This window comes from Streptomyces sp. NBC_00223 (assembly GCF_036199905.1).
Taxonomy (GTDB): Bacteria; Actinomycetota; Actinomycetes; order Streptomycetales; family Streptomycetaceae; genus Actinacidiphila.
The window spans coordinates 3,814,114-3,926,748 of the sequence record NZ_CP108109.1 but is presented as its reverse complement, the minus strand read 5'-3'; the positions used below and the strand labels follow the sequence as shown (position 1 = coordinate 3,926,748).

104 protein-coding genes and 3 tRNA genes (3 of these 107 running past the window's edge) are annotated in these 112,635 nt (G+C 73.0%); 56 read left to right on the top strand and 51 right to left on the bottom strand.

What is annotated here, in order from left to right:
- Positions 1–440, top strand: partial view of a long-chain fatty acid--CoA ligase gene (locus OHA30_RS16465; RefSeq protein ID WP_328914594.1) — the 3' portion only. Its footprint begins 1,210 nt before the window's first position; the window shows 440 of its 1,650 coding nt (coding positions 1,211–1,650); its start codon lies beyond the left edge, outside the window; the stop codon is at positions 438–440.
- Between the two features lie 1,002 nt (positions 441–1,442).
- Here OHA30_RS16465 and OHA30_RS16460 read toward each other — a convergent pair.
- Both OHA30_RS16460 and OHA30_RS16455 read right to left on the bottom strand, forming a co-directional pair.
- Positions 1,443–5,012 carry a hybrid sensor histidine kinase/response regulator gene (locus OHA30_RS16460; protein WP_328914593.1) on the bottom strand — a complete coding sequence of 1,190 codons (3,570 nt, stop codon included), beginning with the start codon at positions 5,010–5,012 and terminating at the stop codon, positions 1,443–1,445.
- A gap of 198 nt (positions 5,013–5,210) precedes the next feature.
- Positions 5,211–5,705, bottom strand: coding sequence for an SSI family serine proteinase inhibitor (locus OHA30_RS16455; protein WP_328914592.1), 495 nt, complete (start codon positions 5,703–5,705; stop codon positions 5,211–5,213).
- Positions 5,706–6,059: 354 nt separating this feature from the next.
- Here OHA30_RS16455 and OHA30_RS16450 point away from each other — a divergent pair.
- Together OHA30_RS16450 and OHA30_RS16445 are read left to right on the top strand one after the other, a co-directional pair.
- Positions 6,060–6,150 (top strand) — tRNA-Ser (locus OHA30_RS16450).
- A gap of 178 nt (positions 6,151–6,328) precedes the next feature.
- A tRNA-Arg gene (locus tag OHA30_RS16445) sits at positions 6,329–6,404 on the top strand.
- 125 nt (positions 6,405–6,529) lie between these two features.
- Here the strand turns inward: OHA30_RS16445 and OHA30_RS16440 are convergent.
- Positions 6,530–7,318, bottom strand: a complete 789-nt coding sequence (locus OHA30_RS16440) for a GntR family transcriptional regulator (RefSeq protein WP_328914591.1) — start codon at positions 7,316–7,318, stop codon at positions 6,530–6,532.
- Positions 7,319–7,424: 106 nt separating this feature from the next.
- On the opposite strand from OHA30_RS16440, the gene OHA30_RS16435 reads away from it, so the two are divergent.
- From OHA30_RS16435 to OHA30_RS16395, 9 genes are all read left to right on the top strand, one after another.
- Positions 7,425–7,832 (top strand): NUDIX hydrolase, encoded by a 408-nt coding sequence (locus OHA30_RS16435; protein WP_328917885.1) that lies wholly within the window; start codon positions 7,425–7,427, stop codon positions 7,830–7,832.
- A gap of 46 nt (positions 7,833–7,878) precedes the next feature.
- Positions 7,879–8,295, top strand: a complete 417-nt coding sequence (locus OHA30_RS16430; protein ID WP_405785570.1) for an ATP-binding protein — start codon at positions 7,879–7,881, stop codon at positions 8,293–8,295.
- A gap of 59 nt (positions 8,296–8,354) precedes the next feature.
- A complete protein-coding gene (locus OHA30_RS16425; protein WP_405786090.1) occupies positions 8,355–8,930 on the top strand; it encodes a hypothetical protein in 576 nt (191 codons plus the stop codon).
- 7 nt (positions 8,931–8,937) lie between these two features.
- The gene (locus tag OHA30_RS16420; protein WP_328914588.1) at positions 8,938–9,153 is read left to right on the top strand and encodes a hypothetical protein; all 216 of its coding nucleotides are present in this window, start codon (positions 8,938–8,940) and stop codon (positions 9,151–9,153) included.
- Positions 9,150–9,695, top strand: a complete 546-nt coding sequence (locus OHA30_RS16415) for a GNAT family N-acetyltransferase (protein WP_328914587.1) — start codon at positions 9,150–9,152, stop codon at positions 9,693–9,695. Before OHA30_RS16420 ends, OHA30_RS16415 begins: the two co-directional genes overlap by 4 nt.
- Positions 9,696–10,023: 328 nt before the next feature.
- The gene (locus OHA30_RS16410) at positions 10,024–10,317 is read left to right on the top strand and encodes a hypothetical protein (RefSeq protein ID WP_328914586.1); all 294 of its coding nucleotides are present in this window, start codon (positions 10,024–10,026) and stop codon (positions 10,315–10,317) included.
- Positions 10,318–10,526: 209 nt separating this feature from the next.
- Complete coding sequence (locus OHA30_RS16405; protein ID WP_328914585.1) at positions 10,527–11,171, top strand: HAD family hydrolase; 645 nt, start codon at positions 10,527–10,529, stop codon at positions 11,169–11,171.
- 113 nt (positions 11,172–11,284) lie between these two features.
- Positions 11,285–12,469 (top strand): helix-turn-helix transcriptional regulator, encoded by a 1,185-nt coding sequence (locus OHA30_RS16400; protein WP_328914584.1) that lies wholly within the window; start codon positions 11,285–11,287, stop codon positions 12,467–12,469.
- A gap of 330 nt (positions 12,470–12,799) precedes the next feature.
- Complete coding sequence (locus OHA30_RS16395) at positions 12,800–13,588, top strand: phosphotransferase (RefSeq protein WP_328914583.1); 789 nt, start codon at positions 12,800–12,802, stop codon at positions 13,586–13,588.
- Between the two features lie 167 nt (positions 13,589–13,755).
- Here the strand turns inward: OHA30_RS16395 and OHA30_RS16390 are convergent, their stop codons facing one another.
- Positions 13,756–14,157 (bottom strand): winged helix-turn-helix transcriptional regulator, encoded by a 402-nt coding sequence (locus tag OHA30_RS16390; protein ID WP_328914582.1) that lies wholly within the window; start codon positions 14,155–14,157, stop codon positions 13,756–13,758.
- 142 nt (positions 14,158–14,299) lie between these two features.
- Between OHA30_RS16390 and OHA30_RS16385 the strand changes: the two genes are divergently transcribed.
- From OHA30_RS16385 to OHA30_RS16375, 3 genes are all read left to right on the top strand, one after another.
- Positions 14,300–14,941, top strand: a complete 642-nt coding sequence (locus tag OHA30_RS16385) for an NADPH-dependent F420 reductase (protein ID WP_405785571.1) — start codon at positions 14,300–14,302, stop codon at positions 14,939–14,941.
- 226 nt (positions 14,942–15,167) lie between these two features.
- A complete protein-coding gene (locus tag OHA30_RS16380; protein ID WP_405786093.1) occupies positions 15,168–16,400 on the top strand; it encodes a serine/threonine-protein kinase in 1,233 nt (410 codons plus the stop codon).
- 347 nt (positions 16,401–16,747) lie between these two features.
- Positions 16,748–17,947: an acyl-CoA dehydrogenase family protein gene (locus OHA30_RS16375; RefSeq protein ID WP_328914580.1), complete on the top strand. Its 1,200-nt coding sequence runs from the start codon at positions 16,748–16,750 to the stop codon at positions 17,945–17,947.
- A gap of 350 nt (positions 17,948–18,297) precedes the next feature.
- On the opposite strand, the gene OHA30_RS16370 is transcribed toward OHA30_RS16375, so the two are convergent.
- The 6 genes from OHA30_RS16370 to OHA30_RS16345 all read right to left on the bottom strand — a co-directional run bounded on the left by OHA30_RS16370 (position 18,298) and on the right by OHA30_RS16345 (position 23,242).
- Entirely contained in the window at positions 18,298–18,855 is a 558-nt protein-coding gene (locus OHA30_RS16370; RefSeq protein WP_328914579.1) for a GAF domain-containing protein, read from the bottom strand.
- Positions 18,856–18,867: 12 nt separating this feature from the next.
- Positions 18,868–19,464: a GTP-binding protein gene (locus tag OHA30_RS16365; RefSeq protein ID WP_328914578.1), complete on the bottom strand. Its 597-nt coding sequence runs from the start codon at positions 19,462–19,464 to the stop codon at positions 18,868–18,870.
- Positions 19,436–19,765 (bottom strand): DUF742 domain-containing protein, encoded by a 330-nt coding sequence (locus OHA30_RS16360; RefSeq protein WP_328917883.1) that lies wholly within the window; start codon positions 19,763–19,765, stop codon positions 19,436–19,438. The genes OHA30_RS16365 and OHA30_RS16360 overlap by 29 nt, the downstream gene beginning before the upstream one ends.
- A gap of 119 nt (positions 19,766–19,884) precedes the next feature.
- On the bottom strand, positions 19,885–20,301 hold the full coding sequence (locus OHA30_RS16355) for a roadblock/LC7 domain-containing protein (protein WP_328914577.1): 417 nt from the start codon (positions 20,299–20,301) through the stop codon (positions 19,885–19,887).
- A gap of 56 nt (positions 20,302–20,357) precedes the next feature.
- Positions 20,358–22,130 carry a sensor histidine kinase gene (locus OHA30_RS16350; protein ID WP_328914576.1) on the bottom strand — a complete coding sequence of 591 codons (1,773 nt, stop codon included), beginning with the start codon at positions 22,128–22,130 and terminating at the stop codon, positions 20,358–20,360.
- 215 nt (positions 22,131–22,345) lie between these two features.
- Positions 22,346–23,242: an MEDS domain-containing protein gene (locus OHA30_RS16345; protein ID WP_328914575.1), complete on the bottom strand. Its 897-nt coding sequence runs from the start codon at positions 23,240–23,242 to the stop codon at positions 22,346–22,348.
- A gap of 416 nt (positions 23,243–23,658) precedes the next feature.
- On the opposite strand from OHA30_RS16345, the gene OHA30_RS16340 reads away from it, so the two are divergent.
- From OHA30_RS16340 to OHA30_RS16325, 4 genes are read left to right on the top strand one after another with little or no spacing between them, the layout of a single operon-like run.
- Positions 23,659–24,447 (top strand): response regulator transcription factor, encoded by a 789-nt coding sequence (locus OHA30_RS16340; protein WP_328914574.1) that lies wholly within the window; start codon positions 23,659–23,661, stop codon positions 24,445–24,447.
- A 44-nt stretch (positions 24,448–24,491) separates the two neighbouring features.
- A complete protein-coding gene (locus OHA30_RS16335; RefSeq protein ID WP_328917882.1) occupies positions 24,492–26,045 on the top strand; it encodes a sensor histidine kinase in 1,554 nt (517 codons plus the stop codon).
- 25 nt (positions 26,046–26,070) lie between these two features.
- Positions 26,071–27,420, top strand: a complete 1,350-nt coding sequence (locus tag OHA30_RS16330; protein ID WP_328914573.1) for a bifunctional glycosyltransferase family 2/GtrA family protein — start codon at positions 26,071–26,073, stop codon at positions 27,418–27,420.
- On the top strand, positions 27,417–29,531 hold the full coding sequence (locus OHA30_RS16325) for an ArnT family glycosyltransferase (protein WP_328914572.1): 2,115 nt from the start codon (positions 27,417–27,419) through the stop codon (positions 29,529–29,531). The genes OHA30_RS16330 and OHA30_RS16325 overlap by 4 nt, the downstream gene beginning before the upstream one ends.
- A 286-nt stretch (positions 29,532–29,817) precedes the next feature.
- Here the strand turns inward: OHA30_RS16325 and OHA30_RS16320 are convergent, their stop codons facing one another.
- From OHA30_RS16320 to OHA30_RS16310, 3 genes are all read right to left on the bottom strand, one after another.
- Entirely contained in the window at positions 29,818–30,279 is a 462-nt protein-coding gene (locus OHA30_RS16320) for a PPOX class F420-dependent oxidoreductase (RefSeq protein WP_328914571.1), read from the bottom strand.
- Between the two features lie 198 nt (positions 30,280–30,477).
- Complete coding sequence (locus OHA30_RS16315) at positions 30,478–32,064, bottom strand: MDR family MFS transporter (RefSeq protein WP_328914570.1); 1,587 nt, start codon at positions 32,062–32,064, stop codon at positions 30,478–30,480.
- Between the two features lie 160 nt (positions 32,065–32,224).
- Positions 32,225–33,163 (bottom strand): aldo/keto reductase, encoded by a 939-nt coding sequence (locus tag OHA30_RS16310; RefSeq protein ID WP_328914569.1) that lies wholly within the window; start codon positions 33,161–33,163, stop codon positions 32,225–32,227.
- Positions 33,164–33,223: 60 nt separating this feature from the next.
- Between OHA30_RS16310 and OHA30_RS16305 the strand changes: the two genes are divergently transcribed.
- Positions 33,224–33,421: a hypothetical protein gene (locus tag OHA30_RS16305; RefSeq protein WP_328914568.1), complete on the top strand. Its 198-nt coding sequence runs from the start codon at positions 33,224–33,226 to the stop codon at positions 33,419–33,421.
- Between the two features lie 111 nt (positions 33,422–33,532).
- Here the strand turns inward: OHA30_RS16305 and OHA30_RS16300 are convergent, their stop codons facing one another.
- The 9 genes from OHA30_RS16300 to OHA30_RS16260 all read right to left on the bottom strand — a co-directional run bounded on the left by OHA30_RS16300 (position 33,533) and on the right by OHA30_RS16260 (position 38,678).
- Entirely contained in the window at positions 33,533–34,372 is an 840-nt protein-coding gene (locus OHA30_RS16300; protein ID WP_328914567.1) for an RNA polymerase sigma factor SigF, read from the bottom strand.
- Between the two features lie 166 nt (positions 34,373–34,538).
- Positions 34,539–35,294 carry an RNA polymerase sigma factor SigF gene (locus tag OHA30_RS16295; protein WP_328914566.1) on the bottom strand — a complete coding sequence of 252 codons (756 nt, stop codon included), beginning with the start codon at positions 35,292–35,294 and terminating at the stop codon, positions 34,539–34,541.
- 313 nt (positions 35,295–35,607) lie between these two features.
- A complete protein-coding gene (locus OHA30_RS16290; protein ID WP_328914565.1) occupies positions 35,608–35,901 on the bottom strand; it encodes a Dabb family protein in 294 nt (97 codons plus the stop codon).
- 29 nt (positions 35,902–35,930) lie between these two features.
- Positions 35,931–36,095: a hypothetical protein gene (locus OHA30_RS16285; RefSeq protein ID WP_328914564.1), complete on the bottom strand. Its 165-nt coding sequence runs from the start codon at positions 36,093–36,095 to the stop codon at positions 35,931–35,933.
- A gap of 190 nt (positions 36,096–36,285) precedes the next feature.
- Positions 36,286–36,912, bottom strand: a complete 627-nt coding sequence (locus tag OHA30_RS16280) for a histone deacetylase (protein ID WP_328914563.1) — start codon at positions 36,910–36,912, stop codon at positions 36,286–36,288.
- Between the two features lie 78 nt (positions 36,913–36,990).
- Positions 36,991–37,077, bottom strand: a tRNA-Ser gene (locus tag OHA30_RS16275).
- 31 nt (positions 37,078–37,108) lie between these two features.
- On the bottom strand, positions 37,109–37,543 hold the full coding sequence (locus tag OHA30_RS16270; protein ID WP_328914562.1) for a nucleoside deaminase: 435 nt from the start codon (positions 37,541–37,543) through the stop codon (positions 37,109–37,111).
- A gap of 59 nt (positions 37,544–37,602) precedes the next feature.
- Entirely contained in the window at positions 37,603–38,142 is a 540-nt protein-coding gene (locus OHA30_RS16265; protein WP_328914561.1) for a tRNA adenosine deaminase-associated protein, read from the bottom strand.
- A 323-nt stretch (positions 38,143–38,465) separates the two neighbouring features.
- Positions 38,466–38,678 carry a hypothetical protein gene (locus tag OHA30_RS16260; protein ID WP_328914560.1) on the bottom strand — a complete coding sequence of 71 codons (213 nt, stop codon included), beginning with the start codon at positions 38,676–38,678 and terminating at the stop codon, positions 38,466–38,468.
- A 159-nt stretch (positions 38,679–38,837) separates the two neighbouring features.
- On the opposite strand from OHA30_RS16260, the gene upp reads away from it, so the two are divergent.
- Positions 38,838–39,473 (top strand): uracil phosphoribosyltransferase, encoded by a 636-nt coding sequence (gene upp, locus OHA30_RS16255; RefSeq protein WP_328914559.1) that lies wholly within the window; start codon positions 38,838–38,840, stop codon positions 39,471–39,473.
- Between the two features lie 234 nt (positions 39,474–39,707).
- Here upp and OHA30_RS16250 read toward each other — a convergent pair whose 3' ends face one another.
- Together OHA30_RS16250 and OHA30_RS16245 are read right to left on the bottom strand one after the other, a co-directional pair.
- Entirely contained in the window at positions 39,708–40,385 is a 678-nt protein-coding gene (locus OHA30_RS16250) for a LytR C-terminal domain-containing protein (RefSeq protein ID WP_328914558.1), read from the bottom strand.
- Between the two features lie 21 nt (positions 40,386–40,406).
- A complete protein-coding gene (locus OHA30_RS16245; RefSeq protein ID WP_093712089.1) occupies positions 40,407–40,703 on the bottom strand; it encodes a type II toxin-antitoxin system VapB family antitoxin in 297 nt (98 codons plus the stop codon).
- A 510-nt stretch (positions 40,704–41,213) separates the two neighbouring features.
- On the opposite strand from OHA30_RS16245, the gene OHA30_RS16240 reads away from it, so the two are divergent.
- The 7 genes from OHA30_RS16240 to OHA30_RS16210 all read left to right on the top strand — a co-directional run bounded on the left by OHA30_RS16240 (position 41,214) and on the right by OHA30_RS16210 (position 46,224).
- Positions 41,214–41,633, top strand: coding sequence for a DUF5994 family protein (locus OHA30_RS16240; RefSeq protein WP_405785572.1), 420 nt, complete (start codon positions 41,214–41,216; stop codon positions 41,631–41,633).
- A gap of 45 nt (positions 41,634–41,678) precedes the next feature.
- Positions 41,679–41,987 carry a hypothetical protein gene (locus OHA30_RS16235; RefSeq protein ID WP_328914557.1) on the top strand — a complete coding sequence of 103 codons (309 nt, stop codon included), beginning with the start codon at positions 41,679–41,681 and terminating at the stop codon, positions 41,985–41,987.
- Complete coding sequence (locus OHA30_RS16230; protein ID WP_328914556.1) at positions 41,984–42,388, top strand: hypothetical protein; 405 nt, start codon at positions 41,984–41,986, stop codon at positions 42,386–42,388. Before OHA30_RS16235 ends, OHA30_RS16230 begins: the two co-directional genes overlap by 4 nt.
- Positions 42,385–42,786, top strand: coding sequence for a DUF5994 family protein (locus OHA30_RS16225; RefSeq protein ID WP_328914555.1), 402 nt, complete (start codon positions 42,385–42,387; stop codon positions 42,784–42,786). Before OHA30_RS16230 ends, OHA30_RS16225 begins: the two co-directional genes overlap by 4 nt.
- Positions 42,787–43,195: 409 nt before the next feature.
- Positions 43,196–44,941 (top strand): SpoIIE family protein phosphatase, encoded by a 1,746-nt coding sequence (locus OHA30_RS16220; protein WP_328914554.1) that lies wholly within the window; start codon positions 43,196–43,198, stop codon positions 44,939–44,941.
- Between the two features lie 176 nt (positions 44,942–45,117).
- Complete coding sequence (locus OHA30_RS16215) at positions 45,118–45,537, top strand: J-domain-containing protein (RefSeq protein WP_328914553.1); 420 nt, start codon at positions 45,118–45,120, stop codon at positions 45,535–45,537.
- 93 nt (positions 45,538–45,630) lie between these two features.
- Entirely contained in the window at positions 45,631–46,224 is a 594-nt protein-coding gene (locus tag OHA30_RS16210; protein WP_328914552.1) for a hypothetical protein, read from the top strand.
- Here OHA30_RS16210 and OHA30_RS16205 read toward each other — a convergent pair.
- Positions 46,209–47,300: a hypothetical protein gene (locus OHA30_RS16205; protein ID WP_328914551.1), complete on the bottom strand. Its 1,092-nt coding sequence runs from the start codon at positions 47,298–47,300 to the stop codon at positions 46,209–46,211. The genes OHA30_RS16210 and OHA30_RS16205 overlap by 16 nt on opposite strands.
- Before the next feature lie 306 nt (positions 47,301–47,606).
- Here OHA30_RS16205 and OHA30_RS16200 point away from each other — a divergent pair, with 306 nt between their 5' ends.
- Entirely contained in the window at positions 47,607–47,870 is a 264-nt protein-coding gene (locus OHA30_RS16200; RefSeq protein ID WP_328914550.1) for a hypothetical protein, read from the top strand.
- A gap of 95 nt (positions 47,871–47,965) precedes the next feature.
- Here the strand turns inward: OHA30_RS16200 and OHA30_RS16195 are convergent, their stop codons facing one another.
- Positions 47,966–48,463, bottom strand: coding sequence for a DUF5949 family protein (locus OHA30_RS16195; RefSeq protein WP_328914549.1), 498 nt, complete (start codon positions 48,461–48,463; stop codon positions 47,966–47,968).
- Positions 48,464–48,813: 350 nt separating this feature from the next.
- Here OHA30_RS16195 and OHA30_RS16190 point away from each other — a divergent pair, with 350 nt between their 5' ends.
- The gene (locus tag OHA30_RS16190) at positions 48,814–49,101 is read left to right on the top strand and encodes a chaplin (protein WP_328917881.1); all 288 of its coding nucleotides are present in this window, start codon (positions 48,814–48,816) and stop codon (positions 49,099–49,101) included.
- 172 nt (positions 49,102–49,273) lie between these two features.
- Here OHA30_RS16190 and OHA30_RS16185 read toward each other — a convergent pair whose 3' ends face one another.
- Positions 49,274–50,143 (bottom strand): tyrosinase family protein, encoded by an 870-nt coding sequence (locus OHA30_RS16185; protein ID WP_328914548.1) that lies wholly within the window; start codon positions 50,141–50,143, stop codon positions 49,274–49,276.
- Between the two features lie 27 nt (positions 50,144–50,170).
- Entirely contained in the window at positions 50,171–50,614 is a 444-nt protein-coding gene (locus tag OHA30_RS16180) for a tyrosinase family oxidase copper chaperone (RefSeq protein ID WP_328914547.1), read from the bottom strand.
- Between the two features lie 335 nt (positions 50,615–50,949).
- On the opposite strand from OHA30_RS16180, the gene OHA30_RS16175 reads away from it, so the two are divergent.
- Together OHA30_RS16175 and OHA30_RS16170 are read left to right on the top strand one after the other, a co-directional pair.
- On the top strand, positions 50,950–52,278 hold the full coding sequence (locus OHA30_RS16175; protein WP_328914546.1) for a glycoside hydrolase family 26 protein: 1,329 nt from the start codon (positions 50,950–50,952) through the stop codon (positions 52,276–52,278).
- A gap of 102 nt (positions 52,279–52,380) precedes the next feature.
- Positions 52,381–52,839: a carboxymuconolactone decarboxylase family protein gene (locus OHA30_RS16170; RefSeq protein WP_328914545.1), complete on the top strand. Its 459-nt coding sequence runs from the start codon at positions 52,381–52,383 to the stop codon at positions 52,837–52,839.
- Between the two features lie 303 nt (positions 52,840–53,142).
- Here the strand turns inward: OHA30_RS16170 and OHA30_RS16165 are convergent, their stop codons facing one another.
- Genes OHA30_RS16165 through OHA30_RS16135 form a run of 7 tightly spaced genes read right to left on the bottom strand, consistent with a single transcriptional unit; the run spans position 53,143 to position 61,650 of the window.
- A complete protein-coding gene (locus tag OHA30_RS16165; RefSeq protein ID WP_328914544.1) occupies positions 53,143–54,324 on the bottom strand; it encodes a GNAT family N-acetyltransferase in 1,182 nt (393 codons plus the stop codon).
- Positions 54,321–54,959 carry a lipopolysaccharide biosynthesis protein gene (locus OHA30_RS16160; RefSeq protein ID WP_328914543.1) on the bottom strand — a complete coding sequence of 213 codons (639 nt, stop codon included), beginning with the start codon at positions 54,957–54,959 and terminating at the stop codon, positions 54,321–54,323. The genes OHA30_RS16165 and OHA30_RS16160 overlap by 4 nt, the downstream gene beginning before the upstream one ends.
- Positions 54,960–54,967: 8 nt before the next feature.
- Complete coding sequence (locus tag OHA30_RS16155; RefSeq protein WP_328914542.1) at positions 54,968–56,221, bottom strand: glycosyltransferase; 1,254 nt, start codon at positions 56,219–56,221, stop codon at positions 54,968–54,970.
- Positions 56,218–56,988 carry a polysaccharide deacetylase family protein gene (locus tag OHA30_RS16150; RefSeq protein ID WP_328914541.1) on the bottom strand — a complete coding sequence of 257 codons (771 nt, stop codon included), beginning with the start codon at positions 56,986–56,988 and terminating at the stop codon, positions 56,218–56,220. The genes OHA30_RS16155 and OHA30_RS16150 overlap by 4 nt, the downstream gene beginning before the upstream one ends.
- Positions 56,985–59,120, bottom strand: coding sequence for a lipid II flippase MurJ (locus tag OHA30_RS16145; protein ID WP_328914540.1), 2,136 nt, complete (start codon positions 59,118–59,120; stop codon positions 56,985–56,987). The genes OHA30_RS16150 and OHA30_RS16145 overlap by 4 nt, the downstream gene beginning before the upstream one ends.
- Positions 59,117–60,481 (bottom strand): O-antigen ligase family protein, encoded by a 1,365-nt coding sequence (locus tag OHA30_RS16140; RefSeq protein ID WP_328914539.1) that lies wholly within the window; start codon positions 60,479–60,481, stop codon positions 59,117–59,119. The genes OHA30_RS16145 and OHA30_RS16140 overlap by 4 nt, the downstream gene beginning before the upstream one ends.
- On the bottom strand, positions 60,481–61,650 hold the full coding sequence (locus OHA30_RS16135) for a sugar transferase (RefSeq protein WP_328914538.1): 1,170 nt from the start codon (positions 61,648–61,650) through the stop codon (positions 60,481–60,483). The genes OHA30_RS16140 and OHA30_RS16135 overlap by 1 nt, the downstream gene beginning before the upstream one ends.
- 400 nt (positions 61,651–62,050) lie before the next feature.
- Here OHA30_RS16135 and OHA30_RS16130 point away from each other — a divergent pair, with 400 nt between their 5' ends.
- A complete protein-coding gene (locus tag OHA30_RS16130) occupies positions 62,051–62,191 on the top strand; it encodes a hypothetical protein (protein WP_328914537.1) in 141 nt (46 codons plus the stop codon).
- A gap of 247 nt (positions 62,192–62,438) precedes the next feature.
- Here the strand turns inward: OHA30_RS16130 and OHA30_RS16125 are convergent, their stop codons facing one another.
- A complete protein-coding gene (locus OHA30_RS16125; RefSeq protein WP_328914536.1) occupies positions 62,439–63,635 on the bottom strand; it encodes a glycosyltransferase family 4 protein in 1,197 nt (398 codons plus the stop codon).
- A gap of 394 nt (positions 63,636–64,029) precedes the next feature.
- Between OHA30_RS16125 and OHA30_RS16120 the strand changes: the two genes are divergently transcribed.
- From OHA30_RS16120 to OHA30_RS16105, 4 genes are all read left to right on the top strand, one after another.
- A complete protein-coding gene (locus tag OHA30_RS16120; RefSeq protein WP_328914535.1) occupies positions 64,030–64,440 on the top strand; it encodes a rodlin in 411 nt (136 codons plus the stop codon).
- Between the two features lie 289 nt (positions 64,441–64,729).
- The gene (locus OHA30_RS16115) at positions 64,730–64,963 is read left to right on the top strand and encodes a chaplin (protein ID WP_328914534.1); all 234 of its coding nucleotides are present in this window, start codon (positions 64,730–64,732) and stop codon (positions 64,961–64,963) included.
- Positions 64,964–65,253: 290 nt separating this feature from the next.
- Positions 65,254–65,700, top strand: coding sequence for a hypothetical protein (locus tag OHA30_RS16110; RefSeq protein WP_328914533.1), 447 nt, complete (start codon positions 65,254–65,256; stop codon positions 65,698–65,700).
- 158 nt (positions 65,701–65,858) lie between these two features.
- Complete coding sequence (locus tag OHA30_RS16105) at positions 65,859–66,269, top strand: rodlin (RefSeq protein WP_328914532.1); 411 nt, start codon at positions 65,859–65,861, stop codon at positions 66,267–66,269.
- A 143-nt stretch (positions 66,270–66,412) separates the two neighbouring features.
- Here the strand turns inward: OHA30_RS16105 and OHA30_RS16100 are convergent, their stop codons facing one another.
- The 3 genes from OHA30_RS16100 to OHA30_RS16090 form a co-directional block, all read right to left on the bottom strand.
- A complete protein-coding gene (locus tag OHA30_RS16100) occupies positions 66,413–66,841 on the bottom strand; it encodes a hypothetical protein (protein WP_328914531.1) in 429 nt (142 codons plus the stop codon).
- A gap of 178 nt (positions 66,842–67,019) precedes the next feature.
- Positions 67,020–68,036, bottom strand: coding sequence for a CU044_5270 family protein (locus tag OHA30_RS16095; RefSeq protein WP_328914530.1), 1,017 nt, complete (start codon positions 68,034–68,036; stop codon positions 67,020–67,022).
- Positions 68,029–68,589 (bottom strand): RNA polymerase sigma factor, encoded by a 561-nt coding sequence (locus OHA30_RS16090; RefSeq protein ID WP_328914529.1) that lies wholly within the window; start codon positions 68,587–68,589, stop codon positions 68,029–68,031. The genes OHA30_RS16095 and OHA30_RS16090 overlap by 8 nt, the downstream gene beginning before the upstream one ends.
- A gap of 359 nt (positions 68,590–68,948) precedes the next feature.
- Here OHA30_RS16090 and metE point away from each other — a divergent pair, with 359 nt between their 5' ends.
- On the top strand, positions 68,949–71,276 hold the full coding sequence (gene metE, locus OHA30_RS16085) for a 5-methyltetrahydropteroyltriglutamate--homocysteine S-methyltransferase (RefSeq protein WP_328914528.1): 2,328 nt from the start codon (positions 68,949–68,951) through the stop codon (positions 71,274–71,276).
- An 89-nt stretch (positions 71,277–71,365) separates the two neighbouring features.
- A complete protein-coding gene (locus OHA30_RS16080; protein ID WP_328914527.1) occupies positions 71,366–71,728 on the top strand; it encodes a hypothetical protein in 363 nt (120 codons plus the stop codon).
- A 27-nt stretch (positions 71,729–71,755) separates the two neighbouring features.
- Here OHA30_RS16080 and OHA30_RS16075 read toward each other — a convergent pair whose 3' ends face one another.
- Positions 71,756–72,238, bottom strand: a complete 483-nt coding sequence (locus tag OHA30_RS16075; protein ID WP_328914526.1) for a potassium channel family protein — start codon at positions 72,236–72,238, stop codon at positions 71,756–71,758.
- 396 nt (positions 72,239–72,634) lie between these two features.
- On the opposite strand from OHA30_RS16075, the gene OHA30_RS16070 reads away from it, so the two are divergent.
- Together OHA30_RS16070 and OHA30_RS16065 are read left to right on the top strand one after the other, a co-directional pair.
- Positions 72,635–74,038 (top strand): glucose-6-phosphate dehydrogenase, encoded by a 1,404-nt coding sequence (locus OHA30_RS16070; RefSeq protein ID WP_328914525.1) that lies wholly within the window; start codon positions 72,635–72,637, stop codon positions 74,036–74,038.
- A 106-nt stretch (positions 74,039–74,144) separates the two neighbouring features.
- On the top strand, positions 74,145–75,194 hold the full coding sequence (locus OHA30_RS16065; protein WP_328914524.1) for a glucose 1-dehydrogenase: 1,050 nt from the start codon (positions 74,145–74,147) through the stop codon (positions 75,192–75,194).
- A 325-nt stretch (positions 75,195–75,519) separates the two neighbouring features.
- On the opposite strand, the gene OHA30_RS16060 is transcribed toward OHA30_RS16065, so the two are convergent.
- From OHA30_RS16060 to OHA30_RS16040, 5 genes are all read right to left on the bottom strand, one after another.
- Positions 75,520–76,308: an ECF transporter S component gene (locus OHA30_RS16060; RefSeq protein ID WP_328917880.1), complete on the bottom strand. Its 789-nt coding sequence runs from the start codon at positions 76,306–76,308 to the stop codon at positions 75,520–75,522.
- 59 nt (positions 76,309–76,367) lie between these two features.
- Positions 76,368–78,086 (bottom strand): ABC transporter ATP-binding protein, encoded by a 1,719-nt coding sequence (locus tag OHA30_RS16055; protein WP_328914523.1) that lies wholly within the window; start codon positions 78,084–78,086, stop codon positions 76,368–76,370.
- Positions 78,083–79,300: a CbiQ family ECF transporter T component gene (locus OHA30_RS16050; RefSeq protein ID WP_328914522.1), complete on the bottom strand. Its 1,218-nt coding sequence runs from the start codon at positions 79,298–79,300 to the stop codon at positions 78,083–78,085. The genes OHA30_RS16055 and OHA30_RS16050 overlap by 4 nt, the downstream gene beginning before the upstream one ends.
- A gap of 2 nt (positions 79,301–79,302) precedes the next feature.
- On the bottom strand, positions 79,303–80,331 hold the full coding sequence (locus OHA30_RS16045; RefSeq protein ID WP_405785574.1) for a hypothetical protein: 1,029 nt from the start codon (positions 80,329–80,331) through the stop codon (positions 79,303–79,305).
- 83 nt (positions 80,332–80,414) lie between these two features.
- Positions 80,415–84,107 (bottom strand): prenyltransferase/squalene oxidase repeat-containing protein, encoded by a 3,693-nt coding sequence (locus tag OHA30_RS16040; RefSeq protein WP_328914521.1) that lies wholly within the window; start codon positions 84,105–84,107, stop codon positions 80,415–80,417.
- 549 nt (positions 84,108–84,656) lie between these two features.
- On the opposite strand from OHA30_RS16040, the gene OHA30_RS16035 reads away from it, so the two are divergent.
- On the top strand, positions 84,657–86,102 hold the full coding sequence (locus OHA30_RS16035; RefSeq protein ID WP_328914520.1) for a hypothetical protein: 1,446 nt from the start codon (positions 84,657–84,659) through the stop codon (positions 86,100–86,102).
- 71 nt (positions 86,103–86,173) lie between these two features.
- Here the strand turns inward: OHA30_RS16035 and OHA30_RS16030 are convergent, their stop codons facing one another.
- Positions 86,174–86,347 carry a CsbD family protein gene (locus OHA30_RS16030; RefSeq protein ID WP_328914519.1) on the bottom strand — a complete coding sequence of 58 codons (174 nt, stop codon included), beginning with the start codon at positions 86,345–86,347 and terminating at the stop codon, positions 86,174–86,176.
- A 215-nt stretch (positions 86,348–86,562) separates the two neighbouring features.
- Here OHA30_RS16030 and OHA30_RS16025 point away from each other — a divergent pair, with 215 nt between their 5' ends.
- The 3 genes from OHA30_RS16025 (at position 86,563) to OHA30_RS16015 (ending at position 89,211) form a co-directional block, all read left to right on the top strand.
- Positions 86,563–86,982, top strand: a complete 420-nt coding sequence (locus OHA30_RS16025) for a MerR family transcriptional regulator (RefSeq protein ID WP_405785575.1) — start codon at positions 86,563–86,565, stop codon at positions 86,980–86,982.
- 322 nt (positions 86,983–87,304) lie between these two features.
- Positions 87,305–87,508 carry a cold-shock protein gene (locus OHA30_RS16020; RefSeq protein ID WP_328914518.1) on the top strand — a complete coding sequence of 68 codons (204 nt, stop codon included), beginning with the start codon at positions 87,305–87,307 and terminating at the stop codon, positions 87,506–87,508.
- A 203-nt stretch (positions 87,509–87,711) separates the two neighbouring features.
- A complete protein-coding gene (locus OHA30_RS16015; protein ID WP_328914517.1) occupies positions 87,712–89,211 on the top strand; it encodes a DEAD/DEAH box helicase in 1,500 nt (499 codons plus the stop codon).
- A gap of 80 nt (positions 89,212–89,291) precedes the next feature.
- Here the strand turns inward: OHA30_RS16015 and OHA30_RS16010 are convergent, their stop codons facing one another.
- The gene (locus OHA30_RS16010) at positions 89,292–90,527 is read right to left on the bottom strand and encodes an IS30 family transposase (RefSeq protein WP_443045123.1); all 1,236 of its coding nucleotides are present in this window, start codon (positions 90,525–90,527) and stop codon (positions 89,292–89,294) included.
- A 354-nt stretch (positions 90,528–90,881) separates the two neighbouring features.
- On the bottom strand, positions 90,882–92,738 hold the full coding sequence (locus OHA30_RS16005; RefSeq protein WP_328914516.1) for a galactose-binding domain-containing protein: 1,857 nt from the start codon (positions 92,736–92,738) through the stop codon (positions 90,882–90,884).
- A gap of 339 nt (positions 92,739–93,077) precedes the next feature.
- Between OHA30_RS16005 and OHA30_RS16000 the strand changes: the two genes are divergently transcribed.
- Both OHA30_RS16000 and OHA30_RS15995 read left to right on the top strand, forming a co-directional pair.
- A complete protein-coding gene (locus OHA30_RS16000; RefSeq protein WP_328914515.1) occupies positions 93,078–94,211 on the top strand; it encodes a hypothetical protein in 1,134 nt (377 codons plus the stop codon).
- A 188-nt stretch (positions 94,212–94,399) separates the two neighbouring features.
- Positions 94,400–96,103, top strand: coding sequence for a hypothetical protein (locus tag OHA30_RS15995; RefSeq protein WP_328914514.1), 1,704 nt, complete (start codon positions 94,400–94,402; stop codon positions 96,101–96,103).
- Between the two features lie 934 nt (positions 96,104–97,037).
- On the opposite strand, the gene OHA30_RS15990 is transcribed toward OHA30_RS15995, so the two are convergent.
- Complete coding sequence (locus OHA30_RS15990; RefSeq protein ID WP_328914513.1) at positions 97,038–100,607, bottom strand: choice-of-anchor D domain-containing protein; 3,570 nt, start codon at positions 100,605–100,607, stop codon at positions 97,038–97,040.
- A 505-nt stretch (positions 100,608–101,112) separates the two neighbouring features.
- Between OHA30_RS15990 and OHA30_RS15985 the strand changes: the two genes are divergently transcribed.
- A complete protein-coding gene (locus tag OHA30_RS15985; protein WP_328914512.1) occupies positions 101,113–101,817 on the top strand; it encodes a helix-turn-helix domain-containing protein in 705 nt (234 codons plus the stop codon).
- A gap of 53 nt (positions 101,818–101,870) precedes the next feature.
- On the opposite strand, the gene OHA30_RS15980 is transcribed toward OHA30_RS15985, so the two are convergent.
- Both OHA30_RS15980 and OHA30_RS15975 read right to left on the bottom strand, forming a co-directional pair.
- A complete protein-coding gene (locus OHA30_RS15980) occupies positions 101,871–104,135 on the bottom strand; it encodes a tetratricopeptide repeat protein (RefSeq protein ID WP_328914511.1) in 2,265 nt (754 codons plus the stop codon).
- A 17-nt stretch (positions 104,136–104,152) separates the two neighbouring features.
- The gene (locus OHA30_RS15975; protein WP_328914510.1) at positions 104,153–105,439 is read right to left on the bottom strand and encodes a hypothetical protein; all 1,287 of its coding nucleotides are present in this window, start codon (positions 105,437–105,439) and stop codon (positions 104,153–104,155) included.
- Between the two features lie 846 nt (positions 105,440–106,285).
- Between OHA30_RS15975 and OHA30_RS15970 the strand changes: the two genes are divergently transcribed.
- On the top strand, positions 106,286–107,290 hold the full coding sequence (locus OHA30_RS15970) for an amidohydrolase family protein (protein WP_328914509.1): 1,005 nt from the start codon (positions 106,286–106,288) through the stop codon (positions 107,288–107,290).
- Between the two features lie 6 nt (positions 107,291–107,296).
- Positions 107,297–108,337, top strand: a complete 1,041-nt coding sequence (locus OHA30_RS15965; protein ID WP_328914508.1) for a hypothetical protein — start codon at positions 107,297–107,299, stop codon at positions 108,335–108,337.
- Positions 108,334–109,029 (top strand): RraA family protein, encoded by a 696-nt coding sequence (locus OHA30_RS15960; RefSeq protein ID WP_328914507.1) that lies wholly within the window; start codon positions 108,334–108,336, stop codon positions 109,027–109,029. Before OHA30_RS15965 ends, OHA30_RS15960 begins: the two co-directional genes overlap by 4 nt.
- A complete protein-coding gene (locus OHA30_RS15955) occupies positions 109,026–109,703 on the top strand; it encodes an RraA family protein (RefSeq protein ID WP_328914506.1) in 678 nt (225 codons plus the stop codon). The genes OHA30_RS15960 and OHA30_RS15955 overlap by 4 nt, the downstream gene beginning before the upstream one ends.
- Positions 109,700–110,377 (top strand): 4-carboxy-4-hydroxy-2-oxoadipate aldolase/oxaloacetate decarboxylase, encoded by a 678-nt coding sequence (locus tag OHA30_RS15950; RefSeq protein WP_328914505.1) that lies wholly within the window; start codon positions 109,700–109,702, stop codon positions 110,375–110,377. Before OHA30_RS15955 ends, OHA30_RS15950 begins: the two co-directional genes overlap by 4 nt.
- A gap of 5 nt (positions 110,378–110,382) precedes the next feature.
- Entirely contained in the window at positions 110,383–111,360 is a 978-nt protein-coding gene (locus OHA30_RS15945) for a PDR/VanB family oxidoreductase (RefSeq protein ID WP_328914504.1), read from the top strand.
- Positions 111,361–111,458: 98 nt separating this feature from the next.
- On the top strand, positions 111,459–112,635 hold the 5' portion of the coding sequence (locus OHA30_RS15940; RefSeq protein WP_328914503.1) for an ABC transporter ATP-binding protein. 2 nt of this gene lie beyond the right edge of the window; the window shows 1,177 of its 1,179 coding nt (coding positions 1–1,177); it begins with the start codon at positions 111,459–111,461; only part of the stop codon is in view: it crosses the right edge, with 1 base visible at position 112,635.
- A protein-coding gene (locus OHA30_RS15935) for an ABC transporter permease (RefSeq protein WP_328914502.1) crosses the window boundary here: on the top strand, positions 112,634–112,635 show a 2-nt sliver of it. 1,879 nt of this gene lie beyond the right edge of the window; a 2-nt sliver of its 1,881-nt coding sequence is all that appears in the window; its start codon straddles the right edge of the window (only 2 of its three bases are visible, at positions 112,634–112,635); its stop codon lies off the right edge, out of view. Before OHA30_RS15940 ends, OHA30_RS15935 begins: the two co-directional genes overlap by 4 nt.

Here is a 112,635-nt window from a genome sequence, read left to right as displayed (position 1 = left end):
CCGAACCGCTGCGGCCCGAGGACAAGTTCAGCCCCGACGGGTGGCTGCGGACGGGGGACGTGGGCGTCATCTCCGACGACGGCTTCCTCACGCTCACCGACCGCGCGAAGGACGTCATCAAGTCCGGCGGTGAGTGGATCTCGTCGGTCGACCTGGAGAACCACCTCATGGCCCACCCGGACGTCGCCGAGGCGGCGGTGGTCGCCGTCCCCGACGAGCGCTGGGGCGAACGCCCGCTCGCCACGGTCGTCCTGCGCGAGGGCGCCACTACGGACTACGTCGCCCTCCGCGACTTCCTCGCGACGCGGGTCGCGCACTGGCAGGTGCCGGAGCGGTGGGCGGTGGTGGAGTCGGTGCCGAAGACGAGTGTCGGCAAGTTCGACAAAAAGGTCATCCGCAAGTCCTACGCCTCCGGCACCCTCACGGTCACCCACCTCTGACCCCACTCCGCGCGGCACCCCTCCCCCGAACACCCGCCCAGCGTCGCCAGATCGACGTGCTGCCCGGAGGCCGAGCCTTCAGCTGCGCGGGGCGGGGTCTTCCCCCACGCCGACCCGCTGGGCTCGGGGCGTCAAAGGCCGTCCAGCGTGCGGCTGGCTGCCGCGTGCGGGCGGCGTGCGTTCCGCGTCGGCGGATCGACGTGCTGCTTTGGGGTTCGGGCTTTGGGCTATCCGATCGCCCCGCGCCGACGCGGCACCCTTCGCCGGAGCGCCCGCCCTGCGTCTACGCGGTCCGCTCCCCGCGTCGGCTGGCGCGGGACCCGCGTCGCGTGCGTTCCGCGTCGGCGGATCCCCCGGGGGCCCGAGTCTTCGGCTATCCGATCGCCCCGCGCTGGCGTGGGATCCGCGCGGTGTGTGTTCCGCGTCGGCGGATTGGCCCGTTGCTCGGGGGGCCGGGCCTTCGGTTACCCGATCGCCCCGCGCTGGCGCGGCATCCTTCGCCGGTGCGTTTGCCCTGCGTCTGTGTGGTCCCGCCCCCGCGCCAACCGCCGCGCGGTATGTTCCGTGTCGGCGGATCGGCCTGTTGCTCGGGGGCCCGGGCCTTCGGTTACCCGACTGCCCGCGCCGGCGCGGCATCCTTCGCCGGAGCGCCCGCCCTGCGTCTGTGCGGTCCGCTCCCCGCGTCGGCTGGCGCGGGACCCGCGTCAGCGGATCGACGTGCTGCTCGGGGTCCGGGCCTTCGGCCGTGCGACGCCTTCCCCCTACGCTGACCCGCCGGGGTCGGCAGGGGCCGCTCGGCGGTCGGGCCCTTGTGGCTCGTCCCCGTCTGCCGGGGGCAGACGGCTTGGGCGGCGGGTGCGCTGAACTCTTCCCGTTGGGCGGTCACGGGTGCCGAAGTCGTAAGCCGACCTCAGCTCGTCGGTGAGCTGCCGCCGCCCCGCGTGGCGCGTTCGAGCGTCGACGCGGGTGCGGGTCGTGGGTGGGGGGACCCGCCGGGAGGGCTTACGCTCCGATCTTGCCCAGCAGGTCCACAATCCTGGACTGCACATCCGTACTCGTCGACCGCTCCGCGAGAAACAGCACCGTCTCCCCCGACGCCAGCCGCGGCAGCTCCGCCGGGTCTATGTCGGCCGAGGTGTAGACGACCAGCGGCGTGTTGTTCAGCCGCGCGTGCCCCCGCAGCCAGTCCACGATCCCCTGCCGCCGCCGGCGGATCAGCATCAGGTCCATCACCACCAGGTTGGGATGGACCTGCGCCGCCTTCGTCATCGCGTCGGCCTCGGAGTCCGCGTGCGTGACCTGCATCCCGCGCCGTTCCAGCGTCGCCGCGAAGGCCAGCGCGATCGGCTCGTGACTCTCCACCAGCAGCACCCGCGGCGGGTGCTGCTCACTGTCCCGCGGCGCCAGCGCCTTGAGCAGCACCGCCGGATCGGCCCCGTACGCCGCCTCCCGGGTCGCCTGCCCGAGCCCGGCGGTGACCAGCACCGGCACATCCGCCGCCGCGGCGGCCTGCCGCAACGACTGCAACGCGGTCCGCGTGATCGGCCCCGTCAGCGGGTCCACGAACAGGGCGGCGGGCGGCTCCGCGACCTGCGCGTCGACCTCCTCGCGCGACCGTACGATCACCGGACGGTAGCCCCGGTCGGTCAGCGCCTGCCGGGTCGACGTGTCGGGCTCCGGCCACACCAGCAGCCGGCGCGGCTCGTCGAGCGGCTCCTCCACACGGTCGTCGGCGACGTCGGTGACGTCCACCGCGCCGTTCGGGCCGTCCAGCGGCTCGGGACCCTCGGCGGCGCCCTCCGCGGGCGCGCCTATCGCGTACGAACGGCCCGGCGCCTGCGGCTGCTGCTCAGGCTCCACGGCGGGGACCGGCCGCAGCAGCGCCGTCTCCCGGTCGTCCGGGGCGGGCTGCCGGGGCGGTTCCGGCCGCCGTACGGGCAACTGACCGCTGTCCGGGTCGGCCTGCGGGTGCTGACGCGCCTGGGTCTCCTCGCCCGGCCCCGGGACCTGGCCCGGCACCTGGAGGGGAGCCTGCGCGACGGCCGGCTGCGCGGACTCCTGCGTCTGCGGCGGCGCCAGCCTGCGCCGACGCCCGGAACCGCCCGCCGCGACCTGCGCGGGCAGCCCCTGCGGGTTCTGCGCCTGTACGGCCTGCGTCTGCGTCTGCGGCCCCGCCGCCTGCGGCCCGGGCTCGATCGCGAACGGCGCGCCCTGCCCCAGCGTCCGCACGCTTATGGCCCGGCCGTGACTCTGCTGCGAGGGGTCCTGGGCGGCGGCCGCGCGGCCACCGCCCGAGGGGCCGTTCTGTGGCGCGGCCGGCCAGGACGCGGGCGCGGGCTGGCCCGGCAGCGCGGGCCGGTCGGCCCCGGGAGCGGCGGGCGCGGGCCACGTGGACTCCGGCCGCGCCGCCTGCGGAGGCTGCGGGGGCTGCGGCTGGACGGGCAGAGGCGCGCCGCCACCCGGCCGCGGCCCCTGCGGAGGCACGGGCACCGGCGGTACGGCGATGGGCCCGTTCACGGCCGCGGACGCCTCCGGCTGCGGGGGAACGACCGGCGGGACAGGGGCGACCGGGGGAACGGGAACGGCTGGCGCGTTGGGCGAAGCGGGTTCGAGGGCGCGGCGGGCCCGGCGACCGGTCCCCGCGCCCTCCGGGCCGCCCGAAGCGGGCGTCGCCGGAGTACCGCTCCCTGCCGCCGGAAGGGCGTTCGGGACCGGAGGCGGGGACAGTTCGCGAACCTCGTCCTGCTCCTCGTCGGGTCTCGGCCGGCGGGCCCTGCGGCCGCTCGGCTGCGCGGCCTCGGCGGGCGCGGCCTCCTCCTCGGGGCGCCGCAGCGCGCGGCGCCGCCCGGTCGGGGCCTCGGCCTGGTCGGCGGCGGGCGCCGACGCGGCCTGAGCGGCGGCCGGCTGCGGAAGGGCCGACTGCGGCAGGGAGGGCTGCACCGCCCAGGGCGCGACGACCGTACCGGTGTCGTCCGACGCGTCCCGGGGACGTACCGCCCGGCGCGCGCCCGTGCCCTCGCCCGAAGCCGTACCGTCGCCGGCTCCCGTGCCGGGCGCAGGAGCGGGAGATGCCGGAGTCTCGCCGGACGCCGCCTTGCGCGAACCGCCCGGAGGCACCGCGCCCAGCGGCACCTCCAGCACGTACGCGCTGCCCTGGCCCGGCACCTCGTGGGTCTGGAGGACGCCTCCGTGCCGTTCCACGATGCCGCGGGCCAGCGGGAGATGGACCGGGTCGCCACCCGCGCTCGGCCCGCGTACGTCGATCCGTACGACGTCCCCGCGCTGCGCCGCCGCCACCACGATCGTCGAATCGCCGCTGAAGGCGATCGCGTTGCCCGAGGAGTCGACACCGGCCACGTCCGCGACGAGGTGGGCCAGCGCCTGGGCCATCCGCTCGGCGTCCACCGACGCCTCGATCGGCGGCGCGTGCACGGCGTACTGCGCGCGGCCGGGCCCGATCAGCTCGACCGCGCCCTCGACCGCCGCCGTCACGACCTCGTCCAGGCCGACCACGGCCTTGTCGAGCTTGTCCTCGCCGCGGTCGAGCCGCTGGAAGGCCAGCACGTTGTCGATGAGCGTGGTGATCCGCGCGTACCCGGCGGACAGGTGGTGCAGTATCTGGTTGGCCTCGGGCCACAACTGCCCGGCGGGATCGGCCGCGAGGCCGGTCAGCTCGTCGCGCAGCTCGGCCAGCGGCCCGCGCAGCGAGGTGTCGAGCAGCGCCCGCAGCTGCAAGGTACGGGCGGCGAGCGCGTCGTACTGCGTACGGTCGGTGAACGTCATCACCGCGCCCACCAGTTGGTCCCCGTCCCGGACCGGCGCCGTCGTCAGGTCGACCGGCACGGCCCGGCCGTCCTTGCGCCACAGCACCTGGCCGCGCACCCGGTGCTTGCGGCCGGAGCGCAGGGTGTCGGCGAGCGGGGTCTCCTCGTACGCCAGCGGGGAACCGTCCGGGCGCGAGTGGTGCACCAGCGGGTGCAGCTCCTTGCCGCCGAGGTCGGTCGCCCGGTGGCCGAGGATCTGCGCGGCCGACGGGTTGACCAGCACGATCTTGCCGCCGGTGTCCACACCGACCACACCCTCGGCGGCCGCGCGCAGGATCATCTCGGTCTGCCGCTGCTGGCGGGCGAGTTCCGCCTCGGTGTCGACTGTGCCCGACAGATCCCTGACGACCAGCATCAGCAGCTCGTCGCCGGTGTAGTGCGGCGGCTGCGGCTCGCCGTAGTCCGCGTACGGGGTGCGGCCGTCCTCCAGGTTGGCGCTGGTCACCTCGACCGGGAACTCGGTCCCGTCGGTGCGCCGCGCGACCATCCGGGTCGGCTTCGTGCGGGTGTCCTCTGCGGCCTCGCGCGGGCTGCGCATCGAACCGGGGATGCGCTTGGAGTCGAAGGACGGCAGCAGGTCGAGCAGACCGCGGCCGACCAGCCCGGTGCCGGGGGACTCGAAGGTCTCCAGGGCGATCGCGTTCGCGTTGACCACGGTGCCGTTGCAGTTGACGAGCAGCAGCGCGTCGGGGAGGGCGTCGAGTATCGAGGCGAGGCGAGCAGCGCCTCGGGATGGCCTGCTGCTCACGAGACGCGTCCTCCTTGTTACCGCATGTGCTTTACCGCGTGTGCCGCATCGCCCGGGGCTGCGCCGCGCACGTCGTGACACGGGCGCGGTCGGTTTGTCGTCACGGGCGGCCCATCTTGCCGCCACCCCCGAGGTCATGTCACTAGACCGAGTGTACGGGTCGGGCCCCGCGCCGTGGCCTCGGATGGCCATGTGCCCCTACCGGGACGGGGGTTGCGGGTGATACGGGCCTGGTGTGGCGTACGTCACTGCCTCGGTGGGGCTCGGCGACGCGCTCGCCGGGTCGGGAAGCGCGGGCGTCATCCGGGCCCAACGGGCGACTTCGCAGCCATTGGTACGGCGGTAGGTCTCGTCGACGAGGTGGCCGTGCCAGATGCCGCGGATCGTGGCGGTCTGGGGGCCGCCGTAGAGCATCGAGCAGATCTGGTCCGGGGGGATGGCCGGCAGCGGGCCGCCGAGGTCCGCGAGCCGGGCGCAGGCGTCGCCGCCCGGTTCCGTCGTGGCCGGGGCGCTGTCGTCGCAGGTGAGGGCGTACGTCTGCGGGTGGCCGGCGCCGTCGTCGTACGACACGGTGAGCAGGTCGGGAGGGGCGGCGGGCCGGGGGAGGCCGGTGGCGTGGGCGCCCGCGGGGCTCGTGAGGAGCGCGGCGGCGCCGAGGAGGAGGCCGAGGGCGGCGCGACGAAGGGCAGACATGACCTCTCCCTACCGCGGGGTGCGGGCGGGCCCCGCGGAACCACTCGATCGTGGGCGCGGCGGGGTGGGGGCGTACGGGTGTGCGGGGCGCGGGCGGGCTGTGCGGGTTGTGGGTGGCGTGACGTGGGTGGCGTGCCGTGCCGAGCCGTGCGTGGCGTGTGCGTTGTGCGCGTTGTGTGCGGGCGCCTGCCGGCGGGTCGGCGTATGGCTTGAGGGCGACCCGCGACAGATGCTCCGGTCCAACCCCTTTGCCCCGCCGGGCCGCGGCCTTGTACCGTAGTCCCCGGATTGGTCGCAGCCCTCCCGGCTGTGCCATCATTTCCCCACGCGCCCGCTCACGCGGACACGTACCCAGGAGGCGTCGCCTAGTCCGGTCTATGGCGCCGCACTGCTAATGCGGTTTGGGCTTTACCGTCCATCGAGGGTTCAAATCCCTCCGCCTCCGCTCATCACCACCTCCGGAGCCCCGCCGCCACCCGCGGCCGGGGCTCCTTCGGTTTGGCCCCCCGGAACGCCCGTTTCCCCAGGTCAACACGCCTCCCGGTTATCGATTTCACCTCCCGCGCGCCCTCATGTAATGTTGTCCACGCGAAGCCGACCGGCCCAAACGCCGCGAAGCCCCCGCACTCGTAGCTCAACGGATAGAGCATCTGACTACGGATCAGAAGGTTGCAGGTTCGAATCCTGCCGAGTGCACCACAGGTCAGAACCCCCGCCGGTTGTCCCGGACGGGGGTTCTGTCGTCCCGTACGCCAGCCGAGCTTGCCGGCGCGAACCCCCTCGTCCTGGTGACCTGCGATCCCGGGGGCGCCGTACCCCCCTGTTCACGTGGCCGGAAGCTGGTAGGCGAGGACGTACGCGTCCGCCGCCATCACCGTGTCGCAGACCTCGACCGCGCGTCCGTCGGTGTCGTACGCCGTACGGATCAGGTGGATCACGGGCACACCGGATGCCAGGCGGAGCGTCCTGACCTCGTGCGGGGTGGGCATCCGGGCGCGGATCTCCTCGTCGAAGTGGTCGAGCCGGTGGCCGAGTTCTTCGAGCCGGGCGTGGGTACCGCCGGGGCCCGGGTTGGGCTCGGCGATGAGGGTGCCGCGTGCGAGGTCCAAGGGCAGGTAGGACGTGGCGAATTCGACCGGTCGGCCGTTGAGCAGGTAACGGCGGCGCCGGACCAGGACGCGGCGCGGATTGCCGAGGCGTGCGGCGATGTCCTTGTTCGGCCGCTCCTCCTTGATCTCCAGACTGTCGACCTCGGGGCGGCCGCTCGCCGCGTCGGCCTCCACCAGGAACGCGGACCTGCCCTCCTCGCGGTGCCGGCGGGCGAATCGGTCCGAGGCCAGGCGCCGCACCGGCGGACGTGGCCGGACGTAGACGCCCTTGCCGTGTTCGGAGACCACCAGTCCCTCGCCCTGGAGGACCGAGAGCGAGTTCCGCACCGTCATCCGGGACACGCCGTAGTGCTCGACCAGCTCCGTTTCGCTCGGCAGCTTGTCGCCTTCGGAGAAGCGACCCTTGTCGATGGCCTCGCGTAGTTGGTCGGCGATCTGGCGGAACACCGCGCGGTCGCTGGTCGGGTCCAAGGTACCGAGGGCGCCGGAGGTCACAGGAGGCATGTGTACTCCTTTAGATATCTAGACAAGTGGCCGACCCTTGTTGCTACGGTGGAGAGCCTAGCCACCCGAGAGGATCAGGCACGTGCCGATTGAGCGCCCGCACTCCGTGAGCGTCGCCGGAGTCATTGTCGACGATGCCGGGCGGGCATTGCTGATCAGCCGCCGGGACAACGGCCACTGGGAGCCGCCCGGCGGGGTGCTCGAAGCCGGGGAGACCATCCCCGACGCCCTCCAGCGCGAGGTGCTGGAGGAGACCGGCGTCAAGATCGCGCTCCCCGCCACCCTCACGGGCGTCTACAAGAACATGACCGGGCTGATCGTCTCCCTGGTGTTCCGGTGCGAGGCGATCGACGGCCGGCCCACGACGGGCGACGAGACCCGCGCCCTGCGCTGGGCCACGCGCGAGGAAGTCACGGCACTCGCGGACGAGGCGTACGCGATCCGCGTCCTGGACGCCCTCGACATGCCGTTCCCGCCGGCCGTGCGCGCCCACGACGGCGTGAAACTCATCTAGCCCGAGCCCCCTTCCCACAACTGCCCATCAGGACGAAGGAACTTGTATGGACGAGTATATGAGTAGCCCACGGCGATGGGTGCTGACCTGTCCGGGCCTGCCGGAGGAAGTCGGCCGGGCTCGCCGCTGGACCCGCGACGTCCTGCGGGGCTCGCCATGTGTGGACGACGCCGAGCTGATCGTCGGCGAACTGGGGTCCAACGCGTTTCTGCACACCCGCAGCGGCGCGGCCACCGGCACTTTCCGCGTCAGCCTCGCCGGGTCCGACCGCGTCGTGTCCGTCTCCGTGACCGACGGCGGCGGCACCGATACGGCTCCGCGGGCCGGGCACGCCAGCACCGACGACACCCGCGGCCGGGGCCTGACCCTGGTCACCGCCTTGGCCCACCACGTCGAAACCCACGGCGACCGGCACGGTCGCACCGTGACCGCCCACCTCGACCGGAGCAAGGAACAGTCATGACCGCAGGAGTACAGAGGGCGCAGCGCCCACGCACTCGGGCCTTACGCCCCGCCGTGCTCATGGACGCAGTGCCGTTCATCGCTCGCTGGAGCGGTGAGGACGATACGTCGCCGCTGGTCATGCGTCGGGACGGGCGCGGGATCGGCTACGCCGACGAGCGATCCTTCGACCGGGTGGACGGCTTTCTGTGGATGCGCGCCCCGTCGCAGCCCGGCAGGGGGAAGCCGGAGTACGGGAAGGTCCACAGCCTGCGGCAGCGGCTGGCGATGCTCGGGCAGCGCTGCCAGATCTGCGGTGGAGCCGCCGACCGCAGTGCCGAGGGTGTGCTGTGGCTCGTGGACGCCCGGCCCGATGAACTGCGGTTCGGCGAGGAACGGACCACCCACCCGCCGGTGTGTGCGCCCTGCGCGCGGCGGTCGGTGCATGCCTGCCCTCATCTGCGGAAGGCATGGGTGGCCCTACGGGTGCGCTCGTACCTCATGTGGGGCGTCAACGGGGCCCTGTACAGGCCGAGTCAGCCGAGGCCAGTCGCCGTGGACGCCGGTACGTACCCCTTCGACCACCCGAACATGCCCTGGATTCTGGCCAGCCAACTGATCGCCGAGCTGCGGGACTTCACCGTCACCGAACTCTGACCCGCTCGTGGACCTGGCTCTCGCGCAACTCCACCAGCGGGACATCGAGCAGGCGGGTGCGACGGCCTCCCAGATCTTCGACCTGATGTCCGGGCATCCCCTTCCGGGGAGGCTCAGGTCCCAACTAGGCGATTTCTACCGGGACTTGATCACTCTGGCGCCGAAGGCCACTCTCGCGCGAGAGTGGGGCGACCGCTACCGACGTGAATGGATCAGGGCATGATCACTGCTTCCTGGGACCTGCGGCACTACACGCATGCGGACCTGCCACAGATTCGGCAAACATTGATCGACGTGCACGCGGACGCCTACGCCGACGCGATGGACGACCCGTTCAACCAGCGCTTCGCCTGGTTCGTGGACCACTGGGGCGGCAAGGACGACTTCGCCTGCGTGATGGGCTACGACGGCGACGAACCGGTCGGCTACTCCTACGGCGCCCCGGCCACAGCGGGCCGGGAATGGTGGCGTGAGCACCTCGACCCCGCTCCCGAGAAGTCCCGCACCTTCGCCGTGTCCGAGCTGATGGTCCGGCCGAGATGGCGCAAGACCGGTGCCTCCGTACAGCTCCATCACGCACTTCTCGCAGGCCGGAACGAGGATCTGGCCGTGCTCACGGTGGACACCGCCCACCCCAGGGTCCAGGCCATGTACGAGTCATGGGGATACCGCAAGGTCGGAGAGGACCAGCCCTTCCCCGACTCGCCTCTGTTCGCGGTGATGCTCGCCGAGCTTCCGCTCGGTGGCAAGCGAGGGCAACTCTGACGGCAACGAGCGGCCCGCCGGCCGTTGGCCACGACCGTCAGCGAAGGCTGGAAGGAGGAGGACCGCACCCCGTCCAAAGGCTCCCCAGCCCTACGGGTCAGAAGGTTGCCGGTTCGAACCATGCCGAGTGCACCAGCCAAGAGACCCCCGGACATCGTCCGGGGGTCTCTTGCGTTGGCCGTGCGGCGGCGAAGTGCGACATCGGGGGCGCCCATCGGGAGGCGTGGGCGTGCGGCGGGCAAGTCACCCGCCAGCGGCAAGCAGGTGGTGAACGTCGGGCTTTCGCTTGTGCGCGGGCGGCCGAGGCCCTGGGAGGACCAGGTTCAGTATGGAAGAAATCGATCGATGGATCCACGTGCTCGTCGCCTGGACGGGCGCCGTTGTCGTCTACGTCCTCGCGTTGTCGGCGGGGCTGGTCATGGTGTGCTCGGGGAAGGCATCGGTGCCGGAGGCGACCGGCTACGTGACGCCGTTCCTGCTCGTCCATGTGCGAATGGCCGCGCTGCTGGGAGCCGTTCCCCAACCGGCTGTCGATGTGCGGCCTCGTCGCCCCGGTGTTCCGTGCGCGGCCGGCGCTGGCAGGTCTCGTCCTGGCCATCGACGAAGCCCGGCTGTTGGTTAGGTCCCGGGTCGTACCCGGGCCGCCCCCATACAGAGCCGGGGATGCGCTGCTTTACGGAGCTGGACACCTCGGAAGCCGGCCGCGCGTCTGAGACCCTAGCCGTGGGCACTGACAACGGCGCTCCGCCGAGGGCTTCGCCAGGCGATCAACCGCTTCGTCCCCACGGACCGGCCGGCGAGGCTTGCTCTGTGCGCTCTACGCTGCCTCGGGTGATTACTACCATCGCGTTCGATGTCGGCGAGACACTTGTCAGTGATACGTCGATGTGGGCCGGTTGGGCCGATTGGCTCGGTGTTCCGCCGCACACCGTGTCCGCTCTGGTGGGCGCCGTCGTCGCCGAGGGGCGTGACAACGCCGACGCCTTGCGTCTCCTGCGACCCGGCCTGGACGTGGCCGCGGAGTACGCCAGGCGGGAGGCGGCCGGCCGGGGCGAGCGGATCACCGAGGCCGACCTGTACGCGGACGTGCGCCCTGCGCTGTCCGCCCTGCGGGACGCGGGGATGCGGGTCGTGATCGCGGGGAACCAGACGGCGCGGGCGGGGGAAATGCTCCGAGCCCTGGACCTGCCCGCCGATGTGGTCGCGATGTCGGGCGAGTGGGGCGTGGCCAAGCCGAGTGCCGAGTTCTTCCGCCGCGTGGTCGACGCCGCGGATGCCGAAAAACCCGACGAAGTGCTTTACGTCGGGGACCACCCGGTCAACGACGTATTTCCCGCGAAGGCCGCCGGTCTGCTCACGGCTCACCTTCGGCGCGGCCCGTGGGGTCATCTGTGGGCGGATGACCCCGAAGTGGTCGCCGCGGCGGACTGGCGGATCACGTCGCTCACCGAACTGATCGCGCTTGTCCCCTCCTGATTGAGCGTCAACGGGGCGGGCGACCCTGTGCGGCCGTGGGCGGGGCCGCTTCCGTGTCCGAGGCCTCGCCGACTCCGTACCGTCGCCGCGAATGACTGGAATGGGGAGCCACCATGTCGACAGACCCCATGCGGGATGTGGGTCGGCGCGTTGCCGCCGCTCGCCGTGCCCGGCGTATGACGCAAGCCGACCTCGCGCTGTCCGCCGGCGTCTCGTACGCCACCGTGCGGGGGATCGAGCGCGGTGCCCGTCGGCCCAGTGAGAACACCCTTCACGCCCTCGCGGCGGCGCTTGGCCGCGACCCGTCCCGTCTCGCTGCCGGAGGCGGCCGACCCAGGGACCGGATCAACGCGGCGATGCCCCTGCTGTCGTCGGCCATCGCGGCGTACGACATGCCGGAAGACGGTCCCGTCCGGCCTCTCGCCGAACTGCGCGTCTCGGTGTCGGAAGCCGAGTCCCTGCGCCTGGGCGCCCAGTACGTACGGCTCGCTCAGCTGATGCCGGACCTTCTGGCCGAGCTTGCCCGTGCGTTGTATCCGGCGCGCGGTCTCGAACGCGCCGAGGTCGCCCGCCTGTTGGTCGCCGCCTACCGGGCGGCGGACGCGGTGGCGTACAAGAACGGCGCGCACGACCTGTCCGGCCGACTCGTGGAGCTGATGCGTTGGGCCGCCGACCAGGCCGGCAACGAGCGGCTGACCGCGGCTGCGGCCTATGTGCGTACGGAGGTGTACTTCGCCGCTGGGGCCTACCGGCCAGGTCTGCGCGCCTTGGAGATCGCACTTGACTCCGCTCCGCCCGTGGTGGGTGCTCCTACGGCGGCCGCGCGCGGCGCACTCCACATGCGGGCCGCTGTGATCGCGGGCCGGGCCTCGGACGAGGGCGCCGCCTACCTGCACCTCGGCGAGGCCGCCCACCTTGCCGAGTCCGTGCCCGAAGGGGTGTACGACGGGACGGCGTTCGGTCCCGACTCCGTACGGATCCACCGGGTGAGCACCGCCGTCGCGCTGGGCGGCGAGCATGTTCGGGACGCCTTGGCGGTCGCGCGTGAATGGGCTCCTCCGAGCGAAATGCCGAATGAGCGGCGCAGTGGCTTCTACGTCGAACTCGCTCGCGCGCAGTTGTGGTCCGGCCGCCGTGAGGCGGCGTTCGCGTCACTGCGTGCCGCCCGGAGGATCGCACCGCAGCACATCCGTGAGCATCCGTGGGCGCACGAGGACACCATGACTCTGCGGCGACTCCAGCGCGCGGCCGATACCGAGCTCACGGCCTTCGCCGAGTGGATCGGCGCTCTCGGATAACGCCCAAGGCCGCTACACCACGTAGCAGTTCACGTGCCTCCGGGACGCCATCATCTGTTGGCAACTCCGGGGAGCGGGTGGGGACGGCGTTGTACGTCGCTGTGCCGCTCGCGGGCCGGCCGACCCGTCGGTCTGTTCCCCGAAAGGTCCGTACAGCAGCCCGAGTCGGAGGAGGAAGGCCATGATCACGAGGGACGATTGCGAGCACGACTGGGTGCAGTGGAGCGGCGCGGCGCGTTGCCGGAAGTGCGGTGCCACGCGGTAGGGCATCGCACCGGCTGGAGGGGCGTTCGCACGGCGGACGCCCCTTCGTCCCGAAGGGGAGGGGACATGATCGAACGGGTGCCGTGGGAGAGGCTGCCAGAGGAGTTGCGGGTGGACGTGGAGGCTCATGTCGGCCCCGTCGTGAGCGCCGAAGTGGTGGGGCAGGGTTTGAACTGCTCCGCCGCGCTGGCACTGGTGACCGAGCAGCGGGGACGGCTGTTCCTGAAGGGTGTCCGGCTGGACGACGAGCCTGCTGTCGCCGCCCTCGCCACGGAGGCACGGCTCAACGCCACCGTGCGCCGGGTGGGGCCCGCGGTTGTGCACAGTGCGCGGTTGGCGGGGTGGGCCTGCATGGTGTTCACGTACGTGTCGGACCGCAACGCCGATCTCGGACCGGGGTCGCCGGATCTGCCCGCGGTGGCGGACCTGCTCCGCCGGATGGAACGGTTGGCGGTCCCTGATCCGCCGCTGCCGTCGCTCGCGGACCGGTTCGGCGCGCACGCGCTGCCGCACGAGCGTGCGGCCCTGGCGGGCGGTGCGCTGCTGCACACGGACACGAACCCGCACAACCTCTTGATCGACGCCACCGGCCGGGCGCATGTGGTCGATTGGGCGATGCCCGCCACTGGACCTGCGTGGGTGGACGCGGCGTACACAGCGGTGCGACTGGTGGAGTGCGGGCAGCCCATGAGGGTGGCGCGGGCGTGGCTGGAGGGCTTTGAGTCCTGGCGTACGGCTGATCCGGCGGCGGTGGGCGCGTTCGTCGAGGTGGTCTGTCGGTGGTGGTCGGAGACGGTGGGGGAAGCAGACGCTGTTGGGGGAAACGGCCGCTTTCGGGGGCTGCTTGAGCGTTAGAGGACGTCCGTGAGGCGGTCGTCCTGGTGGGGTCGCGGAGGTAGCGGTAGAGCATGACCTCGTCGGCCCCGAGGCCGGCGAACGCGGTGATGGCTGCGTGACTTCTGGCCGGCGTGGTGAACGGTCCGGCGTCCGTGCGTCGGGGCGCCCGTACGGCCCGCCCCGGGTCAGGGTGTGGACTGTTCCTGGGCTGCCAGGAGTGCGTCGCCGTGGGTCAGGGTCCAGTGGGCGAGTGCGCGCATGGGGCCCTCGACCAGGGTCGTGCCCAGCGGGGTCAGGCCGTACTCGACGCGCGGTGGGGCGGAGGCGTAAGCGGTGCGCTCGACAAGGCCGTTGGCGAGGAGGCGGCGGAGGGTGTCCGTCAGGACCTTGTCGCTGATGCCGCCCGCCATCGTGAGCAGCGCGCTGCGGCGGCGCGGGCCCGCGCTCAGCCCGGCGAGGACGATCGGGTCCCAGGTGTGCGCGAACAACTCCGTCCCGGCGCGCAGCCGGCAGTCCACCAGCACCTCGTCGCAGTGGCCGTCGCGGGGCTCGTCCAGGGCGGGGGTGCAGTCGTCGTACGCGTCCATCGCCGCCATCCTCCCGTATCCGTTTCCTACCGATCGGTGCGTACGGGCCTTCCTACGGTAGCTGTCAGCGGGCCGCCCGAGCGGCCCCCCGGAGCGGCCCGCCCACACGGACCCCGGACCACCGTCGAAGAGGAGCAACACCATGCGGATCGGAATCCTGGGCACCGGCACCCTTGCCGTCGGACTCGGCGCGGCCTGGGCCCGCGCGGGCCACGACGTCCTGGTCGGCGGCCGCTCGTACGACAAGGCCGTGGCCGCCGCCGGGCGCATCGGCGGTTCGGCCCGCGCGGTGACCCCGGCGGAGGCGGTCGCCGGGCGCGACGCCGTACTGCTCGCCGTGCTGTGGGAAGGGGTGCCGGACATCCTGCGGGCGGCGGGCGCGGACGAGGGCGCGCTGGCCGGTACGCCGCTGATCGACCCGACCAACGCGGTCGAGCACGGCGCGGGCGTACTCCGCACCGCCGACGGCAGGGCCGCCGCCGAGCACATCGCCGACCGGGCACCGGGCGCGCACGTGGTGAAGGCGTTCCACCTCTTCCCCGCCGACCAGTGGCAGGCGGGACGGGAGCCCGTGACCGTTGTGATGGCGGGTGACGACGAGGCCGCGCTGCGTACGACCGCCGACCTGATCCGGGACGCCGGCGCCCACCCGGCCACCCTCGGGCCGCTGAGCCGCGCCCGCCAACTGGAGGAGGTCGCCGGCTTCGTCATCGGCCTCGCCTTCTCCGGCGCCGACCCCGCCGCCGCGGTCCCCCACGTCCCGGCTCGGGATCGTACGACCTGACGCATCGTCAGTCCCAGCAGTCTGACATACCGTGAGCTACAGCCCAACGCCCTTACGAATAGCGATTCATGACTGACCGACACCCCCAAAAGGCGTCTCCGACCGCAGCGTTCGTGCGAACGGGGCCATGGGCGCAATACTGAGCGCCTGAACGGCCGGCAGGGGGCACGGAGTGGAAGAGCGGATCGGGAGCTACACCGTCGTGCGCGAGCTCGGCGAGGGCGGAATGGGCATGGTGTACATGGCCCGTTCACGCGGCGGGAGCCTTGTGGCCGTCAAGGTGGCCAGGCCCGGACTCGCCGCCGACCCCACCTTCCGTGCACGCTTCCGCGCCGAGGTCGCCGCCGCCCGCGGCGTCGCCGGACTGCACACCGTGCCGGTCGTCGACGCGGACCCCGACGCGCCGGCGCCCTGGCTCGCCACCGTCTACGTAGCCGGGCCGACGCTCTCCCAACTGCTCGCCGAACGCGGGCCGATGGACGAGCGGAGACTGCGTGGTCTCGGGGCCGCGCTCGCCGAGGCGTTGCAGGCGATCCACGGCCACGGGCTGGTCCACCGCGACCTCAAGCCGGGCAATATTGTCATGGCCGAGGACGGCCCCATGGTGATGGACTTCGGGATCGCCCGCGCGGTCGAGAACACCCGGCCCGACGCGACGGTCAAGGCATTCGGCACGCCGGGGTACCTCGCGCCCGAACAGGCGGAGGGCGGCGAAGTCGGGCCTCCGGCCGATGTGTTCGCGCTCGGCGCGGTGCTGGTGGCCGCGGCGGGCGGCAGCGCGTTCGGCGCCGGTACGCCGGTCGCGCCGATGTACCGGTCGGTGCACCACGAGGCGGACCTCACGGCGGTGCCGGCCGGGCTCCGCCCGATGGTGGCGGCGTGCGTGGAGAAGGCGCCGGACCGCAGGCCGAGCACGGAACAACTCCTCGACTGGTTCAGCCCGCAGGGGGCGGCGGGGCCGCCCGGAGGCCACGCCCCGACGGCGTACGCCCCGCCCTCGACCGAACAGCAGGCCGACACGGAGGCCCCACAAGCACCCGCGCCCGTACGGCCGGCCCCGCCCGCCGCCCCCATACCCGTACCGCCCCCGGCCACCGCGGCGCCCACACCCCCGGCCCCCGCGCCCCCGGCAACCCAGGCCCCCACCCCCGCCATGCCCCCCTACGCCCCCACGGTCGCGGCCCCGCACACCGAATTCCTGGCGATGGACCGCAAGAACGCGGTCGTGGCCGACGCCGACGGCATCTCCCTCGGGAACAACGGCCGGGTCGCCGCCTTCCCCTGGGCGGGCATCGACACCACCTGGTGCACACGTGGCCCGAAGGGACTGGTGGTGGCCGTCGCCCTCCCGGACGGAAGCATCCACTCCTGTGAGGTCGGCACCCGCAACCCGGTCGAACTGGAGGGCTGGAAAGCGCAGTTCAACGCGGTCCGGACGCACTTTCTGCCGGGGGGCTGACCCGACTCGTGGTCCATGCACGTATCACCGCCCCGCGTCAAGAGCGCCGGTTCGGCCACCCCCGGGCCGCCCAGGACGCGCAAGATGACCGGATTGCAATACCGCGTCCCCCTCTTCGCCGCTCCCCGGATGTGCAAAATGCTTACTGCGTACAGAAGTTGAGCCCATTCTCGCTTGGTTTGGCCCAGATCCAGCCATTCCGATGATCGATCTTGAATCACGTTGTTGAAGTCACCAACATGATCCTGTCGACCTGTTCAAGCCAGGGCGGGCGGGCGAACCGGTGAAGTGAGTAACCCCCTACTCGCAGAACCCGTGGCGAGCAGGCGACTTCGATGGAGGATCGGTTGAGCGGCTACTTCACGACGAAGCGGCACGAGCGGCTGCGCGAAGAGGTACGCGAATTCGCGGAGAACGAAATCCGGCCACTGATCCCGAAAATGGAGGCTGCACGGACCGTCGAGTACGAACTCGCGCGTCGGATAGCACGACAGGGGTGGATCGGGGTCACCATCGGCCGGCAGTACGGCGGCATGGGGCTCGGACACCTGGCCAAGACCATCATCATCGAGGAACTCTCCCGGGTCAGCGGCGCGATGGGCGCGATGGCCCAGGCGTCCCAGCTCGGCGTAGCGAAGATCGTCCACTTCGGCTCGGAAGCCCAGAAGTGGCAGTGGCTGCCGCGGATCGCGGCCGGTGACTGCCTGCCCACCATCGCCGTCACCGAACCCGGTTCCGGCGGCCATGTGCTCGGTATGACCGCCAGCGCCGTGCGCGACGGCGACGACTACATCCTCAACGGCAGCAAGGTCTTCGTCGGCAACAGCCACGTCGGCGACCTGCACGGTGTCGTGGTCCGCACCGGGGAGGGCTCCAAGGGCCTGTCCGCGTTCCTGGTCGAGTCCGACCGGCCCGGCTTCTCACTCGGTGAGCACCAGCAGGCGATGGGCCTGCACGGCTTCAGCTTCGGCGAGCTGATCTTCGACAACTGCCGTGTCCCCGCGGCGAATCTGCTCGGCAAGGAGGGCGACGGACTGCCGGTCGCGTACTCGTCGAGCGTGCTGTACGGGCGGCCCAATCTGACGGCCGTCTCGCTCGGCATCCACCAGGCCCTGGTCGAGACGACCGCGGCCTTCTGCACCGAACGCCACCGCTACGGCAAGCCGCTGTACGACGTGGGGCCGGTCAAGATCAAGGTCGGCCAGATGCAGTCCCGGCTGATGACCGCGCGACTGCTCGCGTACCACGCCGCCCATCTGCTGGACGAGGGCGAGCCCTGCGACGCGGAGCTGATGAACGCCAAGCTCGTCAATGTGGAGTCCGCGCTCGACTCGGCCCGTACGGCGATGGAGGTGCACGCGGCGACCGGTCTGTTCACCGACAGCCCGGTGGAGCGCTATCTGCGCGACGCCCACCACATCTTCGCGCCGGCCGGCACCTCCGACGTCCAGCTGCTGCGGCTCGGCGAAGTGGCGCTGGGCCTGGGCAAGGGCCAGTGGTCGCAGCGCCTGTCGGACGTCGTCCGCGTGGACCCGCTCGGCGACTGAGCCCCGAGCGCCCGGCCCCGAGCCTCCCGGCCCCGGGCTCCGAGCCCGCCGAACCCCCGAAAATCCCCCCGAGGACCCCTCTCCGCAGGCCCCCATCCCCCCACAGCCCGACTCCGGCCCGACCCCCGGGCCGGTCCGACGTGTTTCCGCCCCCCGACGACCGCCCCCGCAGGCCGCCCGACCGTCGTCCGGGAACGGCCCCGGGCCGAGCCACGCCGAGTCAAGCCACGCCGAGTCAAGCCGCACCGAGCCGGGCGCCCCGAGGGGGCCCGGCTCGGTCCTGTCGGACCGCAAGCTCGTCGGACCGCAAGCTCGTCAGACCGTCAGCTCACCAGACCGTCGGACGACCCTCAGCCGCCGTCCCGCTCACGCCGCTGAAGCACCGAGGTGACCTGCTCGGCGACGCCCTTGATGTTCTCCACGTCTTCCTTCGTCCACGGGATCGGCTCGGTGTCGATCACACAGACCGTGCCCAGCGTCACCCCGGAGGCCGGGTCCTTGACCGGCGCGCCCAGGTAGGTGCGCACTCCCAGCTCGTCCACGACCCGGTTCCCGGCGAACCGCGGGTACGCGCACACGTCCGCCAGCGGCAGCGCCGTACCCCGGCTGACCACGTGCGGGCAGAAGCCCTGGTCGAGCTCCATCTCACGGCCGGGGTCGGAGCCGTTGCCGAGGGTCTGCGGGCCGCTCGGCGTGGACAGGCCGGCGAAGTACTGCCGGCCGTCGATCACGAAGTTGACCATCGCGTACGAGGCCCCGGTGATCTCGCGGAGCTTGTCGGCGATGGCGTCCAGCTCGGGGTACGGCTGGTCGCCGATGCCCATGGCGTGCAGGCGTTCGTTGCGCAGGCCGGCGCTCTCGGCGTCTTCCTCAGGGGCTGCCATACGGTTGCTGGGATCGAATGTCATAACGGCTTCCGGTCAGTGGGCGGGTTGTGCCACGGCGGTGGCCTGGAGGAGGTGCGTGACGAGGTCGATCAGCACTCGGGTGGAGGAGCTTCCCTGCCGGGCGTCGCACAGCACGACCGGTACATGGGGGGCCAGCGCGAGAGCGCCGCGGACCTCGTCGGCGGTGTAGGCGTACGAGCCGTCGAACTCGTTGACGGCGACGAGGAAACGTATGCCACGGTTCTCGAAGAAGTCGACCGCGTCGAAGCAGTCGACGAGCCGGCGGGTGTCGGCGAGTACGACCGCGCCCAGCGCACCGTTGGACAACTCGTCCCACATGAACCAGAAGCGGTCCTGTCCCGGTGTGCCGAAGAGGTAGAGGATGTAGTGCTCGTCCAGCGTGATACGGCCGAAGTCCATCGCGACGGTCGTGGTGGTCTTGTTGTGCACGCCGTCGAGACGGTCGGTGCCCGCGCTGGCCACCGTGACCGTCTCCTCGGTGCTCAGCGGCTCGATCTCGCTGGCGGCGCCCACGAAGGTGGTCTTGCCGACGCCGAATCCGCCCGCCACCAGGATCTTCAGTGGCTGCGGATACACGTCGTCACTGCAGTAGTCGTTTGTGTAGGCCATCGAGCACTCTCTGCAGGATGTCCCGGTCCGCGGGGTCGGCGGCCGGGTCTGGCGGGCGGGCCGTCACGGCCCCTTGGTCGATCAGATCGGACAGCAGGATCTTGGCCACGGCCACGGGCAGCCGCAGATGAGCGCCGATCTCGGCCACGGTCACCGGAGCTCGGCTGATTTCGAGCGCGAGGGAGTGCTCGGGGGTCAGGTCCACCTTCAGGGCCCGTCCGGTGGCGCGCACCATGGACAGCAGGTCGAGCGTGACGCTCGGCTTGGTGCGGCCGTTGCTGACGGTGTAGGGCCGGACCAGCCGGCCGGCGTCGGCGTCGAGCCAGCTCTGCTCGACGCTTTCGGCCTCCTGGCTCTCCTCCCGCTCGCGGGCGGCCCTTCGTTCCCTGCGGTCCCGTCGGTCCCGCCCTTCCGCCCGGCTCACCGCGACACGGAGGCCGCGTTGCGGGCAGGCGTTTCGAGGCTCTTGGTGACCTGCTGGATCATCCTGCTCATCTCGAAACCGAGCACTCCGGGGTCCGCCTCGGGACCGGCCAGCACGGCCAGCACACTGCCCTGGCCGGCCGCGGAGACGAACAGCAGGGCGCTGTCCAGCTCCGCGACGACCTGACGGGCGGTCGGGCCGCCGCCGAAGTGCTTGCCCGCGCTGCGGACGATCGACCAGAGCCCGGAAGCGACCGCCGACAGGTGGTCGGCGCCTTCCACGTCCAGGCCGTGCACGGCTCTCTTGATGCCGTCGGAAGACAGCAGCACGGCGGCGCGGGTGTACGGGACCCGGCCGACGAGATCCTCAAGCAGCCACCCGAGGTCGCTGCCGGACGTGGTGTCGCTCGCCATTCGTGGAACTCCTAGGGACATAACGCGAGATCTGGGGGAAAGCGGGTGGGGACTGCTCACTCGGCGGAGGCTCCCGGCTGGTCCTCGGCGGCGCGCACACCGCGTCGGTAGGCGGCCATCAGTCCGGGGGTGGCCGGGGTGTAGTCGGTCTCCTCCGGCGCTTGCGGGTACCCGGGGCGGTGCGGCGGGTTCGAGTCCCGCTGCAACTGCGGTGCCATGTGGGCCTGCTGGGTGCGCTGCGGCAGTGGCGGCCGCCCCTCGCCGCCGCCGTGGGCGGGCGGCAGCGGGGAGAGCGGGGTGAACGTCAGGGGCTGCTGCGGCTGCTGCGGCTGGTACCCGGCGGAGTACGCGCCGCGCGCCGGCGCGGAGCCCACGGCGGTGGGCATGCCCCGGCCGTCGTTCTGCGCGGGGATCTGGGCGCGCGCGGGCGCCTGCGGGGCCGCGGGGGCGGCGTACTGCTGCTGCGCCTGCCCGGACTGCTGTGCGGGCGGCCGCCGTTGGGCCGGGGCCTGCTGCTGCGGGGCCTGCTGGGCGGGCTGCCGCTGGCCGTACTGCGCGCTGTGCTGCTGCCCGGCCGGGCGGCCCGCCTCCTGCGCGGAGGACTCGGCGGCACGGGAGTGCGCCTCGTCGCCCTCGCCCTCGTCGCCTTCCGTGCTGAGCAGCGGGTTGGGCAGCAGCACCAGGCTGGTGACGCCGCCGAAGAGGTTGCGGCGCAGCTCGACCCGGATCTGGTGCTGGCGGGCGAGAACGGCGACCACGTACAGACCGACGCGGCCGTCCTTGAGCAGCGCGCCCATCTCGACCCGCTCGGGGTTGGCGAGCAGGGTGTTGCGCATCCGCTCGTCCTCGGGCTCCTGGCCCAGGCCGCGGTCCTCGATCTCGACGACCAGGCCGGTGGCGACCCGCTGCGTGCGGACGTACACCTGGGTGCCGGGAGGGGAGAACGCCGTCGCGTTCTCGATGAGTTCGGCGAGCAGGTGGACGACGTCGGCGACGGCCGCGCCGTCGAGCCTGCCGTCGATCGGCGGGACCGGCTTGACCCGCGAGTAGCGCTCGACCTCGCCGATCGCGGACCGGACGACCGAGGCCATCGGGACCGGCTTGCGCCACTGACGACGCGTCACCTCGCCGCCGAGCACGGCGACGTTCTCCACATAGCGGCGGATACGGGTGGCGATGTGGTCGACCTCGAACAGGCCGCGCAGCAGATCCGGGTCCTCCACCTGCTGTTCGAGCTCGTCGAGGATCTTGATTCCCTGGTGGACCAGGGACTGCAGTCGCCGGGCGAGGTTGACCAGGACCGTCACCTGCTGGGTGGCGGCGCCGTTGGGAGCGGGGAGTTCGGCGGCCTCGGTGACCGCGGTGAAGGCGGTCAGCTGGGCGTACTCCAGTTGGGCCAGCAGCGGGCCGAACCGGCCTGCGGACTCCCGCCGTTCGGCGGAGGCGACCGGCGCCTGCGGGGCCCGGCCCTGCCGCAGGTCCTCGACGGCCCGGCGCAGTTGCGCGTCGCCGAAGGAGACGGTGGCGGCGGCGTCGGAGACGGCGCGGTCGAGTTCGGCGGCCGTCCGGTCGAGGTTCGCGGAGACCCGGGCCAGCTTGCGCTGGGCGCTGCGGGCGGAGGCGACACCGGTGATCAAGGTCACAAGGGCGACGGCGAGTACGGCGGCCAGTACGGCGTTGCGACGGGTGCCGGTGGGGTCGGCGACCAGCAGCCAGGCGACGCTGCCCGCGCCCAGCAGAGTCAGGACGGCGCCGGGCAGCAGCACCACGCGCTGGAGGTTCGGGACGGCGGACCCGGAACCTCGGCGGCTGGGTGAGAGTGTGGTCATCAACGTCCTCAGCACAATGGGTGACTAGCTGGCATCAACCGTCACACTGGTAACCGATTATCGCATGTACGGGGATGTCGGTACTTGCGTTCCGCTTCCATCCCCACATCTCGCCGGGGTCGAGCGTGAGCGGACAACAGCCTTGCACAGAAAGCAAGTTGAATGCCACGCGCACATTCCATTCGGTAGGGCCCGAACACCGCTCGGTCGCACCTTCATCGCACCCTCAGCACCACCCGTCCCGTGTCCGCTCCCGAACCCCGTTCCGTCCATCCAACCGGGACCTCCGTCCGTTCCGCTTCCGGCGCGCCGCACAGCCGCAGCAGCCGGTACTGCGCCCGGGTGCACTCCAGCGCGGGTCCGCCCGGCAGCCGCAGCAGCGTGCGTACGCAGTAGGCGTCGATGAAGGCGAGCCCGGTCAGATCGATCCGTGCCAACCCGGGCTCCCGCACCGACAGTTCGAACCGGGTCCGGGTGGCCAGGTCCGCGTCGCCCACCAGCCGCAGCGCGTCGCCCGCGCGCTCGGCCCGCAGCTCGCCCGGCTGCGGCAGTACGGACAGCGGGTGCACGGCCAGCACCCGTTCCAGCAACTGCGGGGAGAAGGACCGCCGGTCGTACTCGCACATCGCGAGGAAGGGGAACTTCTCGAAGAGGCCGCCGAGTCCGCTCTCGTACGACGTCAACGCGTCGCCGCTGACGCCCGGTTCGCAGGCCCACACCATGTCGCCCGCCACCCGCAGGCCGGTGAAGCCGTGGGCCAGCGCGTCGTCGGTGACCGAGGCCCAGTAGCCGGTACGGGCGGCGGCGTCGAAACCGTGCACGGGGTCGTAGCCAGGGGAGCTGTTGAGCACTTCGAGGCGGCCGTCGGCGGCGGCGCGCTCGGTGGGGACGCCGAAGTCGGCGAGGCGGGTCAGCGCCTCGCCGCTGCGGGTGGCCGGGTCGGTGAAGAGCATCACCCGCTCGCCGCGCGCGAGTCCCGCGGTGGTGAACGCCGCGCGCAGCGCCCAGCGGTCGCGGTGGCTGACGAAGTCCAGGCACGCGTGGTCGCCCGAGGTGAGCCGTTCGACGGCGACCGTTCGGGGTGTCGGTGCGCCGCAGGTCCCTCCTGCCATGCCCTGAAAGTACGCCGGAGTGCGCCCCTTCCGTCCACGCGGACCACTTCTCCCACGTTCGTGATCACAAATGCCCGGTCGGTGCCGCCGAATGTCCACACCGCCCTCCCCTCCGACCGTTCCACCCCACCCGACCCCCGGCACGGGCCCGGGGCCGGGCGCCTGCCCGGGCGGCAGCCCACGCGCGGGGGCCGCAGCCCCACCCACCCCGCGCGGGGCGGGCGGCGGAACCGACCCGGGGCCGGGCGGCGGCTGCCGGAAGGGCCCGCTGCCCTCTCCGGGCGCGTCGGGGCCGCCCCACTGACGCCGTCCGGGGCGGGGGCGGGGTTCTTGGGGCGCGCGCCGCAGGCGGATTCTCAGAGTTTTCACAGAAACGGCCAAGACTGCTCTCATAGCGCGCGCACAGGGTGGACGCCATGCCTCCCACCACAGTGACCACCTCGACGCCCCCCACCGCCCCCGCCTCCTCCGCCGCGCAGACCCCCGCGGCGGACCTCGCCCGCCCGGACGGCTCGCCGGTCCGCGTCCTCGTCGTGGACGACGAGACCCCGCTGGCCGACCTGCTCTCCATGGCGCTGCGCTACGAGGGCTGGCAGGTCCGCACCGAGAACGACGGCGCCAGCGCGCTGCGCGCCGCCCGTGAGTCACGGCCCGACGCGGTCGTGCTCGACGTGATGCTCCCGGACATGGACGGCCTGGAGGTGCTGGCCAAGCTGCGCCGCCAGACCCCCGACGTACCCGTGCTCTTCCTCACCGCCAAGGACGCCGTCGAGGACCGTATCGCCGGCCTGACGGCGGGCGGCGACGACTACGTCACCAAGCCGTTCAGCCTGGAGGAGGTCGTCGCCCGGCTGCGTGGCCTGCTGCGCCGCTCCGGGGCCGCCGCCGTGCGCAACGAGTCGCTGCTGATCGTCGGCGACCTCGTGCTCAACGAGGACAGCCACGAGGTCAGCCGGGCCGGCCGCGACATCCACCTCACCGCCACCGAGTTCGAGCTGCTGCGCTACCTGATGCGCAACCCGCGCCGGGTGCTGAGCAAGGCGCAGATACTCGACCGCGTCTGGTCGTACGACTTCGGCGGCCAGGCCAACGTCGTCGAGCTGTACATCTCCTACCTGCGCCGCAAGCTCGACGTCGGCCGTCCGCCGATGATCCACACCCGGCGCGGCGCGGGCTATCTGATCAAGCCCGGCGAACCGGCGTGACCCGTCCGGCGAGCCCGGCCGGCGAAGCGGCCTCGAAAGCGGCGATCCCGCGCCGCCCCCGCGGCCGCCGCCGCTGGTCGCTGCGCCGCCGGCTCGTCGCGTCCTGCGTCGCCCTGGTCGCCGCGGTGTGCGCGGTCATCGGCGCCGTGACCATCTTCGCGCTGCACGACTTCCTCTACGGCCAGCTCGACGCGAAGGTGCACGACACGGCGGCCCGGGCCGCCGGACCGCACGGCGGCCCCGGCCAGGGCGGCCCCGGCCAGGGCGGCGGCGGTCCGGGGCCGGGCGCGCTCCCCGGCGGCATCCCGTTCGTCTTCCTGGCCGGCGGCGGCCAGCCAGGCGAGACGGTCGGCGCGGTGATCTCCGCCGACGGCACGGTCACCGAGGCCGCCGTCAGCGCCACCAGCCCCGCCACCGGCCAGCTCGTCGCCGACGACCTCACCGCAGGACAGGCCGCCGCCTTCGCGCACGTCCCGCTGGACGGCAAGCCGCACACCTTGCACGTCCCTGACCGGGGCACCTACCGGGTCGAGTCCACCGGGCGGGACGCCGTCGACGGCAGCACCGTACTGGTCGGGCTCAGCACCGCGGGCGCCGAGGACACCCTGTCCACCCTGATGTGGGTGGAACTGTCCGTCACCGCCGCCGGACTGGCCGCCGCCGGACTCGCGGGCGCCGCCCTGATGCGTATCGCCCTGCACCCGCTGCGCCGGGTCGCCGCGACCGCCACCCGGGTCTCCGAACTCCCGCTGCACAGCGGCGAGGTGGCGCTGCTCGAACGCGTCCCGGACTCCGACACCGATCCGCGCACCGAGGTCGGCCAGGTCGGCGCCGCCCTCAACCGCATGCTCGGCCACGTCGGTTCCGCGCTGCACGCCCGCCAGGAGAGCGAGACCCGGGTCCGCCGCTTCGTCGCCGACGCCAGCCACGAGCTGCGCACCCCGCTCGCCTCCATCCGCGGCTACGCCGAACTCACCCGCCGCGGCCACGAGTCCGTCGGCCCGGACACCCGGCACGCGCTGGGCCGGATCGAGTCCGAGGCCGCCCGTATGACGACGCTGGTCGAGGATCTGCTGCTGCTCGCCCGGCTGGACGCGGGCCGCCCGCTCAGCCTCGAAGAGGCCGATGTGTCCCCGCTGGTCGTGGACGCCGTCAGCGACGCCCGCGCCGCCGGACCCGGCCACAACTGGCGGCTCGACCTGCCCGACGAACCCGCCACCGTCAGCGCCGACGCCCAGCGCCTCCACCAGGTGCTCACCAACCTGCTCGCCAACGCCCGCGCCCACACCCCGCCCGGCACGACGGTCACCGCCCGGGTGCGCCGGCGGCCGGACGGCGTACTGCTCCAGGTCGAGGACGACGGCCCCGGCATCCCGCCCGAGCTGCGCGACCACATCTTCGAACGGTTCGCCCGCGGCGACGCCTCCCGCTCCCGGGCCGCCGGGAGCACGGGCCTGGGCCTGGCCATCGTGCGGTCCGTGGTGACCGCGCACCACGGGACCGTCGGCGTGGACAGCGCCCCCGGCCGTACGGTGTTCACCGTCACACTGCCCGCCGCACGCTCACAGGCCGCGCCCAGGCTCGCCACAACGTCATGACAGCGCGGCCGCCGAGTGTCGGGGTATGCGAACCCATCCCGGCGAACTTCCCGCCCGGCGGCACCTGCCGGTCGAGGCCGTCCGGGGCGCCCCGGTGCTGGACGTCGTCATCCCCGTGCACAACGAGGAGGACGACCTGGACACCTGCGTCCGGCGGCTGCACGCCCACCTGTCCGACACCTTCCCCTACCCCTTCCGGATCACCGTCGCGGACAACGCCAGCACCGATCTGACGTCCGCGGTCGCCAAGGCGCTCGCCGCGGAACTGCCGGAGGTCGAGTCCTTCCGACTGGAGCAGAAGGGCCGTGGACGCGCCCTGCGGACGGTCTGGACGGCCTCCCGGGCGCCGGTCCTGGCCTACATGGACGTGGATCTGTCCACCGACCTCAACGCCCTGCTGCCGCTGGTCGCCCCGCTGATCTCCGGCCACTCCGACCTCGCGATCGGCTCGCGGCTGTCCCGGTCCTCGCGGGTGGTGCGCGGCGCGAAGCGGGAGTTCGTCTCCCGCGCCTACAACCTGATCCTGCGCGGCTCGCTCGCCGCGCGCTTCTCCGACGCGCAGTGCGGCTTCAAGGCGATCCGCGGCGACGTCGCCCAGCGGCTGCTGCCCATGGTCGAGGACTCCGGCTGGTTCTTCGACACCGAGATGCTGGTGCTCGCCGAGCGGGCCGGGCTGCGGATCCACGAGGTGCCGGTCGACTGGGTCGACGACCCGGACAGCAGCGTCGACCTGGTCCGTACGGCCGCGGACGACCTGCGCGGCGTTTGGCGGGTCGGACGGGCCCTGACCACCGGGCAGTTGGCCCTCGACCGGCTGCGCCGGCCCTTCGGGGACGACCCGCGTGACCGCGAACTGACCGGTGTCGCACCGGGACTGGCCCGCCAACTGGTCGGCTTCTGCGCGGTCGGCGCGCTCAGCACCCTGGTCTACCTCGGTCTGTACTCCCTCTTCCGGCTCGGCCTCGGCGCCCAAATGGCGAACGCCCTGGCCCTGTTGCTCTCCGCGCTCGGCAACACGGCGGCCAACCGGCGGCTCACCTTCGGCGTGCGCGGCCGCGACCGGGCGGTTCGCCACCAGGCGCAGGGCCTGGTCGTCTTCGCCATCGGCCTCGCGCTGACCAGCGGCTCGCTGGCCGCACTGCACACGGCCACGCCGCACCCGTCGCCCACCACGGAGCTGGCCGCCCTGATCGCCGCGAACCTCGCGGCCACGGTGCTGCGCTTCCTGCTCTTCCGCGCCTGGCTCTTCCCGGACGACGCACCCCCCGGCCGCCCGGACGACGCGCCCGCCGGCGCCCCGGACGCGCCCGCCGGCCGGGAAGCGGCCGGCCGGGAAGCCGCCGGCCTCCCCACCGACCCCAGGAGCCCCCGATGACCGCGCCCAGCATCTCGCCGTCCGCCGCCGTCACACCGAGCCCGCCCGGCCGGGCCCGGTCACGTCCGCTCGGCAGGCTGTGGCGGGGGCGGCCGGCGGACCCGGCGTGGGCGCGCCCCGCGTTCCTCGGGCTGCTGCTGGCCACCCTCGTGCTCTACCTCTACGACCTCGGCGCGTCCGGATACGCCAACTCCTTCTACTCGGCGGCCGTCCAGGCGGGCAGCGAGAGCTGGAAGGCGTTCTTCTTCGGCTCCTCCGACGCGGCGAACGCGATCACCGTGGACAAGCCGCCCGCCGCGCTGTGGCCGATGGCCCTGTCCGTACGGCTCTTCGGCCTCGGTTCCTGGCAGATCCTCGTCCCCGAGGCGCTGATGGGCGTGGCGACGGTCGGCGTGCTGTACACGGCGGTACGGCGCCGGTCCGGCCCCGTCGCGGGGCTGCTCGCGGGCGGGGTGCTCGCGGTGACACCGGTCGCCGCGCTGATGTTCCGCTTCAACAACCCCGACGCGCTGCTGGCGTTGCTGACGGTCGTGGCGATCCACTGCGTGCTGCGGGCGCTGGAGGACGCCCGTACGAAGTGGCTGCTGCTCGCCGGGGCCGTCCTCGGCCTCGCCTTCCTCACCAAGACACTCCAGGCGTGGCTGATCCTGCCGCCGCTGGCCCTGGTCTACGCGGTCTGCGCGCCGACGACGCTGCGCCGCCGGCTACTCCAACTCCTCTACGCCACGGCCGCGATGGTGGCGGCCTGCGGCTGGTGGGTGGCGACGGTCGAACTGTGGCCCGCCGGGTCCCGCCCGTACATCGGCGGCTCCCAGAACAACAGCTTCCTTCAACTGACCTTCGGCTACAACGGCTTCGGCCGGATCACCGGCCACGAGACGGGCAGTGTCGGCGGGGGCGGCATGCGCGGCGGCGGCCAGTGGGGTGAGACCGGCCTCGGCCGGCTCTTCAACTCCGAGATGGGCGGCCAGATCTCCTGGCTGCTGCCCGCGGCCCTCGTCCTGCTCGCGGCGGGCCTGTGGCTCACCCGCCGGGCGCCGCGCACGGACACCGCGCGGGCCGCGTATCTGGTGTGGGGCGGCTCGCTGCTGGTCACCTTCGTGACCTTCAGCTTCATGTCGGGGATCTTCCACCAGTACTACAACATTGCGCTGGCCCCCTACATCGGCGCCCTGACCGGCATGGGCGCGGCCGCCCTGTGGCAGCGCCGCGGTCACCTCGCGGCTGCGGTCACGCTCGCGGTGACGGTCGCGGGCACGGCGGTGTGGGCGTACGTCCTGCTGGACCGCTCGTCCGGGTGGCTGCCGTGGCTGCGCATCGCCGTGGTCGTGGCGGCACTGGCCGCGGCGGTGGGACTGCTGGCGGGGGCGCTGCCGGGGGTGACCTCGACCCGACTCGGCGCGCGGCTCGGCGCCGTCACGGCGGTCGTGGGGCTCGCGGCGGCGCTGGGCGGCCCGGTGGCGTACTCGCTGAACACCGTGGACACGCCGCACGCCGGGTCCATCGTGACGGCCGGGCCCGCGGTTCAGGGCGGGCGTCCCGGTGGGGGGCCGGGTGGGGGCGGTCCCGGCGGGCCCGGCGGCGGGCCCCGGCAGCTCTTCGGCGGCAACGGGTCGCCTCCGGCGGGGGCTCCGGGTGCGAACGGCGCGCCCGGGGGCGGCGGTGCCCCGCGTCTCTTCCACCAGGGTGGCGGTGCTCCTGGCGCGGGTGGCGCGCCGGGCGGTGTGCCCGGTGGTGCACTCGGTGGCGGCGGTTCGCCCGGCGGCGGGGGCGGGATGAGCGGGCTGCTCGACGGTACGCGGGTCGACGCCACGATGAAGGCCCTGCTGCTCAAGGACGCCGACGCGTACACGTGGGTGGCCGCGACGGTCGGGTCGCAGAACCAGGCGAGCTATCAGCTCGCCACGGGGAAGCCGGTGATGGCGATCGGGGGGTTCAACGGGAGCGATCCGTTTCCGACGCCGGCGGAGTTCCAGCGGTACGTGGACGCGGGGCGGATCCACTACTTCGTCTCCGACGGGGGGACGTCGGCGATCTCCGCTTGGGTCGCGGCGAACTTCACGGCCCAGGTGGTGGGGGGTGTGACGGTCTACGACCTCGCGTCGCGCTGAGTGCTCCCGCGCCTCCGGCGCGCGCCACCGTCTGCGTCCGCACGTCCGTGCGTGGTGGCCCGCGCCTGGCGGCGCGGGGGTATTCCCGCCCCGCACCACGCGTGCGAGTCCGATGTCGACTCTCCGTTTTCCCGTGGGCCAGACTCGCCGTCGGCGGCTCTCCGCCGGAGTCCCCGCGGCCGGCAGCCGCCGACCGGGCCGGTACCGCCACCGGTGGTACCCGCGGACGGAGTCGCAACCGCACGGAGGGGAGGACGGGGAAGGAAACCCCGGCGTGACCGGGGGTCTATGCCAGTCGGGCCGGGAAGCCGCCCGTGGCCACCGGGCCCCACCTCACCGGGGTGACGCGGATCAGGGACTTGCCCTGGCGGACCATCGCCTCGCGGTACTCGTCCCAGTCCGGGTGCTCCCCCGAGATGTTCCGGAAGTACTCCACCAGCGGCTCCACCGCCTCCGGCACGTCCAGGACTTCCGCCGTGCCGTCGACCTGGACCCACGGCCCGTCCCACTCGTCCGACAGGACGACGACGCTGACCCGGGGATCGCGCCGCGCGTTCCTCGTCTTGGCCCGCTCGGGATACGTGGACATGACGATCCGCCCGGAGTCGTCGACCCCGCAGGTGAGCGGTGAGCCCTGGGGGCTGCCGTCCGCGCGGGCGGTGAGCAGGATCGCGCGGTGCCGGGGACGTACGAAGTCCAGCAGTTCGTCCAGCGCGACGGCCGTGTTCGTGGCGATGTTGGGAGCCATACCCGCACCTTAGCGTCGGCGGGCGAAAGACGAAGGCGCGGAAAAGCGGACGCGAGGGCTGGCCCGCGTGAGTGGGTCCCGGCGGACGGCCCGGGCCGTCCCCTGCTCCGGCCGCCGCCGGGACCCTTCCCCGAGCCGCCGGCCCGGACCTCTCCGCTGCGGGAACGGAACCGGACGGCGGGGAGCTGTGGTGGCGGACTACTCCGTCTTCGCGGCCGGAGCCCCGACGTCGGCGGCCTCCGGGCCGTCCGTGACTGCCCCGGCCTGCTGCAACCCGCTGCGGTTCTTGAGCGCGACCTCCTTGACGAAGACCACCAGGACCAGCGCGATGAGCGCGAACGGAGCCGAGTAGAGGAACACGTCACCGATCCCGTGCCCGTACGCGCTCTCCACGACCCCACGCACGGGGGCCGGCAGCGTCTCGACGTCGGGGATGCCGCCGGAGCCCGCCGGGGACGTGATGTGGAGGGCGCTGAGGCCCTCGGCGACGAGGTGGCTGATCCGGTTGCCGAGCACCGCGCCGAGCGCCGCGACGCCGATCGCGCCGCCGAGCGAGCGGAAGAAGGTCACCAGGGAGCTGGCCGCGCCGAGGTCGTCGACGGAGACCTGGTTCTGCACGGCGAGCACGAGGTTCTGCATCATCATGCCGATGCCGAGCCCGATCAGCGCCATGTAGACGGCGACCTCGAAGTACGGGGTGTCGTAGCGCAGCATGCCGAGCAGGGCCGAGCCCGCGGTGACCAGGACGCCGCCCGAGACGAGGAACGCCTTCCAGCGCCCGGTCCGGGTGATGATCCGGCCGCTGATCATGGACGACAGGAAGAGCCCGGCGATCAGCGGGATCGTCATCAGACCGGACATCGTGGGGGTACGGCCGCGGGCCAGCTGGAAGTACTGGCTGAGGAAGACCGTGCCGGCGAACATCGCCACGCCGATGAACATGCTCGCGAACGAGGTGAGGGTGATCGTCGCGTTGCGGAAGAGCCGCAGCGGCACGATCGGCTCGGCGGCCCGCGACTCGATGAAAAGGAAGATCAGACCGAGCACCAGCGCGGCGGGCAGCATGACGTAGGTCTGCCAGGACAGCCACGGGTAGTTCTGGCCGCCGAGCGAGACCCAGATCATCAGCAGCGAGGCGGCGGCGGTGATGAAGAACGCGCCCGCCCAGTCGATCGAGACCGCGCGCTTGACCACCGGCAGGTGCAGCGTCTTCTGCAGCACGATCAGCGCGACGACGGCGAACGGCACACCGACGTAGAAGCACCAGCGCCAGCCGAGCGCGGAGTCCACGATGACGCCGCCGATCAGCGGACCGCCGACGGTGGCGACGGCGAAGGTGGCGCCGAGGTAGCCGCTGTACCGGCCGCGCTGCCGGGGGGAGATCATCGCGGCCATGATCACCTGGGTGAGCGCGGACAGACCGCCCGCGCCGATGCCCTGGACCAGCCGGCAGACGATCAGCATGCCGGGGCTGGTGGAGAGCCCGGCCACCATGGAGCCGACGACGTAGATGATCAACGACAGCTGGATCAGCAGCTTCTTGCTGAACAGGTCGGACAGCTTGCCCCAGATCGGCGTGGTCGCGGTGACCGCGAGCAGGGAGGCCGTGACGACCCAGGTGTACGCGCTCTGACCGCCGCCGATGTCGGCGAGGATGCGGGGGAGGGCGTTGGAGACGATCGTGGACGACAGGATCGCCACGAAGAGTCCGATCAGCAGACCGGACAGCGCCTCCATGATCTGGCGATGCGTCATCGGCGTCTCGCCCTGGGTTGATATGGCCATCGAACCTTTCCCTCTTTGGTTGCCTCAAGCAACCATAAGGGTGGGTAGTTGTAGAACCCATGATTATCTGCGGATTTCACAGCAAAGTTTCAGCAAAGAATCCGCCCGCTCCAGGTCAAGGAGCGGGCGGATTCAGGGGCCGGGCAGGGTCGGCGGGGGCCTACTCCGAGGCAGCCGTCAGGGCCGCGACCTCCTCCTGGGTGAGCTTCAGATCGGCCACCGCGACCAGCGCGGGCAGCTGCTCGACCGTACGGGCGCTGGCGATCGGCGCCACGACCGTCGGGTGCGCGGCGATCCAGGCCAGGGCGACCGTCGCGACCTCGACGCCGTGGGCGGCGGCCACCTCGTCCAGCGCGGCCAGCACCCGGGGTCCGCGGCCGTCCGCGAGGTACGCCGCGGCCTTCTGGGCGCGCGGGCTGTCGACCTCGGCGCCGCCCGGCCGGTACTTGCCGGTGAGGAAGCCGGCGGCGAGCCCCGCGTAGGGCGCGGCCGACAGTCCGCGGGCGGCCACCAGGTCGGCGAGCGGGCCCTCGTAGCCCGCGCGCGTGACCAGGTTGTAGTGCGGCTGGAGGATCTCGTAGCGGGTCAGGCCCTCGCGCTCGGCGAAGTCCAGGGAGGCGGCCAGCCGCTCGGGCGAGATGTTGGACGCGCCGACCGCCCGCACCTTGCCCGCCCGCACCAGGGCGTCCAGCGCCGTGACGATCTCCTCGACCGGGGTCTGCGGGTCGTCGAAGTGCGAGTAGTAGAGGTCGATGTGGTCGGTGCCCAGGCGGCGCAGGGACGCCTCGGCGGCCTTCTCGACGGTCGAGGCGCGCAGACCCTTGAAGTCGGGGTGGGCGCCGACCTTGGTGGCGATCACCACGTCGTCACGCCTGCCGCGCCGGGCCAGCCAGCGGCCGATGACGGTCTCGGACTCCCCGCCCGAGTTGCCCGGGGCCCACGCCGAGTACGCGTCCGCGGTGTCGATGAAGTCGCCGCCGGCGGCTGTGAACGCGTCCAGGACGGCGAAGGACTGAGCCTCGTCGGCGGTCCAGCCGAAGACGTTGCCGCCTAAGGAGAGGGGGAATACGTCGAGTTCAGAGTTGCCGATGCGTGCCATGTCCCGTGGCAACGAGTGGGGGGTGCGGGGTATTCCGCCGACACGCTAGGGTCAGGCAGCATGTCAAACCCTACGCCGAACCCCGAGAACAACTACGACCCGGCCGGCAGCACACAGATGTTCCGCGCCTTCGTCGACGAGGAGCCGCCCGCCGCCCAGGTGCAGCGGGCGCAGGGCCGCAGCAAGGCCGGACTGGTGATCGGTGTCGTGGTGGCCCTGGTCGTCGTGATCGGAGTGGTCGCGCTCGCCATGCGCTGACGCTCGCCATGAGGTCCCGCCCTGAGGTGTCATGACGTGACGTCGCCGACCGACGTCACGAGGTGGCACATCACGCCGTGGGCGGCGGATCGGCGACCACTCCGTCCCTTCCTACGCCTCCGCGGTCAGGCCCTCGCGCAGCTGTGCCAGGGTGCGGGTCAGCAGCCGTGACACATGCATCTGCGAGATGCCGACCTCGTCGCCGATCTGCGACTGGGTCATGTTCGCGAAGAATCGCAGCATGATGATCTGACGTTCACGCGGCGGCAGTTGGGCCAGCAGCGGCTTGAGCGACTCGCGGTACTCCACCCCCTCCAGAGCGGAGTCCTCGTAGCCGAGCCGGTCGGCCAGGGTGCCCTCGCCGCCGTCGTCCTCGGGCGGCGGGGAGTCGAGCGAGCTCGCGGTGTAGGCGTTGCCCACCGCGAGACCGTCGACCACGTCCTCCTCGGACACGCCGAGGCAGACCGCGAGTTCGGCCACGGTCGGGGAGCGGTCGAGCCGCTGCGCCAGCTCGTCGCTCGCCTTGGTCAGCGCGAGCCGCAGCTCCTGGAGGCGGCGCGGGACCCGTACCGACCACGAGGTGTCCCGGAAGAACCGCTTCACCTCGCCGACGATGGTGGGCATCGCGAACGTCGGGAACTCCACGCCGCGTTCGCAGTCGAAGCGGTCGATCGCCTTGATCAGGCCGATCGTGCCGACCTGGACGATGTCCTCCATCGGCTCGTTGCGACTGCGGAACCGGGCCGCCGCGTACCGCACCAGCGGCAGGTTGAGCTCGATCAGCGTGTCGCGTACATAGGTGCGTTCCGGGCTGTCCATCGGCAGTTCCGCGAGTCGCAGGAACAGCGAACGGGACAGCGTACGGGTGTCGATGGCCTCGCCGTGAAGAGCATCATGCGGTGCGGCCGCGTCGGAGCGGAGCACCTTGGGACTGCCCACCTGTACGGACATGCCACCCCCTTGAGGTCGCGGACGGGTGTCGCGAGCGACGTTGTTCCTCCTCTGGAATACCGGAGGCGCGCCCTCGACAAACGCGGTATCCGCAGAATGTCACATGTCGGCAACACGCTGTAGCGCCAAGTCGACATATCTGCGCAGGTGGCTTAATCCCGTTGGGTTACGCTTCGATCTGGTTTGCGGACCGCAGTCGGGCGAAGCTGCGGGAGAGCAGCCGGGAGACGTGCATCTGCGAAACCCCCAGTTCCGCGCTGATCTGGGACTGCGTCAGGTTGCCGAAATAGCGCAGCAGCAGAATCCGCCGCTCGCGCTCGGGGAGCTGCACCAGAAGGTGACGGACGAGGTCGCGGTGCTCGACGCCGGACAGCGCCGGGTCCTCGTAGCCGAGCCGGTCGAGCAGGCCGGGGGCGCCGTCGCCCTCCTGGGCGGCCTCCAGCGAGGTGGCGTGGTAGGCGCGGCCCGCCTCCAGGCAGGCCAGCACCTCCTCCTCGGCGAGTTTCAGCCGCTCGGCGATCTCGGCGGTGGTGGGGGAACGGCCGTGCAGCACCGTCAGATCCTCGATGGCGCCGCTGACCTGGACCCACAGCTCGTGCAGCCGGCGCGGTACGTGGACGGTCCGCACGTTGTCCCTGAAGTAACGTTTGATCTCACCGACCACGGTGGGCATCGCGAAGGTCGGGAACTGCACCCCGCGCTCCGGGTCGAACCGGTCGATCGCGTTGATCAGACCGATCGTGCCGACCTGGACGACGTCCTCCATGGGCTCGTTGCGGCTTCTGAACCGGGCGGCGGCGTAGCGCACCAGCGGCAGGTTCACCTCGATCAGCGCGGCCCGTACGCGGGTGTGCTCGGGGGTGCCGGGCTCCAGCCCGGTGATCTGCTCGAAGAGCACCTGGGTGAGGGCGCGCGCGTCCATCGCGTTGGCGCTGGGCGTCCGCGTTCTGCGGCGCGGATACGTTGTTGACGCCGTACGGGCCGACACCGGCACACCACACCCCTCATCGGTCCACACATCCGTCAAAAGCGGTCATAGCATCACAATTCATGTGTGCTTTGTGCAAGCACCGCATATTGCCGTGTTGTACGAACGGGGGTGTGACGGCAGGGGAAATGCCGGGCGTGATGTCAGGCGCGGAGCAGGGTGGAGCGCCGGGCGCCGGGCGGTGCCGTGGGGGTGCCGAGCAGAGCCGTACGGGTGAGGTGCGAACGCGATACGGCGTCCCGTGGCCTCAGATCTCGTAGTCGGCGATCACCCAGGTGGCGAATTCCTTCCAGGACGCGACCGCGGCCTGGTGGGCGGGGTGTTCGAGGTAGCGCCGCAGCGCGTCCGCGTCCGCGGCGGAGGAGTTGATGGCGAAGTCGTACGCGATCGGCCGGTCGGAGACGTTCCAGCCGCACTCCCAGGAGGCCAGATCGGGGATCTGGGCGCCGAGTTCGGCGAAGGCGCGGCCGCCGGCCACCACGCGCGGCTCGTCCCGCCGGACGCCCTCGTTGAGCTTGAACAGCACCAGGTGCCGGATCATGGGGGAACTCCTTGCCCGCTCAGCGCCGCTCAGTTGGCCAGATCGTGCATGAACTTCCCGACGCTCTTGGCCGCGTTCGATATACCTTCGAACCCTACCTGAACGAGATCGGCGGCCCGGGCGGGCTGGTCGATGATCGTGTAGAGCACGAAGGCCACCACGATGTACATGGTGATCTTCCTCGCCTGTGCCATGCTCCTTGTCCTCCCCAGCCGCGACTCCGCACCAGCGGTCACAAGTGTGCAATCGATGAAGTCTATCCACCGGACGGCCCAACGAGGCGGCGGCGTGGCCTAATCATGAGCTAAAACGATGAAGCTTCGAGTCCATGGTGCCGAGCCCCGCCGCCGCCTGGGGCGGGACGGCGAGGCGCCGCCGCGGCGGTCAGCTCGCGGTGACGCCCGGGAGGCCGGAGAGGTAGCCGGCGAGGGCGTTTTCCGGCCAGGCGTCCGCCTCGCGCAGACCCGCCGCCAGGTGGCCGAGGTAGGGCGCGGACGGCGGGACGAGCGGGACGTCGGCCATCCGCCAGGGAGCGGTGAAGGTGAGCACCGGGAAGCCGTCGAGCCGGCCGGGGTGGACCAGCGTCTCGTAGCGCCCCGGGCCGAGCCGGTCCCGGCCGTCGCGCAGGACCCCGGTCAGGTCGAGGTCACGGCCCGGCGGCGCGTACATCTCCTGCGCGGCGATGTCCGAGAACTGGCCCACCGTCAGAAGGTGCGCCCGCGCCCAGACCCGGCCGGGCGCGTCCGGGTCGTAGAAGGCCCGGCCGCCGTTCCACACGGGCGACTCGGTGGCGAAGTAGACCGTGCCCGGCAGTTCCACCGCCACCGACCGCAGCGGCGGACTGCCGTCCCGGCAGCCGGGATACGTCACGGAGGCGCCGGGCGGGCGTCCGCCGGCGAGATAGCAGCGCAGCCGCTCGGAGTGCGTGTTCGTGCCGTAGGCGGCGTACCAGACCCGCTCGACCGGCCCGGGACGCTCACACCGGGCCTCGACCTGCCGGACCGTGTCCACACCTCACCCCGCGGGAGCGCGAACGCGGAAACGCCCGCCTGACTCGGAGGAGTAGACGGGCGTTCCCACTGCTGAGAGCGGTAGCGGTGGGATTTGAACCCACGGTGGAGTTGCCCCCACACACGCTTTCGAGGCGTGCTCCTTAGGCCACTCGGACACGCTACCGAGAGAGATCCTAGCCCACCGCGGGGCGTGGTCAGAAATCGTTCGGACGGAAGAAGTGGCCGAGGAGGGCGGCGGAGGGGGCGGGGAGGACGCCGGCGATCACTTCGGGACGGTGGTTGAGGCGGCGGTCGCGGACCACGTCCCACAGGGACCCGGCGGCGCCGGCCTTGGGATCGGCGGCTCCGTAGACCACCCGGTCGAGGCGGGACAGGACGATGGCGCCCGCGCACATCGTGCAGGGCTCCAGGGTGACCGCGAGGGTGCAGCCGGTCAGCCGCCACTCACCGACGGCCTCGGCCGCGCGGCGGATGGCCAGCACCTCCGCGTGGGCCGTGGGGTCGCCGGTGGCCTCGCGTTCGTTGCGGGCGCGGGCCAGCACCGTCCCGTCGGGGCCCAGCACGACCGCGCCCACCGGTACGTCACCGGTGAGCGGGGCGTGCTCGGCCTCCGCCAGGGCGAGCCGCATCGCGGGCGCCCAGGGGTCGCGGACGGGGTCCCCGGTCGGGGGCAGCGGTTCGAGTGGCGTCAGCGGACCGCCTCCAGTACGTCGGCGCAGCCCAGCGCCTCGGCGATCTCACCGAGCGCCTCGCCGGTCAGCGCCCCGTCGCCGCTGAGCTCCAGCAGTTCCGGGGTGCCCATGCCGAGGTCCGTGAGGATCTCGGTGTCACCCAGGGGGCCGACCGGCACATGGTCCTCGGAGGGGCCGGCCACGGAATCCAGCGTGTCGTCGTTGTCGCCGTCCTCGGTGCCGTCGAGGTCGACCAGGTCGTCGAGGTCCTCCGGGTCGCGGCCCAGCACTTCGTCGGTGAGCAGAATCTCCCCGTACGAACTGCGGGCGGCCGCCGCCGCGTCGGACACATAGATCCTGGGATCCTCTTCACCGTCGACCCGGATGACGCCGAACCAGGCGTCCTCCTGCTCGATGAAGACCAGAACCGTTTCCTCCTCCTCGCCGGCCGCGCGGGCCAGATCACTCAGATCGGCGAGGGTTTCCACATCGTCGAGATCGGGTTCGCTCGCTTGCCAACCGTCCTCGGTGCGCGCGAGCAGTGCGGCGAAGTACACCGTGACTCTCCCACAGGTCTCAGGCCGTCCGGACCGGGCGAGGCCGCCTTGCGAAGTCATGAGGGTTCATGAAGACCCCGCCCACTCGGCATCGTGGCAGAAACCAGGGCGTTGCGAAGGGTCTTCGGCACCGCGACGTGCCAGGTCTTCGTCACTTTCCCGGAAAACCGCGCTCCTGGGGGTCGGCCGGTCGGCCCGTCCGGTCACCCGACCGCCACACAGCGGTTACACAGTGCTCACACAGGGCCTGTGCAAGACAGGGCCCGGCGCTGGCGGTTCGCCTCCGGTGGGCGCGCGGCCCGCACGAGCGGGGCGCGAGCCGGTCACCAGCGGAAGGTGCGCATCCGCATCTGCTGCCGCATCCGGGCCGCCCGGGCGCGTCGGGGCTGGACCCGCTCGCGCAGCGCCTTGGCCTCGTTGAGCTCGCTGAGGAAGACCGCCCGCTTGCGGCGCCGCTCCTGCTCCCGGTCGTCCAGGGCGCCCGGCCCCGTCCGGTCGCCGCGTCCGCCGCCGTTCGCGTCGGTTCTGTCCGCCATATGGGCCACCGTCCCCGCGGTTCGCTTCGCCCGGGAGGTACACCGGGGTGTACGGGATCAGTTTCCCTCGTTCGCGCGGTTTACCCCACTCCGCGCCCAGAAGGTGCGCGGGCGACCGCCCGGGGCACGCTGTCGCGCGCGGCGGATACAGTCGTGCCCATGCGTCTCCACGTTGTCGACCACCCCCTGGTCGCGCACAAGCTCACCACCCTGCGCGACGAGCGCACCGACTCGCCGACCTTCCGCCGGCTCGCCGACGAGCTGGTCACCCTGCTCGCCTATGAGGCGACCCGGGACGTCAGGACCGAGCAGGTCGACATCCGCACGCCCGTCGGCCCGACCACCGGGGTACGGCTCTCCCACCCGCGCCCGCTGGTGGTGCCGATCCTGCGGGCCGGGCTCGGCATGCTCGACGGCATGGTGCGGCTGCTGCCGACCGCCGAGGTGGGCTTCCTGGGCATGGTCAGGGACGAGCAGACCCTGGAGGCGACGACCTACGCCACCCGGATGCCGGACGACCTGTCCGGGCGGCAGGTGTACGTGGTCGACCCGATGCTGGCGACCGGCGGCACCCTGGTGGCGGCCATCCGCCTGCTGATCGAGCGCGGCGCCGACGACGTGACCGCGCTGTGCCTGCTCGCGGCGCCGGAGGGCGTCGAGGTGATGGAACGCGAGCTGGCCGGCCAGCCGGTCACCGTGGTCACCGCCGCGGTCGACGAGCGGCTCAACGAGCAGGGCTTCATCGTCCCGGGCCTCGGCGACGCGGGCGACCGGCTCTACGGGACGGCCGGGTAGCGGGAGGCTCCCGCCGCGGCGGGTACGGGACGGCGGGCAGGTCCGTATGGGACCTGCTCCCGGCGAGCGGCGCTGCGGTCAGGTCCGTACGGGACCGCCGGCCGGCGGGTGCGGGACCGGCTCCCGGCGAGCCGCGCGTACGGGGGCCCGGGCGCCGGCGCGGCCGCGGGCCGGCGGGGGAAACGCCGAGGCGCCCCCGCCGTACGCCTCAGCGCGCCGCCCCCGCCGTATGCCTCAGCGGGCCGCCGCCGACGGGCTCGCGCCCGTCGTCTCGCACACCGGCTTCGCCGGCGGCGGGTTGGCCGCGATCACCCGGGCCTTGGCCACCTCCGCCGGAGCGGCCAGCTTGGTGAAGGCCGTACCGATCATCAGATCGACGCTGTCGCCCTTGCGCTTCGGGTCGATCTTCACGGTCGAGCCCGTCACCTGGGTACCGGCCTCGCGCGCCGCAGCCTCGCCGCCCGGCCCGGCGACCAGCAGCGCCGACTCGTTCACCTTGTTGTCGTAGCCGGTCGGCGCGTTGGCGAACTTGGCGACCTTGAAGCCGCGCCTGGCCAACTCGTCGGCGGTGGACTTGGCCAGGCCGCCGCGTGGTGTGGCGTTGTACACATTGAGCGTCACCCTGGCCGGCTGCGGCAGCGGGGCCGGTTTACCGGTGTGCTTCGGGGTGGGCGCGGGTCTGCAGGTGGGACGGTTCTGCGGGGCGCCGTTGGCCTTCGTGTCGACGGTGTCGTTGCCGGAGAAGACATCGACAAGCTGCAGCGCCCCCCAGCCGAAGAGACCGAGGACGACGACCGAGGCGACCGTGGCCGCCACGATGCGGCCACGCCGCTTGGGCGGGCGCATCCTCGGGTACGTGGTCCCCGTCACCCGGTACTTCCCGCCCATTCCGGGGGGAGTCAGCATGCTCATGAGCGCAGCGTAAGCGGATTGTCAGTCCATCTCCAGGACCCGGGCGTGGAGCACTTGGCGCTGCTGGAGCGCGGCTCTCACCGCCCGGTGCAGGCCGTCCTCCAAATAGAGGTCGCCCTGCCATTTCACGACATGGGCGAACAGATCGCCGTAGAACGTGGAATCCTCGGCCAGAAGTGTCTCCAGGTCGAGCTGTCCCTTGGTGGTCACCAACTGGTCCAGCCGCACGGGACGGGGGGCGACGTCCGCCCACTCACGCGTGCTCACCCGGCCGTGGTCCGGGTACGGCCGCCCGTTTCCGATGCGCTTGAAGATCACACGGAAAGCCTACCGGCCCAGCTTGTCCGGGCGCAGCAGCGGCACCGGGGCGGCTGAGGAGCAAAGGCCGCATAGTCGTACGAATCGGAAGCCGGTGCGGAGCGAAGTGCGCCCCGGCGGTCGACGCGCAGCCGTACCGCAGGCCACAGCGGTACCAGCGCGCCGGTGCTTCGGGGCCGGACCGCCGGCGTGGGTACCGTCGGTCGGGGTTCCGGCGCAGGCCGTACGCCGGGGGTGACCGGGACCCGGCAGGAGTAGGGTTCAACCACCGAGGGCTTTTCGCACACCGGCAGCTGCGTCGGCGTCGTTCGCGGCGAATGACGGCACCGGGCCTCAGGTACGCGGGCCCGGGGATGGGTCCGCGCCATGTACCCGATGCACTCGACCGACGATCCGGTGGTTCACCCGATCACCGGTCCCTTGGTCCACCCGCCCGGTCTCGCGGGTCCCCGTTCGGACGGCGAGGTCCGCTTCCAGCTCTCACCGCTGAGCACACGACCCGGTCGTGGCATGAACGATTCCGGGCTGCTGGACGGCGCCTGGTGGCCGCGCTCGCGCGACCTCCGCGTCGAACTGCCCGCGCTGGTCGGCGCGCTCGACCCGTACTGGCCGAGGATCACCCGGGTCTCGGTCAACCCGGCGCACTGGCCCGACATCCCGGCGAAGCTGCCGGTCGGCGGGCGGCGGCTGTACGTCGGCTGGTTCACGACCCAGCTCGACCCGAACGAGCTGCTGCTGCTCTCGTACCGCTCGGAACGCTGGAATCTGCTGGTCGTGCCGCCGCTCACGCCCGAGCTCGACGCCGTCCGGCTGATGGACGCGGCGGCCGATCCCGGCAACAGGCTCACCGTGCGCGCGCTGATGGCACGGCAGGGGGCAGGGTCGGACGGCCCGGTGGGTCCGGCGTCCGTCAGCGCCGCGGCGGCCTGAGATCCGCATGGCAACGCACCTTCGCGCGAAGGGACTTGATGCATCATGCAGAACTTCGTCACCGTCCTGGTGATCCTCGGACTGATCAGCGTGGGCGTCCTGCTGATCAATCGGCTCAACGGACAGCACGACGAGCGCATCGCGGCCTTCCGCTACAGCCGTACGGCGCCGGGCGCGGGGGACCGTACGGCCGGGCGGGCCGAGACGCCGCCCGCGGACCGCGCGGACGAGGTCGCGGGGACCCGACGGGACCACCGCGACGGCGGGCGGGGGCGGTCGAGTCAGCGCCGCCGGGCCGCGCGCGGGCACGGGTACGGGCACGGGCGTGGCGCCGCGAAGGGCGGACGTACGTGACAGGCGCGGAGGCGGGCCCGGAGGCGGACGCGTCCGGCGCGGGCACGGTCGGGGCCGGGGGCGAGGTCGAGGTGCGGGAGTCGCTGCCCGCGCCGGGCTTCGCCGAGGTCCGGATCGTCGCCGCGAGCGCCGAGACGGCTCGCATGATCGCCGAAGTGCTGCGGCTGCGGTTCGCCGTGGCGGAGCAGGGCGGCCGTCCGGCCGGCGGTACGGGTGACGGCACCCGGTTGTCCCTCACCGTGGACACGGTGCACATCCCCGAGGCGTCGGGGCCGTTCCAGCTGCGGCTGGTCGGCGGCGAGCAGGACCGCGGCCGCGGTCGTGGCCGTACGCACGGGGCCGCGACACCGCCCCGGTCCACCGAGCCGGACGACACGTCCGGAGACAGGCCCCGCACATGAGCGCGCACTCCTCCTGCACGCTGCCCCAGTGGGACGGGCCTCCGGCCCGGCTCTCCCTGGTGCGGCCCGGCGGCGGACCGGTACGGATCGACGGCGCGTGGTGGCCGCGGACCCGGGACCCGGCGAAGGAGATCCCGCCGCTGCTCGCCGCCCTCGACGGGCGGTGGGGGCGGATCACGCACATCACGCTGGACTCCGCCGAATGGCTGGAGGGCAGGTCGGCGATGGTGCTCGGCGGGCACACGCTGCGGATCAGCCGGTCGGCGGCGGGTGGGCGCGGCGACACGGTCTGTCTGCTGTGCCCGGGCGTCGGGCGCTGCGACCTGGTCGTGGTGGCCCCGGAGACAAACCCGCTCCGCGCCCGCCGCGTCCTGGCCGGCGCGGCCGTCCGCATGTAACCCCGCCCCGCCAGCGGACCTCCGCCCGATCCCCCGGCCCCCGCACCCCAGGCATCCGACGCTCCGACACGCGCCAGCGAAGGCCTGCGGAACGCCCGCCCTCGCTGCCCTTGTGCCTTGGGCCCCCGCACCCCAGGCATCCGACGCTCCGACACGCGCCAGCGAAGGCCTGCGTAACGCCCGCCCTCGCTGCCTTCGTGCCCCGAGCCCCGATCCGGACCGCCCCGCTACGTCCCTGCGCTCGCGCGCGGGTGGTGGCGGAACGGCGAATGGCTCGCGGGCCCGGGGTTGCGGGGCGGGAGGGGGTGCTGGAATCGCCGATTCGTGGCGCTGCGGGCACTGTGGAACGTACGAAGCGCGTACGTACTCCCGGCGCGCCGGCCGCCGGTCCGCGAGGAAGGGACGCCCGATGCACGTCGACCCTCCGGGCCCGGGCGGCTCCGAGCCCGGGCCCGGCTGCTCCGGGCCGCCCCCGCTCGACCCCATGTGGCACGCCCTGCTCGAAGGCACCGACGCCGGTATCGCCGTCCTCGACAACGACCTGCGCTACGTCTACATCAACCCCGCGCTCGCCCGGATGAACGGCGTCGCCGTCGACGCGCACCTCGGCCGGACGCTGTGGGAGGTCCTGCCGGGGATCGACGCGGGAGAGGACGTCATGCGGCAGGTGCTGGCCGACGGCGAGCCGCGCGAGACCGTCGCCAGCGGCCAGACCCACGCCCCCTCCCCGCACCCCGAGCGCTACTGGCAGGGCCTCTACCACCGGATCGAGGACGACGGCGGCCGCACGCTCGGCCTGGGCGTGGTCGTCCTGGAGGTCAGCGCGGACCGCGAGACCCGGCGCGACCTCGAACTCGCCCGCGAGCGCCTGCTCCTGCTGGACGCCGCCGCCGTACGGATCGGCTCCACCCTGGAGATGGACCAGACCTGCCAGGAACTGGCCGACCTGCTGGTCGAGGTGCTCGCGGACGCCGCGACCGTCGAAGTGCTGGCGATGGGCGGCCGCGAGGGCCACCGCCCGCCACCATCGGGCACCCTGCGGCTGCGGCGGGCCGCGATGGCGGCCAGGCCCGCGCTGCGCGAGAAGGTCAAGGCGTTCGGCGTGCGCGGCGAGTACGTCGACTACCAGGGCGGCTCGGCGATCCCGCGCTGCCTGGAGACGGGCCGCCCGGTCGTACAGAATCTGCTGCCCGACGACGAGATGAGCCGGTCCGCGCCGAACACCGAGCGGGTCTCCGCCTACCGCGCGGCCGGCATCCACTCCGGGCTGATCGTCCCGCTGGCCGCCCGCGGCGGCCAGATCGGCACGGTCTCCATGGTCAGGGCCGGTGCCTCGCCCGCCTTCGACGACGAGGACGTGACCATCGCCACCACGCTCGCCGACCGGGCCGCGATCAGCCTGGACAACGCCCGCCGCTACACCCGCGAGCACGACATCGCCGTCGAGCTCCAGCGCGCCCTGCTGGCCGCGCCGCCCGCCATCCCGCACCCCGGCATCGACATCGCCACCCGCTATCTGCCGGCCGGCGCCTCGGACCTGGTCGGCGGCGACTGGTTCGACACGGTCGCGCTGCCCGGCGGGCTCACCCTGCTCGCCATGGGCGACGTGATGGGCCACGGGGTCGGCGCGGCCGTCGAGATGAGCCAGTACCGCTCGATGCTGCGGGCCGTCGCGGGCCGGGGCGACGCGCCGGACCGCATCCTGACCCGGATGGACGGGCTGCTCACCTCGGCCTGCGCCGAACGGCCCGCGACCTGCCTGCTGGGCCTGGCCGACCCGGCCCGCGGCGGCTGCTGGTTCGCCAGCGCGGGCCATCTGCCGCCCGCCGTCGTCACCCGCGCGGGCGGGGTCGAACTGCTCGACGTGCCGCCAGGCCCGCCGCTCGGCGCCGACCTGCGCGGCATGTACGAGACGGTGTACGTGCCCTGGCGGAGCGGGGACACGCTGCTGCTCTACACCGACGGCCTGGTGGAACGCCGTACCGAGGACATCGACCGCTCGCTCGCCCGGCTCGCGGGGCTGCGCCTGCCGCACACGGAGGGGCCGCTCGACGCGCTGCTCGCGCGGATCGTGGAACGGCTCTCGCCGGCCGCCGACGAGGACGACGTGGCCATCATGGCCGCCCGTGTACGGCCGCCGACCGTCGCCCGGTAGGCGGGGGGGTACGACGCGCGTCCGCGTTCCGGCGGGCCCGGCGGCGCGGCCGGGTTCGCCGGCGGACCGATGTGCCGAGGACCGGTTCGTACCCGGCCCCGCCCGAACCCCGGCTCTCCTTGTAGCCTCGAAGGCGTGGGCGCCGCCGCCCGAGCCTTCGGACCGAGGAGTGAGGCATGACCGAACGCAAGCCGCCGGGTGTCCCCTTCGAGACATGGGTCGACAAGCAGATCCGCGAGGCCGAGGCGCGCGGTGACTTCGCCGACCTGCCGGGCGTCGGCAAGCCGCTGCCGTCGCTGAACACCCCTTACGACGAGATGTGGTGGATCAAGGGGAAGATGCAGCGCGAGGGGCTGTCCTTCCTGCCGCCGTCGCTGCTGCTGCGCAAGGAGGCGGAGGACGCGGTGGAGGCCGTGTCGCGGGCCCGCTCCGAGGGACAGGTACGGCGGATCGTCGCGGAGATCAACGAGAAGATCGAGGCAGCGATCAGGCGCCCGCCGGAGGGCCCGCCGCTGGGCCTCGCGCCCTTCGACGCCGAACAGGTCGTGGCCGACTGGCGCGCGGGTCAGCCGGAAGGCAACGCCCAGGCGGGCTGAGCCGGTCGGGGTACGAGCCCGCGCTCCTGGCCCACCGCCCGTCGGCCGGGCCACCCTTCACCCGGAGCCGAACGGCCTGATAGGCAGGGGCCCATGCGTTTCGAAGCCGTTCCCGAGCCGCCGTCCGTCGAGGCCCGGCCCCACGACGTCCGCGGCTACCCCGTACCGGCGATCACTCCGTGGGCGGACGAGCAGCCGCAGTTCGCGCTGACCGACCCCGCCCGCAGCGCCGAGTGCGCCCGGCGGCGGCTGTGTTCGGTGTGCGGCACGCTGATGCCGCGCGGCCCGGTGTGGCGGGTGGTGGGCGCCACGGAGAGCGGGGCGATCGCCGAGGCGCTGGCGGCGGGCCGGCCGTACCGCAATCTCGCGCCCACCCTGGAGGGCCCCGGCCACCGGGCGTGCATGCTCTACGCCTCGATGGTGTGCCCGTATCTGGCCCGGCCCAACGCCCGGCGCGGTCTGGCGGCCGAGGGCCCCGACGACATGACGGCGCATGTCGTACGGGGCGCGGTGCGGGGCGAGTCGGGCGCGGTCGTCGGGTTCGCGGACTACGAGTTCGCGATCACGCCGACGCAGACGCTGTTCCGTTTCCTCGACGTGGTCGAGTTCCTGCCGCACGACACGGCCGACGCGCACCTCGACGAGCTGCGCGCCGAACTGGCCGCGCGGGCTCAGGAGGTCCGGTAGGCGGGCAGCCCCTGGTAGCCGGACACCTTCACGGGCGCCCGCGAGCCGTCGGCCGGCAGTGTCACGACGCCGTCGGCGGTACGGGCGGCGATGGTACGGCCGTCGGGGGACCAGGCGGGCTCGGTGTAGTCGGTGGTGGCGTGCGGGGTGAGGTCCTTGTACACCGGGCCGTCGTCAGCGGAGTGCTCGACGAAGAGGTGGTCGTGGCCGCCGACTGAGCGGACGAAGACGATGTCGAGCTGGTCGGGCGTGGGCGACAGCGCGGGCTCGGAGCCCTGGGTGAGCTGGTAGCCCTGCTGCCGCAGGTAGTCGTCGCGGATGTAGACCTCACCGTCGGCGGAGTTGGCGTACACCGAGGTGCCATGGTTTCCGGCGGCGTTCGGCCAGATGTTGCCGGTCTGCGGCAGCGGCTTGGCGTCCTCGCCTGAAGCGGAGCCGAGGCTCAGCGCCTTGGGAGTGGCGTACTGACCCGTGGCGGGTACCCGGTAGAGCTTGGAGACGCCGCCGGAGCGGACCACGAAGATGAGGTGGTTCGTCCGCACATCGGGGTCCGAGTAGTCCGGGCGGATCTGCCAGGTGGGGTGCGACCAGGTCTGGCCGCCGGGGTTCTTCGCGGCGATCACCCGGCCGCCGCCGTCGGGGTCGCTGACCGCGAGGTCGCCGTCGCCGTCGATGAAGACGGCCTTGGCGCCGTTCGGGGACCAGGCCAGGTCGCGGACCTCGGTGCCGAAGTCGACGCGGGTGCCGTTCATCACGACGTAGCGGGTGCCGTCGCTGATGGTCAGTCCGTTGTTCGCGGTGCCGTTGAGGGTGGCCGAGGAGCCGGCCGGCTTGGCGGACACGGTCGCGCTCGGCGCCTGGGCGCTGCCGTCCGCGCCCTTGCCGGACCCCTTGCCGGACCCCGAACCGGCCGCCGCCGCGCTGCCGTTCGCCGTCGGGGCGGTCGCGGGGTCGGCCACCGGGTCGTTCGGCCCGCACGCGGAGAGCAGCAGGGCGGCGCCCGCGGTGATGCCCGCGGTGAGCGCGACGGCGGCTGCGGTGCTGCGGCGATTGCGACGGCGGCCGGAAGCGGGCATGACGGTTCCCCCAGAACGAACGGTGTCGGCGGTGCGCACACTGCGCTGAGTACAGCGTGCCGAGGCAACGTCGCCGCGCTGTGCGGTAGTTGTCACGGACGGGCAACAGGGTCCCGGACCGCCGCCGCGCGGCCCCCGTACGTCCGTCTGCGCGGCCTCCGTACGGCCCCTCCGCGCGGCCCCGTAGGACCCCCGTGGCGCCCTCGCGGGGCCTCGGTGCCGCCCGAAGAGTGAACCGGGTGGACGCGGGGTGACGGAGGGTGGGTGAGGCGTGCCCTCGCGGGGGGTTGGGGCGTTGTGCCGGGCATGAACGTATGCCGAATCCTCACCACAGCCGCCGCCGGTTCCTTCCTGCTGGCCGCCGCCGCACCCGTCGCACAGGCCGCCGACCTGAGCAGCACGCTGACCAGTACCGCGGTGACCGCACAGGCCGCGGGGGAGCAGGCCGGGACGGCCACCTCCGGGGCGCTCCAGGAGACCGGCGTGAGCCAGAAGGTCTCCGCCGTCAAGAAGGCCGTGCGGGCCGGGGCGGACGCGGTCAGCGCGGGGAACGAGCTGGTCAACGGCTGACCGGCGGCCGTTGCCGTCCGTACGAAGGGCGTCCCCTCCCGGCGCGGGAGGGGACGCCCTTCGGCGTGTGGCGTGAGGCGTGAGGCGCGCGGTGGCTACCTCAGCGAGCCGATCGGAACCAGGCAGTGCGCGGCCGAGCGCAGCACGTCCTCGTCGGAGGCGAACGCGCGCAGCGCCTCCTCGGTGACCTCCGTGCCGGGGGCGGCCGTGGGCCAGGGGCGGGAGGCGAGGATGACGTACACCCGGCCGCGCGCCCGGGCAGCCGCCGTCCACTGGTCGGGGACCGGGCAGGTCACATGCAGATACGGCATGGTGAGGACCGCCTTGCCGCCCTCGACGAGCAGCTTGACCGGTACCTTCGGGGCGTGCTCGATCTCCAGGATCGCGCCGCCCACCGGCAGCCCGATCTCCTTGGCCGCGGCGGTCACCGCGTCCCCCGTCCCCTCGGGCCCGTCCACCCCGTCGCCGAGCGAGTACGCCATCAGGAACGGCATGTCGGCGCCGTCCTCGTATGCGCCGGCCCACGGGATCACCACGAGGGTGCCCAGGCGGCTCTGGAGTGACGGCGCGGACGCCGTGTTGGTCTGGCTCATGGGCCGGACCCTAACGGCCGAGCGGCCCCTTTCCCGGCGGATGTCACCTCACCGGGGGACGGCAGGGCGCGGGATTCCCCCGTTCGTGGAGTTGTCCGACCGGATTTCCGTCAGATGTCCCGCATGAGCCCCCCGTGTGTTTCCGCCGCGACGTTCTTCAGGGTTATGTCCGCCGGTCGCACAGGTATTCCATTACGGGCGGCCGTTCACCGTGACGGCGTATTCCGGTACGCCGTCACCGGTTCAGCTCAACTTGCGTGACCATCGGCGAACTCGGCCCGTTGCGCAGGTCGTCAAAAGGCCGCAGGTCCTGCGGCTGTGTTTCGTCGTTTCGTCTCAGGGAGATCTTGATGTCGCGTATCGCAAAGGCTGCGGCGATCACCGCCGCCGCGGGTGCCGTTCTGGCCGGTGGCGCCGGTGTGGCCGCTGCCGACGCCGGTGCCGCGGGTGCCGCGGTCGGTTCGCCGGGTGTGCTCTCCGGCAACCTCCTGCAGGTTCCCGTGCACGTTCCGATCAACCTCTGCGGCAACACCATCGACATTATCGGGCTGCTCAACCCGGCGTTCGGCAACCAGTGCGAGAACTCCTCCACCGGTTTCGGCGGCGCCGGTGGCGGCGACAACGGTGCCCAGTACTGATCCGGTGCCTGTACGGCCTCCCGTCACCTCGCGTGCGGGAGGCCGTTCCCCTGCCCCGGCCGCTCCCCGGCGGGGATAGGCCGGGTCGGCGCCCCGACCGCCCACTGCGGGAGCTGGGGCGTCAGCCCGCGTGTTTTTTGGTCGGGCTTTCTGCTCGCTCCCTTCGCGGGCGTCAGCCCTCCTCGTACGTATAGAACCTGCGGTGGTCCCACAGTTCCGACGGCTTCACGTCGAAGGGCGGCATCGGCTCGTCCGCGCTGATCACCCGGCCGTGCTGGGGGTCCGCCGCCGACAGCGGCCGGGCGGGCAGGTAGCCGGAGCCGGGGTGCGCCCGCTGCCAGCGGGCCCAGATCAGGTCGATGAAGGCGTGGTGCAGCCAGAACACCGGATCGTTCGGTGAGGTGCCGCCGATCATGTGGCCGCCGACCCACTGATGCACCCGGTTGTGCAGATAGCCGCCCTGGGTGTCGCTGACCGTCCACCCCTCGATCTTGTTGCGGAAGCCCCGCGTGTTCTGCCCGGAGTTCCACGGCGCGGTGTCGTAGACCGCCGTCGTCAGCGCGTCGTTCAGCTCGGCCGCCGTCGGCAGCACGATCGGCCGGTCCGGGCGGCCGATGTTCCGGGTCAGATAGCGCTCGTTGGTGACGCCGTAGACGATCGGCCAGTCGCCGGTCCGGTACGCGAAGGGGCCGGTCGTCACCTGGCCGTCGCGGTCCCGTCCGTCGCCGCCCATGAAGTCCGGGTCCCACAGCGGTGAGTCCGCCGCTCTGTCCCGGGTCCAGTCCCAGTACGGGACGGTGACCTGCGGGTCGATACCGCGCAGTTCGCCCTCGAAGGTGAGCAGGAACTGCCGGTGCCAGGGGAAGAACGTGGGCGCCATGTGGGCCACCCGCAGTCCGGTCTCGCCGTCGGCGGCGAAGTACTGGCCGTGCAGCCTGACGTACTTGTCGTACCCGCCCCTTCGCTTGAGTTCCAGGACGGCCTGGACGAACCGCGCGCGCTGGGCGCTGGTCAGATTCCGCTGGTTCACACGGGTGTACACCGGACGGGTCCCCTCGACATCGGTCGATCAGTGGTGGTGCGGGGCGATCGCGGACAGCGGGGCCCGTCCGATCACGTCGACCGCGGCCCGGGCGGTTTCGCGCGGGGTCGGGTACGGCTGGTAGTGGTTGGCCATGCTGATCAGGCTGCCGTCCACCCGCCGCATGACCTCAAGGGGACGTCCGTCCACGAGGATCTCCACCCCGCTGGGCGCGGCCGAGTCGTAGCCCTGGATACGGCGTCCCCGATAGACCTCGTCGAAGAGCACCGCGCCCGTGCCGTCCGCCGGCGGCGTCTGAGCGGCCCCGGCCCCCGGGGCCCCGGCGTCCTTGCCGTCCGCTGTGTCCGCTGAGTTCGCTGTGTATGCCGTGTCCGTCGCCGTGGTGCCCGGCTCTCCGGCGGCGAGCATCGGCCACAGCGCCGCCGTCGTAGCGGCCGCGGCGGTCACCGTGGTGAGGCCGGTTCTGAGCACTCTCCTGCGCGTCACCATGTCCGAGTTCTCCCATTCGCCCGCGGCCGGTCGTCGACGCGGCTCATCTTGCAGCCGTAGGGGTGAGAAACGGCGGATTATCAGTGAGGGTAAGCCGAAAATTCATCCGCCCGAGTGATATCGCCCTGGGCTTCCTGCCGGTAATAGCGGGGTAGCGGTAATTCGCTGTCCGCCAATGCGCGGCGCGGCGCGCCCGGTCGAATTCATGTGCGGACACACGGGCGGCAGGAGAATACGGAGAATAAGTTCTTCATACGTTATGACTTAACGGGACGAGGTGTCTTTCCGGCGCCGGTGCTACTGATCGAGGAGCGACGATGGCCGACCGCCGTCAGTGGTGGACGAGAACGGGCCTCGGAGCGGTCGCGGCCGCCCTGCTGCTGTCCGGCCCGGCGACGTCCGCGCTCGGCGACGAGGCGACGCCCGGCTCCGGCGCAGTCGCCGACTCCGCTTCCGAAGAGACGACGGCCGCTTCCTCTGGATCCGCCGACCCGGCCGCGTCCGCGCCCTTCTTCGCCGTCCCGCTCGCGGGCGAGCTGTCCCCGCTGGGCGCGTTCACCGACTCGGGCGCCGACGGTGTGGCGAGCCTGGCCGAGCTCCAGACCTGGCTCGGCGGCACCGAGGTCCGGGTCGGCCACACCTATCTGCCCGGCGACAACTGGGAGAGCATCGAGGGCGACGACGAACTGCTCCAGCCCTGGGCGCAGTGGACCCGGGCCGCGTCCGGCCGGATGTTCGTGCTCAACGTGCCGATGCAGCAGAACAACGAGGACCACCTCTCCGACCAGGAGGTGCGCGACCGGATCCGCTCGGGCGCGCGCGGCGCGAACGACGCCCACTTCACGGCCCTCGCCCGCCGCCTGGTGAAGCTGGGCGTGCCCGACACGGTGATCGTGCTCGGCTGGGAGATGAACGGCACCACCTACACCCATCGCTGCGGCCCCGATCCGGCGGACTGGAAGACGTACTGGAAGCGGATCGTCACCGCCATGCGGGCGGTGCCCGGGCAGCACTTCCGCTTCGACTTCGCGCCGAACCGCGGCCAGGACGCCATCGCCTGGACCGAGTGCTACCCGGGCGACGCCTCCGTCGACGTCATCGGCATGGACTCCTACGATCAGCCGCGCGGCGAGACCTTCTTCGACGAGGTGACCGAACCGTACGGACTCCAGGCGCAGGTGGACTTCGCGGCCGCGCACAAGAAGCCGATCTCGTACCCGGAGTGGGGGCTGTTCAGGAACGGCGACGACCCCGACTACATGAGCCTGATGCTGGAGTGGATCTTCGCGCACCGGCCGCTCTACCAGACGCTCACCGACTACTGCCCGCACGGTGTGCTCCAGTGCACGGAGAACCCGAAGGCGTCGCAGGTGTACCGGGCGCTGCTGTACGCGCGGAAGACCGCGCCCGCCGGGGGTACGGCGGCGGCCGCGAGTCCGGGCGGCACGCCGACGCCGACTCCGACACCAACGCCGACTTCGGCCCCGGCCGTCACGGGTGCGGGGAGCGCCGCGCCGGCCGGTGCGTCCGCCGCGTCCTGCGTGCCGATGGAGCTCACCGACACGCTCAAGGTGACCTACGACAGCGGTCAGGTCTGCGTGGAGCTCCGGCCGAGGGAGTCCGCGGCGCCGGTGGCCACCCCGTAGAGAGTTCTTCGAAAACGTTCCCTTCCTTCGGTCACACTTCGCCGCCCGGATCGGTCAGTGAGGTGCAAGGCGAACACACGAGAGCCCCGGAGGGCAGCAACGATGCAGGCACGTATGAAGAACCCGGCGCAGATCGTCCCCGGCGCGATGCCGGCGGTCCTCGACCTGTACAAGGCCACCTCGAAGGGTGGGGTGGCGTCGGCCACGCTGGAGCTGGTCCATCTGCGGGCCAGCCAGATCAACGGGTGCAGCGCGTGCGTCGACGCGGGCGCGCGGGCCGCCAAAAAGGGCGGAGAGAGCGACGAACGGCTCTTCGCGGTCGCGGCCTGGCGTGAGGCGCCGTACTTCACCGACGCCGAGCGGGCCGCGCTCGCGCTCACCGAGGCGGCGACCCGGATCGCCGACGGCGCGCCGGGCGTCACCGACGAGATCTGGGCGGCGGCCGCCGCGCACTACGACGAGGAACAGCTCGCCGCGATCGTCCTGATGATCGGCGTGACCAACCTCTTCAACCGGCTCAACGGCGCGACCCGCATGGTGGCGGGCCCGAACGCCTGGTGACGCCCGGCCGTGCGGCGTGAGGCGGCAGGCCCGCTGGGCCGGGCGGATCGCCTCGCGCGGCACGGCGTGGGTCCGCGACAGCGCACCTCGGTTCCACCGGGCCGTGACTCCGCCGGTCACGGGCTTCGGGCCCGAGGCCCGGCCCGGTGGTTGCCGGGGCGCGCCTGCCGCACGTGGTCGTCCGGCGCTGCGTCAGATCCGCCGGGTCGCCTCGCCCGCCGCTGTCGGCACGGCCTTCGGGCCCGGGTCGGGGCCGGCGGTTGCGGCGGTCGGTCAGACGCGTCCGACGCGGTGCCGCGTCCGTCAGGCCCTCGCGGGGCGCGCGAGGTGGTCGTTGAGGCGGGCGTGCCAGGCGCGGAGGGCGGGGAGGCGGCGGGCCGCCGCGGAGGTCAGGCGGGTGCGGGCCGTCGCCAGGGCGGCGTAGGTGCGGAGGACGGGGGCGAGCGGGCGGCGGGCCAGCAGCAGGCGCTGGTTGACCCGACGCTCCGGCCGCCAGTGCGACTTGTACGGTTCCGCGCCGCGCAGCAGGCTCAGCGCGGAACGGCCGCCGCCCGCCGCGTGCCGTACGCCGTGCCGCATCAGCAGCGTGGTGACATCGACCTTCGCCGCGCGCAGACCGGGGTGGGCGCCGAAGAGATAGCCGCCCGCGAGGCCCGGCGAGAGCACGACCAGATTCGCCGCGACCACCTCGCCGCCCCGGCGGAACTCCGTGACCACCGCCTCCCCCGAGGCCACCATCAGCCGCGCGGCACGGGTCAGATGCGCGGCGAACCTCGGCCGTACATGCTCGGGCGTCACCCCGCGGCCCTGCCACTGCGCCCGGTGCAGCCGCAGCATCGTCGCCACGGCGGCCGGTACCTCGTGCGGCGCGGCCTCGTGCTCCTCGATACCGGCGGCGGCCAGTTTCCGCAGGTCGGAGCGGATCCGCTGGCCGCGTGAGCTGCCGACCCTGGCGATCAGCCGCTCCATCGGCAGGCCCGGCAGCTCCAGGCACACCGAGTCCGCGAGCCGCCGCTTCGGCCCGCGCCAGACGTCGTACAGCCGCTCGGCCGCCGCGCCCGGCCGCACCTCGCGCAGATCGACCAGCGCGCCGCGCGCCGCCCGCCGTACCCCGAGGGCCAGTGCGGCGGTCGCCTCCCCGGTGTCGTCGGCGTCGATCAGCACGTCGGTGTAGTCGGTGATGTCGCCGCCGAGCGGGACGAGCACCGGCAGCGGGCGGTACACGAGGGTCAGCGCGGCCGCCGCGACCAGGCGGGGGCCGCGGCGGACCAGCACCAGCCGCAGCCGGCCGGGGACGCCGTACGACAGCCACCAGGAGTGCAGCCACGCGTGGCTCTGGAAGGGTGTCGCCGCCGGGCAGCGGCTCATCAGCGCGGCCCACTGTGGGGCGAGGGCGGCGAACTCCCGCGGGTCGCGGCAGACGCCGACCGACAGCGCGGGGGCGGCCCGTACGGGCACCGGCCGGGAGGGCGCCGCGGAGGTCACACCGCCGCCCGGGCGGGTTCGGACCGTACCGGAGCCGGTACGGCCGCCGCCTCCCGCTCGTACCGCCGTTCCTTCGGCCGTACGAGCAGCGCCAGCGCGCCCAGCAGGCCGCCCGCGCTCGCGCCGACCGCGCCGGACAGGGCGGCGGACGGCGAGGCGGGGGAAGCGGGCGGGTCGGCGGGCGCGAAGACCAGCAGGCGTACGCCGGTGCTCGCCGCGTCGCGGTCACCGGTCGCGGTGAGCGAGCGGGCGACGGCGTTGGCGATGCGGGCCGCGGTCGTCCCGCGCGTCGCCGTGCCGGTCACCGCGATCATCGGCGCGTCGGGGGACGTCTCCGTCCGCACATGGCCCTTGAGCACCGCGGCGGAGGTGCGGGCCGAGCCCTGGGCGCCCGCGAGTACGGCGGACGCCGTGGCGACCCGGCCGTACGCCTGGGCGAAGCCGAGGGCGGTCGCGGAGTCGCCCGCCTGTTTCGGTACGACCATCACATAGCTGGTCGCGGAGTACATCGGGGTCGCCGTCAGGCCGTAGCCCAGCCCGCCGAGCAGCCCGATCGCGATGCCGAGTGGCAGCGGCAGCCACGGCGGCACGCGTCGGCGGGGAGCGGGCCCGCCGGGGTCGCGGATCTCGTCCATGTGCCCGCTCACTTCTCGGCGGGCGCGGCCGACGCGGCGGGCCCGGTGGCCTGCGCGGCGACAGAAGCGGATGCGGAAGGGGCGGCGGGCGCGGGTACGGCGCCGTTCTGCTGGGCGTCCCGCGCGGCCGGCAGCGCTCCGGCCGAGGCCCCCGCCGCGCTCGCCGCCGGCGTACGGCGGAACCACCGCCGCCGCTCGGTGGCCTGCGCGTACAGCGCCATCACGCGCTCGGCCGTACGGGCGATGTCGTACCGCTCGACGGCGGCGGGCACCGGCAGCCGGCGCGGTCCGGCCAGCCGCTCCTCGCGGAGGACGGCGGCCAGCTCCTCCCGGGTGATCCGACGCGCCCCGGGAGCCTCCTCGGACGCCAGGTCCTCCACGGCGGGGCAGGCCGTGTACAGCGCGGGCAGCCCGGCCGCCAGCGCCTCGACGACGGCGACGCCGAACGCCTCCTCCGTCGAGAGGGACACGAACAGGTCCATGGCGGCGAGGAGTCCGGGCACCTCGCCCTCGGTCAGATGGACCCGCGAGGCCAGCCGCAGCTGGTGGATCAGCCGCAGCAGCCCGAACCGCTCGGGCCCGTCGCCCACCAGCAGCAGATGGGTGTCGGGGGAACCGGCCACCGCGCGGATCAGGGTGTCGAAGTTCTTGCCGGGGACCTGGCGGCCCACCCCGCCGACCACGAAGGCGTCCCGGGGGATGCCGAGCCGGTCACGCGTCTCGGCGCGGACGGCCGGGTCGAAGCGGAGGTGCGACGGCTCGACGCCGTTGGGCACGAGATGCACGCGCGGCGAGGGGACGCCCCACTCGTCGAGGCGGTGGGCGACGGTCGGGGAGACCGCGAGGGTGCCCTTGCCGAGCCGTTCGGTCGCCCGGTACAGGGCCCGGGTGCCGAAGCTCAGCGGACGTCCCTCGATCTGCGTGGCGCCGAGCGAGTGCTCGGTGGCGACGACCGCGCGCACCCCGGCCAGCCGCGCGGCGGGCCGCCCGTACACGCAGGCGCGGTAGAGGTGGGTGTGCACGAGGTCGTAACGCCCGGAGCGGATCAGGGAGGTGAGCCGGGGCAGCGCGCTCAGATCGCGGTTGCCGCGCATCCCGAGGTGGGTGACCGGGACACCGTCCTCGCGGATCGCGTCGGCCAGCGGGCCGGGGTTGGTGAGCGTGACGACCTCGCAGTCGGCGGTCAGGTGCCGCAGCAGCAGCCGCAACTGCCGCTCGGCCCCGCCGACCCCGAGTCCGGTGATGATGTGCAGTACCTTCATGCGATCTCTCCTGGGAGTGCCGTGAGTTCGGTGCGGCGAATGCGGTGCAGGAAGCGTTTGACGTGCAGGCGGGCGGAGCTGTCGCGCTCACCCGCGTAGGTGCGGGGCAGGGCGTGCAGTCCCGCGAGCGGGCCCGGGTCCACCGCGCAGGCGTAGGCGTATCCGGCCCGGCGCACGGCGAGCAGGACCCGGGGGTCGACGGCGCCGTACGGGTAGCAGAAGCCGCCCGGTACCGCGCCGGTGATCTCGGTCAACAGCTGGCGGCTGTGGGCGACTTCGGCGGTCAGCGCGGCGTCGTCCAGGGCGGTGAGATCGCGGTGGGCCAGGCCGTGGCAGCCGATCTCCATGCCGGCCGCGCGGGCCTGCCGGATGCCGTCCGCGGTGAGCAGCGACCGGCGCGGGCCCTCCTCGTCCCAGGTGTTGGTGCCGCCGAGCCGCCCGGGCAGCACGAACACCGTTGCCGTGTGGCCGAGTTGGTGCAGCAGCGGCAGCGCGGTCTCCAGGAAGTCGGCGTAGCCGTCGTCGAAGGTCAGCCCGACCAGCCGACCGGCCCGGCCCTCGGCGCGGGCGGCGAGCAGTTCGCGCATGCTGACGCCGTTCAGCCCCCGGCGGCTGAGCCAGCGCAGATGCCGGGAGAGCCGGTCGGGGCTGACGGTGACCTGGTAGGGGTCGTTCCTCGGGTCGCCCACCGAGTGGTACATCAGCGTCCAGGGCGCGCGGCGCGCGGCGCGGGGGGTCGCTCCGGTGGTGACGAGGTCTGCGGTCATGGGCGAGCCCTTCGTGTCACGGTGGCGAGCAGATACGGGACTTCGGGCGCGCGTACGGCCGCGGCCGCGGCGGCGAACGCGGCGGGTACGGCCAGCCCGCAGGCCAGCGCGGCGGTCAGCGGGTCGGGCACCCGCGTGGTCAGCGCCCACCCGGCGGCGGCCGCGACGGCGGCGGCCAGCACGGTGCGGGCCAGGCCGGGGGCGACCGCGCGGGCCCGTACGGCGACGCTGCGGGACCCGAGCCCGCGCAGCAGCAGCGCGGCGGTGACGGTGATGCCGCCCGCGTTGCCCGCGGCGATCCCGTACACCCCCCACGGGCCGGTCGCGGTGGCGTCCACCACGCCGGTGACCAGCAGGCCGACGGCCATCGCGGCGGCCGGGTACCAGGTCGGGCGGGCCGCCGAGAAGTACGGTCTGACCAGCGCGCCCACGAGGCTCTGGCCGAGCAGGCCCAGCGCGTACACCCGCATCACCCGGGCCGTCGCGGCGGTGTCGGCGGCGTCGAACTCCCCGCGCTGGAAGAGCACATGGACGATCTGCGGGGCGCACGCGACGACGTACGCGGTGCCGAGCAGCACGACCAGACAGGCGAGCGCGAGGTCCCGCTCGACCCGCTTCCCGGCTCGCTCCCGGTCGCCCTCGGCGAGCGCGCGCGAGACGACGGGGAAGGTGACCGTGCAGATCATCAGCGACAGCGCCATCGGCAACTGGGCGACTTTCTGGGCGTAGTTGAGGTGCGAGATCGCTCCCGCGGGGAGGGGGGAGGCGAAGTACCGCTCCAGCAGCACTTGGGCCTGGCGGCCGAGCGTGAACAGCACGACAGGAGCGACCAGCGCCAGGCCCAGCGCCTGGCGCTGAACTCCAACGCCCACGGGCCCGCCTGCGGCGGGCGTGAGCGGCGTGGTGGCGGCCACCGGTGGCCGGGCTCCGGCGGCCGCCGGTCCCTCGCCTGCGGCGGTGGGCTCTGGTGCCGAGGTCGTCGGCTGCTCCCCTGCGGGGGTGGCCGTCCACGGCCGGGCTCCGGCGGCCGCCGGTCCCTCGCCTGCGGCGGCGTCTTCGCGACCTTGTGCGGTGGTGGTTGCCGCGGCGCGTGCGGTGGGGGCGGGTAGCGCGGGGGCATGCGGCTGCGGCGGGGTCGGGGGGTGGCCGCTGTCGGTGGTGAGTCGGGGTACTGCCTCACCGGCGGTGGCCGGGGGTACGGCTGCCGCGGCGGTCGTCGGGCTGCCCTGGGCGGCGGCCGCCGGGCCCTCGCCCGTGGTGGGCACGGGTAGCGCGGGGGTGGGCGGCTGCGGTCGGGGCGGCGGGCAGCCGCCGGCAGTGGTGGGTCGGGGTGCCGGCCCGGGGGCGGGTTCCGGTGTCGGGAGGGCCGGTTGTTCGTCGGTGGTGGGCGCGGGAAGCGTGGCGTCGGGCGCTCGCTCGACGCCTGCCAGGGTGCCGGGGCCGTGGCGCAGGATGCGGGTGAAGGAGGGGAGTTGGACCGCGATCATGAGGGCGCCGCCCACCGCGACCCCGGCGGCCGCCGTCCGTACGCCGAAGCGGTCGTGCAGGACCAGGAGGGTGGCGACGATCCCCACGTTGTACGCCACATAGATCGCGCCGGGAGGCAGGAAGCGGCGGTGCGCCCGCAGCGCCGCGCTGAGATAACCCGCGACGCCGAACGTGAGCACGGTGAACGCGGTCAGCCGGGTGCAGTCCACCGCCGCGCGCGGATCGGCCAGACCGGGGGCCAGCACCCGCACGACATACGGTGCCCCCGCCACCAACCCGGCGGTCAGCACCCCGAGCAGCACCAGCAGCCGCGGCAACGTACCCCGGACCAGGCCGCGTACACCGCCGCGCGCCGCCCCCCTGGCCAGCACCGCGCTGAACGCGGGGACCATCAGCAGCGCCATCGCGTCCTCGATCAGCACGGTCGCGGCCATCTCCGGCACCGTCCAGGCCACCAGGAACGCGTCGCTCTCGGCCCCGGCCCCGAAGAGGTGCGCGATGGCCTGGTCGCGCACCAGCCCGAGGCCCGACCCGGCCGCGGACAGCGCGGCCGTCACCCCGGCGGCCCGCGCGAGGCCGTGCCGCCGGGGGGCTTTGCGGATGCGGGAGTTCCCCGGCGGCACAGCCTCGTACGCGGCGGTCATCGGGACCGCTCCCGCGCCGGGTCGAGCGCCCACCAGGCGGCCAGTCCCAGGACCACCGCGGTCAGCACGGTGCAGGGGCCGCCGATGTCGGCGTAGAGGAAGTCGACGCAGCTCCACAGCAGGAGGCCGACGGCCGCGAGCCCGGTGGCGCCGGCGCTCCCGTCGCCGTGGTCGGCGTTCCCCCGGCGGACACGCAGCAGCCGGCCCGTACCCGCGACCAGGCCCGCCGCCCAGCAGCCGGTGAGCAGCACACAGCCCAGCAGGCCCTGTTCGGAGAGCGTCAGCAGATACATGTCGTGCGGCGACAGCAGCGGTTCGCGGGTGAACGCCTGGCCCGCGCCCGCCGTGTCGCTGCCCGAGGACAGCGCGAGGGAGGCGTGCGCGTCGCGTTCGTCGGGGAAGCGCTTGAGGCCGACGCCGGTGACCGGGTGCTCGCGCCACATCGACAGGGCGGCGGACCACAGGGCGTACCGGTCGGTGACCGAGGGGTCGGGGGCGTCGGTGACGCGGGTGATGCTCGCCAGCCGGTCGCCGATCAGGTGCGAGCCCACGCCGACCCCGCCGACCAGCAGGACCGCGCACGCGGCGAGCACGCCGAAGACCCGTACCGCCTGCCGCCGCCCCGCCAGTACGGTCATCGCCGCGCACGCGACGGCCGTGGCGATCCACGTACCCCGGCTGAACGACACGGTGAGCGGTACGGCCAGCACGGCGGCGCAGCCGAGCGCGGCCAGCCTCGGGCGGCGCGGGCCGGGTGCCAGCGCGCGGCCGACCGCGATCACCAGGCCGTACGCGACGACCGTGGCCATGCCCATGATGTCGGAGGGCCCGAACGTGCCGACCGCGCGGATGTCCTCGCCCATGTACGAGGCGCCGGTGCCGGTCGCGTACTGCCACACGCCCACGCCGCCCTGGACGAGGGCGAGTACGACCAGCGCCCCGGCGACCACCGCGAAGTCCCGCCGGTCGCGCAGCAGCAGTACGAGCGCGGCGGGCACGAGCACGAACACCTGGGCGTAGCGCAGGAATCCGGCGAGGCCGGCGGCCGGGTCGGCCGAGGTGACGGCGGCGACCGCGAAGCCGATCAGGGGAGCGCCGAGTACGGCGGCGGCCGCCGGGGTGAGCGGGCGGCGGCGGTCGCGCAGCAGACGGACCGCGCAGGTCAGTACGAGGACGGCCGAGGCGGCGTCCGCCGGGGTGACCTTGCCGGACGCGCGGACGTCGCCGGGGGCGACGGGTGCGGCCAGCAGCAGGACGGTGGCGAGGGCGGGTAACAGGGGTGCGAGCCAGCTGAATTGAGCTGGTGTCAGTCGATGGGGCCGCGTCGGCTTCCGGGTCGCGGCGGTCGCGGCGAGTGCCATCAGCTGCCGCCGAGCCGGAAGAGGGCGAGGGCCGTGCGCAGCAGGATCGCGATGTCCTGCGACAGCGTCCACGTGTCGATGTAGTGGTTGTCGAAGCGGGCGCGGTCGGCGATCGAGGTGTCGCCGCGCAGCCCGTGCACCTGCGCGAGCCCGGTGATACCGGCCGGCATCCGGTGCCGGTCCCGGTAGCCGGGGTGGACGTCGCTGAACTGCTCGACGAAGTGCGGGCGTTCGGGGCGCGGACCGACCAGGCTCATGTCGCCGCGCAGCACGTTCCACAGCTGCGGCAGCTCGTCCAGGGACGTACGCCGCAGCAGCCGGCCGGCCGCGCTCATCCGTTTGTCGTGCGCGATGCTCCACAGGGTCGCGGCCTCGTGCACGTCCCCGGGGCGCAGCGTACGGAACTTCAGCAGCGTGAACGGCCGTCCACCCAGCCCGACGCGTTCCTGCCGGAAGATCACGCCGGGGCCGTCCGCGAGCCGTACGGCCAGCGCGCAGGCGGCGAGCACGGGCGCGAGCGCGAGCAGCGCGGTGGCCGCGACGACGGCGTCGAGCGCGCGCTTCGCCCGGCGGGCGGCCGGCGCGGCGGGGTACGGCTCCCCGGGAAGCGGGCGGCACGCGTAGCCCCACAGGTGGTGGGGGCCCGATACGGGGGCGCCTTCCGCGCCGACCTCCCACACCGGGCACCCGCGCGCGGCCAGTGCGCGTACGGTCGCGGCCGACCGGGCGTCGAGCGCGGCGGCGGGTCCGGCGACGAGGGCGCAACGGGCGGCGTCGGGGCCGGCCGCCGGTCGCAGGCCGTACTCCGGGTGGGCGCGGAGCACGGCGGTGATCCGGCGGGCCGCCGGGCCGCTGCCCACAATCAGCGCGGCGGTGGGCCGGCGGAGCCGGTACGCGAGGGCGCGCAGGGCGACGGTGGTGAGCGCGGTCAGCGCGACCGCGCCGAGCAGGTCGCTCCAGCCGAGCGCGTCGCCCGGCGCGGTCGCGGCGACGGCCGCGGCGGCGAGGCCCCAGACGAGTACGGTCCGGGAGACGAGGAGGGGCAGTTCGGCGAGCGCGGAGGGCGCGGGGGCCGGCCGGTGCGGCCCGGCCGCGCGGTGCGCGAGCAGCAGAACGCCGAGCAGCGCCCCGGCGAGCACCACCCCACCTCGCGGCTCCGCCAGGGCCAACCCCGCCACCCCACCCCCGACATCGGCCCCCACCACTCCCCAGCCCCGACCGCCGCCTCGCGGCGCAGCGACATCGGCGGGACCCCCCGCCGGGCCCGTGCCCCCGCTCCCAGCGCCGCGCGGCGCGGCTACGGCGCCGACGGCCGCCGGGCCGGTTACGTGGGCGCGGGTCCCAGATCCCCCCATCGGGCCGATGGCCGTGCTGGCGGACGGGGTTGTGACGGCGGTTTCGGCCGACGGGCCCGCGTCATCCGCGTGCGTGCGCGGTGGGGATACGGCAGTAGGGCCGGCGGGGTTGGCCGCTGGGCCGTGCGCGGCTCTGTCGGCAGCCGTCTCGCCTGCGGGGGCGTTCGGGGGCGTTGGGGTGTCGCTCGCGTGGGCGCGCGCTGGGGATACGGCGATGGCGCTGGGAACGGTCGCGGCGCTGCTCGCGCGGGTGCGGGGCGCGGAAACCTCGGCGGGGGCCGCCGGGTCGGCGGCCGTGCTGGCGGACGGGGTGGCGACGGCGGTTTCGGCCGCCGGGCCCGCGTCATCCGTATGAGGGCGCGGTGGGGATACGGGGGCAGACCTCGCGGGGTGGGCCGCCGGGCTATTCGTGGTTCTGTCGGCAGCCGTCTCGCCTGCGGGGGCGTTCGGGGGCGTTGGGGTGTCGCTCGCGTGGGGGCGGGTTCCCGAGGTGGTGGCCAGGTCGGTGGGCTCGGGGCACGGGAGCCCGCCGGGCGCGTTCGCGTCGTCGGCGTGGGGGCGGGGTGGGGTGATGGAGGGGGGGTGGCCGGTGGGCGGGCGGGTCACCGGGGGGACCTCCGGCCGCCGTCGGCCTGGGGCTCGGGCTCCGGCGAGGGCGCGGGAAGCGCGAGCAGCTCACCGTAGAGCGCGGTCACGGCCCCCGCCGTCGCCCGTACGTCGTGCCGGTCCCGTACCCGCGCGAGCGCCCGCAGCCCGGCCGCCGCCCGCCGCGCCGGATCGGTCAGCAGCCGCAGCAGCGCCCCGGCGAGCGCCGCCGGATCGCCGACCGGCACCACGCACCCGGCCACGTCCGCGGGCGGCACGCACTCCCGCGCCCCGCCGACATCCGTGAGCACGACCGGCCGCCCGCACGCCATGGCCTCCAGCGGCGCCAGCGCCATCCCCTCCCAGCGGGACGGCTGCACCACGACATCGGCCGCCCGGTACCAGGGCAGCGGGTCCCGCGCGGCCCCGGCGAGCAGTACGCCCTCGGGCGCGTCCGCCAGCAGCCGCCGGTGGTCGGGCCCGTCTCCGACGAGCACCAGCCGGGCCTCGGGCAGCCGCGCGCCGACCTCGGGCCAGGCGCGCAGCAGCACGTCCTGGCCCTTCTGCGGGCAGAGCCTGCCGACACAGACGACCAGCGGTGTGCCGGGTCCGAGGTCGGACAGCGCGGGAAGCGCGGCCCGTACGCCGTCCCGGCGGACCGGCGGGGTGAAGCGGACGGTGTCGACACCGTTGGGCAGCACCGCCCACGCGGCCCGCACCCCGTGCCGCTCCCCGGAGGAGCGCTCCGCGTCGCTGACGCACAGCACCCGGTCCGCCCAGCGCGCGGCGCCCCGCTCCCACCGCACGGCCGCCTTCGCGGTGAGCCCGCTCGCGGCCTCGTACGACCAGGCGTGCGGCTGGAAGACCGTGGGCAGGCGGCCGCGGGCGGCCAGCCGACCCGCGAGACCCGCCTTCGAGCTGTGCAGATGGAGCAGGTCGGGCCGGGCGGCGCGGATCAGCCGGGCGGCGGCCCTGACCTCGCGGACGAGCCCGGGGCCGGGGGAGCGGCGGGCGGCCCACCGTACGACCTCGGCGCCCGACTCCGCGGCGGCCCGCGGCAGGGAGCCCTCCGCCGGGCAGCCGACGACGACCCGGGCACCCGCCCGCACCTGGGCGCGTACCAGGTCCGTGACGACACGGGCGACGCCGCCCTCGACGGGCTGCGTCAGGTGCAGCACCGTCAACCCGTCGAGCCCGTACTGGTGTTGCGGCATCGCGCGCCGTTCTCTCTCTCGACGACCTGGGGCAGCCGGAGCACGTACGGTCCGCGGTGCCGCGCCACCGGTGATGACCAACGGGCCGCGCGGTCGACGAAAACCGTCCTGTCAGGTAATCCCCACGAATCAGAAATGCACGCTGACAGACGAATGGGCGTAAATCACGCAGGACGCGCGGCCCTTATGCCGGTCGAGATTTCTTATGACGATCACATGACCGCCGTTGACGGAGCGTCAAGGCGGGCGCGTACGCCACACTTCCGCGCCCGATGTGTGCCGCGTGGCGCCCCACTCGTATCCATTCGGGTGAAGCTTCATTACCAACGCGGCGTCGCACTGTTGGGCAGGGCGGCCCTGGTACCGGGGCAATCACTCTCCAGAAGGACCAACCGTGATCAAGAAGATCCTCGCCACGGCCGCTGTCGCCGCCTCCATCGCGGGTGTCTCCGCGACGGTCGCGCCGCAGGCGATGGCCATCGGCGACAGCCAGGGAACCACCACCGCCAACGGCAACGGTTCCCAGCAGAACTACGGCAACACGTACACCAGCGGCTACATGAGCCCGCAGTTCGCGCTGATCGCGGGCTCGCTCAACAAGCCCTGCATCGCGCTGCCCGCCAAGGCCAACCTGGGCTCGCTCATCGGCCTCGTGCCGATCAGCGTCCAGGACATCAATGTGCTGTCCTCGCCGCAGAACCAGCAGTGCACCGAGAACTCCACGCAGGCCAAGGGCGACGAGCCGCTCTCGCACCTCCTGGACAACATCCCGATCCTGTCCGGCAACGGCGCCGCCAACCGCTGAGCCGGAGCTCCACCGCGGTCCCGCGCGGCCCCGCCCGCCGACGCGTTGTCGGCCGGCCGGGGCCGCCGCCATTCGGGCCAAGAATTCGCCGCGGACGATTATTTATCGGCGTTCCGCTGTTCGCGGTCCATTCGGGTGGATACTTCCCGCTGCGGAGGGCCAGGAGTTGCCTCGCGTCATCAGCGGTCGTTAGCTCCCTTTGTAGCGGTGCGCGCGGACACGGGAATACGTGGCCGGTCGGCACGAGGGTCGTGACGGCGCCAGGCACCGCTCCGGAAAAGGAGAAACCGTGAAGTTCACGAAGGTCGCTGCGGTCGCCGTCGGTGCTCTCTTCGCGCTGGGCGCGGCCACCCCCGCGTTCGCCGACGCCGGTGCCGGCGGTGCCGCCATCGGTTCGCCCGGTGTGCTGTCCGGCAATGTCGTGCAGGTCCCCATTCACATTCCGATCAACCTGTGTGGCAACAGCATCGACATCATCGCGCTGCTGAACCCGGCGTTCGGCAACGTCTGCGTCAACAAGTGACATTGAGCTGTCGGGCCGCGAGGTCCTGATCGGCTACCGCCCCGGAGCGCTCCGCGCCCCGGGGCGGTGCGCTGAAAAAGTGACCGCGGGCCCGGGGAAGCCGCGGTCCCGCCATTAGTACGAGAATTACGCTTCCTTTCCGCACTTTCGGGTGATTGTCCGCCGTGCGGCGTACTTCTCGTTTCCGCGGCTGTCGTCCGTCGTTGTTACTGGCGACAGACTTCGGCGTCGGTCTGCGGCGTCAGCTACTGAAAGGGTGGCAAGTGAAGTACTCGAAGGTTGCAGCGCTCATGGCCGGTTCCGTGATGGCGGTCGGCATGGCCGCGCCCGCCTTTGCCGACGACATGAGCGCCCCCGTCTCCGTCGACAACATGTCGACGATGCCCACGAGCATCAACGGCGGCGTGGACCAGGCCCTGAACGAGCAGCCGCTGCAGAAGGTGACCGGCGCCGCGCACGCCGACACACTGCTGGACGCCGTCGACACGGCCACCGACCACCTCCGGGGCACCCAGGCCGGCACGCTGCTCACCCCGGCGACCAGCGCGGCCCAGAGCGCGCTGCCCGCGACGTCCGCGCTGACCGGCGCCACCCAGGGCGCGCTGCCCGCGGCGTCCGACCTGACCGGTGCGACCCCGGTCACCTCCTTGCTGGGCGGCCTGCCGGTCGGCTCGCTGCTCGGTGGCGGTCTTCCGCTCGGGGGCCTCCTCGGTGGCGGGCTGCCGCTCGGCGGCTGACCGCCGTCGCCCCCGGCCGCGCCCGCTCTCGACGGCAACGCCGGTCCGGACACTCCCCCATCGGGGTGAATCACCGGAACCAAACCCCGTCTGAGCGGTTGATCAGATCGCTCTGACCTTCCAGAACCGTGCGATTAAGCAACAAAAAAGGGACAACCATGATCAAGAAGATGCTCGCCGGTGCTGCTCTCGCCGCGTCGGTCGTCGCTGTCGGTGCCACCGCCGCCCCGCAGGCCATGGCCATCGGGAACGACGAGGGCACCACCACGGTGAACGGCAACGGCGCCGAGCAGAACTACGGCAACACCCACACCGGCGGCACCCAGAGCCCCCAGATCGGCCTGATCCAGGGCACCCTGAACAAGCCCTGCATCGGTCTGCCGGTCAAGGCCAACGTCGGCTCCCTGATCGGTCTCATCCCGATCACCGTCCAGGACGTCAACGTCCTGGCCTCGCCGCAGAACCAGCAGTGCGCCGAGAACTCCACCCAGTCGAAGGGTGACGAGCCGCTCTCGCACATCCTGAGCAACATCCCGGTGCTCTCGGGCAACGGCGCGGGCAACAGCTGATCGCGGTCTGATCCTTCTTGCCCCACCGCGGGCCGTCGGCCTTTTCCCTGGCCGACGGCCCGTTCGGCATTCCGGCGGCCGGTCCGCGCGGAGGGCCGACGAACCCCGGCCGAACAAAGCCCCGGCCGGCCCGGGGCGACCGCCTACGCGGCGAGTACGCGGATCCCCAGCGCCAGCAGCGCCACCGTCTTGACCCCTTCGGCGCCGATGTAGAGCAGATGCGCCCGCGACTGCGGCGGGTTCTCCCCCGCGAGCACCCGGTCGGAACGGCGGTTGAGCACCGGCCGGATCGCCATGAGCTGCGCGGCCAGCACCACCGAGACCACCGCGGTCAGCACACTCACCGACACCGGCGGCCGGCCCACGCACACCGCCACGATCACGACGACGGCGAACACGGCCTCCACCGCGTTGAGCGCGCGGAAGACCAGCCGCCCGATGCCGAGCCCGATCGGAATCGTCACCCCGGGCGCGCGGAACTTCAGCGGCGCCTCCAGGAACGAGATGGCCAGGATCATCCCGAGCCAGACGAAGACGACGGCGGTGGCGAGCGCGGCGGGCGTGTGGCTCATGTCGGTCGATGGTCCTTCCGCCGGCGGGGGCCGCACGGGCACGGCGGCTCACCGACCACCGTACGGACCCCCGGAATCCGGCCGTCCGCGGGGGGCCGTACGTCCAGCGGAGTCGTGGTCGGAGTGGCCCGTACGTCCACCGGAGCCGTTGTCCGCCCGGCGGACGTACATCCGTCCCTCACCGCATCCAGGCGCTGTACGACATCACGTCGCCCGCCGACACCCGGACGTCCGGGTCGTCCCGCGCGGCCGTCGTCTCCAGGCCGAGGACAGTGCCGGACGAGGGGGCCAGGATCACCATCTCGTGGACGTCCGGCGTGGCGTACACATAGGCGAGCCCCGGGCGGCCGAGGCGGTCGGTGACCCGGCCGGCCGGCTTGAGCCCCGGCGTTTCCGCCAGCACCCGGACCAGCGCGGCGGACTCCCGGGCGCCCAGCGTCCAGTTGTCCAGCAGCGTGCTCACCGCGTCCAGCAGCGTCGGGGTGTCCCGGTCGGCGCCGCGATCCACCTCGTCCAGATAGGCCAGCAGCCGGGCCGGGTCGTGCGGAGGCCGGGCCATCGGCGGGGCGTCGCTCCACATCGGCGGGAACGTCTGCCGGCTGATGACGTGGCCGTCCTCGACCATGCGCGGGCCGTCGTCCCCGTCGGCGAGTACCGGCTTCCCCGGGTGCCGCGGGTCGGTCGCCACGACCAGTTCCATGTGACGGGCATCGGGCAGCCAACGGACGATCCGCTCCTCGGGGAGGGTGATCGGCTCGGTGGCGTCCGGCCCCGAGGTCATCCCGAGGCTCCACGACTGCACATGGCTGCCCTGGACCAGCGGCGCCGAGCCGTCCTTCGCGGCAGCCGCGGCCAGGTCGGCGAGCCGGTCCAGCGTCGGGGCGCCGGCGGACACAAGCGCCAGGGGCGCCGGCGCCCCGACAGCCGGGACAGCGCCCGGCCCGGCCGTCGTCAGCGCCAGCGCGGTCACGGCCGCGACCCCGGCCGCCACCGCTGCCCAGACCAGCCGCCGGGCCGGGACCGTACGGAAGACCCCGGCGGCGGGCGGACGTACGGCCGGGGGCCGCCGATCGGCGCCGCCGGTGAGCCGGCGCAGCCGCAGTTCCGCGGCCGCGTCCAGCGGGCGGTCGCCCCAGCGGGAGTCGTCGGAGCGCACGGGGTCGGCCGCGCGGAGCAGTTCGAGTTCGTCAGCCATGGCCCTGGACCTCCGGGTGGTCGCTGCGGAAGGGGCCGGGCGCGGCCTCGTACCCCCGCATGCGGTCGATCTCGGCGCGCAGCCGGCCGCGCGCCCGGTGCAGTCGCATCGCCGCGGCCCCGCTGCCGCAGCCGAGGACGACCGCGACCTCCTCAACGGTCAGGTCCTCCCAGGCGGTGAGCCGCAGCACCTCCCGGTCGGCCGGGGAGAGCCGGGCCAGGGCGTCGTGCACCCAGGAGCCCGGCGGCTCGGCGTCGGGGCCGGCCGCGATCCGGCGGCCGTGCCCGGCCGTGTCACCGCGCAGCCGGTCCAGCAGGCGCCGGCGGCGGCCCTGGCCGCGCACGGTGTTCGCCAGGCACTTGCGGGCGACGCCGTACAGCCAGGGCAGGGGCGAGGACGGCAGGTCCGACCGGCGCCGCCAGGCGACGGTGAACACCTCCGCCACCACTTCCTCGACCTCGTCCGCCCGACTGTCCAGTCGCCGAGCCACGAAGCGGCTGACCGCCCAGTAGTGCTCGCGATAGGCAGCGGCGAACGCTTCGTCGTTGCTCATGTTCCGTAGGTGTCCGGCAGGCCGTGGATCGTCACACCCGCGGATGTGACCCTTGTCGCTCGCCCCGAGTGTGACAGCGGGCGGGGTGCCGGACAGGGGCGGGCCCACGAGTACGCGCCCGGGCGACGGCGGGCGACCGTACCGGATGTGCCCGGGAGCCCGCCCACCCGCCGCCGCCCACCCGCCGCCGTCCGCGTGCCGCTGTCCGCGTGCGGTTCCCCGCGCGCGGTGATCTCGTGGACCTCGTGGGCGGGTCGGCGGCGGACTCGGGCGGGCGCGTACGGAGCCGGGCGCCGCCGGCCGTGTCCCCCCTTCGCCCGACCCCTCGGGCCGTACCGCGAACCGCGAAGGAGAGTTCCGTGGCCGATCGACCCGCTCCTCCCACCCCCTCGTACGCCACCGTGCACGGTTACCCCCGCCAGGGGCGGCACCGGGAGCTGAAGAAGGCCATCGAGGGGTACTGGAAGGGCCGGGTCACCGCCGACGCCCTCCGGGAGACCGCGGCCGAGCTGCGCCGCGCCAACTGGCGGCAGCTGGCCGACGCCGGGGTCGATGAGCTGCCCACCGGCGACTTCTCGTACTACGACCATGTCCTGGACACCACCGTCATGGTCGGTGCCGTGCCCGCCCGGCACCGAGCCGCGGTCGCGGCCGACCCGCTGGACGGCTACTTCGCGATGGCCCGCGGTACGCAGGAGGTGGCGCCGCTGGAGATGACCAAGTGGTTCGACACCAACTACCACTACCTCGTCCCCGAGTTGGGCCCCGGCACCGTCTTCACCGCCGACCCGTCCAAGCAGGTCGGCGAGCTGACCGAGGCGCTGGCACTGGGGCTGCACGCGCGTCCGGTGCTGGTCGGCCCGGTCACGTATCTGCTGCTCGCCAAGCCCGCGCCCGGCGTCGACCCGGACTTCCGGCCGCTGACCCTGCTGGACCGGCTGCTGCCGGTCTACGCCGAGGTGCTGGCCGATCTGCGGGCCGCGGGCGCGCAGTGGGCGCAGTTGGACGAGCCCGCGCTTGTCCAGGACCAGCCGCCTGCCGTGCTGGACGCCGTGGCGCGCGTCTACGGCGATCTGGGGGCGCTCACCGACCGGCCGAAGCTGCTGGTGGCGTCCTATTTCGACCGGCTGGGCGAGGCGCTGCCGGTGCTGGCCAAGGCCCCCGTCGAGGGCCTGGCGCTGGACTTCACCGGCCCGGCCGCCGCCAATCTCGACGACCTCGCCGCCGTCGGCGGGCTGCCCGGCAAGCGCCTGGTCGCGGGCGTCGTGGACGGCCGCAACATCTGGATCAACGACCTGGAGAAGTCGCTGTCCACGCTGGCCACCCTGCTGGGCCTGGCCGGCCGGGTGGACGTGGCGCCGTCGTGCTCGCTGCTGCACGTGCCGCTCGACCTCGGCGCGGAGAGCGGGCTCGACCCGCAGGTCGCCCGCTGGCTGGCCTTCGCCCGGCAGAAGACCGCCGAGGTCGTCACGCTGGCCCAGGGGCTCGCCCAGGGCGCCGACACCGTCGCCGCCCGGCTCGCCGCCAACCGCGCGGACCTCGCCTCCCGTACGGCCTCCGCGCTCACCCGCGACCCCGCCGTACGGGCCCGCGCCGCCGCCGTCACCGAGGCGGAGACCCGCAGGCCGCAGCCGTACGCCGAACGCGCCACCGCCCAGCGCGCCCGCCTGGGGCTGCCACTGCTGCCGACCACGACCATCGGCTCCTTCCCGCAGACCGGCGACCTGCGCGCCGCCCGCGCCGACCTGCGGGCCGGGCGGATCGACACCGCCGGGTACGAGGAGCGGATCGCCGCCGAGATCGCCGAGGTCGTCTCCTTCCAGGAGAAGACCGGGCTGGACGTCCTGGTGCACGGCGAGCCCGAACGCAGCGACATGGTCCAGTACTTCGCCGAACAGCTCACCGGCTACCTCGCCACCCGGCACGGGTGGGTCCAGTCCTACGGCACCCGCTACGTCCGCCCGCCGATCCTGGCCGGGGACATCTCCCGCCCCGAGCCCATGACGGTCCGCTGGACCTCCTACGCACAATCGCTCACCGACCGCCCGGTCAAGGGCATGCTCACCGGGCCTGTCACCATGCTCGCCTGGTCCTTCGTCCGCGACGACCAGCCGCTCGCCGACACCGCCCGGCAGGTCGCCCTCGCGCTGCGCGACGAGGTCGCCGACCTGGAGGCCGCAGGCACCGCCGTCATCCAGGTCGACGAACCCGCCCTGCGCGAAACCCTGCCCCTGCGCGCCGCCGACCGGCCCGCGTACCTCGCCTGGGCCACCGAGGCGTTCCGGCTCGCCACCGGCGGGGTACGCGCGGACACCCAGATCCACACGCACATGTGCTACGCCGAGTTCGGCGACATCGTGCAGGCAATCGACGACCTCGACGCCGACGTCATCAGCCTGGAAGCCGCCCGCTCCCACATGCAGGTCGCCCACGAACTCGCCGCCCACGGCTACCCCCGCGAGGTCGGACCCGGCGTCTACGACATCCACTCCCCGCGCGTGCCCGACACGCACGAGGTGACGGCCCTGCTGCGCAACGGACTTGAGGGCATCCCCGCCGAGCGGCTGTGGGTCAACCCCGACTGCGGCCTCAAGACCCGCGGCTGGCCCGAGACACGGGCGTCGCTGGAGAACCTGGTCGCGGCGGCCAGGACCGTACGGGACGAGGTGGAGGCGCCGCGGGGCTGAGCGGCCGTCCTTTCCCGCTTCGGTTCCCGTGAGGGCGGGTCCGTGTGCGGGCGGGCGTGGGACCATCGAGGTGAGCGAGGGGGAGCGCCATGAGCCTGAGCGAGGGTGTCGGGTCCGGGCCGGGATCGGCCGGCCGTCGGGCGCTGGAGTGCGTGTACGTCGGCGCGGTCGGCGTCCTGGCCGTCCTCGGCGGTGTGCGGGCGGACGGCCACTACTACCTGGCGGCGATCGTGCTCACGCTGCCGGTCGGCCTCGCCGCGGCCGTCTCCGTCTACGGGGGCTATGCCCTGATCAAGGGCGTCGGCGGCCTGTTCACCGCCACGACCGCGGCCGACGGCGACGACGCGGGCTGGCTGACCGCCGCCTCGGCCGCCTTCGACGTCCTCGCCTTCATGGCGGCGGCCCTCGTCCTCGTCCTCCTGCTGGAACGCCGCCGACGGCGCTCCCGCTGAACGCCGCCCCCGGTCAGGGGCCTCGGGTCAGGGCTTCGGGTCCCGGCCGGAGGAGTGCGGGCCCGATCGGGAGCGTTCGCCGAGCTGGTACCGCAGCCGCTGGGTGAGCGCGGTCGCGGCGGCGGTGAGGAAGACAAAGCTGTAGACGATCTGGAGGATGTCCACCAGCCGGGCGGTCTGGCTTACCGGGGTGATGTCCCCGTAGCCGACGGTCGCCAGCGTGACGATCGTGAAGTACAGCGCGTCGACCCTGGTCCGCAGCCCGCTGAACTGGCCCGGCTGCTTGGCGAGGACGAAGTACCCGGCCGCGAAGACCAGGACGGACAGGCACATCAGCAACGGGATCGCCATCCCGGGGCGGGCGCCCGGCCGGTTCACCAGGACATCGCGGATGTGGCGCAGCAGCAGGACCGCGACCAGCACCAGGGCGGCCATGAAGAGCGCCCAGCTGAGCTGGGGGTGCCGCGGCCCCAGGCTGTTCAGGGGGAGCAGGAAGTACGCCGCCACCATCGCGACGCCCCCGGCGGCGGCAGTGAGCCACAGCCGTACCGGCGGGTGGTGGGCGCCGTGCGGGTGCCGGTGGGCGTCCCCGTGCCGTCCCCCCTGCTGTCCTCCGTGTCCTTTGTGTTCTTCGTGTTCTTCGTGTTCTTCCCCGTCTTCTTCCCCGTGCCGGCCCAACCTCGGCTCACCCCGTGTCCGCTCGCCCGTGGCGGAGGTGCCGCCGCCTGTCCCGTCCGATCATGCGGGCCCCCGGCCGTACCACCAGCCGACGGCGTCCGAACGGGCGCGGCGGTCGGCCTGCGCTCGGCCTGCGCTCGGGTGGTCGGGGCGGGCGAGTGCGCGTTGAATGGCGGGCGGGGACGCTCGTACCGATGTCCCCTCCGCCGGGGCGCTGGGAGGCCGAAGGTGTCGGACGACGGTTGGGGGCACTCCCCCGCGGAGTTGCTGGTGGTCTTCGGGATCACCGGCGATCTGGCCCGGAAGATGACGTTCCGCTCGCTGTACCGGCTGGAGCGCGGCGGGCGGCTGGGCTGCCCGGTCCTCGGCGTGGCGGTGGAGGACATGACCCTCGCCCAGTTGGTGGAACGCGCCCGGGAGTCGATCGTCGGGTCGGGCGAGGAACTCGACGAAGAGATCTTCGCCCGGTTCGCCGGGCGGCTGTCGTATCTGCACGGCGACGTGACCGGAGACGAACTGTACGAACGGCTGGCCGCCGAGGTCGGCCGGCGGCGGACGCTGTACTACCTGGAACTGCCGCCGGCGCTGTTCCAGCCGGTCGTGGCGCACCTGGGCCGCGCCGGGCTGCTGGGCGACGCGCGGGTCGCGATCGAGAAGCCGTTCGGGCACGACCTCGCCTCCGCGCGCGAACTCAACGCCGCGCTGCACCAGGTGCTCGACGAGCCGCAGATCCTGCGGGTGGACCACTTCCTGGGCAAGGAACCGGTCATCGGCCTGGAGTACCTGCGGTTCGCCAATCTCGCGCTGGCCGAGGTGTGGGACCGCCGAAGCGTCTCCGCGATCCAGATCACCATGGCCGAGGACTTCGGCGTGGAGGACCGCGGCCGGTTCTACGACTCGGTGGGCACGCTGCGCGACGTGGTGCAGAACCACCTGTTGCAGGTGCTCGCCCTCGTCGCGATGGAACCCCCGGTCGGTGCCAGCGCCGACGACCTGCGCGACAAGAAGGCCGAGGTCTTCCGGGCGATGCCCGCGGTCGACCCGAAGCGCTGCGTACGCGGCCAGTACGAGGGCTATCTCGACACCCCGGGCGTGGCGAAGGGGTCCGCCACGGAGACATTCGTCGCGCTGCACCTGGAGATCGACAACTGGCGCTGGGCCGGGGTGCCGGTCTTTCTGCGGGCGGGCAAGGCGCTGGCCGAGCGGGTCACCGAGGTACGGCTGCTGCTGCGCCGTACCCCGCCGTCGCTGCCCTTCCTGCCCGGGCGTGGCGGGGTCGAGGGCAACCAGATCGTGCTGCGGATCGACCCCGACCCGGGTCTGCGGCTCCAACTGGCCGTCCAGGCGGGCGACTCCTGGCGGACCGTGCACCTGGACACCACGTTCAGCCGCGAGACGGGACGGCCGCTGGAACCGTACGAGCGGCTGCTGTACTCGGCGCTCAACGACGACCACCGGCTGTTCGCCCGCGAGGACAGCGTCGAGGAGACCTGGCGGATCGTCCAGCCGCTGCTCGACCGCCCGCCCGGGACGTACGGTTACACGCGCGGGTCGTGGGGGCCGGGGGAGGCGCAGTCGCTGGTCAGGGGGCACTCGGACTGGCAGCGGCCGTGGCTGGCGGCGGGAAGCTGAGGGGGTCGTCCCGGCAGGGCCGCGGCGGGCGGCCGGCTGACGGGTGGTCGGGGCGGGTGTACCGGGGCAGGCGGACGGGGGAACGGACAGGCGAGAGGACGCGCGCATGAGAGCGATCACGGTCGTACCCGGCAAGCCCGACCTGGTGGAGGTCGGCGAGGTCCCCGAGCCCGATCCGGCGCAGGGCGCGCTGCTGGTCGAGGGGCGGCTGCTCGGCATCTGCGGCACGGACGCGGACATCGTGCTCGGGCAGGGCTACGGCTGGGCGCCGCCCGGCCGGGACCGGCTGGTGATCGGGCACGAATCGCTCGGCGAGGTGATCGAGGCGCCGGAGGGCAGCGGGTTCGCGCCGGGCGACCTGGTCGCGGGGATCGTACGGCGGCCCGATCCGGTGCCGTGCGGGCCGTGCGGGCACGGCGAGTGGGACTTCTGCCGCAACGGTCTCTACACCGAGCGCGGCATCAAGGAACGTGACGGCTTCGGCTCGGAGCGCTGGCGGATCGAACCGGAGTACGCGGTCCGGCTCGACCCCCGGCTCGGCGACCGCGGGGTGCTGCTGGAGCCGGTGTCGGTGCTGGCCAAGGCGTGGGAGCAGACCGAACGGATCTTCACGCGCTCCTCCTGGCGGCCGGAAGTGGCGCTGGTGACGGGGGCGGGGCCGATCGGGCTGTTCGCGGCGATGCTGGCGGTGCGGCGGGGGCTGGAGACGCATGTGCTGGACGTCGACGACCGGGGGCCGAAGGCGGGGCTGGTCGCGGACCTGGGGGCGACGTTCCACGTCGGGGACGTGGGGGATGTCGGGGTGGTGCCGGACGTGGTCATCGAGTGCACGGGGGTGGGGTCGCTGGTGCTGGCGCTGACGAAGAAGGTGGCGCCGGTGGGGGTCGTCTGCCTGACGGGCATCGTGCCCGGCGGACAGCAGGTCGCGGTGAGCGCGAACGAACTCAACCGGGAGGCGGTGCTGGAGAACACGGTGCTCTTCGGCTCGGTCAACGCGGGCCGCCGCAACTACGAGCAGGCGGCCGAGGCGCTGGCCGCGGCGGACCCGGCCTGGCTGGACCGCGTCATCACGCGACGCGTGGGGATGTCCGAGTTCACGGAGGGCCTGCGCAAGCGCGAGGACGACGTGAAGGTGGTCGTGGACCTCCGCGCGTAGGGCTCCGCCCGGGGTGGGGCGGGGTCGGCGCGCGCCAACGCGGCGCTCGCGTCGGTGAGAGGGTGTCACGCTTGTGACGGGGTGTGCGGCCACCGTCCGTCCGGCCGGGGTGTGCTCGCGTTGGTGAGAGGGTCTTACGTTCGTTACGGGCGCGTGGGTCGCTTTTGTTAGAGGGTCTTACGTTCGCTATAGGGCACGCAGGTTGCGTTCGTGAGAGGGTCTCACGCTGGTTCGGGGGTGTCACCGGTCTTGTCGGTCCCGGTCGGCGCGGCCGGGCCTTCGTCCGGGCGCGCGCCCGCGCGGCGCTCGCGTCGGTGAGAGGGTGTCACGTCCGTGACTGCCGCTCCGGAGGCGTGAAGGTGACCGGCGCCGTGAAATTGGCGCGGCGGGCCGCGCGGCGGAACGTGGTCAGGACCGCAGGACCCGCGATGAGGACGCACGCGAAGTTCGTGACCGCGCGTCCCGTGTCCCACCCCAGCGACGTCGCCACGTCGAACGCCAGATACCGGTGCCACTGCTCCGTGAACGGCAACCCCGGCAGATACGCGATCGAGCTGTGCGGGTCGAGGGAGAACGGCCAGAAGGACAGGTTCAGCAGGAAGCCGAACAGATAGCCCGACGCCGACCCGTACACCGCGAGCAGCACCACCTCCGCCTTGCCCCGGGCCCGCGGCAGCACCCCCGCCAGCATTCCGACGAACGCGCAGCCGAACATCTGGTACGGCATCCACGGCCCCACCCCGCCCGTCAGCAGCGCCGACGCGAACAGCGAGGTGCAGCCCAGGGTGAAGCCGAAGCCCGGCCCGAAGACCCGCCCGGCCAGCACCAGGACGAAGAACACCGTCTCCACCCCGGCCGTCCCCGCGCCCAGCGGCCGCAGCGCCGCGTTGACCGCCGAGAGCACCCCCAGCATCGCCAGCGCCTTCGCGTCGATGCCGCCGTCGGCGATCTCCGCGAACACCACCGCCAGGACCAGGACCAGCAGCACACCGAAGATCAGCGGGGGCGCGTACGAGGAGCCGAAGCGCCCCGGCGCCACGACGAACGGCCAGAAGAACGCCACCAGTCCGATGAAGGCCGCGAGCACGATCGCGACCACGGCCATGGTGTGCATCCGGACCGCCGTCGTACGCCCGGCGGCGGCCGGAGGCACCCGGGAAGTCGTCGCCGCGCTCACCGTCCGTCCTCCGTCGTCATGCCGGTGAGCGCGTCCTCGACCTGATCCACCGTCAAGTACGGCAGCGGCGCCAGGATCTTCGCGGTCTGCGGCGCGAACGCCGGTGACGCGACGATGACTTCCGCCGTCGGCCCGTCGGCGACGATCTCGCCCTCCGCCATCACGACCACCCGGTCCGCGCTCGCCGCCACGAACTCCACGTCGTGCGTGGAGATCACCACGGCGCGGCCCTCCGCGGTCAGCGCGTCCACGATCCGGATCAGCGCGTGCTTGGCCTGGTAGTCGAGGCCGCGGGTCGGCTCGTCCAGCAGTACCACCGACGGAGCCGACGTGAGCTGGATGGCCAGCACGAGCGAGAGCCGCTGCCCCTCGGACAGGTCACGGGGATGGGACCCGTCGGCGATCCCGGGCGCGAGCCGGTCCAGGATCTGCCGCGCGGACAGCGCGGAGACACCGTCGGACTCCCGGTCGGCCTGGGCGAGTTCGGCGCCCACGGTCTCCAGGTAGAGCAGATCGGTCGGCGTCTGCGGGACCAGCCCGACCAGCCGCCGCCGCGGCCCGGCGCCGTCCGCGCGCCGCGCCCCGAACCAGCGCCGCGCGGACGTTCCGCGCTTCTCCGTGGCCTCTGCGGCGCCGGGACTCTCCGCCCCGGCGACCCGTACCGTCCCCGCCTGCCGAGGCCCGGCCCCGTGCAGAGCCCACAGCAGCGAGGACTTGCCCGAGCCGTTGCGGCCCATCAGCGCGGTGACCTGCCCGGCCCGTAGTTCGAGGTCGACCTCGCGGACGGCCACGACCTCGCCGTAACGGACGACCACGCCCCGCGCCGTGAGCAGCGCCTCCCCGGACGCCTCCCCGGACGCCTTTGCCGGCACCCGCGCGGTCCGCGGCGCCGGCACGGGCAGCGCGGTCAGCCGCTCCCGCAGCGGAGCCGCCGCCCGCCGGGCGTCCCGTACCGACAACGGCAGCGGGTCCCAGCCCGCGAGCCGGCCGAGGTCCACCACGGGAGGCGCGACCGACGCCGTACGGAAGGCGTGCGCGGGCGGGCCGTCGCTCACCGTGCCGTCGCCCGCCAGGTGGACGACCCGGTCGGCGTACTGCACGACCCGTTCCAGCCGGTGTTCGGCCAGGACGACCGTGACGCCGAGGTCGTGCACCAGCCGGGTCACGGCGGCCAGTACGTCCTCGGCGGCGGTCGGGTCGAGCGCCGAGGTCGGCTCGTCCAGCACCAGCACCCGGGGGTGGGCGGTGAGGACGGAGCCGATGGCGACACGCTGCTGCTGCCCGCCGGACAGTTCGCTGAGCGCCCGGTGCCGCAGCTCGGCGAGCCCCAGCAGATCAAGGGTCTCCTCGACGCGCTTGCGCATCACATCGGCGGGGATCGCCAACTGCTCCATCGCGTAGGCGAGTTCTTCCTCGACCGTGTCGGTGACGAAGCCGGCGGGCGGGTCCTGGCCCACCACGCCCACCACGTCGGCGAGTTCACGCGGCGGGTGGTGGGCGGTGTCACGCCCGTCGACGGTCACCCGGCCCGCGAGGGTGCCGCCGGTGAAGTGCGGTACGAGGCCGTTGATCGCGCCGAGCAGGGTGGACTTGCCCGCGCCGGTCCTGCCGACCACCAGGCAGAGTTCGCCCTCCTCGATGTGCAGGTCCACCTCGCGCAGCACGGGCCGGTCGGCGCCGTCGTAGACCACGCTGACCTGGTCGAATCGGATCACAGTAGGGCCTCGCTCGGGGTGTCGCTCCGGGTGCCGCGGGTCTGCGCGGGGGCAGGCCGACCCGCGCCGGAACCGGGGCCGCGGGGTGTACGGACGGGTGGTGGCGCGGCGAAGGCGGCGACCCCGGCGAGCAGCACCGCGGCGGCGGGCAGCAGCGGCAGCGACGGCCAACTCAGCGGATAGAGGGAGGGGTTGAGGTCGTTCGCCTGGTACCCCACGGTGACGAACAGCACGACCGCGGATGCGCAGCCGCACCCGGCGACCACCCACTCCGGCGTCCGCCAGGGGTCGGGCCGGTAGCTGGTACGGCGGACCCGGCGGCCGCCCAGCGCCAGCCCGGCGCAGCACAGCAGCGACCCGGCGAGCATCGCGGGCAGCCCGAGCGAGCGCGGGGTGGTGCCGTCGAGCAGCCCGTACACCCCCGTGCACAGGCCGAGCATGCCCAGCAGCATCAGCGCCCCGGTGGCCCGGCGCGAGGCACGGGTGGCGGTGCCCGCGCGCCCGTAGCCGCGGGAGTCCATCGCGGCGGCGAGGTACAGCGAGCGTTCCAGGGCGTCTTCGAGCACCGGGATGATGACGCTGCGCAGCGCCCGCAGCCCCTTGGCCCGGTCGGCCCGCAGTCGTCGCGCTCGGGCCACCCGCTGGGCGCTCTCGACGAGTTGGGGCGCGACGCTCATGGACACCGTGACGGCGACGCCGAGTTCGTACAGCGCGCCGGGCAGGACGCGCAGCGCGCGCTTGGGGTTGGCGAGGGTGTTGGCCGCGCCGATGCAGCACAGCAGGCAGGCCAGCCGCAGTCCGTCGGTCGCGGCGGAGAGCGTCGCCTCCAGCGAGACCGGGCCGCCCAGCTGGATGCCCGCGTACCAGTGCGGGGTGGGGATGTGCGGCAGCGAGAACATGATGTGGTCGGCCGGGGTGATGCCGCTGGCGAACACACAGCGGAAGGCCACCCTGATGGTGATGACCATCAGGGCCAGCCACAGGTAGTACTTGAAGCCGCGGGCCCACGGCGCGTCCGTGCGCCGCTCGGAGACGACATAGCCGAGGACGGCCAGCACCAGGCCGAGCAGCAGCGGATTGGTGGTCCGACTGACCGCCGTGGCCAGGCCGATGCCCCAGATCCACCACGCCACCGGGTGCAGGGTGCGCGGCAGCCTGCGGCCGGACCCGGCGGGCGGGACCGCCCTGGCCGGGCCGTCGGCGGCTGTCGGCACCGCTACTCCGCCCGCCGGCGCTGCCGTACCCGGACGACCGTCACCGAGGCGATCAGGGCGACGACGACCGCGGTGATCACGAACGGCAGGACCGAGCCCGAGGAGTGGTGGGCCGCGGCGGTCGGTGCCGCGTCCACGACGGCCGGGTGGGACGACGACGAACCGTCCGGCGTTTCGGTGGGACCGGGGGAGACGGCGGCCGTGGACGCGCCGGCCCCGACGGTCGGCGTGGCCCCGGCGGCGGTCGGCGAGCCCGAGGCGGTCGGGGCCGCCGGGGCGGTCGCGGTCGGGTTCGGGGTGCCGGTGGCCGGGGAGCCGGGGGCGTGCGAGGCCCCGGCTCCGCTTCCGGCCGGGTGGGTCGCCGGGGCACCGGCGGTCGGCGCCTTGGTCGGCGGCTTCGTCGTGGGATGCGACCCCGAGCCCCCGCTGGAGCCCGACCCCGACCCCGACCCCGACCCCGACCCCGACCCCGACCCCGACCCCGACCCCGACCCCGAACCACTGTCCGTCGGCGCGGTGTTGCGCGCCCGTACGGTGTCGGGTGAGAACGTCGGCCGGCCCTGGGTGCCCTGGATGTTCGTGGCGCCGAAGATCCACAGATCGACGCTGCCCGGCTTGGGGTGGTAACTCATCGCGCCGAGCCGGCTGTACGTCCAGGAGTTCTGCCCGGGGTCGGCGTGCCAGTACGACCAGTAGGCGGTGGCCGGCGGGGTCAGCACGCAGGAGTCCTGCGCCGGGGCCGGGTACTGCTTGCCGCTCTGGTAACCGCCGTACCCGATCCGGCAGATGAAGGCCGGACCGTCGTGCGCGGTGCCGGTGGTCTGCCAGCCGCCCTGGTTGAGCAGTTCGTAGCCGGTGGTGGGGGTCGAGCCGCACGAACGCAGCAGCGGGCCGCCCCAGTGGCTGAAGTCCACGGCCAGCACCACGCCCGAGGACGTGGTGCACCGGCCGATCGGCAGCGGCGCCGCGGCGACCGGCCCGGCGCCCGCGACCGCCGTGCCGAGCACGGCGGTCAGCAGCAGGGCGAGCACTGCGGCGAACCGCCTTGCGCGCTGGGGGCGTTGACCCCCGGCCCGCGCCGTGAGGTCCCCGGCCGTACGCCGTCGCACTCGGATCACTGGTGCCTCCCGTTCGTCCCCGCCCTGCGCCGGGCCGCGACGACCGTGCCGCCGGCGGCCAGCAGCAGGCCCGCGAGCCCGGCCAGCGCCAGTGCGTCGGTGCCGGTCGCGGCGAGCGAACCGCCGCCGGAGCCGCCGTTCCCGGAGTCCGACCCGCCGTCCGACGTACCGCCCGAGCCGGAGCCGCCGTTCGAGGCCCCGCCCGAGCCGGAGCCCGATCCGTCGCCCGGAGCGATCGCCTGCACCAGCGTGGTCAGCGAGGTCCCGGCCAGCGCGGGTACGGCCTGCGTGGTGGACCGGGTGTCGGAGTCACCGGCCTCCGTGGTGATCCGGAAGCCGCCGTCGGTGTTCTGCGTCGACCGCAGGAACTCCTGCCCGGTACGGGCCTGTTCGGGCCGCCCCTTACTGGTGGCGAGCAGCGCCTGCACGGCCAGGCCCGTCGAGTTGGCGTTGACGCCCGCCGCGCCGGGGTAACCGCCGCCCTTCTGCTGCGACTTCACCAGGTACGCGCGGCCCGCGGCGACCGCGGCGTCCTGTCCGGGCACCAGCGTCAGCGCCTGCACGGCGTAGCCGGTGGTGTCCACGTCGGAGACGCAGTCGGTGCCGGGCGTGAACAGCGCGGAGGAGAAACCGCCGTCCTTGCACTGGAGTTGGGTGAGCCGGGTGACGACCGCGGCCGGCGGGGTGACTCCGGCCCTGGCCAGCGCCAGTACGCCGAGGGACTGCGACACGGTCGAGTACGCCTGCGTGAAGTCGCCCGGCGCCGTGCAGGCGCCGTCGTCGGTCGCGGCGGCGCACACATGGCCGGTGAGCGTCGCGATCAGATCGAAGCCGCCGAAGCCGCGCGGGTCCCGGCCCGTGACCTCCGCGAGCACCGCGAGCTTGGCCGCCGCGCCGGTGTACGGGCCCGGGTAGGCCGAGGTGCCCGCCGGGTCGGCGTAGTCGGCGGCGTGGTCCGCGAGGTAGCCGGTGACCTTCGTCAGCGCGGTGTCCTGACCGCCGGCCGCGGCCAGCGCGAGCGCGAGGTCGGCGCTCAGCCCGTAGTCGGGGCCGTAGGAGTTGGCGAGGTGGTCACCGCCGCCGAGCTGCTTGACCAGGTACGCCGCCCCGGCCGCCGCGGCCTTCTGGTCGCGCAGGTCCCGCAGCAGCGTCCCGAAGGACGTGCCGACGCTGCCGCCGACCGCCTGCGCCGAGGCGCGCACGTCGGATTCGGTCGAGGAAGAGTCCGAGGCGACCCGGAAGCCGCCGTCGGAGTTCTGCTCGTGGGCCAGGAAGGCGCGGGCCGCGGCGATCTGCTCGGCGTACTTCGCCGGGTCCAGGCTGAGCCCCTGGACGGCCAGGGCCGCGGAGTTGACCGAGTCGCCGGCCGCGCCGGGGAAGCCGCCGTCGGCCTGCTGCTGCCCGGCGATCCAGGCCGCGCCCTTGGCGACCGCCTGAGCGGCGGCGTTCCCGGGCACCAGGTCGAGGGCCATGATCGCCATCGCCGTGCTGTCCACCTCGGGCTCGCCGTTGGACGGGATCAGGCTCGGGAAGCCGCCGCCGGCCAGCTGGAGGCTCTCCAGGTAGGCGATCGGCGCGGCCGCCTTGGCGTCGTCGCCCGCGCGCGACTGGGCGATGACGCCGAGCGACTGGGAGAAGACCGAGGGGGCGTTGGCGTAATTGCCCGCGGCGGCGCAGCCCTTCGTGGTGTCCGCCTTGGCGCAGACCAGAGCGTCCAGCGCGGCGATCAGGTCGTGGCCGCCGAACGACCGCGGGTCGTACCCGGTGACCTGGGCGAGGACCGCCTCCTTGCCGATCGAGCCGCCGCTCGCGTAGGGGGTGCCGATGGCCGTCCAGGCGTCGATACCGCGGCCGGAGCCGTCCGTGCCGTGCTGGAGGAATTCGGTGATCCGCTCCAGTGCCGCGTCGTTGCCGCCGGTCGCGGCGAGCGAGAAGACCGTGTCGATGGTCAGACCGAAGTCCGCGAAACCGGTGCCGGGGAAGGACTCGTAGTAGTGGCCGTCGAGCAGCCGGTCCCGGTCGACCAGGTAGGACACGCCCTTGACCAGGTCGGGCGAGGCCCCGGCGGGCGGGGTGGTCGGCGGCGTCGTGGGAGGGGTCGTCGGCGGTGTCGTCGGCGGCGTGGTGGGCGGAGTCGTCGGGGGTGTGGTCGGCGGCGTGGTGGGCTGGTCCGGGTCGTAGACGTAACGGCCCAGGTCGATCCCGGTGACGGCGAACACCGCCTGCGGGGTGGCGTACAGGTCCGGGTCGGTGCTCGCCGCGTCGGCCGTGAAGCCGCCGTCGTCGGTCTGCCGGGCCGCCACCCATGCGCGGGCCTTCGCCGCCCGGTCGTCGTCGCCGAGCGCGAGCAGCGCCTGCGCGGCGGACGAGGTCGTCCCGGTGTCGCCGGTGCCCGCGCCCGGGCACAGCTCGTAACCGCCGTCGTCCGCCTGCTGCTTGATCAGGAACGCCTCGGCGCTGTCCAGCGTGGCGCCGGTGCCGGCCACCTGCCGCAGGGCGAGTACGGCCTCGCCTGTGGTCGTGACGTCCGACCCGCAGAACTCGCCGGGGACGACCATGGAACCGGCGAAACCGCCGTCCTTGCACTGGAGTTGGGTCAGCCGGGTGACGGTCGAGGCCGGCGGGGTGACGCCGCCGCGGGCCAGCGCCAGCACTCCGAGCGCCTGCGCCTCGGGCGCGAAGGCGCCGTGGAAGTCACCGGCCGCCGTGCAGTAGCCGAGGCTGCCCGCCGCGTCGCAGACGTTGTCGGTGAGCGCGGCCAGCAGGTCGTGGCCGCCGACGTCGGTCGGGTCGCCGCCCAGGACCTCGGTGAGCAGGGCGAGTTTGGCGGCCGCCGCCGGACTGGGCGCGGCCGAGGCGCCCTCGGGCCAGACGTACTCGGTGACGTGCGCGGTCAGATAGGCGTCGATCGCGCCGATCGTGTCCTTACGCTCCCGCGCGGCGGCCAGCGCGAGGGCCACGTCGGCGGTGCGGTTGAAGTCGGCGGTCTCCCAGTTCTCGTTGTAGACGTGGTCGCCGTCGGTGAGCTGCCCCACCAGCCAGGTCGCGGCGGCCGGCAGGTCGGCCGTGCCCGCGGGGGCCGTCGGGCTGGTCGGGGGTGTGGTCGGCGGAGTGGTGGGGGCGCCCTCCGCGCGGACCGAGGCCGGGGTGAAGGAGGGGCCGCCGGTCGTGCCGCCGACATCGGTCGGGCCGAAGACCCACGCCTCGACCTCGCCGTCCAGCGGCACGTCGCTCAGCGCGCCGCGCGGGCTGTACGTCCAGGTGTCCTGGCCGCGCGGGGCGATCCAGAACGACCAGTACGCCGACGGCAGCGGGGTCGTCGTGCAGGGCTCCTCGGCGGCGGTCGGGTACGCGGCGCCGCCGTCGTAGGCGTCGACGCCGATCCGGCAGATGAAGCCGGGGCCGTCGTGGACCGTCCCGGTGGTGGTGAACCCGGCGTTGTGCAGCAGGTTCATCCCCGTCGTCGGGTGCGCGTCGCAGCCGCGCACGACCGGGCCGCCCCAGTGGCCGTAGTCCACCGCGACGATCGCGCCCGTGGTGGACGTGCAGTCGCCGAGCGGGTCCGCGCTCGCGGGCGCCGCCGCCGACAGCAGGCCGGCCGCGGCCGTGCCGAGGGTGAGCACGGCCGCCGTGAACAGCGTGAACGCGCGCGGCTGTCCGTGACGGCGACGCCTGACGAGATGAAGCACCGGTGGGCCCCCTGGTCGGCCGGCGGGGAGGGCGGGCCGCGGAGCCGTACGCCCCCGTGCCGGGGCCGTACCGTCGTCCGCGCCGTAGTCCTCGACGGCGATCGTGACTTGCGTGTTCAGCGCAGGTGGTCCGGCTCGCCCGCCTCGGCGGCGGGCCTACGGTTGCGGGTCAGCGCCGGAATTCGACCGGCTTCCCCTGGCTGCTGAATCGGAAATGCGTTTCATGTGAACACGGCGGCCGAGGGCGCGTCAACGCCGTGCGCAGTCGCCTTCGCCACTCTCCCGGCGCCCTTGCGCGCCCGCCGCACTGCGTTAGCCTCACCGTGTCACCGACCGGGGGAACCCGGTGTGATTCCGGGGCTGACGCGCAACGGTGTAGCCGGTCATGGGGTGTTGAGGCCCCGGTCGGCTCAGCCCGATCACCCGTTCGGCGACGCAGCACCGCGGAAGCCTGACCACGCGATCGGGCGGCGACCGCCTCGGCACGAGGTGGTCCGAGCGGACCCGGGGCCGGGGCGTACGGCGCCCCTCACCCGAGGAGCCCTTCCCATGACCGCGCTCACCTCTGTGTTCACCACCCGCACCGCGCACCGGCCCGGCAGACGGGCGCTCGCGCTCACCGTCCCGCTGGCCGTCGGCGCCCTCGTCCTCGCGTCCGCACCCGCCGGCGCGACCTCGACCCCGGCCCAGATCGCCACCTCCAAGGCCAACGGGGTCGGTTACCTCAAGACCCTCCAGGCGTCCGACGGCAGCTTCGCCGGCAGCGGGCTCTCCAACGAGTGGGCGTTCAGCGCGCTGGCCGCCGCGGGCACCGCCGCCGTGGACCTCGCTCCGGGCGGTGACACCACCAAGAACGCCCGTACCGTCTACCGGGGCCAACTCGCGGCCTCCTCCTGGCCCAGCGCCTCACCGGTCGTCACCGACTACGAGCGCGGCACCCTCAACGCGTACGCCGCGGGCATCGATCCGGCCCGGGTCGGCACCGGCCGCAATCTGATCGCGGACATCGCCTCGTACTGGCAGACGTCCTCGCCCGGTTACTACGGTCCCCCGGCGAACTTCAACGGGACGGTCTTCGCGCTGCTCGCGCTGGGCGGCGCGAAGACCCAAGGAGGCGTACAGCGCGTGCCGCAGGCGCTGCTCGACGCCTCGGTCGCCGTGGTCCGGGCCAACGAGCACAACGACGGCGGCTGGAACTACGGCCAGGCCGCGGGCAATCCGACCTCGCTCGCCGCCACCAGCGACATCGACATGACGGGCGCGACGCTGGCCTCCCTGTGCGTCAGCGGGGTGGCCAACACCGACCCGGCCGTGGTGGCGGGCAAGAACTTCCTCAAGGGCAAGCTGGTCAACGGCTCCGGGGCGTTCAACTCGATGTTCGGCGCCAACAGCGACTCCAACGGCTGGGCGGTGTCCGGTCTGAACGCCTGCGGATTCAACCCCCAGGGCGCCGACTTCACCACGCCCGCCGGCAAGACGCCCCTGGACTTCCTCCTCGCCCAGCAGTTCAACCCCGCCGGCGGCTTCAAGTACCTGCCGACGGACACCTCGCCCTCCGCGTACTCCTCCATCGACGCCCTGCGCGCGGTCGCCGGAGGCGGCTTCACCGCCGCGCCGCCGACCCCGGTGACGGCCGGGGCACCGCGCTGGGTCGGCACCACGGACTTCACCAGCGGCGCCACCAGTCCGCTCGCGCTGGTCGTGGACGACGGCACGGGCACGCTGCGGGTCTGCTCGGTGCCCGTGACGGCCGGTGGCGCCACCACCACGCTGGGCGCCGTGCTGGACGCCGCGAAGGCCGCGGCCACCCCCAGCGGCTGCGTGACCTCTCTCACCCCGGCGACCGGCAGCGGCACGATCACCGCGCTGAACGGCACGGCGAACGCCGGCGCTGCCACCTGGCGGGCCGGTCTCGACGGCTCGGCCCTCGTGGCCGCCTCCCGGGGCACGACCGTGCACCTCGGGGACACGGTGTATCTGCGCTACGGAAGCTGAACGGACGCGGGAGGCGCCTCCCCCACCTGGTGGGGGAGGCACCTCCCGTCCCGTACGGGCCGTGCGCCGGGTCAGTGCTTGAAGGCGTCCTTGGCCTTCTGCGCTGCCTGGCGCATGCTGCCCTTGGTCCGCTCGGCGCGGCCCTCGGCTTCCATGTTCTTGTCGCCGGAGGCGCCGCCCGCGGCCTCCTTGGCCCTTCCCTTGGCCTCCTGGGCCTTGGCCTTGGCCTTGTCGCTGGCGCTCATGAGGACTTCCTTCCGTCGGCTCGGTACCACTGGCCACCGGCTGTCACCGGCCTCCCCGTCGGAGCGCCTGCCCGGGCCGACCCCGGGGAAACACGTCCGGCCGGGCCCGCGGAAACGCCCGGGCCGACCCGGCGCAGACGCGCCGCGTCCCGGCACCTCGTCCACCGGCCCGGGAAAATCTGTCGTTGGTAGGCTAGGGATAGTGAGCTCGTGCGATGAGGTATCGGGCCTCTCGACGGGTCTTGGACGAGGTGCAAGTGTCCCCAGAAGCCAAACAGCACGCCACCGACCGTTTCGACGACGACGACTACCCCGCGTACACCATGGGGCGCGCCGCCGACATGATCGGTGCCACTCCCGGCTTCCTGCGGGCCATCGGCGAGGCCCGCTTGATCGCGCCCCTGCGCTCCGACGGCGGGCACCGCCGCTACTCCCGCTACCAGTTGCGTATCGCCGCCCGCGCCCGGGAGCTCGTGGACGCCGGCACCCCGATCGAGGCCGCGTGCCGCATCGTCATCCTGGAGGACCAGCTCGAAGAGGCCCTGCGGCTCAACGAGAAGCTGCGCGGGTCCGGGGCCGACAGCGGTGAGCGGGGGCGGGACGGCGGGGACACGGGCGGGACCTCCGAGTCCTGATCCTGCGGTGGCCCCCGGCCCTGGCCCCACGCCGACGGCAGAATATCTGATGTCACCGGAACAGAAATAACTTCGACCCGCGGTGAGGATTTATGCGCCGACCGGCGCAGTGAAATTACTCGCCGCGCCTGACCGCCTGCATCGTGCTACCGTTGTGCTCAGTTGCAGTTGTGGTTCCCAAAAACTTACAAGTGCTCTCGCCGTGTTTCGACCCGGTGGGCGCACTTCTGTATTTCCGGTGTTATTCCGGAGGGGCGATCATCGCGGCGACGCGGAGTCCGCACGGTGTGGGCTCCGGGCACTGCCCCGAAGGAGATATGACATGGCCAGTGGCACCGTGAAGTGGTTCAACGCAGAAAAGGGCTTCGGCTTCATCGAGCAGGACGGCGGCGGCGCCGACGTCTTCGCCCACTACTCGAACATCGCCGCGCAGGGCTTCCGTGAGCTCAGCGAGGGCCAGAAGGTGACCTTCGACGTCACCCAGGGCCAGAAGGGCCCGCAGGCGGAGAACATCGTTCCCGCCTGACCCTCAGGCGTACGGCGCAAGCCGGGGCCCGCACCTTGGGGTGCGGGACCCGGCTCGTCGCTTTTCCCAGGAAAGCCGTTCCCGGAATATTTCCGTGGCCCGGTCGCTTTTTCATTGATGTTCCGGCTCGTTCTTGCGATTCTCCGTGCTGCTCGTTTCCACCGGGAGTTCCTCGATACGTGCCACGTCGAGGAAGGTTCCGTATGAACCGCACCACCCGCACCAACGACCGCTACTCCCGTACCCGTACCGGCGGCGGCTCCGCCGGTTCCTCCGGCCGCGGCTTCCGCTCGCAGGCCCCCACCCGCTCCGGCGGCTCCGGCCGGTCCGGCGCCCCGGCCCGCTCCGGTGGCTACGGCCGCCGCCCGGCCGCTCCGCAGGGTGAATTCGCCCTGCCGGTCACCGTCACCCCCGGCCTGCCGCCCGCCGCGACCTTCGCGGAGATGGACATGCCCGCCGCGCTGGTGAAGATGCTGGTCAGCCTGGGTGTCAACGAGCCGTTCCCGATCCAGTCCGCCACCCTGCCGAATTCGCTGGCCGGGCGTGACGTGCTGGGCCGCGGCCGTACCGGCTCCGGCAAGACCCTCGCCTTCGGCCTGGCGATGCTCGTCCGCACGGCCGGACAGCGGGCCGAGCCCCGGCAGCCGCTGGCCCTGGTCCTGGTCCCCACCCGTGAGCTGGCCCAGCAGGTCACCGACGCGCTCACCCCGTACGCCCGCTCGCTGCGGCTGCGGATCGCCACGGTGGTCGGCGGCATGTCGATCGGCCGCCAGGCCGGCGCGCTGCGCGGCGGCGCCGAGATCGTCGTCGCGACGCCCGGACGGCTCAAGGACCTGATCGAGCGCGGCGACTGCCGGCTGGACCGGGTCGCGATCACCGTGCTGGACGAGGCCGACCAGATGGCCGACATGGGCTTCATGCCGCAGGTCACCGAGCTGCTCGACCAGGTGCGCCCCGGCGGCCAGCGGATGCTGTTCTCGGCGACCCTGGACCGCAATGTCGACCTGCTGGTCCGCCGCTACCTCCAGGACCCGGTCGTCCACTCGGTCGACCCCTCGTCGGCCACGGTCACCACGATGGACCACCACGTGCTGCATGTGCACGGCGCCGACAAGTACGCCACCACCACGGAGATCGCCGCCCGCGACGGGCGGGTGCTGATGTTCCTGGACACCAAGCACGCGGTGGACCGGCTGGTCGAGCACCTGCTCAACAGCGGGGTACGGGCGGCGGCGCTGCACGGCGGCAAGTCGCAGCCGCAGCGCACCCGCACCCTGGAGCAGTTCAAGAACGGGCACGTCACGGCCCTGGTGGCCACCAATGTCGCCGCCCGCGGCATCCACGTCGACAACCTCGACCTGGTCGTCAACGTCGACCCGCCGAGCGACCACAAGGACTATCTGCACCGCGGCGGCCGTACCGCCCGCGCGGGCGAGTCCGGCAGCGTCGTCACCCTCGTGCTGCCCAACCAGCGCCGCGAGATGACCCGGCTGATGGCCGCCGCGGGCATCACCCCGCAGACCACGCAGGTGCGCTCCGGCGAGGCCGAGCTGACCCGGATCACCGGGGCGCAGGCGCCTTCCGGGGTGCCGGTCACCATCACCGTGCCGGTGGTGGAGCGGGCCAAGCGCAGCGCGCAGTCGGCCCGCGGCCGGCGCAGCCGCCCGGCCCAGTACCGCCGCTCCTCGGCCGCGTCCGTCTAGCGGTCGGCCGAACGGCTGATTTCTCCGGGCCCCGGGGTCGTACGCTTGGGTTCATGGGGTCGTCGCAACACCGCCTGGTTTCAGGTGGTGAGTAGATCACGTAGGCGCTCGGCTGGGGTATCCCAGTCGAGTGTCTTGCGTGGGCGGCCGTTGAGTTCCTGGGCGACGTGTTCGAGGTCTTCGGGGCTGTGGATGCTGAGGTCGGTTCCCTTCGGGAAGTACTGGCGGAGCAGGCCGTTGGTGTTTTCGTTGGAGCCGCGTTGCCAGGGTGAGGCGGGGTCGCAGAAGTAGACGGGCATGCCTGTGGCCATGGTGAACTGCTGGTGGCGTGCCATCTCGCTGCCCTGGTCCCAGGTGAGGGAGCCGCGCAGGTGGGCGGGCAGGGTCTGGATCGTGGCGACGAGGCCGTCGCGGACGGTTTCGGCGTCGTGGGCTGCGCCGGGCAGGTGGACCAGCATGGTGTAGCGGGTGGTCCGCTCGACCAGGGTGGCGATCGCGGAGCGCCCGCCCGCGCCGATGATCAGATCGCCTTCCCAGTGGCCGGGCACCGCCCGGTCCTCGATATCGGCGGGGCGGTCGCTGATCATCACCATCGGGTCGGTGAACCGTGGTGTGCGCCGCTGCGGGTCGCGGCGTGGTTTGCGGCGGGTCCGGCCGGAACGGACGGCGGCCTGCACTTCCCGCCTCAGGCCGCCACGGGCCTGGAAGTACAGTGCCTGGTAGATCGTTTCCACGCTCACCCGCATGCTCCGGTCGTCGGGATGCTCCTTGAACAGAGCGTGGCAGATCTGCTCCGGTGACCACCGCCTGCGCAGTCCGTCCTGGACGAAGCGGCGCAGCCGTCCCTCGCGCAGTAGTTTGCGGTCCTTGGGCCGGGGCCTGCGCGCGGCAGCGGCGCGGTGGGCGGCGTAGGGCTGGTAGCCCCCGGTGCCGGAGTTCGTGTCGATCTCCCGCTTGACCGTGCTCGCCGGCCGCCCCAGGGCACGCCCGATCGCCCGCAGCGACCAGCCCAGCGCACGCAGATCGCGGATCTGTTCGCGCTCGGCCAGTGTCAGAAATCGCGGATGCAGTTGCTTTTCCAGGGCTGGCAGGCCCACCGGTACTGTGGTCACACCGCCCATCGTGACGGTCCCGGTGGTGTAGTCGACACGGCGGCCGTCGGCATAGGTGCGTGTGGTGCCGCTCTTCTTGACGCCCCAGTCCCAGTCCTTGGCCGTGCGCTCGTTCACACCGACCTGCCGGGCCGCCACCCGGCGTGCGACACCGGCGGCCCGAAGCCGCTCGTACTCATCCCGCCCGGGATGCCGCCGCGGCAGGCGCACCGAGCCCTGTCCGGCCTTCCGGGCCCAGCCGAAAGCAGTGTTCCGGTTCACCCCCAGCTCACGGGCCACCACCGTCACGTTCCCCACAGCATCCAGCCGCGCAAGGAAACGCTCCCGCAACCCCACACGATCCCCACACTCAACGCCCACAGTCCCCGCAACTCCCACAGATCGCAGGTGTTGCGAGGACCGTTAGAACCCAAGACGTCGACCCCGGGGCCCGTTCATGTCTCCGGCGCGGGGGGAGCCGCGAAGGAGGGGAACGCCCTTGGTGCGCCCGTCGGCGCGCCAAGGGCGTTCGGTCAGCTGTTCTCGGTCGGCTGTTGTCGACCGGGTGCCGCGGACGGATCAGGTGCCGTAGACCTGGAACTCCCACAGCGAGTACCCGTACTGGGTCGACCTGGCCGTGCCGTACAGGCGTACGTAGCGGCCCGATCCGGTCACCGGGATCGTCTGGACGCCGCCGGTGCTGGTGGTCGTCGAGTAGACGGTGGTCCAGGTGGAGCCGTTCGCCGAGGTCTGGATCTGGTAGGCCGTGCCGTACGCGGCCTCCCAGTTGAGCACGACCTGGCTGATGGTGTGGCTGGCGCCGAGGTCGACCTGGAGCCACTGCGGGTCGGAGAACCCGCTCGACCACCGGGTGCCGGTGTTGCCGTCGACCGCGTTCGGGGCCGTGAAGCTGTCGTTCTCACTGGAGGACGCGGTGGCCGTCTTGCCCTGCGAGAGCAGGGTGGCGGGGCCGCCGGGATTGCCCGGGTTGCCGGGGTCGCCGCCGCCGGACGTCGGTGTGCCGTAGAGCGCGAATTCGTACAGCGAGTCGCCGTACTGCGAGGCTCTGCTCGTGGCGTAGATCCGGACATAGCGTCCGGTGCCGGAGAGCGCGGTGTCCTGGATGTCGGCCGGACTGTTGTTGTTGCTGTAGACCGTGGTCCAGGTCGAGCCGTTGGCGGATGTCTGTATCTGGTAGGCCGATGCAGAGGCCGCCTCCCAGGTCACGGTGGCGTGCGTCAGGTTGTACGACTGGCCGAGGTCGACCTGGAGCCACTGCGGGTCGCTGAAGCCGCTCGACCAGCGGGTGGTGATGTCGCCGTCCGTGGCGTTCGACGCCGGGAACAGGGCGCTCTCCGCCGAGGAGGCCGTGGTGGGCTTGCCCTGGGCGATGTTGGCGCCGAAGTTGCCCGCCGGCGGCTTGTTGTAGACGGCGACGTAGTCGATGTTCATCTGGCCGCCGGAAACGGTGGCCGCGTTGGGGCCGCCGCCGAACGCGGCCGGGAAGCCGCCGCCGATCGCCAGGTCGAAGATGATGTAGAAGCTGTGGTCGACCGCGTTGGCCCACGCCGTGGCGTCGACCTGGTTCGACTTGAGGGTGAAGTAGTTCGCGCCGTCGAGGTACCAGCGGATCTGCTCGGGTGAGGTCGAGCGGTCGACCTCCACCGCGTAGGTGTGGTAACCGGTCTGGCAGCCGGCGCAGGCGTGCTCGCCGCTGCCGACCCCGCTGGTCTCGTTGCAGGGACCACCGCTGCCGACACCGCAGTGCAGCGTGCCGAAGACCGAGCTGCGGCCGTTGATGTCCTCCAGGATGTCGACCTCGCCGGAGCCGGGCCACGGGACGCCGACCCGCAGCGGCGAGCCCAGCATCCAGAACGCGGGCCAGTATCCGGCGCCGTTCGCCGTGGTGACGTTCGGCTGCTGGATGGACGCCTGCATCCGGACCACGCCGCCGGGCTGGGCGCCGAAGCCGTCGGCCTGCGTCTCGACCCGGCCGGAGGTCCAGCCGGAGTTGGGGTCGGTGCCCGAGTGCAGGGCCTTGAGCACCAGGTGGCCGTTGCCGTCCTGGTACACGTTGGCCGTGCTGTTGGTCATCGTCTCGATCTCACCGGTGCCGAAGGTCCAGCCGTCACCCGCGTCGTAACGCCAGGTGTCGGTGTTCAGACCGGTGTTGGCGGCGCCGCTGAAGTCGTCGCTCCAGGCGGTGGTGAAGCCGGCCGGCGGCGCGGGTACGGCGGCGGGCGCGGCTGCGGGCGCGGCCTGGGCCTGTGCCGCGGAGAGTGCGGCGCGGGCGGGGGCCTGGGCGGAGGCGGTGGGGGAGCCCGTCAGGGTGACCGTCGCGAGGGCGACGACGGCCGCCAGACCGACCGTGATCCGACCGCCCGTTCGGCGCGGCAGGAGGCGCGCGCGCCTATTTCGGGAACTTCGAGTCCACATGCGTACTCTTTCTCCTTTTGTGGGGGCGGCGGGTCCGCGTCCGGCCGGGACGGGGGCACGCCGTTGTGGGGGATGGAGAGGGTGAGAGCGCTCTCAGGAGAGTGTTCCTCCGCTCGGAGCGCTGTCAAGAGAACCGGCAACGTTTACGGAACATCAGTTGCCCGGCCGCTGGTCCGGCGTCGGCGGGCCGTCAAGCGGACGTGGTGAACCGGGAGTTCAGGCCCGCTTCAGGGCCCGGAAGCCCTGCGGTCATGGCCGGGGACGGCTGAAAATCGCCGTTGCCGTGCTGTGCCGCGATCGTCCTTACGGTGTACATCGGGGGGCGGCATAATCGCCGGTATGACGATCTCCGGGGCCCAGACGTCCGCTTCCGCCGAGGCGCGGGCGTCCGCCGGGCCGGTCGCTCTGCTCCGCGGGTTCGTGGTCAGCGGCATGGTCGGCGCCGCGCTGGCGGGCGTGGTGGTCGGGTCGGTGATCAAGGAGCTTCGTCCGGCGCTGATCGGCGCCGGCCTCGCGGTTCTCGTCGTCGTCTTCGTGGTCGTCCTCAACAGCTGGCGGCGGGCGAGACTGCCCGAGCCGCAGCGGCTGACGGCGCTCGCCGTCATCGAGAGCCGGCGCGCGGGCGGCAGCGAAACCGGGGACATACCCGTCCAGTTCGAGCTGACGGTCGCGCCGGAGGGCGGCCCGGCGTTCCGGTCCGAGGCCCGGATGGACATCAACCTCGTCGACATCCCCGACTATCCGCCGGGCCGGATGCTGGTCGTCACCTACCGCGTCGACCGGCCGTGGAAGGTCAAGATCGTCGACCGGCCGTCGCCGGAGTGGGCGCGGCGGGTGGCCGAGGAGTCGGTGGACTCCGCCCCCGAGTCCGCCAAGGTCGAATCGCCCCCCATGGGAGGCGGGTTGTGTCTGCTGACCGTCCTGGGACTCCTGGTCGGCGGGGCGCTCGTCGTACTGCTCTACCGGGGGGACCTTTTCAAGGACGACGTTCCGGCCAAGTCCTCCGCGTCCCCGACGGTGTCGTCCTCCACGTCGTCCACGAGTACGTCGTTCACGGTGACCGGGACCGGCTTCACGTCGTCGGCGACCGTCTCGGGGTCCGGCGAACCACTGCTGCGGGAGGGCGAGATGCGCCGTACCTCCGAGAGCCTGATCTCCGCCACCGGCACACCCGACGTCCTCGAACTCACCATCGGCGCCCGGACCATGACGCTGCGCGGCGGCATCCCCCTGACCCTGGGCCCCGATCCGCTGATCGACGTACGGGCGATTCCGTACGAGCGGCTGCCCGCGCTGATCCACCAGGCGCGCACGACGCTGGGCGTCAAGGCCCCCACGTCCTGGCGGCTGACCGTCGGCAAGGACGCGAAGAGCGGGAAGACGGTCATCCGGGTGTCGGTGAAGGACGATCACGGGTCGGTGTCCCTGGAGGCGGACGCGGGGGCCCATGTCACCGCGCGCCACCCGCGCTGAGGCCGGCGGGGTGTTCACCGTTCCGCGCGGGGCCGAGGTACGACTTTCCGCGCGCGGCGGAGGTACGGCTTTTCGCGCGGGGCGGACGTGCGGCTTTTCGCGCGGGGCGGACGTGCGGCTTTTCGCGCGGGGCCGGTGTTCTCCGTACGGGCCGCGTCCGCGGACCGGCGTGGCCGCATAATGCCCGCATGACGACGAGTTCCGTGCCGTTCACGGATGTGCCCGCGCGACCGTGGCTGTCCGCCGACGCCCGGCGGTGGCGGCATCTACAGGTCCCTGTGTGGGCACGGCCGGTGGGCCCCGCGGTGCTGGTGGCGGTCGCCGTGTTCTGGGCGGTGATCGTCTCGCCCGACCCGTCGTGCACACCGGCGGCGCCGTGCGGCGCGCAGTGGGTCGACGGGATCGCCACGACGTGGTTCCTGCCGCATGTGCTGTGCCTCTTCTTCCTCCCCGAACTCGCCCTGATATCCGGTCCGTTGCTGCTGCTCTACATGGCCGGGCCGGGTACCTGGGCGGGCGGCCCCGAGGAGAAGGCGGCGGACTGCTTCGTCGTCGCCGCGCTGTGCTGGGGCCTGGTGTCCGGCGTGACGCGGCTGCGGGTCCGGCGCCGTCAGGACGCGCTGATCCGCGACGCGGCCGGCGGTCTCGCGGTCGCGGCTCCGGCGCCCGCCGGGGTGCGCCCGGCCCGGCGGGGGGTGATCCGCTGGGTCGCGGGCGCGCTGCTGTGCGCGGCGGGCGCCGCCGTGGTCGCCACCGTCGTCGCGGACAACCGGGCCGACGACCGTACCGCTCGTACGGCCACCGCGCGGGACGTTCCCGTGGTGAAGTACAACGCCGGCGACTACGCCCTGACCGTCCGGCTCCCCGACGGCACCCGCCACCGCTTCGCCGTCGTGGGCGACTACCGCGGGCAGCACCGGGTGCGGGTGCTCGTCCACGGGGACTGGACGCGGCTCGCGGGCGAGCCCTACGGCGACCGGAGCGGCCGTCAGCTGCTGGCGGTGGTCCTCGCGGGGGTCGGGGTGACCCTGATCGCGTCGGGCCTGCTCGCCCGCCACCGGGTGACGGCGCTGCTGAGCGCTCCCGTGCCCGTCCTGCGCGTCCTGACCCGCCGCAACGGGGGGAACACGGAGATATACGCCGCCGACGACACCGCCGGCCTCGACCCCGTGCTGCACTACCGGCCGCACATCGGCGCCCGTGAGACGCTGCGCCAGGCCCTGCTCTACGGACCGGTCCGCGGGGACCGGGAGTTGGTGCTGGCGAGCGCCACGGAATCAGGCCAGTGGCTTGTCGAGGTGTCGGTCTCCCCGATACGTCCGGGCGCCGCGCCCGACCTGCCCCAGGCCGACGGCGTCCCGGTCAGCGGGGGTCCCGCGAAGGACCGGGCGGCAGCCGAGGACCGGGTGCGCGAGGCGCGGGCCGCTCTGGCCACCGGGCCGGCCCGGGTGCGCTGGCAGCCGGGGCCGGTGGCGTTCGTGACGGCGTTGGTGCTGTTCGCGGTGGTGGCCGCGGGGCCGGTCGCGCTGTACCTGTGGGGGGTTCACCCGTCGCCGCTGACCTTCTGGTACCTGATGTGGCTGTGCTGGGTGGTCCCCTTGGCCCGGATCGCGCGGTGGCGGATCGTGGCCGCGCCCGACGGTCTGTACGTGCGGACCCTGTGGCGTACGCACCACCGCCCCTGGGACGACGCCACGGCCGTCGTGTACAACGCGCGCGGCGAGCTGGGCCTCGCCTGCCGTGAAGGGGTCGACGACATACGGATCGGCATGGTCGGTTCGCCGCGGCTGGAACGGTGGTCGGGGCGGCCGAGCTGCGCGTCGCGGGCGGCCGCGGAGGTCACCGCGCTGATCCGCGAGCCCGGTCTGCGACCGGCGCTTCCCGTGTCCTGAGCGCGGTCTGCGACCGATGCTTCCCGGGTTCTGAGCGCCGGCCGACACCGCGTTCTGAGCCCGGGCCGGTACCCGGCGTTCTGAGCCCGGGGCGGCTCCCCCTTCCCGGGCCCCGGCCCGGGCCCGCTCCCCTTCCTGACCTCCGCGCCCCCGCGGCGCGGACCCAGGAGCCGGGGGCTCGGACGCGAGGCGATCGAGGAGGCCGGACATGCCGATCCGACAGCCGAGTCGGGCCCGGCTCCCGCTGCCGACGCGCTCCGCGACGCGGTGGGCGTGTTCGGCGGCGCCGCGGCGGCTCAGCCCCGGCCGGGGGGCGACGTACTCGTCCGTCCGGCCCGCCACCCGTGGGGGCCGGCTCCAGTTGCCGACGCGCTCTGCGACGCGGTGGGCGTGTTCGGCGGCGCCGCGGCGGCTCAGCCCCGGCCGGGGGGCGACGTACTCGTCCGTCCGGCCCGCCACCCGTGGGGGCCGGCTCCAGTTGCCGACGCGCTCCGCGACGTGGTGGACGTGTTCGGCGGCGCCGCGTCGGCTCACCCTCGGCCGACGGGTGACGCACCCGTCCGTCCCGGCCGACGGGCGACGCTCGTCCGTCTCGTCCGCCCCCGTGGGGCTCGGCTGCCGTTGCCGACGCGCTCCGCGACGCGGTGGGCGTGCTCGGCGGCGCCGCGCCGGCCAGCGGGCGACGTGCTCGTCCGTCCGGGCCGCCGCCGTGGGGGCCGGGCCACTCTGACCGGGCTCCTTCGGGAGCGGCGGAGCCGGTCGGGCGGCGGGCGTGCCGATCCGCTCTGCGGAGTTCCTGACCGTGCACCCCACGGCGGATCCGGAGTGGCGGACGTGGTCCACAGGGGAGAGGCAGGGGCCCCACCGCGCCGCGGTGGGGCCCCTTGTCATGCATGGGCGGGTCCGGTCGGGGGGTGCCCGACCGGGAGTCGGGTCAGGTGTTCCAGACCTGGAACTCGGAGAACTGGCCGGCCGGCCAGCCCGTGTTCGCCGTGACGGTCACCCGGAAGTACCGCTGGGTGGTCGCGGGGAACGTGATGGTGACCGTGTTATTGCCGCTCGGGTCGAAGGTGTAGCTCGCCGACGACTTGAGCGTGGTGAAGCTGCTGCCGTCCGTGCTGCCCGACACGGAGAGCGTCTCGCTGCGGGCCCCCCACGTGGCGGGGAGCTGGAGGACGACGCGCCCGGCGCTCTGCGCGGAGCCGAGGTCCACCTGCACCCACTGCGGCAGAGCGTTGTTGGCGCTCTCCCAGTAGCTGTTCTGGTTGCCGTCCGTGACGTTCGAGGACGCGTACACGTCGTTGTGGCTGGACTCGCTGGTGGCCTTGCCCGCGGCGAGGTTGGTGCTCACCGTGCCCGAGCCCGTGCCGGTCAGCGCGACCGTGGTCGGGTTGTTCGACGCGTTGCTGCTGATGGTGAGGCCGCCGGTGCGGGTGCCCGACGCGGTCGGCGCGAACTTGACGCTGACCGTGCAGGACGCGTTCGCCGCGAGGGACGAACCGCAGGTGTTGGTCTGCGAGAAGTCACCGGAGACCGAGACCCCGGAGACCGCCGCGGCCGCGTTGCCGGTGTTGGTCACCGTGACCGTCTGCGCCGCGCTGGTGGTGCCCGGCGCCTGGCTCGCGAAGGTCAGCGAACCGGGGTTGGCCGACAGCGTCGCCGCCGACGTCCCGCCACCGCCGCCGCTCGGGAAGACCTCGAAGTCCGACAACTGCCCCGCCGCCCAGCCGTTGTTGGCGGTGATGTTGACCCGGACGTACCGGGCCGTGGCGGAGTTGAAGGTGATCGTCACCGTGTTGTTGTTGGCGTTCGGGTCGAAGGTGTACCCGGCCGAGCCCACGAGGGTCGAGAAGTTCGAGCCGTCCGTGGAGCCGAGCACCGACAGGGTCTGGGTGCGCGCCGCCCACGCCGTGGCCGGCGGCAGCTTGAGGACGACCTTGCCGACGCCGTAGTTCTGGCCGAGGTCGACCTGCGCCCACTGCGGGAAGGAGCCGTTGGCGCTCTCCCAGTACGTCGAGGCGTCGGCGTCCGTGAGGTTCGCCGGGACATACGTACCGCTGCTCGAACTCGCCGACGCCGGGCGGCCGGCCGCGATGTTGGTGCTGCTGTCGATGCCGCTGCCGGCCAGGGTGACCGTCGTCGGGCTGTTGTTGGCGTTGCCGGTGAGCGTCAGATTCCCGGTACGGGCGCCGCCCGTGGTGGGCTTGAACGTGACGGTCACCGTGCAGGAGGCACCCACCGCGAGGGTGGAGCAGTTGTTGGTCTGGCTGAAGTCACCGCTCGCCGTGACGCCCGAGACGGTCGCCGCGGTCGTACCGGAGTTGGACACCGTCACGGTCTGCGCGGGAGCCGAGGAGCCGACCACCGTGGCGGCGAAGGAGAGGCTGGCCGGGTCGGTGTTGAGGACCGGGCCGGGCGCGGTGCCGGTGCCCGACAGGCTGACCGTGCTGGTGTTCCCGCCCGCGTTGACGGTCAGGGTGCCGGTACGGGCGCCGGTCGCCGTCGGCGCGAACTTCACGCTGACCGTGCACGAGCCGTTCGCCGCGATGGACGAACCGCAGGTGTTGGTCTGGGAGAAGTCGCCGGTGGCGGCGATCGACGAGACGGCAGCGGCCGCGCCCGTCGGGTTGGAGACCGTCACGGTCTGCGCGGCGCTCGTCGAACCGGTGGCGACCGAACCGAAGTTGAGCGCGCTCGGGTTGGCGGTGACGCCCTCGGCCGGGTAGGGCGGGAAGACCGGGGACGGCCACGGGCCGCAGATCGGGGTGCCGGTGATACCGGAGTTGCCGCCGCCGTCGGTCACCGCGAAGTTGTTGCCCTCGCAGCTGTAGACCGGGGAGGAGGCGCCCACGCCGGTGGCCGTGACATTGGTGAACTTCGCCGCGCCGCCGGTCTGTTCCTGGAGGGCGAAGGTGCCGGCGCCCGCGATGGTCACGTTGTTCAGGTTGACCCCGCTGACGGTGCCCTCGACCCACTGGACGGCCTCGTACGGGCTCTGCTCGATCAGCGCGTTGCTGACGTTGATCGGTCCGGTGATCGCGCCCTGGCTGCCGTCGAACCACAGCGCGCCGACGCCGAACTGCCAGTTCGGGTCGAGGCTGCCGTCGCGGATCAGGGTGTTGTTCGACACCGTGGTGGTGCCGACGGGCGTCGAGGTGAAGCGCTGCCCGACGTGGATGCCGCCGCCCTGGGCGAGGCCGGTGTCCACCACCAGGTTGCCGCTGACGGTGTTGTCGTGGCCGCCGTAGATCGCGATGCCGTTGGCGAGGATCTGCGTTGTCACCGTGTTGTCGGAGATCGTGTCGTTGGCGTCGGCGCCGAGCGCGGAGTCGGCCCAGGTCGCGATGCCGTCGTCACCGGTGTTGCGGATGTCGCTGTTGGTGACGGTCGAATTGGTCACGCCACCGTGGAAGTTGACGCCGTCAGCGGTGGTGTCGCGGATGCGCAGACCGCTGAAGGTCAGCTTGTCCATCGGCCCGTCCATCCAGGCGCCGACCTTCATGTGGTCGATCCACACGCTGGAGACGCTGGAGTTGCTCATCGCGCCGCCGATGCCGTTCACCTGGGCGGAGTCGTCGCGCTCCTGGACGTTGCCGAAGATCGCGAAGTTCTGCAGATGCACATTGCTGCTCGGCGACGGCGCGGAGTTGCCGTAGAAGCCGGGCGCGGTGCCGGTGACCGTCGAGTACCACATGCCGGCGCCCGCGACGGTCACGTTGTTGACGGCGATGTGCCCCGGGATGTTGTACGTGCCCGGCGGAATCCACACCGTGCCGCCGGGACCGGCCGCGCTGATCGCGGAGTTGAACGCGCTGGTCGAGTCGGCCGAACCGGTCGCGTCCGCGCCCTTGCTGGTGACCGACACCGAGCCCGCGGGCGCGGTCAGCGCGGCGCCCACCTGCTCGAAGTCGGCGTAGTCGATCGTGTACGACGACGCGTTGTCGCCCGCGTCCACCTGGAGCTTGAAGGTCGTACCGGCCGGATACGACTGCGGGAGCAGCCGGTGCGCCTCGTCGTAGAAGTGATGCGGGTTGCTGCCCGGCGAGTTGGTGAACGGATAGCCGCCGTAGTACCAGCTGTAGGCGTTGGTCAGCGTGAAGTCGCTCTGCTTGGTGCCGTTGATGTACAGCGACAGCGGGGCGGTGTAGACCGATCCGCCCGAGGTGTCCGGGATGCTGTACCGGAAGTCGATCGAGTTGGTCGCCACCGGTGTGGTGAACGTGACGTACTTGCCGCTGCCCTGGAGGGTCACGGCCTTGCGGTACGACGCCTCGTCGGCCAGCTGGCCCTGGGCGTAACTCGGGCCGATGACCGTGCCGTTGGTGGCCGAGTTCTCCGCCTGTACCTCGACGTACGGCAGGCTCGCTCCGTTGCCGCCGGTGGCGGCGGGGGTGGCGGCCGACGCCTGCGGGACGGCCAGCGCGAAGACGCCGGCGGCGGCCAGCAACGCGGTGGTGCCTCCCAGGGCGATCGTGCGCCCCAGATATCTGATGGGCTGGTACAACGTCTGCTCCTTTTCGACATGGAATGCCGTGTGTGCACCGTTCGACCGCTGTTGGGCGGCGTGAATGGGGGAGGCGCATGGAGCTGAGGCGGAGCCGGCGCCGGGGCCCTCGGTGAGCGCGGCCGGACGCGGTGCGGGTTCCGTGACGGGTGGGGGGACGGGGGATCACAAGCGGACGCGTGCGACTGCGGGATGGTGCCCGGGGTGGTGCGGGCGGTGACGGCGCAAGGGCACCGTAATGTCGCGGACACTGCACCGCAATATCAGGATGCAGCTTTGCCAAATCTCTACTTTCTTGCGCAAGAACCTGTGTGTGTCGGGCGGCTCGTCCCGTGGGTCCCACCGGGCGCTCCCGTGGGCACGGAATGTTCCGCTTCCCAGGAATGCGCATACCTGCGTGCGGAACGATGCTTGCGAACCGATGCCGTCACCGCGGCCGGGCGGCGGATCACTGCGCACGAGGCGGCCGGATTTCGCGCACTGACCACAAGGAGACGGTGGCCTTATGGAATTTCGGAGCCCGGAGAACAGCCGGCGGGTCGGCGTCCCGTTCGGGCGTGCGGGCGCACCGGGCGGCGGCGCGCCCGGCACCGCGTCCAGGCCGGCCGATCCGGTCCGACCTGCGACATCGCCCACGCTCTCCTCCGCCGACATCGGCCGCGCCGAGCGGGATCTGGGACTGACCCTGCACCGTTTACGGCTGGAGCACGGCCTTTCCCTACGGGCCCTCGCCCAGCGATTGGGCTACAGCGCGCACAGTGTGTTCTCGGCCATCGAAAAAGGACGGCGGATTCCCTCGGAGTCGCTGATCCGCTCGTACGAGCAGTGTTTCGGCCTGCCCGCCGGCGCGCTGCGGGCGCTGCGGCGCAAGGCGATGGCCGAACGCGCGGAGCGGATGACCGCGTTGCTGGCCGCGCACGTGGACGCGGGCGAGGACGCGGGCGGGGACGCGGATGCCGGCGGGGTCGGGGGCGGCGTCACGGGCGGGGTCGGGGGCGGCGTCACGGGCGCGGCCGGGTACGGCTACGGGCACGGCCCGGCGGCCGCGCGCCGGCCGGGCCCGCGACCACCCGAGACCTTCGGCGGCGGCGACGAGGAGTCCGTCACCGCCGCCCTCGCGCGACTGGCCGCCGCCGTACGGGACAGCACCCGCCGGGCGTTCGACCGCTGGTCGCCGCGGTCACCCTGGTGGCAGCCGCCGAGGCCGTAACGGCGCCCGCCCGGGCCGTAGTTCCGCGGCGCCCGGGCGCCATGGCGGTGCCGTCAGCCGATCGCCATGCTCCTGCGGGCCAGGCACTCCTCGCGGGCTTCGGTGATGTCCGTGTCGTCCGGCAGCAGTTCCGCGGCGATGTCGAGGTCGGCGAGCGCGTCGTCCCAGCGGCCGGCCTGCCGCAGCACGAAGGCGCGGTTGTAGCGCACGGCCGGGTCGTCCGGCGTCAGTTCGACCGCGCGGCGCAGGTCGTCCAGGGCGGCGTCCAGGTCCCCGCCCTCGTACGCCGCCGTCGCCCGGCCGCACAGCGCCGGCACCAGGTCGGGGTCGGCGAGCAGCGCCCTCCCGAACGCCTCCCGCGCGGCCTCGGCGTCGTCGCGCTCGGCGTGCACCTGGCCGAGCACGGCGAGCAGATGCGGGTGCTCCGGGGCCAGGGCGAGGCCGGCCGCCGCGTCCCGCTCGGCCGCGTCGAGATCGCCGAGGTCCAGCAGCAGACCGGCCCGGTTGACGTACGCGTTCACAAAGCTGGGGTCCAGCTCCAGCACATAGCTGAAGTCCGCGAGCGCGCCCTCGACGTCCCCGGCGTCGTTCCTGAGGTCGCCGCGGTTGTAGTACACCTCGGGGAAGGGCGGGCCGAGGCGCAGCGCCGTCTCGTAGGCGGCGAGCGCGTCCTGCTCACGGCCCATCAGGCGCAGCAGATTGCCCAGGTCGAAGTGGTACTCCGGGTAGTGCGGGTCCTGGTCGATCACCGCGCGGAGGTCGTCGAGCGCCTCGGCCGGCCGGCCGAGCCCGATCAGCACGGTGGCCCGGTTGTGCCGCAGGACGGAACGGTGCAGATGGTGCTCGTCGGCGCCCAGATCGCGGTCGAGTTCGGCGATGCCCTCCGTGACGAGCCGCAGCGCCTCCTCGGCGTGGCCGAGATGAGCCTCGATCAGCGCGAGCCCGTTGTTGTGGAAGACGGTGTTGAAGGCGCGCTGCCGGCGGTCGGGCAGCAGGGAGGCCAGCGCGATCGCCTCGTTGATCCAGGCCAGCGCCCGGTCGTGGTCGCGGCGGCTGGGCTCGCGGTGCCGGGTGAAGAGCATCGCGGTCGCGTACGCGCACTGGATGTGCACGGCGGGCTTGGTGGAACGCGCCCTGGCCTCGTCGCAGATCGCCTCGGCCTCGTCGGCGCGGCCGAGCGCGGACAGCGAGGTGGGCATCTTGCCGGTGAAGTACCACCAGTGGTCAGGGAAGCGCCCGCCGTCGGTGAGCGCGCGGCCGCGCCGGCACAGGTCGAGGGTCGCCTCGTAGAAGCCGTGCAGCATGCAGGTGTCCATGGCCACGGCGAGGGCCGCGATGCCGGTGCGGTACGGCTCGCTCCCGCGTTCGCGGTGGTACGGGATCGCGCCCAGTGCCAGGGACCGTTCGCCGGCGGCCGCGAGCGCGTCGGCCCGCCGGTCGTGCAACTCCCGGCGCTCGGCGGCGTCGAGGCTCTCGTACGCGGCCAGGGCGGCGGGGTCGTCGTCGGTCGCGTCACCCTCGACATAGCGGGCGGCCCGCGCGTGGACGCTCTCGGCGTTCTCGGTGCTCTCGGGCGCCGGTATGTGCGGCGCGTCGGCCCGTCGGCAGTGCCGGGCCAGCACCTCGGCCAGGTTCTCGCCTGCCGGGGTGCCCGGCTCCACTCCGGGGTCGGGCGGCGCGGGGACGAGCAGCGCGGCCGTACCCCCGGCCACCACGGTCAGCAGCGCCGGGTCGGTCCTGCGCAGGAGTACCGAGACGAACTCCGTGTCGGTAGGGTCCGCGTGGTCCAGGTCCTCGACGACCAGCGACCGTGTACCGGCGCCGTCGGACTCCAGCAGTTCGCGCAGGAACTCCTGGAGGCCGTGCGCGATCCGCAGCGTGCGCCACCGCGAGTAGAAACGGGTCCGCTCCTCGGGCACGGCCAGCGAGGTCAGCGTCTCCAGGTTGGCGGGGATCAGCTCGCGCAACTCCGGTGCCACGGTGAGCAGTTCCACCTCGTGGGCGGTGACCAGCTCCGGCCGGCGGTCGAGCGCGCCGGGGACGAGAGCACGCAGCAGGGTGCCCGCGGCCGTGTACGGTCCGCGCAGTCCCCGGTGGGCCGAGATCTCCGGCAGCAGCGGCGGCGGAAGCGCGAGGCCGGCGCGGTGGGCCGTACGGTCCCGGCGCAGCTCGCCGACCACGAGGAGGTGCTGGCGGCCGGGGTCCGAGGGCGCCAACTGGTCGGCCTGCGAAGTCGGTTCGGCGGTGGGGGCTGCTTCCACGGGCCCGGCCGGGGCTGCTTCTGCGGGCGCTGCGGAGTGGGCGGGCTCAGCGGACATCGGGCACTCCAGGGACGTCAGGACGGGGACCAGGTGGTGGCGGCTCTGCGCCCGGCCCGCCGCTCGCGCAGGTACAGCGCGCCGGCGAGGCCGAGTTCGCCGACGACCATCAGCAGGAAGACGACGCTGTCCGCGAGGCCGGCCCACTGGTGGGCCGGGCCGCCCGACAGATGCGTCACCACGGTGTGGAAGGCACGGCTGATGATGGGCGGCAGATTGACGGCCATCGTCGCCAGGGCGAAGGCGTAACCGACGCCCATCAGCACGGAGTACCAGCGGGCGGCGGAGCGGTCGCGCGGATGCCAGTTCCGCGGGTCGTGCCGGGCCGGGCGGCCCCACAGCCGGGACCACCGGTTGGCCAGCAACTGCTTGGCGGTCGCCTGGAGATCGAGGCAGCCGAGCACGGTGACGACCAGGTAGTACACATCGGTCTGCAGGAAGAAGAAGCACTGCCACACCAGCCGCAGCACGGTGGAGTACGCGAGGCCCAGCGCGACCCCGCCGATCAGCGAGAAATCGCCGTCGGCGGTACGGGTGGCGGCGGCGACCAGGGTGAACGCGGCCAGTACGCCGATGTCGGTGAGCATGCCGGCCAGGATCGGCAGGACGCGTTTGCGGCGCGGTACCGCGACCAGCCCGTCCATGGTGGTCTGCGCGACCACGTAGTACAGCCGCCGGCCCACCGACAGCTTGGAGCGCAGGCCCAGCCGGCGTCCGGCCAGCGCGTGCGCGGCCTCGTGCAGCAGGATCAGCGGCGCCTGGGCGAAGAACATCGTCGCCACCAGGACGGACATGTAGTGGGTGAAGAACACGTGCCGGTAGCTGGGCGCGAGGTCGGGCGAGCGGACCGTCGTGACCAGCCAGCCGGCGATCAGCAGCAGATAGAGCACCGCGCCGACCGGGGAGAACACCGCGCGGCCCAGGCGCTGCCAGCGCACGGGCGGGGGCGGGGCGGCGTCCTTCTCGCCGGGCGGCCGCAGGAAGCCGAGTTCGCCGAGGTCGGCCACGAAGTCGGCGATGTCGACGGTTTCGCCGTAGGTGGCGGAGTACCACCGGGCGGCCTCCGCGCATGTGCTGCCCTCGACGAGCCGGCGCAGCAGCGCGGCGCCGTCGGCCGGGAGCACCACGAACGAGCCCGCGTCGAGCCTGCCGACGGTCACCTCGTCGCCGTCGGGCTGGAAGACGAGGTCGTGGAAGGCGAGCGGCTGGTCGGCCGTGCCTGACGCGGGCGGCGCGCCGGGCGTTCCCGCCGTCCCTTGCGCCCGGTCCTCGCCGGGCTCGGCGGTCGCCGACCTGTCTGGCATGGCTCCTCCAAGCGGATGGCCGGGCGGCGGCCGGTGGGCGGGCGGCCCGCGTGGGCGGACGGCCGGGGCGCGCACACGGCGACTGGGGCCGGGGTCCTCGGTGACCGGCGGCGGGCGGGAAGTCCCGTGTCCCGCCGCCGGGTTGAGCCGCGCGACTAGAAGTTGACCGGGGGCAGCGGGGGCCAGGTCGGACCGCACGGGGCGCCGCCGTAGAGCGCCGCGGTGCTGGTCAGACGGACCGAACCGGCCTTCCGAATGGCGATCTTCTTCATCCTGATCACCTCCTTTACGGATGTCTCCCGGCCTGTGTCCGCCCGCCGTGATCCGCGGACCGACCCAGGCACTGATTGGGGCCGAGCAATTTCTAGCAGCGCCGCCCGGACACCTCCCGCGGTCCGTGACCAACCCGGTCCCATTCCGATCCCACCCGCCCCGCCCGCGACCGGGCACCCCGGCCGACTCCTGCCCGGGGGAGGGTGGGGTGGCTGGAAAGTGCGGTGATGAAAGGGACGGATGCGCCGGTTCTTTTATGGTGAACTTTTTTGGCGCACAGTCCGCTGGGGGAAATTCGATCTAGGATGTTTCTCAGGCGGATGCGATATATGCACGTCAGAGCGCCCCTCGCCGGGCGCCGACGGTCCACGCCGGGTGGGACGCCAGGCCCTCGGGACGTCGGGGGAGGTGCCACGGACAGTTAGCTGTCCCACCATGAGGAATTCTCCCTGAAACTATTCCACATAGGGCGCACCATGCCTATGGTTCAGGACACCCGGTAAGGACGCCGCAGGCACCCTTCCCGGGGCAACGGCGGGCCTCGCCCGTTCTGACCATGAGAAGGACAGCGCCATGTACATCGACGTTCACGGGCACGTCACCGCCCCGGACAAGCTCTACGCGTACAAAGCGGGCCTGTTGTCCCACCGCGGCGCCCACGGGCGCGGCCGTTCCGGAGTGACCAGAGAACATGTCGTGGAGGCGCTGAACGCGCCGCATCCGAGCTTCGGCAAGATCTCCCACCTGGAGCACCTGGACCAGGCGGGCGTGGACGTACAGCTGATCTCGCCCCGGCCGTTCCAGATGATGCACAGCGAGAGCCCGGCCCATCTGGTCGAGTGGTTCACCGCGGAGACCAACGACGTCATCGCGCTGTGCTGTCAGGTGGACAGCCGCTTCCGGGGCGTGGCGGGTATGCCGCAGTCGATGGAGCTGGACCCGGCGCTGTGGACCAAGGAACTGCGCCGCTGCGTCACCGAGCTGGGCTTCGTCGGCGCGACCCTGAACACCGACCCCTACGAGGGCCTGCGGCAGCCGCCCGCCATCGGCGACCGCTTCTGGTACCCGGTGTGGGAGACGCTCTGCGAACTCGACGTACCGGCCATCATCCACTCGGCGGCCTGCCGTCCGCCGGCCCGCGAAAGCTACTCGCTGCACTTCGTGCAGGAGGAGACCCTGGCGGTGGCCGGGCTGCTCCAGTCGACGGTGCTCGACGACTTCCCCGACCTGAAGATCGTCGTGTCGCACGGCGGCGGCGCGATCCCGTACCAGAAGGGCCGCTTCTACCCGGCCGCGCTGCGGGCGGGCACCACCTTCGAGGAGCGGCTGCGCCGCCTCTACTACGACACCTGCCTCTACACCCAGGACTCGATCGAGTTCCTGCTGCGCACGGTCGGTGTGGACCGCTGTCTGTTCGGCACCGAGAAGCCGGGCACCGGATCGGTCAAGGACCCGAAGACCGGCCGCTGGATCGACGACATCCATCTGCTGATCGAGGACATCGACTGGCTCACCGACGCGGACCGCAAGGCGCTGTTCGAGACGAACGCCGTCGATCTGTTCGGGCTGGAGGTCTGAGCCGCGATGGCCGAACTCGTACTGGGCGTGGGCACCTCCCACGGACCGCTGCTGAACACCGCGCCGGAGGACTGGGGACTGCGGGCCAAGGCCGACCGCGCCAACAAGGCGCTGGTCTACCGGGGCACGGAGTACGCGTACGACGACCTGCTCGCGCTGCGCGCCCCCGGCTTCGCGGACGAGTGCGCACTGGAGGTGCGCCGCCGCCGTCACGCGGCCTGCCGCGCCGACATCGAGGAGCTGGGCCGCCGGATCGTGGCCGCCGAGCTGGACGTCCTGGTCGTGGTCAGCAGTGACCACAAGGAGGTCTTCGACGACGCGCTGCTGCCGCAGTTCGCCTTCTACTGGGGCGACACCATGCGGCACGAGCCCTTCACCCAGGAGCAGCTGGACCGGATGAAGCCCGGTCTTGCCGTCGCCGAGGTGGCCAATGTGCCCGAGCGCAGTACCGTACGGCCCGGCCACGCGGCGCTGGCCCGCCATCTGATCGAGCGGACCTCCGCCGCCGGGTTCGACCCGGCCGCGTCCCGGAACCTGCCGCCCGGTGAATGGGGTAACTCGGGCATTCCGCACGGCTGGGGCTTCATCTTCGAGCAGCTGCTCGCCGGCGACGCGGACCACATCCCGCCGACCGTACCGGTCTTCGTCAACACCTTCTGGGAGCCGAACCCGCCGTCGGCCGCCCGCTGCTTCGACTTCGGAGTCGCGCTCGGCGAGGCGATCAGGAGCTTCCCCGGGCACCTGCGGGTGGGCATCGTCGCCTCCGGGGGGCTGAGCCACTTCGTGGTGGACGAGGAGCTGGACCGGGCCTTCCTCACCGCGCTGGCCGGCCGGGACGCCGACCATCTGCGCGCGCTGCCGGACGCCGTGCTGCGGTCGGGCACCTCGGAGATGCGCAACTGGATCGTGGTCGCGGGGGCGCTGCACTCCTCCCCGCTCTCGGCCGAGCTGGTCGGCTACGAGCCCTGCTACCGCGCCGAGGCCGGCACCGGCTGCGCGATGGCCTTCATGACCTGGCAGGACGACCGTCCGGAGGAGACACGATGACGACGGACGGGACATCCGCGCCCGACGGGACGGACCCCCTGCTGGAACGGCTGCGGGCCCTGGACTCCTGCGCGGTCTCCGACGCGCTGGACGCGTACGGCCTGTCCACCGTCGTGCTCGGCCCGCGCCCGGTGTGGCCGGTGGACCGGGTGGTGGCCGGCCGGGTGCGGACCGTCCAGGTGGGCCCGCGCCGCTCCGACCGGCCGGCCGGCCATGTCGGCGCCGCCGCGGTGGACGCCTCGGGCCCGCAGGACGTACTGGTCATCGCCAACGACGGCCGGCTCGACGTGTCCTGCTGGGGCGGCATCCTCAGCCGGGCGGCCGTCGCCCGGGGGATCGCCGGAGTGCTGGTGGACGGCGCCTGCCGGGACGCCTCCGAGAGCGGCGAGCTGGGCCTGCCGGTCTTCGCCCGGGCCGTGGTGCCGATCAGCGCCCGCGGCCGGGTGGTCCAGCACGCGATGGACGAGCCGGTGGAGTTCGGCGACGTCACCGTACGGCCGGGCGACTACGTGATCGCCGACGGCAACGGAGTGGCCTTCGTCCCGGGGCCCGACGCCCCGCGGATCGTCGGCTTCGCCGAACGCATCGTGGCGCGCGAGGCCGGCATGGCCGACTCCGTCGACCGGGGACGTCCGGTCTCCGAAGTGATGCACGACAGTCAGTTCCCCGCTACCGAGGAGTCCGGCTCGTGACCGACGAACGCGCCGCCCAGGCGCCCGCCGCCCCCGCGCACCCGCTGCGCGGCTACTCGACCGCCACCGTGGCCGACGCGCTTGACCGGCTCGGCCGGGAGGGCTGTCTGCTCGGCATCGGCCCGCTCGCCAACGGGATGTCGATCTTCGGCCGCGCCTACACCGTCTCCTACGTCGCCGCCGGGCACCCGGCCGGCACGGTCGGCGACTACCTGGACGACGTCGAGCCCGGCGAGGTGGCCGTGCTCGACAACTCCGGCCGGACCGACTGCACGGTGTGGGGCGACATCCTCACCGCGATGGCCGACGACCGGCGGATCGCCGGCACGGTGATCGACGGAGTCTGCCGGGACGTACGGCGGGCGCTCGACCTCAACTACCCGCTCTTCACCCGCGGCCGCTACATGCGCACCGGCAAGGACCGGGTCGAGGTCCGCGATGTGCAGTGCCCGGTGGGGATCGGTGGCGTCCAGGTGCTGCCCGGCCAGCTGATCATCGCCGACGACGACGGCGCGATCGCCGTGCCGCCGGACGTCGAGGACGAACTGGCCGAGGTCTGCCGGGGCATCCACGAACGCGAGTCGCGCATCGTCGAGGACGTGCTCGCCGGCCGCACGCTGGCCGCCGCCCGCGCCGCGCACGGCTACCACCTGCTGCAGAGGAGCCAGGCATGACGACCGCCGCATCCCCCGCCTCCGGCCCGAGCATCCCTCAGGGCTCCGCCGGCCTCGACGGCCTGGACACCCCCGCCTGTCTGCGGCTGGGCACGGCGACGCTCTACGAGGCGTCCGGGCTCAACTGCTTCCTGCCGCCGCGTATCCGTCCGGTCTGGTCCGGCGCCGTGGTCGTCGGCCGGGCGCTGCCGGTCACCACAGGCCCCGCCGACAACCTCCCGCTGCACCTCGCCCTCGAACTCGCCGAACCCGGCGACGTGCTGGTGGTCGACGGACGGCAGGAGAGTTGCGGCTACTGGGGCGAAGTGCTCACCGTCGCCGCCCAGGCGCGCGGCGTGCTGGGGCTGGTGATCGACGGCGGGGTGCGCGACACCGACCAGCTGCGCGACCGCGGCTTCCCGGTCTTCAGCTCCTCGGTCGCGGTCCGCACCACGGCCAAGGACGACTCCGGGACCGTCGGCGACCCGATCACGCTGGGCGCCGTACCGGTCCGCCGGGGCGACCTGGTGGTGGCCGACGCGGACGGCGTCGTGGTGATCCCCTGGGCGTCGGCCGACGCGGTGCTGACCGCCGGCCGGGCGCGCGAGGCCGCCGAGGCGGGCTACATGCGCCGGATCGCCGAGGGCGAACTCACCCTGGACATCTACGGCTTCCGGCCCGCCGGTACGGACTGAGCGTCATGACAGAACAGGCCGTCTTCGACACCCGGCAGCTGCTGGTCCGCCAGGTCCGGCTGGAGGCCGTGGGCGTGGTCTCGCTGACCCTGGCCGACCCGGACGGCGGCGAACTGCCGCCGTGGTCGCCGGGCGCGCACATCGACCTGAAGCTGCCCAGCGGCACCGTACGGCAGTACTCGCTGTGCGGACCGCCGGACGACCCGTACACGTACACCGTCGCGGTGCTCCGCGAGGAGCGCGGCCGGGGCGGCTCGGTCGAGGTGCACGACTCGGCGCTGGTCGGCCGCACCCTCCAGGTGCGCGGCCCGCGCAACCACTTCGCGCTGGTGGACGCCCCCCACTATCTCTTCCTGGCGGGCGGGATCGGGGTCACCCCGATCCTGGCCATGGTCCGCGCGGTCGCCGCGGCCGGCGCCTCCTGGGAGCTGTACTACGGCGGACGTTCGCGCGCGACCATGGCGTTCACCGCCGAGCTGACGGACCTCGGCGCCGGGCGGACACACCTCGCGCCGCAGGACGAGGACGGACTGCTGCCGGTCGACGACCTGGTGGCCGCGGCGCCCGACCGTACCGCCGTGTACTGCTGCGGTCCCGAGGGCATGGTCGCGGCCGTCACCCGGGCGTGCGCGGGCCGGCCGCAGGCACTGCACGTCGAGCGGTTCGGCGCGCCGCCAGGGGTACCGCCGGCCACGGCGGGACCGGCGGCGGGGGCGGCCGGCTTCACCGTGGAACTGCGGCGCAGCGGACTGACGCTGGAGGTGCCGCCGGACCGGACCCTGCTCGACGTGGTCCGGGACGTGGCGCCCGACGTGGGGTTCTCCTGCGAGGAGGGCTACTGCGGATCGTGCGAGACCAGGGTGCTCGCCGGGGTCCCCGAGCACCACGACACCGTGCTCTCCGACGAGGAGCGCAAGCGCGGCGACACGATGATGATCTGCGTCGGGCGGTCGGCCTCGGAGCTGCTCGCACTGGACCTCTGAGTCATCAATTCCCCTTACCAGAACCTACAGAGCGTCCATTTCTCTACGAAGGATTCCTGGCGACGGTCAGCCGCCCAGGACAGATCCGAGGAGCGCAGATGTCTATGAGGGCGACCACGCCGGACCGCCCCCTCAGGGGCCCGACCACAGATCCGGTGGAGCAGCCGTCCGGTGACCCGGCCGTTCAGCTCCAGCTGACCGGCATGACCCGGAAGTTCAACGACGTCATCGCCGTCGACCACATCGACCTCGATGTGAAGCAGGGCGAGATCTTCGCCCTCCTCGGCCCCAGCGGCTGCGGAAAGAGCACGTCGCTGCGGATGATCGCCGGTCTGGAGAAGATCGACGGCGGCTCGATCTCGATGCGCGGCCGCACGCTCGCCGACGCGCGGCAGGGCACCTTCCTGCCGTCGGAGAAGCGCGAGATCGCGATGGTCTTCCAGTCCTACGCGATCTGGCCGCACATGACGGTGGCCCAGAACGTCGCCTTCCCGCTGCGGATGCGCCGGGTCAAGCGCGCCGAGCGCCGCCGCCGGGTCGAGGAGATCCTCGCGGTCACCGGACTCGAGGCGATGGCCGACCGGCCGGCCACCCTGCTCTCCGGCGGCCAGCAGCAGCGCGTGGCGCTCGCCAGGGCCCTGGTCTACACCCCCGACCTGCTGCTGCTCGACGAACCGCTGTCCAACCTGGACGCCAAGCTGCGCACCCAGATGCGGCGCGAGATCCGCCGGCTCAACCAGGAGCTGGGCATCACGATGCTCTTCGTCACCCACGACCAGTACGAGGCGCTGTCCATGGCCGACCGGCTCGCCGTGATGAACAAGGGGAAGATCGAGCAGATCGGCCGCCCGACCGACCTCTACGAGCGCCCGAAGACCCCGTTCGTACGGGACTTCCTCGGCCGGCTCATCGTGGTCGAGGGCGTGCTCGACGGCGAGGCCGAGCAGCGCCGGGTGATACTCGACCAGGGCGGACAGCGGGTCGGGCAGATCGTCGGCGTGGAGCCGCCGGCCGGGCTGAGCGCCGGCGACCGGGTGGGCGTCCATCTGCGCCCCGAGGACGTCGACATCAAGCCGCGCGGCCCCGGCGAAACGGGACCCAACCAGGTGGCCGCCCGGGTGCTCTCCTCGGTCTACCTCGGCGACAGCTTCGAGTACGTCCTCGACATCGGCGGCTCCAACGTACTGCTCGACGCTCCGCGCCGGGTCGTGCACCGGCCGGGCGACGAGGTCGTCATCGAGGTCGACCCCCAGCGCACCATGGTGTGGCCGCTGT

Coding starts and splice junctions, on each gene's coding strand:
- OHA30_RS16190 (WP_328917881.1), top strand. CDS start 48,814: ATGTCGCGTATCGCAAAGGCTGCGGCGATCACCGCCGCCGCGGGTGCC.
- OHA30_RS16355 (WP_328914577.1), bottom strand. CDS start 20,301: ATGGCGAGCGACACCACGTCCGGCAGCGACCTCGGGTGGCTGCTTGAG.
- OHA30_RS16315 (WP_328914570.1), bottom strand. CDS start 32,064: ATGGCCATATCAACCCAGGGCGAGACGCCGATGACGCATCGCCAGATC.
- OHA30_RS16035 (WP_328914520.1), top strand. CDS start 84,657: ATGACCGCGCTCACCTCTGTGTTCACCACCCGCACCGCGCACCGGCCC.
- OHA30_RS16195 (WP_328914549.1), bottom strand. CDS start 48,463: ATGAGCCAGACCAACACGGCGTCCGCGCCGTCACTCCAGAGCCGCCTG.
- OHA30_RS16330 (WP_328914573.1), top strand. CDS start 26,071: ATGCGAACCCATCCCGGCGAACTTCCCGCCCGGCGGCACCTGCCGGTC.
- OHA30_RS15995 (WP_328914514.1), top strand. CDS start 94,400: ATGACGACGAGTTCCGTGCCGTTCACGGATGTGCCCGCGCGACCGTGG.
- OHA30_RS16325 (WP_328914572.1), top strand. CDS start 27,417: ATGACCGCGCCCAGCATCTCGCCGTCCGCCGCCGTCACACCGAGCCCG.
- OHA30_RS16130 (WP_328914537.1), top strand. CDS start 62,051: ATGGCGCTGGGAACGGTCGCGGCGCTGCTCGCGCGGGTGCGGGGCGCG.
- OHA30_RS15950 (WP_328914505.1), top strand. CDS start 109,700: ATGACGACCGCCGCATCCCCCGCCTCCGGCCCGAGCATCCCTCAGGGC.
- OHA30_RS16065 (WP_328914524.1), top strand. CDS start 74,145: ATGAGAGCGATCACGGTCGTACCCGGCAAGCCCGACCTGGTGGAGGTC.
- OHA30_RS16250 (WP_328914558.1), bottom strand. CDS start 40,385: ATGAGCATGCTGACTCCCCCCGGAATGGGCGGGAAGTACCGGGTGACG.
- OHA30_RS16305 (WP_328914568.1), top strand. CDS start 33,224: ATGTCAAACCCTACGCCGAACCCCGAGAACAACTACGACCCGGCCGGC.
- OHA30_RS16400 (WP_328914584.1), top strand. CDS start 11,285: ATGTCGACAGACCCCATGCGGGATGTGGGTCGGCGCGTTGCCGCCGCT.
- OHA30_RS16285 (WP_328914564.1), bottom strand. CDS start 36,095: ATGGCACAGGCGAGGAAGATCACCATGTACATCGTGGTGGCCTTCGTG.
- OHA30_RS15960 (WP_328914507.1), top strand. CDS start 108,334: ATGACGACGGACGGGACATCCGCGCCCGACGGGACGGACCCCCTGCTG.
- OHA30_RS16240 (WP_405785572.1), top strand. CDS start 41,214: ATGAACGATTCCGGGCTGCTGGACGGCGCCTGGTGGCCGCGCTCGCGC.
- OHA30_RS16075 (WP_328914526.1), bottom strand. CDS start 72,238: ATGGTGGCGGCGTACTTCCTGCTCCCCCTGAACAGCCTGGGGCCGCGG.
- OHA30_RS16310 (WP_328914569.1), bottom strand. CDS start 33,163: ATGGCACGCATCGGCAACTCTGAACTCGACGTATTCCCCCTCTCCTTA.
- OHA30_RS16125 (WP_328914536.1), bottom strand. CDS start 63,635: ATGCCGCAACACCAGTACGGGCTCGACGGGTTGACGGTGCTGCACCTG.
- OHA30_RS16080 (WP_328914527.1), top strand. CDS start 71,366: ATGAGCCTGAGCGAGGGTGTCGGGTCCGGGCCGGGATCGGCCGGCCGT.
- OHA30_RS16175 (WP_328914546.1), top strand. CDS start 50,950: ATGGCCGACCGCCGTCAGTGGTGGACGAGAACGGGCCTCGGAGCGGTC.
- OHA30_RS16200 (WP_328914550.1), top strand. CDS start 47,607: ATGAACGTATGCCGAATCCTCACCACAGCCGCCGCCGGTTCCTTCCTG.
- OHA30_RS16060 (WP_328917880.1), bottom strand. CDS start 76,308: ATGCACACCATGGCCGTGGTCGCGATCGTGCTCGCGGCCTTCATCGGA.
- OHA30_RS16430 (WP_405785570.1), top strand. CDS start 7,879: ATGGACGAGTATATGAGTAGCCCACGGCGATGGGTGCTGACCTGTCCG.
- OHA30_RS16300 (WP_328914567.1), bottom strand. CDS start 34,372: ATGTCCGTACAGGTGGGCAGTCCCAAGGTGCTCCGCTCCGACGCGGCC.
- OHA30_RS16390 (WP_328914582.1), bottom strand. CDS start 14,157: ATGGACGCGTACGACGACTGCACCCCCGCCCTGGACGAGCCCCGCGAC.
- OHA30_RS16095 (WP_328914530.1), bottom strand. CDS start 68,036: ATGGCTGACGAACTCGAACTGCTCCGCGCGGCCGACCCCGTGCGCTCC.
- OHA30_RS16110 (WP_328914533.1), top strand. CDS start 65,254: ATGGCCGGTTCCGTGATGGCGGTCGGCATGGCCGCGCCCGCCTTTGCC.
- OHA30_RS16100 (WP_328914531.1), bottom strand. CDS start 66,841: ATGAGCCACACGCCCGCCGCGCTCGCCACCGCCGTCGTCTTCGTCTGG.
- OHA30_RS16320 (WP_328914571.1), bottom strand. CDS start 30,279: ATGGCTCCCAACATCGCCACGAACACGGCCGTCGCGCTGGACGAACTG.
- OHA30_RS16345 (WP_328914575.1), bottom strand. CDS start 23,242: ATGGCAGGAGGGACCTGCGGCGCACCGACACCCCGAACGGTCGCCGTC.
- OHA30_RS16025 (WP_405785575.1), top strand. CDS start 86,563: ATGAGGTATCGGGCCTCTCGACGGGTCTTGGACGAGGTGCAAGTGTCC.
- OHA30_RS16340 (WP_328914574.1), top strand. CDS start 23,659: ATGCCTCCCACCACAGTGACCACCTCGACGCCCCCCACCGCCCCCGCC.
- OHA30_RS16160 (WP_328914543.1), bottom strand. CDS start 54,959: ATGGACGAGATCCGCGACCCCGGCGGGCCCGCTCCCCGCCGACGCGTG.
- OHA30_RS16220 (WP_328914554.1), top strand. CDS start 43,196: ATGCACGTCGACCCTCCGGGCCCGGGCGGCTCCGAGCCCGGGCCCGGC.
- OHA30_RS15985 (WP_328914512.1), top strand. CDS start 101,113: ATGGAATTTCGGAGCCCGGAGAACAGCCGGCGGGTCGGCGTCCCGTTC.
- OHA30_RS16295 (WP_328914566.1), bottom strand. CDS start 35,294: ATGGACGCGCGCGCCCTCACCCAGGTGCTCTTCGAGCAGATCACCGGG.
- upp (WP_328914559.1), top strand. CDS start 38,838: ATGCGTCTCCACGTTGTCGACCACCCCCTGGTCGCGCACAAGCTCACC.
- OHA30_RS16350 (WP_328914576.1), bottom strand. CDS start 22,130: ATGACCACACTCTCACCCAGCCGCCGAGGTTCCGGGTCCGCCGTCCCG.
- OHA30_RS16260 (WP_328914560.1), bottom strand. CDS start 38,678: ATGGCGGACAGAACCGACGCGAACGGCGGCGGACGCGGCGACCGGACG.
- OHA30_RS16150 (WP_328914541.1), bottom strand. CDS start 56,988: ATGACCGCAGACCTCGTCACCACCGGAGCGACCCCCCGCGCCGCGCGC.
- OHA30_RS16020 (WP_328914518.1), top strand. CDS start 87,305: ATGGCCAGTGGCACCGTGAAGTGGTTCAACGCAGAAAAGGGCTTCGGC.
- OHA30_RS16170 (WP_328914545.1), top strand. CDS start 52,381: ATGCAGGCACGTATGAAGAACCCGGCGCAGATCGTCCCCGGCGCGATG.
- OHA30_RS16440 (WP_328914591.1), bottom strand. CDS start 7,318: ATGCCTCCTGTGACCTCCGGCGCCCTCGGTACCTTGGACCCGACCAGC.
- OHA30_RS16235 (WP_328914557.1), top strand. CDS start 41,679: ATGCAGAACTTCGTCACCGTCCTGGTGATCCTCGGACTGATCAGCGTG.
- OHA30_RS16455 (WP_328914592.1), bottom strand. CDS start 5,705: ATGTCTGCCCTTCGTCGCGCCGCCCTCGGCCTCCTCCTCGGCGCCGCC.
- OHA30_RS16000 (WP_328914515.1), top strand. CDS start 93,078: ATGACGATCTCCGGGGCCCAGACGTCCGCTTCCGCCGAGGCGCGGGCG.
- OHA30_RS16155 (WP_328914542.1), bottom strand. CDS start 56,221: ATGAAGGTACTGCACATCATCACCGGACTCGGGGTCGGCGGGGCCGAG.
- OHA30_RS15945 (WP_328914504.1), top strand. CDS start 110,383: ATGACAGAACAGGCCGTCTTCGACACCCGGCAGCTGCTGGTCCGCCAG.
- OHA30_RS16030 (WP_328914519.1), bottom strand. CDS start 86,347: ATGAGCGCCAGCGACAAGGCCAAGGCCAAGGCCCAGGAGGCCAAGGGA.
- OHA30_RS16145 (WP_328914540.1), bottom strand. CDS start 59,120: ATGACCGCCGCGTACGAGGCTGTGCCGCCGGGGAACTCCCGCATCCGC.
- OHA30_RS16215 (WP_328914553.1), top strand. CDS start 45,118: ATGACCGAACGCAAGCCGCCGGGTGTCCCCTTCGAGACATGGGTCGAC.
- OHA30_RS16415 (WP_328914587.1), top strand. CDS start 9,150: ATGATCACTGCTTCCTGGGACCTGCGGCACTACACGCATGCGGACCTG.
- OHA30_RS15965 (WP_328914508.1), top strand. CDS start 107,297: ATGGCCGAACTCGTACTGGGCGTGGGCACCTCCCACGGACCGCTGCTG.
- OHA30_RS16395 (WP_328914583.1), top strand. CDS start 12,800: ATGATCGAACGGGTGCCGTGGGAGAGGCTGCCAGAGGAGTTGCGGGTG.
- OHA30_RS16005 (WP_328914516.1), bottom strand. CDS start 92,738: ATGTGGACTCGAAGTTCCCGAAATAGGCGCGCGCGCCTCCTGCCGCGC.
- OHA30_RS15975 (WP_328914510.1), bottom strand. CDS start 105,439: ATGCCAGACAGGTCGGCGACCGCCGAGCCCGGCGAGGACCGGGCGCAA.
- OHA30_RS16225 (WP_328914555.1), top strand. CDS start 42,385: ATGAGCGCGCACTCCTCCTGCACGCTGCCCCAGTGGGACGGGCCTCCG.
- OHA30_RS16365 (WP_328914578.1), bottom strand. CDS start 19,464: ATGGCCTACACAAACGACTACTGCAGTGACGACGTGTATCCGCAGCCA.
- OHA30_RS16015 (WP_328914517.1), top strand. CDS start 87,712: ATGAACCGCACCACCCGCACCAACGACCGCTACTCCCGTACCCGTACC.
- OHA30_RS16290 (WP_328914565.1), bottom strand. CDS start 35,901: ATGATCCGGCACCTGGTGCTGTTCAAGCTCAACGAGGGCGTCCGGCGG.
- OHA30_RS16370 (WP_328914579.1), bottom strand. CDS start 18,855: ATGACATTCGATCCCAGCAACCGTATGGCAGCCCCTGAGGAAGACGCC.
- OHA30_RS16380 (WP_405786093.1), top strand. CDS start 15,168: ATGGGCATGGTGTACATGGCCCGTTCACGCGGCGGGAGCCTTGTGGCC.
- OHA30_RS15980 (WP_328914511.1), bottom strand. CDS start 104,135: ATGTCCGCTGAGCCCGCCCACTCCGCAGCGCCCGCAGAAGCAGCCCCG.
- OHA30_RS16385 (WP_405785571.1), top strand. CDS start 14,300: ATGCGGATCGGAATCCTGGGCACCGGCACCCTTGCCGTCGGACTCGGC.
- OHA30_RS16425 (WP_405786090.1), top strand. CDS start 8,355: ATGGACGCAGTGCCGTTCATCGCTCGCTGGAGCGGTGAGGACGATACG.
- OHA30_RS15970 (WP_328914509.1), top strand. CDS start 106,286: ATGTACATCGACGTTCACGGGCACGTCACCGCCCCGGACAAGCTCTAC.
- OHA30_RS16270 (WP_328914562.1), bottom strand. CDS start 37,543: ATGCGGCTCGCCCTGGCGGAGGCCGAGCACGCCCCGCTCACCGGTGAC.
- OHA30_RS16105 (WP_328914532.1), top strand. CDS start 65,859: ATGATCAAGAAGATGCTCGCCGGTGCTGCTCTCGCCGCGTCGGTCGTC.
- OHA30_RS16210 (WP_328914552.1), top strand. CDS start 45,631: ATGCGTTTCGAAGCCGTTCCCGAGCCGCCGTCCGTCGAGGCCCGGCCC.
- OHA30_RS16090 (WP_328914529.1), bottom strand. CDS start 68,589: ATGAGCAACGACGAAGCGTTCGCCGCTGCCTATCGCGAGCACTACTGG.
- OHA30_RS16205 (WP_328914551.1), bottom strand. CDS start 47,300: ATGCCCGCTTCCGGCCGCCGTCGCAATCGCCGCAGCACCGCAGCCGCC.
- OHA30_RS16140 (WP_328914539.1), bottom strand. CDS start 60,481: ATGGCACTCGCCGCGACCGCCGCGACCCGGAAGCCGACGCGGCCCCAT.
- OHA30_RS16410 (WP_328914586.1), top strand. CDS start 10,024: ATGGAAGAAATCGATCGATGGATCCACGTGCTCGTCGCCTGGACGGGC.